At 68.7% G+C, this 115,343-nt stretch carries 97 protein-coding genes (2 of these 97 only partly in view); 34 read left to right on the top strand and 63 right to left on the bottom strand.

The features are described from left to right. From J7520_RS06815 to J7520_RS06805, 3 genes are all read left to right on the top strand, one after another. On the top strand, positions 1–305 hold the 3' portion of the coding sequence (locus J7520_RS06815; protein ID WP_291185761.1) for an RnfABCDGE type electron transport complex subunit B. 436 nt of this gene lie to the left of the window's left edge; 305 of the gene's 741 nt are visible here — the last part of the coding sequence; its start codon lies off the left edge, out of view; its stop codon occupies positions 303–305. Positions 306–424: 119 nt separating this feature from the next. Further along, positions 425–1,063, top strand: a complete 639-nt coding sequence (gene nth / locus J7520_RS06810; protein WP_291185758.1) for an endonuclease III — start codon at positions 425–427, stop codon at positions 1,061–1,063. A 219-nt stretch (positions 1,064–1,282) separates the two neighbouring features. Beyond that, positions 1,283–2,527, top strand: coding sequence for an OprO/OprP family phosphate-selective porin (locus tag J7520_RS06805; RefSeq protein WP_291185755.1), 1,245 nt, complete (start codon positions 1,283–1,285; stop codon positions 2,525–2,527). Between the two features lie 244 nt (positions 2,528–2,771). Here the strand turns inward: J7520_RS06805 and J7520_RS06800 are convergent, their stop codons facing one another. From J7520_RS06800 to hrcA, 6 genes are all read right to left on the bottom strand, one after another. Continuing rightward, positions 2,772–5,381 carry a kelch repeat-containing protein gene (locus tag J7520_RS06800; RefSeq protein ID WP_291185752.1) on the bottom strand — a complete coding sequence of 870 codons (2,610 nt, stop codon included), beginning with the start codon at positions 5,379–5,381 and terminating at the stop codon, positions 2,772–2,774. Positions 5,382–5,819: 438 nt separating this feature from the next. Further along, complete coding sequence (dapB, locus tag J7520_RS06795) at positions 5,820–6,608, bottom strand: 4-hydroxy-tetrahydrodipicolinate reductase (protein WP_291185749.1); 789 nt, start codon at positions 6,606–6,608, stop codon at positions 5,820–5,822. A 173-nt stretch (positions 6,609–6,781) separates the two neighbouring features. Continuing rightward, complete coding sequence (gene dnaJ / locus J7520_RS06790; RefSeq protein ID WP_291185747.1) at positions 6,782–7,900, bottom strand: molecular chaperone DnaJ; 1,119 nt, start codon at positions 7,898–7,900, stop codon at positions 6,782–6,784. Between the two features lie 91 nt (positions 7,901–7,991). Further along, positions 7,992–9,902: a molecular chaperone DnaK gene (dnaK, locus tag J7520_RS06785; RefSeq protein ID WP_291185745.1), complete on the bottom strand. Its 1,911-nt coding sequence runs from the start codon at positions 9,900–9,902 to the stop codon at positions 7,992–7,994. Positions 9,903–10,118: 216 nt separating this feature from the next. Then, on the bottom strand, positions 10,119–10,646 hold the full coding sequence (gene grpE, locus J7520_RS06780; protein ID WP_291185742.1) for a nucleotide exchange factor GrpE: 528 nt from the start codon (positions 10,644–10,646) through the stop codon (positions 10,119–10,121). A gap of 161 nt (positions 10,647–10,807) precedes the next feature. After that, a complete protein-coding gene (hrcA, locus tag J7520_RS06775) occupies positions 10,808–11,866 on the bottom strand; it encodes a heat-inducible transcriptional repressor HrcA (protein ID WP_291185740.1) in 1,059 nt (352 codons plus the stop codon). 371 nt (positions 11,867–12,237) lie between these two features. On the opposite strand from hrcA, the gene recN reads away from it, so the two are divergent. From recN to J7520_RS06760, 3 genes are all read left to right on the top strand, one after another. Continuing rightward, positions 12,238–13,908 carry a DNA repair protein RecN gene (recN, locus tag J7520_RS06770; RefSeq protein ID WP_291185737.1) on the top strand — a complete coding sequence of 557 codons (1,671 nt, stop codon included), beginning with the start codon at positions 12,238–12,240 and terminating at the stop codon, positions 13,906–13,908. A 189-nt stretch (positions 13,909–14,097) separates the two neighbouring features. Beyond that, positions 14,098–15,120 carry an RDD family protein gene (locus J7520_RS06765; protein ID WP_291185734.1) on the top strand — a complete coding sequence of 341 codons (1,023 nt, stop codon included), beginning with the start codon at positions 14,098–14,100 and terminating at the stop codon, positions 15,118–15,120. A gap of 11 nt (positions 15,121–15,131) precedes the next feature. After that, positions 15,132–16,682 carry a tetratricopeptide repeat protein gene (locus J7520_RS06760; protein WP_291185731.1) on the top strand — a complete coding sequence of 517 codons (1,551 nt, stop codon included), beginning with the start codon at positions 15,132–15,134 and terminating at the stop codon, positions 16,680–16,682. Here J7520_RS06760 and J7520_RS06755 read toward each other — a convergent pair. Both J7520_RS06755 and fur read right to left on the bottom strand, forming a co-directional pair. After that, on the bottom strand, positions 16,679–17,455 hold the full coding sequence (locus tag J7520_RS06755) for a hypothetical protein (protein WP_291185728.1): 777 nt from the start codon (positions 17,453–17,455) through the stop codon (positions 16,679–16,681). The two genes, J7520_RS06760 and J7520_RS06755, sit on opposite strands and share 4 nt — an antisense overlap. Positions 17,456–17,459: 4 nt before the next feature. Then, entirely contained in the window at positions 17,460–17,873 is a 414-nt protein-coding gene (gene fur, locus J7520_RS06750; protein WP_291186526.1) for a ferric iron uptake transcriptional regulator, read from the bottom strand. Between the two features lie 82 nt (positions 17,874–17,955). Here fur and bamE point away from each other — a divergent pair, with 82 nt between their 5' ends. Further along, complete coding sequence (gene bamE / locus J7520_RS06745) at positions 17,956–18,378, top strand: outer membrane protein assembly factor BamE (RefSeq protein ID WP_291185725.1); 423 nt, start codon at positions 17,956–17,958, stop codon at positions 18,376–18,378. A 7-nt stretch (positions 18,379–18,385) separates the two neighbouring features. On the opposite strand, the gene J7520_RS06740 is transcribed toward bamE, so the two are convergent. Beyond that, positions 18,386–18,691 carry an RnfH family protein gene (locus J7520_RS06740; RefSeq protein ID WP_291185722.1) on the bottom strand — a complete coding sequence of 102 codons (306 nt, stop codon included), beginning with the start codon at positions 18,689–18,691 and terminating at the stop codon, positions 18,386–18,388. After that, a complete protein-coding gene (locus tag J7520_RS06735) occupies positions 18,684–19,118 on the bottom strand; it encodes a type II toxin-antitoxin system RatA family toxin (protein ID WP_291185719.1) in 435 nt (144 codons plus the stop codon). Before J7520_RS06735 ends, J7520_RS06740 begins: the two co-directional genes overlap by 8 nt. Positions 19,119–19,142: 24 nt before the next feature. Here J7520_RS06735 and smpB point away from each other — a divergent pair, with 24 nt between their 5' ends. Further along, a complete protein-coding gene (gene smpB / locus J7520_RS06730) occupies positions 19,143–19,634 on the top strand; it encodes an SsrA-binding protein SmpB (RefSeq protein WP_291185716.1) in 492 nt (163 codons plus the stop codon). Positions 19,635–19,716: 82 nt separating this feature from the next. Here smpB and J7520_RS06725 read toward each other — a convergent pair whose 3' ends face one another. From J7520_RS06725 to J7520_RS06655, 15 genes are all read right to left on the bottom strand, one after another. After that, complete coding sequence (locus J7520_RS06725) at positions 19,717–20,766, bottom strand: efflux RND transporter periplasmic adaptor subunit (protein WP_291185713.1); 1,050 nt, start codon at positions 20,764–20,766, stop codon at positions 19,717–19,719. Positions 20,767–20,827: 61 nt separating this feature from the next. Beyond that, positions 20,828–21,370, bottom strand: a complete 543-nt coding sequence (locus J7520_RS06720; protein WP_291185710.1) for a nuclear transport factor 2 family protein — start codon at positions 21,368–21,370, stop codon at positions 20,828–20,830. 24 nt (positions 21,371–21,394) lie between these two features. Then, positions 21,395–24,505 carry an efflux RND transporter permease subunit gene (locus tag J7520_RS06715; protein WP_291185707.1) on the bottom strand — a complete coding sequence of 1,037 codons (3,111 nt, stop codon included), beginning with the start codon at positions 24,503–24,505 and terminating at the stop codon, positions 21,395–21,397. A gap of 165 nt (positions 24,506–24,670) precedes the next feature. Next, the gene (locus J7520_RS06710) at positions 24,671–25,468 is read right to left on the bottom strand and encodes a LytTR family DNA-binding domain-containing protein (RefSeq protein ID WP_291185704.1); all 798 of its coding nucleotides are present in this window, start codon (positions 25,466–25,468) and stop codon (positions 24,671–24,673) included. A 1-nt stretch (position 25,469) separates the two neighbouring features. Continuing rightward, positions 25,470–26,576, bottom strand: coding sequence for a histidine kinase (locus J7520_RS06705; protein ID WP_291185702.1), 1,107 nt, complete (start codon positions 26,574–26,576; stop codon positions 25,470–25,472). A 133-nt stretch (positions 26,577–26,709) separates the two neighbouring features. Continuing rightward, positions 26,710–31,341 (bottom strand): DEAD/DEAH box helicase, encoded by a 4,632-nt coding sequence (locus J7520_RS06700; protein ID WP_291185699.1) that lies wholly within the window; start codon positions 31,339–31,341, stop codon positions 26,710–26,712. A 433-nt stretch (positions 31,342–31,774) separates the two neighbouring features. Beyond that, positions 31,775–34,492 (bottom strand): magnesium-translocating P-type ATPase, encoded by a 2,718-nt coding sequence (mgtA, locus tag J7520_RS06695; protein WP_291185697.1) that lies wholly within the window; start codon positions 34,490–34,492, stop codon positions 31,775–31,777. 355 nt (positions 34,493–34,847) lie between these two features. Next, positions 34,848–35,837 carry a tetraacyldisaccharide 4'-kinase gene (lpxK, locus tag J7520_RS06690; protein WP_291185695.1) on the bottom strand — a complete coding sequence of 330 codons (990 nt, stop codon included), beginning with the start codon at positions 35,835–35,837 and terminating at the stop codon, positions 34,848–34,850. 68 nt (positions 35,838–35,905) lie between these two features. After that, on the bottom strand, positions 35,906–37,669 hold the full coding sequence (msbA, locus tag J7520_RS06685) for a lipid A export permease/ATP-binding protein MsbA (RefSeq protein WP_291185694.1): 1,764 nt from the start codon (positions 37,667–37,669) through the stop codon (positions 35,906–35,908). After that, on the bottom strand, positions 37,666–38,097 hold the full coding sequence (locus J7520_RS06680) for a biopolymer transporter ExbD (protein ID WP_291185691.1): 432 nt from the start codon (positions 38,095–38,097) through the stop codon (positions 37,666–37,668). Before J7520_RS06680 ends, msbA begins: the two co-directional genes overlap by 4 nt. 3 nt (positions 38,098–38,100) lie before the next feature. Beyond that, the gene (locus tag J7520_RS06675; protein ID WP_291185688.1) at positions 38,101–38,757 is read right to left on the bottom strand and encodes a MotA/TolQ/ExbB proton channel family protein; all 657 of its coding nucleotides are present in this window, start codon (positions 38,755–38,757) and stop codon (positions 38,101–38,103) included. A 79-nt stretch (positions 38,758–38,836) separates the two neighbouring features. Then, entirely contained in the window at positions 38,837–41,131 is a 2,295-nt protein-coding gene (locus J7520_RS06670; protein ID WP_345776901.1) for a DNA internalization-related competence protein ComEC/Rec2, read from the bottom strand. A 126-nt stretch (positions 41,132–41,257) separates the two neighbouring features. Further along, positions 41,258–41,626, bottom strand: coding sequence for a glyoxalase superfamily protein (locus J7520_RS06665; protein WP_291185683.1), 369 nt, complete (start codon positions 41,624–41,626; stop codon positions 41,258–41,260). Between the two features lie 13 nt (positions 41,627–41,639). Continuing rightward, positions 41,640–42,398: a lipoprotein-releasing ABC transporter ATP-binding protein LolD gene (gene lolD / locus J7520_RS06660; RefSeq protein WP_291185680.1), complete on the bottom strand. Its 759-nt coding sequence runs from the start codon at positions 42,396–42,398 to the stop codon at positions 41,640–41,642. Positions 42,399–42,479: 81 nt separating this feature from the next. Further along, positions 42,480–43,736 (bottom strand): lipoprotein-releasing ABC transporter permease subunit, encoded by a 1,257-nt coding sequence (locus J7520_RS06655; RefSeq protein WP_291185677.1) that lies wholly within the window; start codon positions 43,734–43,736, stop codon positions 42,480–42,482. Between the two features lie 215 nt (positions 43,737–43,951). Between J7520_RS06655 and J7520_RS06650 the strand changes: the two genes are divergently transcribed. After that, positions 43,952–45,775, top strand: coding sequence for a monovalent cation:proton antiporter-2 (CPA2) family protein (locus tag J7520_RS06650; RefSeq protein ID WP_291185674.1), 1,824 nt, complete (start codon positions 43,952–43,954; stop codon positions 45,773–45,775). A gap of 160 nt (positions 45,776–45,935) precedes the next feature. On the opposite strand, the gene J7520_RS06645 is transcribed toward J7520_RS06650, so the two are convergent. The 7 genes from J7520_RS06645 to J7520_RS06615 form a co-directional block, all read right to left on the bottom strand. Beyond that, positions 45,936–46,376, bottom strand: coding sequence for a protein YgfX (locus J7520_RS06645; RefSeq protein ID WP_291185672.1), 441 nt, complete (start codon positions 46,374–46,376; stop codon positions 45,936–45,938). Further along, the gene (locus tag J7520_RS06640; RefSeq protein WP_291185670.1) at positions 46,348–46,590 is read right to left on the bottom strand and encodes a succinate dehydrogenase assembly factor 2; all 243 of its coding nucleotides are present in this window, start codon (positions 46,588–46,590) and stop codon (positions 46,348–46,350) included. Before J7520_RS06640 ends, J7520_RS06645 begins: the two co-directional genes overlap by 29 nt. 48 nt (positions 46,591–46,638) lie before the next feature. Beyond that, a complete protein-coding gene (locus J7520_RS06635) occupies positions 46,639–47,424 on the bottom strand; it encodes a succinate dehydrogenase iron-sulfur subunit (protein WP_291185668.1) in 786 nt (261 codons plus the stop codon). A gap of 103 nt (positions 47,425–47,527) precedes the next feature. Continuing rightward, positions 47,528–49,318, bottom strand: coding sequence for a succinate dehydrogenase flavoprotein subunit (gene sdhA, locus J7520_RS06630; RefSeq protein ID WP_291185664.1), 1,791 nt, complete (start codon positions 49,316–49,318; stop codon positions 47,528–47,530). A 3-nt stretch (positions 49,319–49,321) separates the two neighbouring features. Continuing rightward, positions 49,322–49,705: a succinate dehydrogenase, hydrophobic membrane anchor protein gene (sdhD, locus tag J7520_RS06625; RefSeq protein WP_291185661.1), complete on the bottom strand. Its 384-nt coding sequence runs from the start codon at positions 49,703–49,705 to the stop codon at positions 49,322–49,324. Beyond that, entirely contained in the window at positions 49,702–50,097 is a 396-nt protein-coding gene (gene sdhC / locus J7520_RS06620; protein ID WP_291185658.1) for a succinate dehydrogenase, cytochrome b556 subunit, read from the bottom strand. The genes sdhD and sdhC overlap by 4 nt, the downstream gene beginning before the upstream one ends. 57 nt (positions 50,098–50,154) lie before the next feature. Further along, positions 50,155–50,328, bottom strand: a complete 174-nt coding sequence (locus tag J7520_RS06615; protein WP_291186524.1) for a DUF1674 domain-containing protein — start codon at positions 50,326–50,328, stop codon at positions 50,155–50,157. Positions 50,329–50,705: 377 nt separating this feature from the next. Between J7520_RS06615 and J7520_RS06610 the strand changes: the two genes are divergently transcribed. Together J7520_RS06610 and J7520_RS06605 are read left to right on the top strand one after the other, a co-directional pair. Continuing rightward, positions 50,706–51,548 (top strand): folate-binding protein, encoded by an 843-nt coding sequence (locus J7520_RS06610; protein WP_291185653.1) that lies wholly within the window; start codon positions 50,706–50,708, stop codon positions 51,546–51,548. Positions 51,549–51,968: 420 nt separating this feature from the next. Continuing rightward, positions 51,969–52,406, top strand: coding sequence for a cell wall hydrolase (locus tag J7520_RS06605; RefSeq protein ID WP_291185650.1), 438 nt, complete (start codon positions 51,969–51,971; stop codon positions 52,404–52,406). A 253-nt stretch (positions 52,407–52,659) separates the two neighbouring features. Here J7520_RS06605 and J7520_RS06600 read toward each other — a convergent pair whose 3' ends face one another. The 3 genes from J7520_RS06600 to J7520_RS06590 all read right to left on the bottom strand — a co-directional run bounded on the left by J7520_RS06600 (position 52,660) and on the right by J7520_RS06590 (position 56,257). Further along, complete coding sequence (locus tag J7520_RS06600) at positions 52,660–54,312, bottom strand: M28 family metallopeptidase (RefSeq protein WP_291185647.1); 1,653 nt, start codon at positions 54,310–54,312, stop codon at positions 52,660–52,662. 168 nt (positions 54,313–54,480) lie between these two features. Next, positions 54,481–54,921, bottom strand: coding sequence for a hypothetical protein (locus J7520_RS06595; protein WP_291185645.1), 441 nt, complete (start codon positions 54,919–54,921; stop codon positions 54,481–54,483). 1 nt (position 54,922) lies between these two features. Continuing rightward, positions 54,923–56,257 carry a tail fiber domain-containing protein gene (locus J7520_RS06590; protein WP_291185643.1) on the bottom strand — a complete coding sequence of 445 codons (1,335 nt, stop codon included), beginning with the start codon at positions 56,255–56,257 and terminating at the stop codon, positions 54,923–54,925. A gap of 130 nt (positions 56,258–56,387) precedes the next feature. Between J7520_RS06590 and J7520_RS06585 the strand changes: the two genes are divergently transcribed. Further along, entirely contained in the window at positions 56,388–56,918 is a 531-nt protein-coding gene (locus J7520_RS06585; RefSeq protein WP_291185640.1) for an ECF-type sigma factor, read from the top strand. On the opposite strand, the gene J7520_RS06580 is transcribed toward J7520_RS06585, so the two are convergent. Then, entirely contained in the window at positions 56,915–59,845 is a 2,931-nt protein-coding gene (locus tag J7520_RS06580) for a serine/threonine-protein kinase (protein WP_291185637.1), read from the bottom strand. The genes J7520_RS06585 and J7520_RS06580 overlap by 4 nt on opposite strands. A gap of 181 nt (positions 59,846–60,026) precedes the next feature. On the opposite strand from J7520_RS06580, the gene J7520_RS06575 reads away from it, so the two are divergent. Then, a complete protein-coding gene (locus tag J7520_RS06575; RefSeq protein ID WP_291185634.1) occupies positions 60,027–60,704 on the top strand; it encodes a methyltransferase in 678 nt (225 codons plus the stop codon). A 180-nt stretch (positions 60,705–60,884) separates the two neighbouring features. Here J7520_RS06575 and J7520_RS06570 read toward each other — a convergent pair whose 3' ends face one another. The 3 genes from J7520_RS06570 to J7520_RS06560 all read right to left on the bottom strand — a co-directional run bounded on the left by J7520_RS06570 (position 60,885) and on the right by J7520_RS06560 (position 62,078). Further along, positions 60,885–61,250 carry a DUF6164 family protein gene (locus J7520_RS06570; RefSeq protein WP_291185631.1) on the bottom strand — a complete coding sequence of 122 codons (366 nt, stop codon included), beginning with the start codon at positions 61,248–61,250 and terminating at the stop codon, positions 60,885–60,887. A gap of 29 nt (positions 61,251–61,279) precedes the next feature. Further along, a complete protein-coding gene (locus tag J7520_RS06565; RefSeq protein ID WP_291185629.1) occupies positions 61,280–61,405 on the bottom strand; it encodes a hypothetical protein in 126 nt (41 codons plus the stop codon). An 85-nt stretch (positions 61,406–61,490) separates the two neighbouring features. Then, entirely contained in the window at positions 61,491–62,078 is a 588-nt protein-coding gene (locus tag J7520_RS06560; RefSeq protein WP_291185626.1) for a YceI family protein, read from the bottom strand. Positions 62,079–62,308: 230 nt separating this feature from the next. Here J7520_RS06560 and J7520_RS06555 point away from each other — a divergent pair, with 230 nt between their 5' ends. Continuing rightward, positions 62,309–62,755 (top strand): hypothetical protein, encoded by a 447-nt coding sequence (locus J7520_RS06555; protein ID WP_291185623.1) that lies wholly within the window; start codon positions 62,309–62,311, stop codon positions 62,753–62,755. Positions 62,756–62,782: 27 nt separating this feature from the next. Here J7520_RS06555 and J7520_RS06550 read toward each other — a convergent pair whose 3' ends face one another. The 3 genes from J7520_RS06550 to J7520_RS06540 are packed head-to-tail and all read right to left on the bottom strand — an operon-like array spanning position 62,783 to position 64,126. Further along, positions 62,783–63,388 carry a 2'-5' RNA ligase family protein gene (locus J7520_RS06550; RefSeq protein ID WP_291185620.1) on the bottom strand — a complete coding sequence of 202 codons (606 nt, stop codon included), beginning with the start codon at positions 63,386–63,388 and terminating at the stop codon, positions 62,783–62,785. A 46-nt stretch (positions 63,389–63,434) separates the two neighbouring features. After that, on the bottom strand, positions 63,435–63,827 hold the full coding sequence (locus J7520_RS06545) for a YciI family protein (RefSeq protein WP_291185618.1): 393 nt from the start codon (positions 63,825–63,827) through the stop codon (positions 63,435–63,437). Positions 63,828–63,862: 35 nt separating this feature from the next. Further along, positions 63,863–64,126 (bottom strand): DUF3297 family protein, encoded by a 264-nt coding sequence (locus tag J7520_RS06540; protein ID WP_291185615.1) that lies wholly within the window; start codon positions 64,124–64,126, stop codon positions 63,863–63,865. Positions 64,127–64,264: 138 nt separating this feature from the next. On the opposite strand from J7520_RS06540, the gene J7520_RS06535 reads away from it, so the two are divergent. Continuing rightward, on the top strand, positions 64,265–64,762 hold the full coding sequence (locus J7520_RS06535; RefSeq protein WP_291185612.1) for a VOC family protein: 498 nt from the start codon (positions 64,265–64,267) through the stop codon (positions 64,760–64,762). 3 nt (positions 64,763–64,765) lie between these two features. On the opposite strand, the gene J7520_RS06530 is transcribed toward J7520_RS06535, so the two are convergent. The 3 genes from J7520_RS06530 to J7520_RS06520 all read right to left on the bottom strand — a co-directional run bounded on the left by J7520_RS06530 (position 64,766) and on the right by J7520_RS06520 (position 66,442). Next, positions 64,766–65,032: a DksA/TraR family C4-type zinc finger protein gene (locus J7520_RS06530; RefSeq protein WP_291185609.1), complete on the bottom strand. Its 267-nt coding sequence runs from the start codon at positions 65,030–65,032 to the stop codon at positions 64,766–64,768. Positions 65,033–65,117: 85 nt separating this feature from the next. Continuing rightward, positions 65,118–65,942, bottom strand: a complete 825-nt coding sequence (locus J7520_RS06525; RefSeq protein ID WP_291185605.1) for an endonuclease/exonuclease/phosphatase family protein — start codon at positions 65,940–65,942, stop codon at positions 65,118–65,120. Positions 65,943–65,956: 14 nt separating this feature from the next. Then, positions 65,957–66,442, bottom strand: a complete 486-nt coding sequence (locus J7520_RS06520; protein WP_291185602.1) for a hypothetical protein — start codon at positions 66,440–66,442, stop codon at positions 65,957–65,959. A 179-nt stretch (positions 66,443–66,621) separates the two neighbouring features. Here J7520_RS06520 and J7520_RS06515 point away from each other — a divergent pair, with 179 nt between their 5' ends. From J7520_RS06515 to J7520_RS06500, 4 genes are all read left to right on the top strand, one after another. Further along, entirely contained in the window at positions 66,622–66,972 is a 351-nt protein-coding gene (locus J7520_RS06515; RefSeq protein ID WP_291185598.1) for a YciI family protein, read from the top strand. A gap of 26 nt (positions 66,973–66,998) precedes the next feature. Beyond that, complete coding sequence (locus J7520_RS06510) at positions 66,999–68,273, top strand: DUF6596 domain-containing protein (RefSeq protein ID WP_291185595.1); 1,275 nt, start codon at positions 66,999–67,001, stop codon at positions 68,271–68,273. 118 nt (positions 68,274–68,391) lie between these two features. After that, the gene (locus J7520_RS06505; RefSeq protein ID WP_291185592.1) at positions 68,392–69,048 is read left to right on the top strand and encodes a glutathione S-transferase family protein; all 657 of its coding nucleotides are present in this window, start codon (positions 68,392–68,394) and stop codon (positions 69,046–69,048) included. 129 nt (positions 69,049–69,177) lie between these two features. After that, on the top strand, positions 69,178–70,284 hold the full coding sequence (locus J7520_RS06500) for a DUF1615 domain-containing protein (protein WP_291185589.1): 1,107 nt from the start codon (positions 69,178–69,180) through the stop codon (positions 70,282–70,284). Positions 70,285–70,392: 108 nt separating this feature from the next. Here the strand turns inward: J7520_RS06500 and J7520_RS06495 are convergent, their stop codons facing one another. The 5 genes from J7520_RS06495 to J7520_RS06475 form a co-directional block, all read right to left on the bottom strand. Beyond that, positions 70,393–70,866, bottom strand: coding sequence for a hypothetical protein (locus J7520_RS06495; protein WP_291185585.1), 474 nt, complete (start codon positions 70,864–70,866; stop codon positions 70,393–70,395). Positions 70,867–70,971: 105 nt separating this feature from the next. After that, positions 70,972–72,015: an aminopeptidase gene (locus J7520_RS06490; RefSeq protein ID WP_291185582.1), complete on the bottom strand. Its 1,044-nt coding sequence runs from the start codon at positions 72,013–72,015 to the stop codon at positions 70,972–70,974. A 7-nt stretch (positions 72,016–72,022) separates the two neighbouring features. Beyond that, positions 72,023–72,790 carry an NAD kinase gene (locus J7520_RS06485; protein WP_291185579.1) on the bottom strand — a complete coding sequence of 256 codons (768 nt, stop codon included), beginning with the start codon at positions 72,788–72,790 and terminating at the stop codon, positions 72,023–72,025. Between the two features lie 43 nt (positions 72,791–72,833). Continuing rightward, a complete protein-coding gene (locus J7520_RS06480; RefSeq protein WP_291185577.1) occupies positions 72,834–73,535 on the bottom strand; it encodes a DUF6498-containing protein in 702 nt (233 codons plus the stop codon). A gap of 60 nt (positions 73,536–73,595) precedes the next feature. After that, the gene (locus J7520_RS06475; RefSeq protein WP_291185575.1) at positions 73,596–78,545 is read right to left on the bottom strand and encodes an NAD-glutamate dehydrogenase domain-containing protein; all 4,950 of its coding nucleotides are present in this window, start codon (positions 78,543–78,545) and stop codon (positions 73,596–73,598) included. 383 nt (positions 78,546–78,928) lie between these two features. Between J7520_RS06475 and J7520_RS06470 the strand changes: the two genes are divergently transcribed. The 6 genes from J7520_RS06470 to J7520_RS06445 all read left to right on the top strand — a co-directional run bounded on the left by J7520_RS06470 (position 78,929) and on the right by J7520_RS06445 (position 86,546). Beyond that, complete coding sequence (locus J7520_RS06470; RefSeq protein WP_291185573.1) at positions 78,929–80,107, top strand: efflux RND transporter periplasmic adaptor subunit; 1,179 nt, start codon at positions 78,929–78,931, stop codon at positions 80,105–80,107. 39 nt (positions 80,108–80,146) lie between these two features. After that, positions 80,147–83,332, top strand: a complete 3,186-nt coding sequence (locus tag J7520_RS06465; protein ID WP_291185570.1) for an efflux RND transporter permease subunit — start codon at positions 80,147–80,149, stop codon at positions 83,330–83,332. 122 nt (positions 83,333–83,454) lie between these two features. Continuing rightward, positions 83,455–83,745 (top strand): helix-turn-helix domain-containing protein, encoded by a 291-nt coding sequence (locus J7520_RS06460; RefSeq protein WP_291185567.1) that lies wholly within the window; start codon positions 83,455–83,457, stop codon positions 83,743–83,745. A gap of 123 nt (positions 83,746–83,868) precedes the next feature. Continuing rightward, positions 83,869–84,618, top strand: coding sequence for a glucose 1-dehydrogenase (locus J7520_RS06455; protein ID WP_291185564.1), 750 nt, complete (start codon positions 83,869–83,871; stop codon positions 84,616–84,618). 57 nt (positions 84,619–84,675) lie between these two features. Next, a complete protein-coding gene (locus J7520_RS06450; protein WP_291185562.1) occupies positions 84,676–85,746 on the top strand; it encodes a DUF3187 family protein in 1,071 nt (356 codons plus the stop codon). Positions 85,747–85,790: 44 nt separating this feature from the next. After that, complete coding sequence (locus tag J7520_RS06445) at positions 85,791–86,546, top strand: DUF1698 domain-containing protein (RefSeq protein WP_291185559.1); 756 nt, start codon at positions 85,791–85,793, stop codon at positions 86,544–86,546. Between the two features lie 9 nt (positions 86,547–86,555). Here the strand turns inward: J7520_RS06445 and J7520_RS06440 are convergent, their stop codons facing one another. Further along, entirely contained in the window at positions 86,556–87,341 is a 786-nt protein-coding gene (locus tag J7520_RS06440) for a lytic transglycosylase domain-containing protein (protein WP_291185557.1), read from the bottom strand. 135 nt (positions 87,342–87,476) lie between these two features. Here J7520_RS06440 and J7520_RS06435 point away from each other — a divergent pair, with 135 nt between their 5' ends. Next, entirely contained in the window at positions 87,477–89,201 is a 1,725-nt protein-coding gene (locus J7520_RS06435) for a heparinase II/III family protein (RefSeq protein WP_291185555.1), read from the top strand. Between the two features lie 9 nt (positions 89,202–89,210). On the opposite strand, the gene J7520_RS06430 is transcribed toward J7520_RS06435, so the two are convergent. Next, on the bottom strand, positions 89,211–90,185 hold the full coding sequence (locus J7520_RS06430) for a hypothetical protein (RefSeq protein ID WP_291185553.1): 975 nt from the start codon (positions 90,183–90,185) through the stop codon (positions 89,211–89,213). A gap of 607 nt (positions 90,186–90,792) precedes the next feature. Between J7520_RS06430 and J7520_RS06425 the strand changes: the two genes are divergently transcribed. Beyond that, complete coding sequence (locus tag J7520_RS06425) at positions 90,793–94,245, top strand: hypothetical protein (RefSeq protein ID WP_291185551.1); 3,453 nt, start codon at positions 90,793–90,795, stop codon at positions 94,243–94,245. A gap of 83 nt (positions 94,246–94,328) precedes the next feature. Here J7520_RS06425 and J7520_RS06420 read toward each other — a convergent pair whose 3' ends face one another. Beyond that, positions 94,329–94,997 (bottom strand): response regulator transcription factor, encoded by a 669-nt coding sequence (locus J7520_RS06420; RefSeq protein ID WP_291185548.1) that lies wholly within the window; start codon positions 94,995–94,997, stop codon positions 94,329–94,331. Positions 94,998–95,087: 90 nt separating this feature from the next. On the opposite strand from J7520_RS06420, the gene J7520_RS06415 reads away from it, so the two are divergent. After that, positions 95,088–96,848 (top strand): hybrid sensor histidine kinase/response regulator, encoded by a 1,761-nt coding sequence (locus J7520_RS06415; RefSeq protein ID WP_291185546.1) that lies wholly within the window; start codon positions 95,088–95,090, stop codon positions 96,846–96,848. A gap of 46 nt (positions 96,849–96,894) precedes the next feature. On the opposite strand, the gene J7520_RS06410 is transcribed toward J7520_RS06415, so the two are convergent. Beyond that, entirely contained in the window at positions 96,895–98,055 is a 1,161-nt protein-coding gene (locus tag J7520_RS06410; RefSeq protein ID WP_291185543.1) for an acyl-CoA dehydrogenase family protein, read from the bottom strand. A 142-nt stretch (positions 98,056–98,197) separates the two neighbouring features. Then, positions 98,198–98,995: a hypothetical protein gene (locus J7520_RS06405; RefSeq protein ID WP_291185540.1), complete on the bottom strand. Its 798-nt coding sequence runs from the start codon at positions 98,993–98,995 to the stop codon at positions 98,198–98,200. A gap of 102 nt (positions 98,996–99,097) precedes the next feature. Between J7520_RS06405 and J7520_RS06400 the strand changes: the two genes are divergently transcribed. The 4 genes from J7520_RS06400 (at position 99,098) to J7520_RS06385 (ending at position 104,598) form a co-directional block, all read left to right on the top strand. Next, complete coding sequence (locus J7520_RS06400) at positions 99,098–100,024, top strand: metalloregulator ArsR/SmtB family transcription factor (RefSeq protein ID WP_291185537.1); 927 nt, start codon at positions 99,098–99,100, stop codon at positions 100,022–100,024. Beyond that, positions 100,021–101,103, top strand: a complete 1,083-nt coding sequence (locus J7520_RS06395; protein WP_291185535.1) for a homocysteine S-methyltransferase family protein — start codon at positions 100,021–100,023, stop codon at positions 101,101–101,103. Before J7520_RS06400 ends, J7520_RS06395 begins: the two co-directional genes overlap by 4 nt. 117 nt (positions 101,104–101,220) lie before the next feature. Next, positions 101,221–103,926: a methionine synthase gene (metH, locus tag J7520_RS06390; protein WP_291185532.1), complete on the top strand. Its 2,706-nt coding sequence runs from the start codon at positions 101,221–101,223 to the stop codon at positions 103,924–103,926. Positions 103,927–103,965: 39 nt separating this feature from the next. After that, a complete protein-coding gene (locus tag J7520_RS06385; protein WP_291185529.1) occupies positions 103,966–104,598 on the top strand; it encodes a hypothetical protein in 633 nt (210 codons plus the stop codon). Positions 104,599–104,783: 185 nt separating this feature from the next. On the opposite strand, the gene J7520_RS06380 is transcribed toward J7520_RS06385, so the two are convergent. Continuing rightward, entirely contained in the window at positions 104,784–107,096 is a 2,313-nt protein-coding gene (locus tag J7520_RS06380; protein WP_291185527.1) for a membrane-bound PQQ-dependent dehydrogenase, glucose/quinate/shikimate family, read from the bottom strand. Here J7520_RS06380 and J7520_RS06375 point away from each other — a divergent pair. Beyond that, the gene (locus J7520_RS06375) at positions 107,095–107,268 is read left to right on the top strand and encodes a hypothetical protein (protein WP_291185526.1); all 174 of its coding nucleotides are present in this window, start codon (positions 107,095–107,097) and stop codon (positions 107,266–107,268) included. The two genes, J7520_RS06380 and J7520_RS06375, sit on opposite strands and share 2 nt — an antisense overlap. 66 nt (positions 107,269–107,334) lie before the next feature. Beyond that, positions 107,335–108,660, top strand: a complete 1,326-nt coding sequence (locus J7520_RS06370) for a carbohydrate porin (RefSeq protein WP_291185524.1) — start codon at positions 107,335–107,337, stop codon at positions 108,658–108,660. Positions 108,661–108,675: 15 nt separating this feature from the next. Here J7520_RS06370 and J7520_RS06365 read toward each other — a convergent pair whose 3' ends face one another. The 7 genes from J7520_RS06365 to J7520_RS06335 form a co-directional block, all read right to left on the bottom strand. Beyond that, positions 108,676–109,002, bottom strand: coding sequence for a lipid-A-disaccharide synthase N-terminal domain-containing protein (locus tag J7520_RS06365; RefSeq protein WP_291185522.1), 327 nt, complete (start codon positions 109,000–109,002; stop codon positions 108,676–108,678). A gap of 255 nt (positions 109,003–109,257) precedes the next feature. Then, positions 109,258–110,325 carry a class III poly(R)-hydroxyalkanoic acid synthase subunit PhaC gene (locus J7520_RS06360; protein WP_291185519.1) on the bottom strand — a complete coding sequence of 356 codons (1,068 nt, stop codon included), beginning with the start codon at positions 110,323–110,325 and terminating at the stop codon, positions 109,258–109,260. A 27-nt stretch (positions 110,326–110,352) separates the two neighbouring features. Beyond that, positions 110,353–111,573: a class III poly(R)-hydroxyalkanoic acid synthase subunit PhaE gene (gene phaE, locus J7520_RS06355; protein ID WP_291185516.1), complete on the bottom strand. Its 1,221-nt coding sequence runs from the start codon at positions 111,571–111,573 to the stop codon at positions 110,353–110,355. An 89-nt stretch (positions 111,574–111,662) separates the two neighbouring features. After that, positions 111,663–112,316, bottom strand: a complete 654-nt coding sequence (locus J7520_RS06350) for a methyltransferase domain-containing protein (RefSeq protein WP_291185513.1) — start codon at positions 112,314–112,316, stop codon at positions 111,663–111,665. Positions 112,317–112,629: 313 nt separating this feature from the next. Next, positions 112,630–113,049, bottom strand: coding sequence for a hypothetical protein (locus J7520_RS06345; RefSeq protein ID WP_291185510.1), 420 nt, complete (start codon positions 113,047–113,049; stop codon positions 112,630–112,632). Positions 113,050–113,136: 87 nt separating this feature from the next. Next, positions 113,137–115,317 carry a bifunctional 23S rRNA (guanine(2069)-N(7))-methyltransferase RlmK/23S rRNA (guanine(2445)-N(2))-methyltransferase RlmL gene (rlmKL, locus tag J7520_RS06340; protein WP_291185508.1) on the bottom strand — a complete coding sequence of 727 codons (2,181 nt, stop codon included), beginning with the start codon at positions 115,315–115,317 and terminating at the stop codon, positions 113,137–113,139. Position 115,318: 1 nt separating this feature from the next. Continuing rightward, positions 115,319–115,343 carry the end of an alpha/beta family hydrolase gene (locus J7520_RS06335; RefSeq protein ID WP_291185506.1) on the bottom strand. 488 nt of this gene lie beyond the right edge of the window, so 25 of the gene's 513 nt are visible here — the last part of the coding sequence; its start codon lies beyond the right edge, outside the window — the gene reads right to left on this strand; it ends in the stop codon at positions 115,319–115,321.

Below are 115,343 nucleotides of genomic sequence, written 5' to 3'. Positions count from 1 at the left end.
AAGTGCTCGCGCGCGCCGCGCACGCGCGGCGGCGCTACGAGGCTCGCAAGGCGCGATTGGCGGAGGCGGGCAATCGCGCCTCTCGACGAACGGAACGAGATCTCCGATCCGCCGTTCCCGATGACGACGCGAGCGACGCGGACGGCGCCGAAACGGCGTCGCCTGAGGCTGCCCCGTCGATGGACTCTCCTCCGGTGACGAACAAGGCCGAAGCCTCGACGGCCGCCGTGCCGATCACCCGCTCGGCCGTGCTCGAAGCCATCGCGCGCGGCCGTGCGCGCAAAATGACCCAGGAACCCGACTAGGAAGCATCCGTCGAAAAGCGCGGCCGGGAATGGCCGCGGATGGACCTTCCGAAACCGGACGCCGACCAACCGCTGCGCCCCTTCGGACCGCAGCGATCCCGGATGGATCGCAGACATCGATGAAACGCGAAAAGATCGTCGAACTGTTCCGCCGCCTGCGCGAGCTGAACCCGACCCCGACCACCGAGCTGGTCTACACGACGCCGTTCGAATTGCTCATCGCGGTGATCCTGTCCGCGCAGGCGACCGACGTCGGCGTCAACAAGGCGACCAGGCGCCTCTACCCGGTGGCGAACACGCCGCAGGCGATCCTCGATCTCGGCGAGGAGGGGCTCAAGTCCTGCATCAGCACGATCGGCCTCTACAACGCCAAGGCGAAGAACGTCGTCGCGACCTGCCGCATCCTGGTCGAACGCTACGGCGGCGAAGTGCCGCGCTCGCGCGAGGCGCTGGAGGCCCTGCCCGGCGTCGGCCGCAAGACCGCCAACGTGGTGCTGAACACCGCGTTCGGCGAGCCGACCATCGCGGTCGACACGCACATCTTCCGCGTCGCCAATCGCACGGGCCTGGCGCCCGGCAAGACCGTGCGCGCGGTCGAGGACCGGCTCGAGAAGGTCGTACCCGACGAATTCCGCAAGGACGCGCATCACTGGCTGATCCTGCACGGCCGGTACGTCTGCAAGGCGCGCAAGCCGGAATGTCCGCGTTGCGCAATCAGGGACTTGTGCGCATATCGTCACAAGACCGTCACGATGTAGTTTCAGCGGGCCATCCCGGGTGCCTGCGACGAAGCGGCACGCCACTGCTCCGAATCGCCGCCTTCGGCGGAGCCCGCTCGTGACCGCCTGTTTTCCGGGGCTTGCGCCCGAGTGCTGACCAATCGGCGTTAAGACGGCGTTGTTTTGTCATCGAAGCGTAACAGCGGCTGGCCAGACTTCGCGCCAGTTTTCTGCCCCGCTTTCTTCGAGGACTACCGGATGAAATTGCGACCTGCGATCGCCGCCGCTCTGTTTTGCGCGTTCGGCACCAACGCGATGGCCTACGACCTGCTCAACGACTGGCCGACCAAGTACAAGACCGCCGACGGCTACGAGTTCGGCTTCAAGGGTCTGTATCAGTACCAGTACGAGGATTACAGCGGCGACACGCAGAATCCGTCCAACGGCCAGGTCTTCCTGCCGGACATGAACGCGTGGCGCCGCAAGGAATTCAACTTCTACGGCAAGACGCCGTGGGGTCTGGATTTCAACATCGGCTACGACTTCACCGTGCGCGGCGGCCTGCCGACCACCGGCTGGATCGACAACTTCATCCGCTACAGCAACAAGGAATTCGGCGACTTCCGCCTCGGCCAGTTCAAGACTCCGGTCGGCTGGGAAGAGACGATCAGCTCCAGCGCGACGACGTTCCTCGAGCGCGCCATGCCGGTCCAGGCCGCCAATATGGGCCGCCGCATCGGCTTCGACTGGACCTATACCGGCGTCAAGGACTGGTTGTTCTACCTCGCCTACTTCAAGGGCGGCGACCTCAACGGCGACAACGACGGCGACGGCCCGGCCGCACGCGTGGCGTGGACGCCGTTCAACCGCCAGCCCGGCGCCGGCTCGCGCGAACAGGCCAACGTGCTGCACCTCGGCCTGGCCTGGTCGCAGGAAGACCGCGACTCGACCAAGGACGGCAAGGGCGTCGTCACCAATCCGGCGGCGCGCTTCCGCGCCCGTCCCGAATCGGGCATGACCGGCACGCGCCTGATCGACACCGGCAACCTGAGCTTCCCGGGCACGATCGACCGCCTCGGACTGGAAGGCGCCTACATCCACGGACCGCTGCTGGTGCAGGGCGAATACCTGCGCTTCAGCGCCGATCCGAAGGGCAAGCCGAGCTACGAGGGCGACGGCTACTACATCCAGGGCTCGTGGGTACTGACCGGCGAGAGCCGTCCGTACAGCAAGGGCACGATCGGCAACGTGCGTCCGGTCAACGAGTGGGGCGCGGTCGAAGTCGCCGTGCGCTACAGCTCGCTCGACCTCAACGACGGCCCGGTGCTCGGCGGCAAGGAAGACAACTGGACCGTCGGCGCGAACTGGTACCTCGGCCAGCACTTCAAGGTGCAGGCGAACTACATCTGGGCCAACAGCACCAAGTACTACGGCGGTTCGATCAAGAAGAACGTCGACGTCGATCCGCGTATCTTCGAAGCGCGCCTGCAGATCTACTTCTGATTTCCACGTTTTCCCGTTCACTCTCCTTGGGGCGCGCAAGCGCCCCTTTTTTTTTTTGCGCCAATTGCTAGCTGTAGCGTCGCTCGGCCGCCGCGAGGCGGAGCGGTCCAATGTCATAGACAGGCGCATGGTCGTCGCGGACACGGAGCTGCCGCCTGCGACGAAATCGCCGCTACCGCGGCACCGCGCGACGCTTCACCATGGACAATCTCAGCGACATGAACGCCTCGGACGACGGCGCGCTCTAGTCCTCGGTTGTATCGAAACCATTCTTGAACAGGACCAACGCATTGACTTCGATGACCGGCTTCGCGCCGGTGGCGGAAACCTGAAACTCGATATTGGCTTCTTCCGCGTCGGAACGTACGGGTACGTTGACAACCCACGTCACGCTGCGCTTGGAGGACAGCGTGACCCTGTAGCGCAATGGATCGATCGCGTCCTGCGTGCAGATTGTGCCGACGTCGTCGCCATGGCAGGCAAAACGTGCGGAGTCGCCGTCGAACGCGCTCGACAGCGCGAACGTCACCGGCACGTCTGCGGAGGCCTCGCCTGCGTTTCTCAGAGTGACGGTGTAGTCGACCATTTCCCCGTAACGCACGAAGTCGCGGCCGTCGTCGATCGTGAGCGCGAGCCGCGGGGCTTGCACGAGCACGCTCGCCGTGGCGCTCGCCGCCTCGTAGTTCGTATCCGCAGCCTTGGTTGCACGCACGATGCATGTGCCAATGCTGGTCGCGGTCACCACATCGCCGACCACGCCGCACGGCCCGCTGTCCGCCGAGTAGCTCACCGCCCCGGTACCTGAGCCGCCGCTCGAGGATAATTGGCTGCTCATACCTGGAGTCACGACATTCGGCGTGGCCGCGACGCTCAAGTCAGCTTGCGGTGCGCGATCGACAGTCAGTGTCCCGCTGGTGCCGGAGCTATCGAGATTCGCGGCGGACACCGCATCCGGCAAGAAGATGGCGCTCAACGTCTTCGCGCCGGCACTGCTCGGCGTCAGCGTGCAACTGGTCGCAGGCAACGTGATGATGCAGGCCTCGGCAGGCGTGCCGGCATCGATCGCTATGCTGCCGCTCGGCGTTCCGGCGCCCGGTGCGACGACCGACACCGTTGCGCTGACGGTGACCGTATCGCCGAACACGATTGGTGCGGGTTCTGTCAGCATGGTCACGGTCGAGGCTTTGTCGACGACGACGTTCGCAGCGGCACTCGCCGAGAGCGTCGTATTTCCGTCGTCCGGCGTGAATGCGGCGACGATGTCGTGCGAACCGACCGCGAGACCGGCAGCGGCGCATGTCGCCTGCCCGCCTTCCACCGCGACCATCATGCAGTCCGGCAGCGGCGTGCCGGCGTCGCTGAAGGCGACCGTGCCGAGCACGACACCGCTGTTGCCGACAGGTAGCGCGACATTGGCGATCAACGTCGTGCCTTGACCGAAGACGGTCGACGCGGGCGAAGCCGACACACTGGAAGTCGTCGAAGCTGGCTCGACCGTGATGGTGGTGGTGGTCGAGGCATTCGCATAATTCACCGTGTCCGCCGGCGCGAATTCGACTGACAGCGTCTGGCCAGCTCCGGCGTTCAACAGCGTGCCCGCGGACGGCGTGTACGTGAACGTGCCGACGATCGAATTGCCTTGGAAGCTCGCACTGGCATTCAGCTGCGACGCGCCGAGCGCGGTGCCGTAGATGATCGGTGCCGGCATCGCCCACGTCAGTATCGGCGTCGCAGGTGCATCGGAGTACCGCTCGCCGGCGGCGAGATAACTGCCGTTGGAGCCGCCCTCCACCGATACCTCGCCTGTGGGCAACAACGTCGCGGAGTGGCCGGAGCGAGCAGTCGCCATCGCACCCGCTGAGGTCCACGTATTCGTTGCCGGATCGTAGCGCTGAGCTTCGGCCAGATAGCCGCCGCTGCTGGTCGTCTGGCCGCCAGTCACGAGAACTTGGCCCGATGGCAGCAACGTGGCGGCATGCCCGACCCGCGGCGTCGCCATCGCACCTGCGGAGGTCCAGGTATTCGTCGTCGGGTCGTAGCGTTCGGCGCTCGCCAGAATGTAAAAGCTGCCGTTGACGGTCTGCCCCCCGGTCACCAGCAATTGACCGTTCGCGAGCAACGTGGCGGTGAGGCCGAGACGCAGGTCCGCCATTGCCCCCGCCGAGCTCCAACTGTTCGTCGTGGGGTTGTAGAGCTCGGCGGCTGCGGTCCAGCCGCCGGCGACCAACACCAGACCGGAGGACAGCAACGTAGCGGTGTGACTGTCCCGCCAGGTCGCCATCGTACCTGCGGATGTCCAGGCGTTCGTTGCCGGATCGTAGAGTTCTGCGGTGGCGAGTGGAGTGCTGTCGAAGCCACCCACCACCAGCACCCGCCCCGAAGGCAGCAGCGTGGCCGTGTGGGAACGGCGCGCGGCCGCCATTGTCCCCGCAGGAATCCAGGCGTTCGTCGCCGGGTCGTACAGCTCGGCACTGGCAAGGGACCCGCTGTTGCTCTGTCCGCCGGTCACCAACACTCGCCCGGACGGCAGCAGCGTCGCGGTGTGCAGGCGGCGCGCAGTCGCCATGGCGCCAGCCTGTGCCCAGCTGTCCGCCGCCGGATCGTACAGTTCGGCTCCGGCGACGATGCCGCTACTGTTTCTTCCTCCCGCCACCAGCACTTTGCCGGACGGCAGCAGCGTGGCGGTGTGGGCGTGACGCGCAATCGCCATTGACGCTTCGGACGACCACGTATCGGCGATGGCCCAGACCGGGGCAGCCAGCAGCCCAAGCGCCAATAGCAGACAGGCCGCGCCGAACCTGCGTAGCCGCTCAGGCACTGCGAATCCCGATGGAATGCATTCCACTCGACTCATGATTTCTTCCCCTGGAAACCAAGCCCGATAAGTCGAGCTCGTGAAAATCCGCGCCCCCACCCGAGACGCAACCCCTCATCGCCAATGCTAACGCGCGCGAGCCATGGAAATTGCGTCATCGCTCTCCGCCGGGCAACGACCGGCACGCGCTCACCTCAGGAAAGCTCAAAGCCTCGTCATTCCCGCGAAAACTAAGGAGTCACTTCGACTTTTCTCTAGCGTGACCAGACCCATGTGGGTTCTTGCTTTCGCGGAAGCGCGGAAATGACGACGCAGTGGATCGCCGGAGCACTTCGGCTGGTAACGATGCCTCCCCCCTCGCCCTTCGGTCCGACTTCGCCATTCGCTTGCTGCGGTCGATATTGCGGAAATGACGAGAGTCGAACGTATTCCAGTGTCCGGCACGAGAACGACTGTGCTGAAGGTTTCGAGGTTTCCTCAGGAAAAAATGACGTCTTCGAGGGAGTAGCGGCCCGCAGGCCGCCCGGCGATCCAGCGGGCGGCGGCGACGGCGCCGCGGGCGAAGATCATGCGATCGGTGGCGCGGTGGACCAGCTCGATGCGTTCTCCCGCCGTGGCGAACATCACCGTGTGCTCGCCGACGATGTCGGCGGCGCGGGTGGAGGCGAAGCCGATCGTGCCGCGCGCGCGCGCGTTGCCGGCGTGCGAATAGCGTGCGACCGCGTCGAAGTCCTGGCCGCGCGCGGCGGCGACTTCGCGGCCGAGCATCAGCCCGGTGCCGGACGGAGCGTCGTGCTTGCCGGCGTGGTGCGCTTCGGCGATCTCGCAGTCCCATTCCGGCACCGCCCTCGCCGCCGCGGCGACGAGCTTGGCCAGGACTGCGACGCCGAGACTGAAATTCGCCGCCCACAGCGTCGGAATCGACGCTGCCGCGCGTTCCAGCGCGGCGCGCTGGCGCGCGTCGAGGCCGGTGGTGCCGCTGACGAAGGGGAGTTTGCGTTCGAGCGCGAGCGCGAGACCGTGGTCGAACGCGTCGGCGACGCTGAAATCGATCAGCACGCTCGCGGCGAGGTCCGGCGCGAGCGTGCCGGCGTAGCGCAGGGTGCGCTCGGAGAACGGATAGACCGGTTGACCGACCCGCGCGGAATCCGCGCGCACCAGCGCCGCGACAGGCGTCAGGTCGGCGCGCTCGTCGAGCACGCGCAGGATCGCCTGCCCCATGCGCCCGGCGGCGCCGTGGAGGACGACGGGAATCGAAGAAGACATGACGCGCTCCGTGGATCAGGAGCGCGATGGTAGCCCAGCCGCGCGGAGGCGCCAGAGGCGACGCCCACAAGAAGATTTCTCGCAGAGGCGCAGAGAAAGGCACTTCTACTGCTTTTCTCCGCGCCTCTGCGCCTCTGCGCCTCTGCGAGAGGATGCTTTCTAGAAGGCCTTCCCTACGAAGTGACGCGATCCCAGAACCGCTTGACGCCGTCGAGCCACGTGCTCGTGCGCGGCGAATGGGCCGAAGCCTGATCGCCGGCGAAGGTCGCCTCGAACTGCTGCAGCAGCTCGCGCTGCTCGCTGGTCAGCCGCACCGGCGTCTCCACCACGACGCGACAGAGCAGATCGCCGGTGCGCCCGCTGCGCACCGACTTCACGCCCTTGCCGCGCAGGCGGAACAACTTGCCGGTCTGCGTCTCGGGCGGAATCGCGATGTCGGTCTCGCCCTCCAGCGTCGGCACCTTCAGCTCCGCACCGAGCGCCGCCTGCGCGAAGCGCACCGGGATCTCGCAATGCAGGTCGTCGCCTTCGCGCTGGAAGATCGCGTGCTCGCGCACGCGCACCTCGACGTAGAGATCGCCGGGCACGGTACCGCTCGGGCCGGCTTCGCCCTGACCGGTGAGACGGATGCGATCGCCGTTGTCGACGCCGGCCGGGATCTTGATCGACAGCGTGCGCTCGGACTGCAGGCGGCCTTCGCCGCGGCAATCGCCGCAGGGATTGGTCACCGTCTTGCCGGCGCCGCCGCAATGCGGGCAGGTCTGCTGGATCGAGAAGATGCCGTTCTGCATGCGCACGCGGCCTTGGCCGCGGCAGGTCGCGCAGGTCGACACCTTGCCGTCGGCCGAGCCGCTGCCGTCGCAGGTGTCGCATTCGACCAGGGTCGGCACTTCGATCTGCTTCTCGACGCCGAATACGGCTTCTTCCAGATCGAGTTCGATCAGATAGCGCAGGTCCGAGCCGCGACGCGCACGACCGCGCCCGCCGCCCATGCCGAAAATGTCGGAGAAGATGTCGCCGAAGATGTCGCCGACGTCGCCGTTGAAACCGCCGCGGCCGCCGCCGTGCTCGAACGCGGCGTGGCCGTGCTGGTCGTACATCGCGCGCTTGCGCGCGTCGGAAAGGATCTCGTAGGCCTCCTTGGCCTCCTTGAACTTCTCCTGCGCCGCCGGATCGTCCGGACAACGGTCCGGATGGCACTTCATCGCCAGGCGGCGAAAGGATTTCTTCAGCTCTTCTTCGCTCGCGTCGCGAGCGACGCCGAGGACGTCGTAGTAGTCGCGTTTGCTCATGGCGGCCATGTGAAGCGGTGAGCGGTGAGCGGAAAGGCGAGCGGCAAGTGCTGCCGCACCTGCCGCTCACCGCTCACTTCTCGGCCGCTTCCTACTTCTTGTCGTCCTTGACTTCGGTGAACTCGGCGTCGACGACGTCGTCGTTCTTGGCCGAACCGCCTTCGGCGTGCGGCGGCTCGCCGGCCTGCGGACCCGCCGCAGCGGCGGCGTGCAGCGACTGCGCGGCCTCCTCCAGCTTGGCCGTGCGCGCTTCGATCTGCGCCTTGTCGTCGCCCTTCATGACCTTCTCGAGATCGGCCAGCGCCTCCTCGATGCGGCCGATGTCGCCCGGCACCTTGCCGCCGTGTTCCTTGACCGCGGCGCGCGTGGCGTGCACCAGCTGATCGGCCTTGTTGCGCGCGCCGACGAGCTCGTGGAATTTCTTGTCTTCTTCCTTGTTCGCCTCGGCGTCGCGCACCATGCGCTGGATCTCGTCCTCGGACAGGCCGGACCCGGCCTTGATCTCGATGCGCTGCTCCTTGCCGGTGTTCTTGTCCTTCGCGGCGACGTGCAGGATGCCGTTCGCGTCGATGTCGAAGGTGACCTCGATCTGCGGCATGCCGCGCGGCGCGCCCTGGATGCCGGCGAGGTCGAACTTGGCCAGCGACTTGTTGAAGCGCGCCTGCTCGCGTTCGCCCTGCAGCACGTGCACGGTCACCGCCGACTGGTTGTCCTCCGCGGTCGAGAACACCTGCGAGGCCTTGGTCGGAATCGTCGTGTTCTTCTCGATCAGCTTGGTGAACACGCCGCCGAGCGTCTCGATGCCGAGCGACAGCGGCGTGACGTCGAGCAGCAGCACGTCCTTGACCGTGCCGCCGAGCACGCCGCCCTGGATCGCCGCGCCGACCGCGACCGCCTCGTCGGGGTTGACGTCCTTGCGCGGCTCCTTGCCGAAGAAGTCCTTCACCGCCTCCTGCACCTTCGGCATGCGCGTCTGGCCGCCGACCAGGATCACTTCGTTGATGTCGGAAACCTTCAGGCCCGCGTCGTTCAAAGCGGTGCGGCACGGCGCGATGGTCTTCTCGACCAGGTCGCCGACCAGCGCCTCGAGCTTGGCGCGCGTGAGCTTGATGTTGAGGTGCTTCGGACCCGAGGCGTCGGCCGTGACGTACGGCAGGTTGACCTCGGTCTGGTGCGACGTCGACAGCTCGATCTTGGCGCGCTCGGCCGCGTCCTTCAGACGCTGCAGTGCGAGCGGATCGTTCTTCAGGTCGACGCCCTGGTCCTTCTTGAATTCCTCGACGAGGTAGTCGATGACGCGCTTGTCGAAGTCCTCGCCGCCGAGGAAGGTGTCGCCGTTGGTGGCCAGCACCTCGAACTGCTTCTCGCCGTCGACTTCGGCGATCTCGATGATCGAGATGTCGAACGTGCCGCCGCCGAGGTCGTATACGGCGATCTTGCGGTCGCCGCCCTTCTTGTCGAGGCCGTAGGCGAGCGCCGCCGCGGTCGGCTCGTTGATGATGCGCTTGACCTCCAGGCCCGCGATGCGGCCGGCGTCCTTGGTCGCCTGGCGCTGCGAGTCGTTGAAGTACGCGGGCACCGTGATGACCGCTTCGGTCACCGGCTCGCCGAGAAAGTCCTCGGCGGTCTTCTTCATCTTCATGAGGACCTTGGCCGAGATCTCCGGCGGCGGCATCTTCTTGCCCTCCGCGGTCTCGACCCAGGCGTCGCCGTTGTCGTGCGCGACGATCCTGTAGGGCACCATGTCGATGTCCTTCTGCACCTCGGCGTCGGTGAACTTGCGGCCGATCAGGCGCTTCACCGCGTAGAAGGTGTTCTTCGGATTGGTCACCGCCTGACGCTTCGCCGTCGCACCGACCACGACCTCGTTGTCCTTGAACGCGACAATCGACGGCGTGGTGCGATCACCTTCGGCGTTTTCGATCACGCGTGCCGTATTGCCTTCCATGACTGCCACGCACGAATTCGTGGTGCCGAGGTCGATACCGATGATCTTGCCCATTTCTGTACTCTCCCGCTCTCAATTTCGATGCGGCGCGAAGCCGCGACTGTCGCCAAATCTGGGGGTCTGCGCCTATGTTTCAAGCGCGGTTGGCACTCTCGCGATCCGTCCTCGATCGCCGCAATCGGGTCAGGTTACGCGGATTCTCGCGGCCTGCCGGCGGAAGGTCCAGCAGCGGCCGTCCATGGCCGCATTCGTCGATTCGATTAAGGCTTCTTATTTGGAAACGGAAACCAGCGCCGGACGCAACAGGCGCTCGTTCAGCACGTAGCCCTTTTGCATCACCGCGACGATGCGACCGGCACCCTGCCCGGCCGCCTCGACCATCGCCATCGCCTGGTGATGTTCGGGATTGAACGCCTCGCCGATCGTGCCGACCGCCTTCAGGCCGTTCGCCTCCGCCACGCGCACCAGCTCGCGCTGGGTCAGCTCGACGCCGCCGCGCAGGCCGGCGTAGTCGTTGCCTTCGAGGGCCAGGCCGCGCTCGAGGTTGTCGAGCACCGGCAGCAGGTCGGCGAGCAGCTTCTCGTTGGCGAACTTGCGCGCCTGTTCCAGATCGCGCTGCAGCCGCTTGCGCTGGTTGTCGAGCTCGGCGCGCTCGCGCAGCACCGTGTCGCGCATCTCGGCCAGTTTCGCTTCGCATTCGGCGAGCTGGCGCGTCAGGATTTCCAGTTCGTTGTCGGCACCGTCGCCCGTATTCGACTGGGCATTCGCGCCCGCGGCACCCGGATCATTGTTTTCCATCATTCCTCCGTCGCAACAGTTCGCAAAATGCGTTTCGCAAACTGCCCATTTCAAAAAATCCGCCGCCCGCAATTACGCGGAGAGCGTTCAAATCGGCAATTGTCGCAGGAAAATACGCCGGCGCGGCCGATGCCGCCGCCGGGCTCCCCGCAACGCCTGCTTTATGAGGCCGGCTGGGCGCGCTTCAAGGCGCCGGAAATGATGCCGGCGGTCGCCTGCACGACCGGAATGACGCGCTCGTAGGCCATCCGCGTCGGCCCGATCACACCGAGCACGCCGAGCACGCGCCCGCCCACCCCGTACGGCGCGGTGACCAGGCTGTATCCGTCCAGCGCGGCGAAGCCGGATTCCTCGCCGATGAACAACCGCACGCCCTCGGCGCTGGCGCAGCGCTCCAGCAGCTGCAGCAGGTCGCGCTTGCGCTGGAACGCCTCGAACAGCTCGCGCAGGCGGTCGACGTCGGCGACCTCCTGGCGACCCATCAGATTGGTCTGGCCGGCGACCAGCATGTCGCTGCCGGTGCCGCTGCGGAACGCCTGCTCGGCGACCTCGACCGCCGCCGCCAGCAGCGAATTCAGGCGCGTGCGCTCGTCGCGCATCTCGCGCAGCAGCCGTGCGCGGATCTCGTCGAGCCGCTGGCCGGCGAAATTCTGGTTGAGGTAGTTGGCGACCTGCTCCAGCTCGCCGGGGGCGTACGCGCGTTGCGTGGCGATCACGCGGTTCTGTACCTGGCCGTCGGTGAAGACCAGGATCACCAGCACGCGGCTGCCATCGAGCGGCACGAAATCGATGTGGCGGAACGGGAATTCCTCGTGCCGCGGCACGCTGACCACGCCGACGAAGCGGGTCATCTCCGACAGCAGCGAGGTCGCGCTGCCGAGCAGGTCGGGCGTCGCCGCGTCGGTCGGCAGCTCGCGGCGCAGCTGGTCCAGTTCGGGCTCCGGCAGCGGGCGCAGCTCGAGCATGCTGTCGACGAAGACGCGGTAGCCCTGCGCGGTCGGCACGCGCCCGGCCGAGGTGTGCGGCGCGGCGACCAGGCCGGCCTCCTCCAGGTCGGCCATGACGTTGCGGATCGTCGCCGGACTGACGTCCAGGCCCGACGATTTCGCCAGCGTGCGCGAACCGACCGGCTGACCCTCGGCGATGTATTGCGCGATCAGCGAGCGCAGCAGGCTGCGCGAGCGGGCGTCGAGCGGATGCTGGCTGGAGGGAGAAATCATCGAGATCCACGGCAGCGCCACGGCGCCGGCTTCGAAACGACGCTAACAAGCGGCGTCATCGCAATCAATAGAGCGGCTCGAAAAGCCGCCGCATCGAAGACCCAAGTGACTGATGCGGAAAACCGGCAGCGATTCTACCGCGGCCGCCGGCCGGCGCCGTGGGCGCAGGCGCCGGGACGCGCGGCGAAGCCTTCGCGGAGCCCGTCGCAGGGCACCCCGAGCACGACACCCCCGCCTGCCGAACGGGACCGGGCCGGCAAGCCCGATTCGCCGCGCATCGGCCGATCGGAGCGCGCAGCACCGCCTGTCTTGGCCGCTTCGGGTCCGCGTGCTAGCGTTCCGCCGCCTTTTCATGCGGGGCTGCGTGGCCGATGCTGGGAAATTTGTACGTCAAGGATTTCGCGATCGTCGACGAAGCCGAGATCGCGTTCGGAGCGGGCATGACCGTGGTCACCGGCGAGACCGGCGCCGGCAAGTCGCTGCTGGTCGACGCACTGCTGCTGCTCGCCGGCGGCCGCGCCGAGGCGGCGATGGTGCGCCACGGCTGCGAGCGCGCCGAGCTGTCGGCCGAGTTCGACCTTTCCGACCGCGCCGACCTGCGCGACTGGCTCGCCGCCGAGGAACTCGACGAGGACGGCGCCTGCCAGCTGCGTCGCGTGATCCGCAGCGAAGGCAGCTCGCGCGCCTGGATCAACGGCCGCCCGGTCACGCTCGGCCAGCTGAAGACGCTGGCCGCCGGCCTGATCGAGATCCACGGCCAGCACGAACACCAGGCCCTGCTCGACCGCGGCCAGCAGCTCGACCTGCTCGACGCGTTCGGCGAGCACGCGCCCGAACTGGCCGAGACGGCGCGCATCGCGCGCGCCTGGCGCGCGGCCGGCGCGCGCATCGCCGAACTCTCGCGCGGCACCGACCATGCCGAACGCATCGAATGGCTGACGCACCAGGTCGACGAACTCGACCGCGTGGCGCTGGCGCCGGACGACCTCGCCGCGCTCGAGGACACGCACCGGCGCCTGGCCAACTCCGGCCAGCTGCTGCAAGGCTGCGCTGCCCTGGCCGAGCGGCTCGACGGCGACAACGAGTTCGCCCTGCTGCGCCTGCTGGCGCGCGCGCAGTCGGAAATCGCCCACCTCGCCGCGCTCGATGCGCGCCTGACGCCGATCGGCGAGCTCGTCGACGCCGCGCAGATCCAGCTCGGCGAAGCCAACGATGCGCTCGCGCGCTACCAGGACGCGCTCGATCTCGATCCGGAGCGCCTGGCCGAAACCGAGGCGCAGCTCGGCAAGCTGCACGAACTCGCGCGCAAGCATCGCGTGCGCATGCCGGAACTGAAATCCCACGTGGAGGCCTTGCGCGAGGAACTCGAAAGCCTGCGCGGCGCCGGCGCCAGCATCGCCGGACTGCAGGCCGAGCGGCAGAAGCTCGCGGCCGACTACGCCAAGGTCGCCGCGGCGCTCGGCAAGAAGCGCGCGGCGACCGCGCGCCGGCTCGGCGACGCGGTCAGCGGCCTGATGGCCGAGCTCGGCATGCGCGGCGGACGCTTCGAGGTGCAGCTGGAAACGCAGGACGGAGACGAGCCGGACGCGCACGGCGCCGAGCGCTGCGAGTTCCTGGTCAGCGCCAACCCCGGCCAGCCGCCGCGCCCGCTGCGCAAGGTCGCTTCCGGCGGCGAGCTGTCGCGCATCAGTCTGGCCATCGAGGTCGCCGCGCTCGGCAGCGACGTGGTCGCCACGATGGTGTTCGATGAGGTCGATTCGGGCATCGGCGGCGCGGTCGCCGAGGTGGTCGGGCAGAAGCTGCGCGCGCTCGGCGCGCGCTGCCAGGTGCTGTGCGTGACGCACCTGCCGCAGGTCGCCAGCCAGGGGCACCGGCATCTGCGCGTGAGCAAGTCCAGCGCCGGCGCCTCGACGCAGACGCGCATCGACGCGCTCGACGGCAAGGAGCGCCAGGAGGAGATCGCGCGCATGCTCGGCGGCATCGAGATCACGCGCGAGACGCTGGCGCACGCGAAACAGATGCTCGCCAGCGCCGCGCGCTGAGACGAGGAATCGCGAGCCGGGCGCGGGCGCGGCGGCGTTTTTTCCCCGCCCGGCCTTCGCTTCCGCACGCGGGAAGGAAAAATCGGCGCCCCGGCGAGCCTCGTGACGCTTTTCCCCGCGTTTGCGGGAAGAGGAGAAGCGACGCGAACGATTTCGCGGGATCCTCCGTCGTCGTCATCGGGAGACTTCATGCGCTGCCCACATTGCGGCTGGACCAATCCGGCCGGTTTCACGCACTGCCACAACTGCCGCAAGGCGCTGGCGGCGCCGGACGCACGGGCGGCCACGCCGAACGTCTCGCACGCCTCCGGCGAGGTATTCGCCGGGGAAGGCGCACGCCTGATCGCCACGCTGGTCGACCTGTGCCTGCTCGCCGCCCTGCTGCCGCTGCTGCTGTACGGCGGCCTGTATCTCTCGCAGACACTCCGATTCGGCGGCGGCGCGCTGTTCGGCCTGCTGGCCGCGCTGGCCCTGCTCGCGATCCTCTCGACCGCGCTGCTGGACAGCTGGACGCGCGGCTCGCTCGGCAAGCGCTTCGCGCGCATCCGCGTGGTCGACGCCGACGGCGACGCTCCGGGCATCGGCCGCTCGATCCTGCGCACGATCGCGAAGTACACGCTGCATCCGCTGCTATCGCTGCCGGTGCTGATGCTGGAGCGCCTCATCTTCGGCCGGCACTCGCTGCACAACCTGATGACCGAGAGCTACGTCGTGTCCGCCAAGGCGTCGCGCGAGGCGATCCGCTACCGCATCGGCAACGACGCCGGCAGCGCGCGCTTCCGCCGGCTGGCGCGCCTGCTCGGCGTGCTCCTCGTCGTCGCCATCGTGGCGGTCGGCGCGCTGCTCGGCTACGCCGCCCTGACCGCCGAGCCGAACCCGCGCCGCGACGCCGCGCGGTCGGCGATCGCTGCCGCGAACGACGCGGCGCGCCGCGCCGGCGACGCCTGGCAGGCGACGGGAGCGTTCCCGTCGCAATGGAATGACGCACTCCCGCCCGTTCTCGGGAATCTGCGGATCGACGCCGCCAGCGGCACACTGACGGCGACGGCGAACGATCCCTCGATCGCCGGCGCGCAGTTCGTGCTCACGCCCGAGATCGAATCGAAGAAGGGACGCCAGCGCATCAAGAGCTGGCGTTGCACGAGCCCGGACCTGGCCGCCGGCGACCTGCCGTTCCGCTGCCGCAGCACGAAGCCGACCGCCACCGATTGAACGGAGACCGCATGTACGCCGACACCCTCGAAGAACGCATCGAAGCCATCCTCGATCTCGACGACGTCGACAACAGCGGCTACGCGCTGGGCCTGGCCGAGCGGCTGGTCGCCGAGCTTCCGCGCGAGCCGCGCGCGCTCGCGGTCCGCGCGCGCGCGCGCTACAAATGCCACAAGGAGGACGCGGCGCGCGCCGACGTCGAGGCCGCCCTCGCGCTCGATCCGCAGTGCGTCGACGCGCTGTGGGCGCGCACCCTGCTGATCGACGACGACGACGAAAGCGCCAACGTGCGCGCCCTCGCTGAACTGGATCGACTGCTGGCGCGGCAGCCCGACCACTACGGCTGCCATCTGTCGCGCGGCTGGCGCTTCCACCAGCTCGGCCGCCTCGACGACGCCGTCGCCGCCTGCGAAGCGGCGCTGCGCGCGCGTCCGCACCGCCGCCGCCCGGCGGTCAACGCGGCGACGTTCCTGCAGGAAGCCGGCCGCGCCGAAGAGGCGTCCGCGTTCTACGAACGCACCGCCGCCGCGAGCCCGGACGACGGCATGACCGCCTACAACGCCGGCACGCACTACTACCAGCTCGGGCAATACGACAAGGCGATCGTGCATCTGGACCGCGGCCGCCGCCTGCTCGGCGAGCAGAACGCGATCCAGCACAACCGCGCGCTGACCCTGCAGGCGCTCGGCCGCCACGCCGAGGCGATCGAGGAATGGAGCAACGTGCTGCTGCGCGAGCCCGACTGGGACTGGGCGGTCAGCGGCCGCTTCCGCTCGCTGCGCGCGCTCGGACGCAACGCCGAAGCCGACGCCGACCACGCGCGCTGGATGGAGATCGTCGGCCCCGATTCGAGCGAGGCGCTGCAGGCCGAACCGCGGCGCCTGATCGAGGCCGGCGAGCACGCATCGGCACTGCGCCTGCTCGAGAAGGCGATCGCCGCCGGACAGGTCGACCTGGACCTCTTCAACCTGGCCGGCTTCTGCCTCGCCAGGCTCGATCGTCATGCGCAGGCTAAGACGATGTACGAGCGCGCGCTCGCGCTCGACGACGGCTGCGCCTACGTGCACCGCAACTACGGCGAGGCGCTGCTCGGGCTCGACGATCCGGCCGGTGCGCAGGCGCACGCGGAAACCGCGGTCGCGCTGGATCCGCGCGACGACCGCGCGCATCGCCTGCGCGGGCTGGCGCTGGTCAAGCTCGGGCACACCGCCGACGCCGTGCCCTCGTTCGAACAATGGGTCGCGCTCGCGCCGGGCAGCGTCGCCGCGCTGGTGCAGCTGATCAAGGCCTTGCAGTCGCTCGGCCGGCATGCCGAGGCGCTGACGCGCTGCGACGAGCTGATCCGCCTGATTCCGGCCGACGGCTGGGGCCACATGAAGAAAGGCGAGTCGTACGAGGCGCTCGGCAGCGTCGCCAACGCGAAGATGGCCTACCAGAAAGCCGCGTCGAGCTACCTGGCCGCCGGCGAGAACGGCGACGCCGAACACTGCCGCAAGGCGGCCGAGAATGCCGGCAACGAGAAGAAGCGCGGGCTGTTCGGACGGCTGTTCGGCAAAGGCTAGCCGGACACGGCGTTCGCCGCCGCGACGGCGGCGCGCGCCACCGGTTCGGCCGGCAGCTCGCATTCGGCAGGCGGCTTCGGCTGGCGCGAAGCCAGCTCGGCGCCCTGCCAGCGCAGGCGGCAGAACGGTTCGGGCGGCGACGCCACCGGCGCTTCGCTGCGCGCGATCGCGCGCGTCAGCGTCGCGGCGGCGATCCACGAGCCGGCCAGCGACGGATGGCCGTCGTTCGTCCACGGCGAAACGTCGCCCGTGCGCTGCACGAACCGTTGCATGGCGGCGCCGACGTCGGCCACGTCCAGCCCGCAGCGGCGCGCTTCGTCGCGCGTCGCGGCACTCAACGCCCGCTGCGCGTCGGCGCGGCCCTGCCAGGTGCCGAACAGGATCGGTCTCGCCTTCGCGGCACGAACGCTACGCGCCGCCTCGCAGACGCTGGCGACGGCGTCCTTGCACCCCGGGAACGCGGCGTCGCACATCGGGAATCCGCCGAGATCCTGCAGCACGACGACGTCGTAGCGACGCTCGGCGAGCCGCGAGGCCAGGCGTCCCTCGCGCAGATGGTCGGCCATCTTCGCGCCGCCGCTGGCGAGCATCTCGACGCGAATCGGCCGGCGCGGATGCGACGCCGCCTGCATCGCCTCGACGATGCGCGGCAGGTCGTTGTAGTAGGTCAGGCTGTTGCCGACGAAGAGGACGTCCTGAACCGGCTCGGGCGCGGGTTTCGTCGCCGCGCAGGCGGCCAGCCCGGCAAGCAGGAGCGGCAACGGCCGGCGCACGGGACTATTTCCGCTTCAGCGGGCGCACGTACAGCACCAGGCTGTGGTCCTCGATCGCGTAGCCGTGCTTCTCGGCGATCTCGTGCTGCAGGCGCTCGATCTCCTCGCTGGAGAACTCGATGACCTTGCCGGTCTCGATGTCGACCATGTGGTCGTGGTGCTTGCCGCGATCGAGTTCGTAGACGGCCTGGCCGCCCTCGAAATTGTGCTTGAGCACGATGCCGGCGGCTTCGAACTGGGTCAGGACGCGGTAGACGGTGGCCAGGCCGATGTCGTCGTGATGGTCGAGCAACTCGCGGTAGATGTCCTCGGCGGTGAAGTGCTTGCCGTCGTGACTGTCCAGGATTTCCAGGATCCGCATGCGCGGATGGGTGACCTTGAGCCCGGCCCTGCGCAGTTCGTTCGATTCCACCTTCACCTCCACCTGCCCCTCGTCCGCCTTGCGGTTCAGGGGCCTAGTGTATCATCGGCGTTTTTACGGCTTCGGGATCCCCACGCGCATGCGCCTGACCTGGCTCGCCCTATTCGCCATCGTCCTGCTGACCGGCTGCGGCGGGAGTCTGAACCCGCTCTATCGCGTCGACGTCCAGCAGGGCAACCTGTTCGACAAGGCGACGGTGGAATCGCTGAAGGAAGGCATGTCCAAGCGGCAGGTGCTGCTGGTGATGGGCTCGCCGGCGGTGGTCAGCCCATTCGACCAGAACCGCTGGGACTACGTGTCGACCGTGCGTCGCGGCCGCGGCCAGATGGAGACGAAGGACCTCACGCTGCACTTCAAGGACGACGCGCTGGTCAAGATCGAGGGCGACTACTTCCCCGAGAATCCGGAACAGCTGATCAAGGACGCGCAGAAGTACAAGCGCGAGTACCCGGACGAGAAGCGGCCGGAAGACGACAAGAAGAAGAAAAAGCAGGGCAGCTGAGCGGCCCCTACCGCTTGGGCTTGAGCGGCGCGCGTTCGGCGCGCCGCCGGCGCGCTTCCTTCGGATCGACCTGCAGCGGGCGGTACAGCTCGACGCGATCGCCGTCGCGCAGCAGCGCCCCGCGATCGACCGCTTTCGACCAGATGCCGATCGCCAGCGCCGCCGGGTCGATCGCGCATTCCCGCTCGACCTCCGAGGCGTGGATCGCGTCGGCGACGGTGGCGCCGGAGCGCAGTTCGACACGCCGCAGGAACTGCCGCTGCGGTTCCGCGTAGGCGACCTCGACCGCGATCGAATCGTGCGGATCAGCCATCGGCCTTCGCCGCGGCGGCGCAGAAATCGTCGACCATGCGGTTGGCGAGCCCCTGGAAACCGAGCCGCAACGCGGTGCCGACGAGGCGCCCGCTGTAGTCGAAATCGAGGGCGAGAGTGATCTTGCAGCCGTCCTCGCCGAGCGGCGCGAAGGTCCATTCGCCTTCGAGCGCGCGCAGCGGCCCGTCGACCAGCGTGAGGCGCAGGCGCTGCGGCCGTTCCAGCGTGTTGCGGGTGGTGAAGGTCTGCGTCATGCCGGCGAAGCGCAGGTCGAGCTGGGCCACCATCTCGCCGTCGCCGATGCGTTCGAGGATGCGCGCGCCGGCGCACCACGGAAAGCGCCTCGGGTATGCTTCGACGTCGTTGACGAGGTCGAACATCCGTTCGGGCGTTTGGCGGACCAGGGCGTGGCGGCGGATCTGGATCATCGTAGTTGCGGAATTGTAGTGGACATGGCCAAGCAAAAGACCAAGGAAAAAAGCGGCACCGGCACGATCGCGCAGAACAAGCGCGCGCGTCACGAGTACCACATCGACGAGCACTACGAAGCCGGCGTCGCGCTGCAGGGCTGGGAAGTGAAGAGCCTGCGCGCCGGGCGCGTCAACCTCGGCGACGCCTACGCGATCGTGCGCAACGGCGAGATCTTCCTGTTCGGCGCCTCGATCGTGCCGTTGATCTCGGCCTCGACCCACGTCGTCGCCGACGACCGTCGCACGCGCAAGCTGCTGCTGCATCGCGAGGAGATCGACAAGCTGATCGGCGCGATCGAACGCAAGGGCTATACGCTGGTGCCGCTGTCGCTGTACTGGAAGTCGAACCGGGTGAAGATCGACCTCGGTCTCGCGCGCGGCAAGCAGGAGCACGACAAGCGCGACACCGAGAAGGAACGCGACTGGAACCGCGAGAAGCAGCGCGTCATGCGCGCGCGCAACAAGGAAGCGTGAGCGCGCCCGAAAGGGAAAGCGCTCCCCTGCCCCGCACGGAACGGTCGCCGCAAAGCGGCCGTTTCGCCGAATCGCACCGCGATCAGCTCCCCGACTGCACCGATACCGCCTGGCCGGCGCTGAGGCGCTCGGCTCCGCGCACGACCAGGCGATCGCCGATGTTCAGCGCGCCGCGCACTTCGACCTGGTCGCCGCTGCTCGTGCCCGGCGTCACCGCGACCTGCTCGGCCGTGTTGTCGCCGGAAACGCGCACGACGTAGGTCCGATCCGTGCGCCGCACCAGCGCATCGCGCGGCACCGCCAGCGCGGTCTCGGCCGTCGTGGCCATTTCCGGCAGCGCCACCTCGACCGCGCTGCCGACCAGCGCATAGGCCGGATCGACACCGACGCGCAGCTCGAACTGGCGCGCGCGCTCGTCGCCGACCGGGACCACCGCACGCACCGTCGCCGGCCGCTCCACGCCGCCGGCGCGCACACTGACCTGCATGCCGGAGCGGACCTTGTCGGCCAGCGCGAGCGGCGCCTGCACGCGCGCCTCGATGCGCTCGACGTCGACGAAGTGCACGATGTTCGCGCCGACCTGCAGATATTCCCCACGCTGCGCATAGCGTTCGGTGACGATGCCGGAGAACGGCGCGCGCACGTCGGCCTGGCTGATGTCGTATTCGACCTGGCGCAGCTGCGCGCGCGCCCGCGCGGCGGTCTGCCCGTCGGTCTCCAGCGTCGCCTGCGCCTCGTCGAGCTGCGCGCGCGCGATCGCGCTGTTGGCTTCGAGCTTGCGCAGACGTTCGAGCTGGGTCTTCGACAGCGCCTGCTTGGCCTCGGTACGGCGCAGTTCGGCGAGCAGCTCTTCGCGGCGCAGGCGCAGCGCCTGATCGTCGAGCTTGGCCAGGCGCTCGCCGACCTTCACGCGCGCACCGACCTCGGCGACGAAATCGAGCCTGCCGGCTTCGGCGCTGGCGATCTTGGCGTCGTCGCGGCTGACCACGCTGCCCGGCACCCAGCGCAGCGGCGCGAGCGTCGAGGCGGTCGCCTGGCCGACCTCCACGATCGCCGGCGGCGCGCTCGCCGTCTGCGCCTGCGCGGTTGCGTACAGCAAGACGATCAGTGCCGTCGCGAGTGTCTTCTTCATGGCTGGGTCCAGATGAAAGATGGGAATTGCCCCGGCGTGCGAGGAGCGGTCCGTTCGAGAATCACTGACGTGGCTTCCGATGCCAGAGCGCATTCACGATCACCCAGCGGTCGCCGAACCTGCCCATTTGCAGGTGATCGACGAACCACGGGCTCTCCAGCCGCACGGTCGCGATGTCCTGGTCGACCTGGAGCACCTTGACCGATCGCTGCCACTGCTCCTTCGGCGTCTTCAGCGCGCCCTTGCGCGTCAAACCAATCAGCTCGTCGGACGTCATCCGTCCGAGCGCCAGGCTCTCATAGGCCGAAGCCGGCCGGACGGTGCGCTTGGCCAGGTCCGGATGCAGCGCCCGCGCCACACGATCGGCGTCGCCTTCCAATTGGCCGTCCATGTAGTCGTAGGCGGTCGCCTCGATCGCACGCACGGTGTCCTGATCGGTCTGCGCGCTCGCGCACGCCGCCCACAGCGCGAACGAAGCGCCGACGAGCAAACTCTGGATTCCTGCCGACATGTTTTTTCTCCTGATGTAGAGCTTTTGACGCGGATTGGACGGATGGACGCGGATGGAGCACTGGATTTGTTCATTTGCTCCATTCGCGTCCATCCGCGCAAATCCGCGTCGAAGGAATCACGCGGCCTCCACCTCCACCAGCCGCGGCCGCTCGTGGTGCGGCGGCGCGAGCGCGACGGAGCGGCTCTCGCCGGGGAAGAACAGCCGTATCAGGCTCGGCAGCAGCAGCAGCGAGAAGACCAGGCTGACCACCACGCCGCCGACGTTGACGGCAGCGAGGCCGCGATAGATCACGCTGCCGGGGCCGGGATTGATCGCCATCGGCAGCGCGCCGAGCGCGCCGGTCAGGGTCGAGGCGAGGATCGCGCGCAGGCGCTGGTTGAGCGACATGCGGATCGCCTCCGCGAGAGGCGCGCCGCTCATCTGCGCGTGGCGCGTCAGGTCGACCAGCAAGATCGCGTGGTTGACCACCACGCCGACCATCATGATGAAACCGATCATCGACAGCAGGTCGAGCGGCTGGAACGAGAACAGGCCGAGCACGCGCAGGCCGAGCATGCCGCCGATCAGCGCCAGCGGCACGGTCAGCACGACGATCAGCGCGTAGCGCAGCGACTTGAACATCGCCGCCATCAGCAGGCCGAGCACGAACAGCGCGAGCAGGAAGTTCTTGCCGATCGTACCGACGATGCGGTCGAGGCGGTCGGCGCTGCCGGCGAGGCGGATGGTGCCGTCGGGGAACTGGCTGCGCAGCGTCGGCACGATGTCCTTGTCGATCATCGCCAGCGCGGTTTCGAGCGCCAGCGTCGGCGGCGGGTCCATCGTCAGCGTCACCGTGCGGCGATGGTCCAGGCGGCGGATCTGCGCCGGACCGAGCGACGTCTCCAGGCGCACCATCTCGCCGACGGTGACCACCTTGCCGTTCGGCGCGACGATCGGCGTCTGCGCCAGCTCTTCCGGCGTCTGCCCCGCGCTCGCGCGCAGGATCACCGGCACGCGCTCTTCGCCGTTGAAGTATTCGCCGAGCCAGGCGCCGTCGCCGAGCGCGCGCACGATCTCGCCGAGCGCGACGCGATCCCAGCCCGCCTCGGCGATGCGGCGATCGTCCGGCACCGCGTGCAGTTCGAGCTGCGCGGCGTCGGTCGGCGGAAACGCCTGCACGATGGCGCCGGGAAACTTCGCTTCCAGCAATCGGCGGCCGGCGTCGGCGACCTGATACAGCTTCGCCGCGTCCTCGCCCTGCAAGTGGATCGACACCGCCCGCGCCGAACCGCCGAAGCCGCCGAACAGGTTGCCTTCGAGGGTGAACACGCGCGTGTCGGGAAAGCCGACCATGATCTCCTCGCGCATGATGCGTTCCAGTTCGCCGATACGCGATTCGTCGACGACGCGCGCGCCGACCGAGCCGCCGCCGCCCGGGAAGACGTTCACGAACCAGTTCTTCAGCTGCGGCTGCTTGGTCCCCGCCATGTACGGCTTCATGCGTTCGAGGATCGTCGGGATGATTTCGCGATCGATCACCTCCGGCGGCATGCCCGGCGGGAAGTTGACGATGGAATCGATCGCCGCCCGCTTGACCGGCGGCAGGTAGTCCAGGCGCGGCATGAATACGTACGACGCGACCAGCGGCAGCACCAGCAGCGCGAGCACCCAGCCGATCTGCCGGGGCCGCGTGTCGGTCCAGGCCATGATCTTGTCGGTCAGCCACGGCCAGCCGTCGCCGTAGCCGGACTTGAGCTTCTTCGCCTTCAGCCAGCCCGCCGACGCCGGCAGCGCGGTGATCGCGACGACCACCGAAATGGCCACCGCGATCGAGATCGTCAGCGCCAGGTCGGAGAAGATCTGACCCTCGACGTCGCGCAGGAACATCACCGGCAGGAACACCGCGATGGTGGTGATGGTCGAGGCGATCAGCGCGCCGACGACCTGCTGCGTGCCGACGAGCGTGGCCTCGTACGGCGTCATGCCGCTTTCCTTCAGGCGCAGGATGTTGCCCGAGACGACGATCGCGCCCTCGACCACCATGCCGACCGCGAACGCGAGGCCGGCGAGCGAGATCACGTTCAGAGTGTGTCCGCTCAGCTGCAGCACGGTGAACGTGGCGAGCAGGCAGACCGGGATCGCCGCCGCGATCAGCACTGTCGCCCGCGCGTCGCGCATGAACCACCACACGCACAGCAGCGACAGCAGCGCACCGACGATCAGGTTCTCGGTGAGCAGGTGGATCGCGCGATTGATGAACAGCGAGGAGTCGAACGACTGCTCGATGCCCAGGCCCTTGGCCTTGAGCGGCCCGTCGCGCAGCTCGGCGACCACCTGCTTGACCGCGTTCAACGTCTGCAGCACGTTCGCGCCGCTGACCTTGTCGATCTGCAGGCCGATCGCCGGGTTGCCGTTCTGGTAGGCGTAGGCCTGCCGCCGCGGCGGGCGCACCTCGATCGTGGCGACGTCGCCGAGGTGCACGGTCTTGTCCGCATTCGAGGACAGCACCAGCGCGCCGAGCTGCTCGGGCTTGTAGCGCCCGGTGTAGCGCAGCTGGAACTGCTGGCGGCCGATGTCGACCTGGCCGCCGGAGACGTCGGTGGCCGCCGCCGCGCGCGTGGCGATGTCGGCCATCGACACGCCCAGGCTCGCCGCCTTGGCCATGTCGACGGTGATGCGCACCTCGTTCGGCGGACCGGCGTAGACGACCACCTGCGCCACGCCGGGCACCGCCTCGATGCGCGGCTTGACGGTGTTCTCGATCAGTCGGCGATAGTCCTCGATCTTGCCCGCGGTGCCGGGCAGCAGCTGCACGAAGAACCAGCTCAGCGTCTGGTTCGCGCCACCGTTGTTGCCGCCCATCTGCACGATCGGGCGATCGGCATCCTTCGGGATCGAACGCACGCGGTTGAGCCGGCCGATGACTTCGACCAGCGCGTTCTTCATGTCGGTGCCGATGGCGAAGGTCAGGTTGACGTTGCTGCCGCCGGCGGAGGCGTTGCCGTCGAGTTCCTCCAGGCCCGGCACGCCCTGCAGCACCTGCTCCTGCGGTTCGAGCAGCTCGGCCTCGACTTCCTCGGGCGACGCCGCGCGCCAATTGGTCTGGATCGAGATCTGCGGCCGGTCGATGTCGGGAAACAGCTGCAGCGGCAGCTCGCGCAGGCTCATCAGGCCGAGCAGGCAGACGAGCAGGACCGCCATCGCGACGGCGATCGGATTCTTCAACGAGGCTTCGATGATCTTCATGGGGCGCTTCCCGCGACGTCGGCCGTACGCAGCCCTCCGCTGCGCATCGACCGATTGGAAGGCGCCGCGCACGGGAAGTTTGCAGAGTCTGCGACGAAGCGTTGTCGGCGCGCGACGAAGCGTTGGAGCCGTCGCGCAGCCGGTGCGACGGCGGGCGGACGTCGCTCAGGTGAGCAACTTCACCTTGTCGCGATAGCTGCGCGACAGCTTCAGTTCGTGCCCGGAATCGAGCACCAGGAAGTACTCGCCGTTCAGATGCGGCCGCATTTCCTTCACGCGGTCGAGATTGACGATGCTGGAGCGGTGCACGCGCGCGAAACGGCGCGGATCGAGGCGGCGCTCGAGCTGCTGCATCGTGCCGCGCAGGACGTGCGTGCCGTCGGCGGTGTGGATGCACATGTAGTCGCCGGCGGCGTCGATCCAGCGGATCGACTCCACGTCGACGCGCAGCACGCGCTGGCCGTCCTTGATCGTCAGCTTGGTGCCGGCGCGGGCGTCCTCGTCGGCGAGGAAGGCGTCGATCCGCGTCTTCGCCGAATCGGGCAGGGTCGCCACCAGCTTGAGCAGGCGTTCGTAGTGATCCTCGGTCTTGCGCGAAACGAGACGCGCGCGCGCGCGTTCGACCGATTCGTCCAGACGCGTGTCGTCGACGGGCTTCAGCAGGTAGTCGAGCGCGCTCGCGGCGAACGCCGCCAGCGCGTACTGGTCGTAGGCGGTGACGAACACGGTCAACGGGATCTGCGTCGCCGGCAGCGCGCGCAGCAGCTCGAAGCCGTCGACGCCCGGCATCTGCACGTCGAGGAACATCAGCTGCGGACGCAGCGCGGAGATGGCGTGGAACGCCTCGCGTCCGTTGCCGGCCTCGCCGACGATCTCGACATCGGCGTGCCGGCGCAGGCGCAGCTCCAGGCCGCGCCGCGCCAGCGGCTCGTCGTCGACGATGAGCGTGCGGATCGTCGACATCTCAGAGTCCGTCCGCGGTCTCGAACGGCAGGCGGATGTGCACGTCGACGCCGTGCGGCACGCACGCGCCGATCTCGAAGCGCTGCCGCTCGCCGTAGAGCACGCGCAGGCGCTCGCGCGTGTTGGTCAGGCCGACGCGCGCGCGACCGTTCGGCGCGGCGTCCGCTTCGCAGTAGCCGGGGCCGTCGTCGCGCAGGTGCACGTCGAGCCAGGCTTCGCCCGGCGCACCGCCGTCGCGGCGCGCGACCAGTTCGATGCGCGCGCCCTCCTCGTGCTTGGACACGGCGTACTTGATCGCATTCTCGATCAGCGGCTGCAGGATCAGGCTCGGCACCAGCGCGTCGCGCACCGCCGGATCGATGTCCATCTCGACCTTGAGGCGTTCGCCGAACCGCAGCTGCTCGATGCCGAGATAGAGTTCCAGCGCCTCGACTTCCTGCGCCAGGGTCACGCGCTGCTCGGGATCGGAATCGAGCGAATGGCGCAGGAACGCCGACAGGCTGCCGACCATGCGGTAGGCGGTGTCGCGCTTGTCGTCGAGCACCAGGGTCGAGATCGCGTTCAGCGTGTTGAACAGGAAATGCGGATTGAGCTGATAGCGCAGCATCTTCAGCTGCGCCGCGTGGGCGATCGTCTGCGCGCGCAGCGCGGCTTCCTTCTGCTGCTGCGACTGGCGCGCGAACTTGATGCCGAAGTAGAGACCGCTCCACGACAGCAGCAGGTAGAACATCGAGGCGAAGTACCACAGGTAGCCGAACAGGCTGTGGATCTCGCAGTCCTCGCACCAGCGGAATACGACGTCCACGTAGATCTTCATCAGCACCAGCGTGGCGACGACGAGCATCCCCGCGGCGCCGGCCGCCATGCGCGGCACGGACAGATGCCACAGATGCCGATAGCCCAGGCGCAGCACGCTGGTGATGAGGAAACCGCAGAGCGCCACCGAGGCGGAGGCGATCACGTAGTGCAACGGCTTGCCGTCGCCCATCGCCGCGGTGAAATTGAGCGCGAAGTAGCCGAACCAGCCGGCGATCTGCAGCGGCCAGAACGAGAGTTCCGAGCGGGCGGAAACCGGTTTCGGCGCGTTCGACACGGCGATGGCGTTCACGGCGGTGGTCTTCTCACGGGGCGCACACTATGAGCCGATTCGCGTCCGGTTTGAAGCTCGGCGATGCCGATCCGCGCGGCAGCCGGCGTCGGCGCCGGGTCGAGCGACGTCGCGTGCGCGATCGCCCTGCGACTCAGTCCGCCTCGTCTTCGCTCTCGAACACCACCGCCGATTCGGCATGTTCCACGCCGCGCAGCAGGCGCATGCGCGCGGTCTGCTCGAACGCGGCGTCGCCGCTCTCCAGCAGCACGATCTCGCCGGCCACGCGCTTGGCCACCGGCACGCCGTCGCGGTAGAGCACGCGCGAGCCGGTCAGGCGCGGCACCTTGTCGCCAGCGAGCAGGCTGCCGACGAGGTTCAACGGATCGGCGCCGCACAAGCAAACCCAGGTCTCGTTCGGCGCGCGCTGGCGCAGGCTGCGCAGCGCGGCGATCGCCTCCGGCAAGGCGAACTGCTCGCCGGAAAGGCCGGCGACGAAACGGCCGCCGCGGATCTCGCCGCGCGCTTCGAGGCGGTGGTAGACGCGCACCAGATCACGCCACGGCGGCAGCCATTCCGCCTCGTGCGCGAGCATGCGCCAGCAGACCACGCCGTAGCGCGTCAGCAGCGTGCGCGCTATCTGCTCGACACGTTCGGAGTCCGCGCCGGACCGCGTACCCGATGCGGATTCCGCCGCCGCGCGGCGCACCAGCGACCAGCGGCCGGCGTCCTCGATGCCGAACAACGCGGTGCGCCGGCCGTGGCGGCGACGCGTCGGCGCGCGCTTCGCGGACGGCAGCAGCAGTGCGCGCAGACCGCTGTAGCTGTCCGCGTTGACGAGGCCGGAGGCGACCAGTTCGCCGAGCGCTTCCTCCAGCTGCACGTGCAGCAGACGCGTGCCGTGCAGCAGTTCGTCGAAGAACGAGGCGCCGTGGGATTGCAGGTGGTCGGCGACCATCTGCGCGCGCGAGGACAGGGCGATCGTCGCACCCGGCGCGAGGCCGCCGAAACCGAGCCAGGTGTCGAGATTGCGTCGCTGCAGCAACACGATCGGCGTCGCGCGCACCGGACCGGCGACGCGATCGGTGGCGCCGGCGCGGCGACCGCGCAGGCGCGTCCAGACCAGCCGGCCGGCGCTGCACAGCGCGTCGAGCCAGGCGATCTCGTAGTCGGCGACGCGGGCCGGCAGGATCTCGCTCTCCCAGGCCGAGGCCGGCGCTTCGTAGCCCTCGAGCTGGGCCAGCACCGCGGCCAGCGCATCCGGGCCGCGCACCTGCGCACCGGGCGCGACGCGCTGCCACTCGAACAGGAAGCGCACGAAATCGCGCGGCTCGACCGGTTCGATCTCCCGACGCAGGCGGCGCACGGTGTAGCGATGGATCCGCGCGAGCAGGTGGCGCTCGCACCATTCCGGTTCGGAGGCCGGCGTCCGCTCTCCCTCTCCCGACTGCGGCGAAGACGACGGCGTGTAGTGGCCGCGCATGACGAAGCCGTCGGTTTCGAGTGCGAGCAGCGCGAGATCGACGTCGGAACGTTCGACGCCCAGCGCAGCGGCGATCTCCGTCGCGCGCGTCGGCCCGAGCGCCGTCAATCGCCCGCGCAGCACATCGACGAGGGCGTCTTCGCGCGTCCACGCGACGCAGGCGTACTCGGCGGGCGCACTGACGATCGGATCGATTCGTGCTGCGGGAAGGAGCGCCGCGAACTGCGGCAGCCGTTCGGCCGGAATCCAGATGCCCGTCGTTCCGGGCATCGCCGCCGAGTCGACGCCCTCCGTCCCCGCCGCGGAGCAAGGCCCGAACGCGATGTGCGCCACGCGGCGGTCGGCGGCGAGCCGTTCCAGCCACGACGCCCAGCCGTAGTTCGCCTGCGCCTCGGCCGCGGTGACGAAGCCGATGCCGAGCAAAGCCGCATGCAACTCGTCGGACGAACGCGCCTCCGGCCAGGCCTCCTCGCGCACGGCGGCGATCGCGTCGGGATCGAGACGGCCGAGGTCGTCGGCGCTGTCGATGTCGCTCCAGCGCCGGCTCGCCACCGCCTGCGTGCGGCGCTCTTCCAGTGGCGCGTCGTCGAGGAACGCGTACGGCCGCGCGCCGAGCACTTCGGCGGCGAGAGGCGACGGCGAGGTCAGGTCACGCGCGGCGATGCGTACCCTGCCCTGCTCCAGCCCCTGCAGCAGCGCGACCAGGCCGTCGATGTCCATCGCGCCGTGCAGGCAGTCGTACAGCGTCTGCGCGACCAGCGGATGATCGGGGATCTGCCGCTCGCCGACGATGTTCTCCAGGCACGCGACCTGGTCCGGGAACACCGTCGCGAGCAGGTCCTCGGCCTTCATGCGCTGCAACTGCGGCGGCACCTTGCTGCCGCCCTGGAAGCGCGGCAGCGCCAGCGCGGCGGTCGCGTTCCAGCGCCAGCGCACGCCGAACATCGGCGCGTCGAGCAGGGCCTGCACGAGCACGTCGCGCACCGAGCCGGAATGCAGGTAGCGCGCGACGTCCTCGAGCGGAAAGCTGTGGCTGGTCGACAGCGACAGGATGATCGCGTCCTCGGTCGCCGCCGCCTGCAGCTCGAAGTTGAACTTGCGGCAGAAGCGCTTGCGCAAGGCCAGCCCCCAGGCGCGGTTGAGCCGGCTGCCGTAGGGCGAATGGATGATCAGCTGCGAGCCGCCGGACTCGTCGAAGAAGCGCTCGATCGCCAGCTCCTCGCGCGTCGGCAGCACGCCGAGCGCGATCCGCGCGGAACCGAGGTAGTCGACGATCTGCCGCGCGGCGGCATCGCCGAGACCGACCTCGTCGACCAGCCAGGCCTGCGCGCCGAGACCGTCGGACAGCACCGGCGAGGAGAACAGGCGCTCGGAGATTTCCGTGCGCAATCGCGACACCGAGATCGACAGCTCGTCGGTGCGCCCCGGCGCTTCGCCGAGCCAGAACGGAATCGACGGCGGCGCACCCTGCGCGTCCTCGACGCGCACGCGGCCGCGCTCGACGCGCAGGATGCGATAGGAATGGTTGCCGAGCTGGAAGATGTCGCCGGCGATGCTCTCGACCGCGAAGTCCTCGTTGACCGTGCCGACCATCGTCGCCTGCGGTTCGAGCACGACTTCGTAGTCGGCCGTGTCCGGGATCGCGCCGCCCGAGGTGATCGCGGTCAGGCGCGCGCCGCGGCTGGCGCGCAGCACGCCGTTGACGGCGTCGCGATGCAGGTACGCGGCGCGCGGACCGCGCCGCGTGGTGAAGCCGTCGGCGAGCATGCGCACGACCGCGGTGAAGTCCTCGCGCGTGACTCCGGCGTACGGGTAGGCGTGGCGCATCCGCTCGAACAGCTCGTCCTCGCGCCATTCGCGGCAGGCGACCTCGGCGACGATCTGCTGCGCCAGCACGTCGAGCGCGGCGCGTTCGACGTGCAGGGCGTCCAGTTCGCCGCGGCGCACCGCGTCGAGCAGGGCCGCGCACTCGACCAGTTCGTCGCGCGACTGCGGGAACAGCCGCCCCTTCGGCACGCCGCCGACCTGGTGGCCGGCGCGGCCGACGCGCTGCAGGAAGGTCGCGATCGAGCGCGGCGACCCGATCTGGCAGACCAGGTCGACGTCGCCGATGTCGATGCCGAGTTCGAGCGAGGCGGTCGCGACCAGCGCGCTGAGTTCGCCGCGCTTGAGCCGCTGCTCGGCGTCGAAGCGATGCTCCTTCGCCATGCTGCCGTGATGCGCGGTGACCTTGTCCTTGCCGAGGCGTTCGGACAGGTGCCGCGCGGCGCGCTCGGCCATGCGCCGCGTATTGACGAAGATCAGCGTAGTGCGGTGCTCACCGATCAGCTGTTCGAGGCGCGCGTAGACCTGCGCCCACTGGTCGCCGGAGAGCACGGCTTCCAGCGGCGCCTCCGGCAGTTCGAGCGCGAGGTCGCGCGCGCGGACGTGGCCGGAGTCGACGATCACGCAATCGGGCTCGTCGGCCGCCGCGACGAGCGCCCTTTCCCGCCCGCCTGCCACCTCCGATCGTTGGAGGACAGCCGTCGATCCCGGCTCGGCGGGGAAGGATTCCACGACGACAGGCTGCTCTTCGGCGTCCATGGCCCGCGAAGCCGACGCCCGCCCTTCGGTCGTCGGTAGCGATTCGCCGGAAGCGAGCGGCGCCGCGCCGCCGACCAGGAATCGCGCGACCTCGCCGATCGGCTTCTGCGTCGCCGACAAGCCGATGCGCACGAGACGGCGCTCGCACAGCGCGTCGAGTCGCTCCAACGACAGCGCGAGGTGCGCGCCGCGCTTGTTCGGCGCCAGCGCGTGGATTTCGTCGACGATGACCGAGCGGGTGGTGGACAGCATGCGCCGGCCGGATTCCGAACCGAGCAGCACGTACAGCGATTCCGGCGTCGTCACGACGATGTGCGGCGGGCGCTTGCGCATGCGGTCGCGCTCGGCCTGCGGCGTGTCGCCGGTGCGCACCGTCGTACGGATCTCGACGTCGGGCAGCCACAGGCGCAGCAGCTCGTCGCGGATGCCGGCCAGCGGCGCTTCGAGGTTGACGCGCACGTCGTTGGACAAGGCCTTCAGCGGCGAGACGTAGACGACCGCGGTCTCGTCCGGCAGCTCGCCCTCGACTCCGCGCCGCACCAGATCGTCGATCGCGGCGAGGAACGCGGCCAGGGTCTTGCCCGAACCGGTCGGCGCGGCGATCAGCGTGTGCCGGCCGGACGCGATCGCCGGCCAGGCCTCGAGCTGGGCCGGCGTCGGCGCCGCGAAGGCGCCGCGGAACCAGTTCGCGACGGCGGGGTGAAAAGTGTCGAGTGCCATAAGTCTATTTTGCGCGCGTCCGTCTCAAATCCTGAAACACCCTTCAAATAGTGACGATCGACCGCTTTTTCATCCTCGTTGCCGCGCCGTTATCCCCTCGTTAGGGCAGCCATCGGGCGCGAATGCGCCAGGCTGAACCGGCCCACACGGCGGACAGGCTCGCGCCGAGCATTCGCAGCCAGACAAGTGCGCGTTCGCGGTCGGAAAGCGGCGGGCTTGCCAGCGGCTGCGCGCCATGCGGCTCACCGCGCTCTAGGGGAGGCGTCAGCGCGAATGCCGCGCACGCTCTGGCAATCCGGGAGGCAACCATGGAATGCGGAAGGCGGCACGCGTCGTCGGAACGAACCGGCTTCGCGTCCGGCCCCGAAGCGGGGCCTGCCGCGAAACTCCGGCGGCGCCGCGCCGGAACGTGCGAAGGATCTTCGATCGCGAATCAGGTGAGGCCGAAGCGCCGCACCAGCCAGCCTTTCGCCGCCTGGGTCAGGCTCAGATAGGCGAGCAGGATCGGCGGCAGGAACAGCCAGTACGCATGCGGCAGCGGCACGAAGCCGAACAGCGCCGCCAGCGGCGAGTACGGCAGCGCCGCGCCGATCACGCAGATCAGGATCGTGGTCAGGATCAGCGGTGTGCTGGCGCGGCTCTGCAGGAACGGAATGCGGTTGGTGCGGATCACGTGCACGACCAGCGTCTGCGACAGCAGCGACTCGACGAACCAGCCGGTCTGGAACAAGGCCGGCTGCGCGGCCGCCTTGAACACGAACCACATGAGGGCGAAGGTGGCGTAGTCGAAGATCGAGCTCAGCGGTCCGACACAGAGCACGAAGCGCGCGATCGCCGCCATGTCCCACGGGCGCGGCCTGGCCAGGAATTCGGCGTCGACCTCGTCGGTCGCGACCGGCGCCTGCGACAGGTCGTAGAGCAGGTTGTTGACCAGGATCTGCACCGGCTGCATCGGCAGGAACGGCAGCAGCACGCTGGCGCCGACCACGCTGAACACGTTGCCGAAGTTCGAGCTCGCGGTCATGCGGATGTACTTCAGGATGTTGCCGAACACCTTGCGGCCTTCCAGCACGCCCTCCTCCAGCACCGCCAGGCTCTTCTCCAGCAGGATGATGTCGGCCGATTCCTTGGCGATGTCGACCGCGGTGTCGACCGAGATGCCGACGTCGGCCGCGCGCAGCGCCGGGCCGTCGTTGATGCCGTCGCCGAGGAAGCCGACCGCGCGGCCGTCGCGCTTGAGTGCCTCGATCACACGCACCTTCTGCTGCGGATTGAGGCGCGCGAACACCGGCGTCGTGCGCGCCGCTGCGCGCAGTTCCTCGTCGCCGAGCGCGTCGATCTCCGGGCCGAGCAGCACGTGCTCGTGGTCGATGCCGACCTGGCGGCAGACGTGGCGCGTGACGATGTCGTTGTCGCCGGTCAGGATCTTCACGTCCACGCCGTGCGCGCGCAGCGCGGCGATCGCCTCCCTGGCATCGTCCTTCGGCGGGTCGAGGAAGGCCATGAAGCCGACCAGGGTCATGCCGGCCTCGTCGGCGACCGACCAGGCGCGGTTCGCCGCCGAAGCGCGCCGCGTCGCGACCGCGATCACGCGGAAACCGTCCGCGTTCAGTTCGCGCGCGAGCGAGCGAGCGGCTTCCAGGGTTTCCGGCGTCAGCGTCTCGACCGCCGCGCCGCGCGCGATCTCGCTGCAGATCGCCAGCGTCTCGGCGACGGCGCCCTTGCTGATCAGCACGTGCGCACCATCCGGCGCGCGCACGACCACCGACATGCGCCGCCGCGCGAAGTCGAACGGCACTTCGTCGACGACGCGATAGTCGGCCTTGAGCTGCGTCGCGGTCGCGGCCGGCAGCGCGTCGAGCACGGCGACGTCGAGCAGGTTCTTCAGGCCCGTCTGGTAGTGGCTGTTGAGCCAGGCCAGGCGCAGCACCTCCTCGTCCTCCACGCCGTCGACGCCGACGTGGCGCTCGAGGATCACGCGGTCCTGGGTCAGGGTGCCGGTCTTGTCCGTGCACAGCACGTCGATCGCGCCGAAGTTCTGGATCGCCGGCAGGCGCTTGACGATGACCTGCTTCTTCGCCATCGCCATCGCGCCCTTGGCCAGGTTCACGCTGACGATCATCGGCAGCATCTCCGGCGTCAGGCCGACCGCGACCGCGACGGCGAACATGAAGGCGTCGAGCCATTCGCCCTTGAGGAAGCCGTTGAGCAGGAACACCAGCGGCACCATCACCGCGATGAAGCGCAGCATCAGCAGCGCGAAGCGGCGCACGCCGAGGTCGAAGCTGGTCGGCGCGCGCTCGCCCGACAGCGCGCCGGCCAGCGCGCCGAAGTACGTACCGCCGCCGGTCGCCGCGACCACGCCGAGCGCCGAACCGCTGATCACGTTCGAGCCCATGAAGCAGAGGTTGCGCGCCTCCAGCGGCGTGTTCGCCTCGACGTCGATCGCGGCGAACTTCTCCACCGGCAGCGATTCGCCGGTCAGCGCGGATTGATTGATGAACAGGTCCTTCGCCGCGATCAGGCGCAGGTCGGCCGGCACCATGTCGCCGGCCGAGAGCTGCACGAGGTCACCGGGAACCAGCGATTCGATCGACACCTCGATGCGCGCGGCGCCGTGTTCGTCGCGACGGCGCACCGTCGCGGTGTTGCTGACCATGCGGCGCAGCGCCTCGGCGGCGCGGTCCGAACGGCTCTCCTGCACCCACGACAGGATCACCGCGATCGCCACCATCGCGAACATGATCACGGCGCCGATCTTGTCGTCGCCGAACCACGACACCACCGCGAGCACGATCAGCAGCACGTTCAGCGGATTGGACAGCCGGCGCAGCAGCTCCGCCGCGTGCGAGCGGCGCTTCTCGCCGGCGACCACGTTCGCGCCGTAGCGGGTCAGGCGCTCCTCGATCTGCGCCGCGTCGAGGCCGTCGCTGCCGCTGTCCAGCCGCGCCAGCGCCTCACCGGCGACGATGCCGGCGTAGGCGAGCAAGGGATGCGCGGCGCGCGTGCGTTCGGCGCGCCGCCCCGCATCGCGCGCGAGCCCCGGCAGCCAGGCCGAGAAGGCGGTGAGCTTGAGCATCGGCGGCCCCCAACGCGACACCGCTCCGGCGAACGGCAGCAGCGACGCGACGACCGCGAACGCCGCTCGCATTGTCGACGGCAATGCTGACTCGAACCTTTCAAAGCATCGCTCGCGCAGTCGCGGAGAAGAACCCGAATGGCTTTCCTCCGCGTTTCCGCGAGACTTCCTTCTCGTCGGCGTCCGTCGAAATGAACGGGCTCGCCGCGCTCCTGCAATCCCCTCGATCGCTACGCTGATTCGAACCCTTCAAAAAAGCGTTCCTCGCAGAGACGCAGAGAACGCAGAGGAAAGCCATTCGAGCTCTTCTCCGCGTTCTCTGCGTCTCCGCGAGACTTCCTTCTCGTCGGCCTCCGTCGAAATGAGCGGGTTCGCCGCACGGCAATTCCCGTGCGCGCGCCCGATCCATTGCTCCTGGCCGCGCGTTTCAGTTCGCCGCGCGAGCGCGCAGACGTTCGGCTACCGCGTCGAAGAACGCCCCGGGCAGCTCGGCGCGCACGGGCACGCACCAGAGCAGCGGCGTGGCGAAGGCCAGGCACTTGACCGCGTCCTTCTCGGTCATCAGCACCGGCAGCTGGTCGCCGAAGGCGAGTTCGGCGGCGACGAAGGCGTGATGGTCGGCGAACGCGTGCGGAATCACGTCGATGCCATGCGCGCGCAGGCCGTCGAAGAAGCGCGCGGGATTGCCGATCGCGGCGACCGCGTGCACGCGCTGGCCGGCGAACGATTCCAGCGGTCGCGCGCCGCCGTTCGCGTCGAGCGCGACCGCCATGTCGCCGACCAGGCGCATGGCGATCTCGCCGGCCTGTGCGGCGGCGCCATTGCAGACGCGGAACGGGATCGTCGCCAGCCGCTCGACCGGCTCGCGCAGCGGCCCCGCCGGCAGCAGACGGCCGTTGCCGAAGCGGCGCTGGCCGTCGACGACGCAGATCTCGACCTCGCGCGCGAGCGCGGGGTTCTGCAAGCCGTCGTCGGCGATCACCACGTCGACGCCGCGCTCGAGCAGCAATTGCGCGGCGCGCGCGCGATCGCGCCCGACCGCGACGGCGACGCCGCTGCGGCGGCGGATCAGGCAGGGTTCGTCGCCGACGTCGGCCGGCTTGGACAAGTCGTCGACCAGCAGCGGACCGGCCTCGCGCCCGCCGTAGCCGCGGCTGACCACGCCGGGGCGCAGGCCGCGCGCGCGCAGCGCGTCGACCAGCGCCACCACCAGCGGCGTCTTGCCGCTGCCGCCCGCGGTCAGGTTGCCGACCACGACCAAAGGCACCGCCAGCCGGCGCGCCTTGCGCCAGCCGAACCGATACGGCGCGAGATGCAGCCAGCGCAACCCGCGATACACCGGCACCAGCGCGCGCAGCCACCACGACGGCGGCGCGCCGCCGTACCAGATGCGTTCGATGCGAGCGCCGAGAGCCATGCGGGCGAGTCTGAACAGAACTCGCGACCTACCGCAAGTCCGCTTCGTCCGGGTGCCGGGCGCGCGGCTCAGCCCACCTCGTCGCGGAACTGCATGCGATGCAGGGCGGCGTAGTGGCCGCCGCGCGCGAGCAGAGCGGCGTGCGTGCCCTGCTCGACGATCGCGCCGTGGTCGAGCACGACGATCTGGTCGGCGTGCTCGACGGTCGACAGGCGATGCGCGATGACGATCACCGTGCGGTTATGGATGAGGCGCTTCAGCGCGTCCTGGATCAGCCGCTCGGACTGGCTGTCGAGCGCGCTGGTGGCTTCGTCGAGGATCAGGATCGGCGCGTTCTTCAACAGCGCGCGCGCGATCGCGATGCGCTGGCGCTGGCCGCCGGAAAGCAGCGAACCGCCCTCGCCGACGCAGCTGTGGATGCCGTCCGGCAGCTGGCGGATGAATTCCATCGCGTTCGCCGCTTCGGCGGCGGCGGCGATGTCGGCCTCCGACGCGTCGGCCAGCGCGCCGTAGGCGATGTTGCGCGCGACGGTGTCGTCGAACAGCGTCACGCTCTGGCCGACCCAGGCGATCTGCCGGCGCAGGCTGGCCAGCGTGTATTCGTCGAGCGCGCGGCCGTCGATGCGCACGCTGCCGCCGCTGGCTTCGTAGAAGCGCGGGATCAGGCTCGCCAGCGACGACTTGCCGCTGCCGGAGCGGCCGACCAGCGCGGTCACGCTGCCGTGCGGGCAGACCAGGCTCACGCCGCGCAGGGCCGGCTTGGCCGCGCCGGTGTAGGTCAGCTGCACGTCGCGGAATTCCAGTTCGCGCTCGAACGCGGCCAGTTCGACGCGGCCTTCGTCGCGCTCGCCCGGCGTGTCGATCAGGGCGAAGATCTCGTCGGCCGCGGCGATGCCGCGCTGCAGGCTCGCCTGCACCGTGGTCAGGCGCTTCAGCGCCGGCAGGATGCCGCCCATGGCGAGGATCACCGCGGTGAACGTGCCTGGCGTGAGCGTATCGAGCATGCTCGGGCGCGTCGCCAGGACGATGATCAGGGCCAGCGAGATCGCCGCGATCAGCTGCACGAACGAACTCGCCAGGCCATTGGTCGCGGCGACCTTCAGCGAGAGCCGGCGCGTCTGCTCGGAGATCTTGTTGAAGCGCTCGGACTCGTAGCGCTGGCCGCCGAACACCTTCACTTCGCGATTCGCGCCGACCGCTTCCTCGATCACGCCGGTGGCGGTGCCCATCGAACCCTGGATGCGCGTGCTGATGCGCCGGTAGCGACGGCCGACGTACATCACCAGCAGGCCGACCAGCGGCACCATCACCAGCAGGCCGAGCGTCAGCTGCACGCTGTTGTGCAGCATCACGGCGACGTAGAACACCACGCTGAGGCCGTCGACCACGGCGACCTTGACCGCGTCGGTGGAGGCCTGCGCGACCTGCTCGGAGGTGTAGGTAATGCGCGCGATCTGATGGCCGGAGGATTCGCGGTCGAAGTACGACGCCGGCAGGCGCAGGTAATGATCGAACACCTGCTGGCGCAGCTGCTGCACGACGCCGCGGCCGATGTAGGCGGTGCCGTAGTCGGTCGCGTACATGCCCAGGCTGCGCACCAGGAAGATCGCGACGATGAAGATCGGCATCCAGAAGATCCAGAACGGATCGCGCGACAGGAACAGGTTGTCCAGCATCGGCTTGATCGTGCCGGCGAACAGGCCGAGGCCGGCGGCGTCGATGACCATGCCGAGCACGGCGACGATCGCGATCGGCCAGTAGCGCCGCGCGTAGCCGAGCAGGCGCAGGTAGATCGCCCAGCCGGAGCGGGCCGACTTCAGTTCGACGCTCACTGCTTGCCCGCGGCCTGGGTCGGCGTGGTGGCGATCGACAGGCGCGTGAAGCCGAGTTCGCCGAGTGCGTCCATCGCGGTGACCACCGCCTGGTGCGGCGTCAGCGCGTCCGCGCGCAGCATCACCGGCCGCGCGCGGTTGTCGCCGCCGACGCGCGCGACGACTTCCTTCAGCGAGTCGAGGCCGGGCCGCAGCACCTCCTCGTTGTCGACGAAGTAGCGCCCGTCACGGTCGATCAGCACGACCAGCGCGTCGGGCTGTTCGCTCTGCTCGGCCGATTCGGCCTGCGGCAACGTCACCTGCATGCGCGCGTTCTGCACGAAGGTGGTGGTCAGCACGAAGAACATCAGCAGGGTCAGCAGCACGTCGATCAGCGAGATCACGTTGATCTCGAAATCGTCCTCGCGCCGCGCCGACGAGATGCGCATGGCTCAGCCGGCCGCCAGCGCGACGCGCGCGGGCGCGGCGGCCGCGGCGGCGAGATCGGGACTCGCGGTCAGCTCGTCGGTGAGCAGGAACACCTCGCGCTCCATCTGCACCACCAGATCCGACACGCGGCTGCGGAAATAGCGATGGAACACGTAGGCCGGGATCGCCACGCACAGGCCGGCTGCGGTACACACCAGCGCCTCGCCGATGCCGCCGGCCATCTTCAGCGGATCGCCGACGCCGCTGACCATCACCGCGAGGAACATGCGGATCAGGCCGAACACGGTGCCGAGCAGGCCGAGCAGCGGCGCGATCAACGCGATCGTGCCGAGCGTGCTCAGGAAGCGCTCGAGCCGGTGCACGACGTGGCGGCCGGTGTCCTCGATGCGTTCCTTGATGATCTCGCGCGGGCGGTTGCGCACGCCGAGCGCGGCGGCGAGCAGTTCGCCGAGCGGCGAGTTCTGGCTCAGCGCGGCCAGGTGCTGCGGATCGAGCTTGCGCGAGCGCGCCCACTCGCGCACTTCGGCGCCGAGCCCGGGCGGCAGCACCGCCTTGCGGCGCAGCGTCCAGAAGCGTTCGAGAATGATCGCCAGCGCGACCGCCGAGCACAGCAGGATCGGCAGCATTGCCCAGCCGCCGGCCATCAGGAGTTCCAGCACACCCTTTCCTCGCGATTGCGACAGGCGCGCATGATAGCAGCGCCGTCGCGGCAGACTGTGCGATGTGCGGCAGTCGCGGCTATTCGCGCCAATGGCGCCGGCGGCGTTCGCGCTCGCGCGACACCAGCCGCGGCGGGCCGGCGCGCGCGAACTCGATCTCCAGCGCGCCGGCCTCGGCGGTGCCCTCCAGCGCCACGCCGGCGTCGGCGTAGCGCCGCACCACCGTCGGATGCGGATGGCCGAAGCGGTTGCGCCAGCCGGCCGAGACGACGGCCAGCCGGGGCCGCAACGCGGCGATGAAGGCGGCGCTCGACGAGGTGCGGCTGCCGTGATGTGGCACCAGCAGCACCAGCGGCGCGCCGACGCCGACTGCCTCCGCGATCGCCGGCTCGATGCGCGCGCTGACGTCGCCGCTGAGCAGCAGGCGCCCCGCCGGCGTCTCCACCAGCAGCACACAGGAACGATCGTTGCCGGCCGAGAGGCGCGCGCCGCCGAGCGCCTGCGCGCGCGGACCGAGCACGCGGAAGTCCACACCGTCCCAGTGCCAGCGCTGGCCTTCGCGACACTGCGCGGCGGAAATCTCCGTGCGCGCCGGCTCGCCGGCGTAGCGCTGCGCTTGCGGATACGCCCGCGCCACCGCGAGCGCGCCGCCGGCGTGGTCGTTGTCGCCGTGGCTGACGACGAGCGCGTCGAGCGCATCCACGCCGAGTGCGTGCAGGGTCGGCAGGACCGCCGCTTCGCCGAGATCGAACTCGGAGCGGTAGCGCGCGCCGGCATCGTAGAGCAGCGCATGCGACCGCGTGCGCACCAGCACCGACAGCCCCTGCCCCACGTCGATCACGCTGGCGACGAACGCGCCTTCCGGCGGCGGCGGACGATCGGGCAGCAGCAACGGCAGGAACAGCAACGCACCCAGCCCGCGCGCCGGCACGCCGCGCGGCAGGAACATCCAGACCGCGCCGAGCATCGCCAGCAGCAGCGCCCACGGCGCCACTTCGGACAGGTACCAGTGCGCGCCGGGCCAGCTCGCCATCCGTTCGAGCAGCCACCATTGCCCGTGCGCGACCCAGCCCGCCGGTACCAGCACGAGCGTCGCCAGCGCCGGTGCGACCAGCAAGGCGAGCACGCCGGCCAGGCACAGCGGCACGATCACGAAGGTGATCAGCGGCACCGCGATCAGGTTGGACAGCGCACCGACCAGGGACGCCTCGCCGAAGAACCAGACCGTCAGCGGCAGCAGCGAGATCGTCATCAGCAACTGCCCGAGCGTGAGCTCGCGCAGCCAGCCGAGCGCACCGCGACCGCGCTGCAGGCACGCCAGCAGGAAGGCGACGCCGACGAAGGACAGCCAGAAACCGGCCGACACCGTGGACAGCGGATCGAACGCGAGGATCGCGAGCAGGGCCAGCGCGAGCGAATGCGCGCCGCTCGCGCTGCGCCGACCGCAGTGCGTGAGCGCGACCACCGCGATCATCATCAGCGTGCGCAGGGTCGGCAGACTGCCGCCGGCGAGCATGCCGTACAGCACCGCGACGATCAGCGCGGCCGGCGCCTGCGCCACCGGGAACGCGATGCGCAGCCCGAGCCGCGGCCACAGCCACCACAGCAGCTTCACCAGCAAGGCGCCGAAGCCGGCCGCGATGCCGACGTGGAAGCCGGAGATCGCGATCAGATGCGGCACGCCGTTGGCGCGCGCGACCTCCCAGTCGTCCTGGTCGAGCCCGCGCGTGTCGCCGATCGCGAACGCGCGCAGCAAGGCGGCGTCGTGCGCATCGGCGACGCGCGCGGCGATGTCCTGCGCGAGCCGCTCGCGCAACCCGTTCACGCACCAGCCCTGTTCGCCGAGGCGCCGGTTCGATTCGGCCCGTCGTACGTAGCCGACTGCGACGACGCCGCGCTCCAGCGCCTGCCGCTCGGCGTCGAAACCGCCGCGGTTGACCAGGCCGCGCGGCCGCTTCAGGCGCAATTGCAGGTGCCAGCGGCTGCAAGCGTCCAGGTGGTCGGGGACTTCGTCGTACCAGGACAGTCGCAGCACGCCCGGCAATGCGATGTCGCGGCCGTCGAGCTGCGCATGCTCGACACGCAGCAGGAAGCTGGTGGCGTCGACGCGTCGCTTCGGCAGATCGTCGACGACGCCGACCACACTGAAGTCGCGACCTTCCAGTTCGCGCGGCAGGCGCGCGTCGAGAGCGATGTCGGCGCGCAGCGCGCACCAGGCGAAGCCGAGCAGCACACCACCGGCGAGGCGCAGCCGCGGATGCCACGCCATGCCGAAACCGAATGCGGCCAGAAGCAGATCGAGCCAGCGCGGCGGCAAGGCGGGCAAGGCATGTACCGCGAGCGCGCCGAGCAGCACGGCGACGGCGCTCGCCACACCGAGCAATGGCCTGCTGCGGGTGCATGTCGGCTCCCTGCCCATTCGCCCTCCGGCGAAGCGCGTCCTCGCGCGTTCGACTTCCGTGCCCTGTCGCGCCGGAGCAGGCAGCTCCGGCGCGGACGATCAGGTGCTGATCGCGTTGGTGAACGTCAACCGGTTGCCGAACGGATCGATCACGCAGACGTCCTTGCTGTTCCAAGGCGTGTCCTCGATCCCGGGCCGCATGTACGCATACGGCTTGGCCGCCAGCTCGCGATGGAAGGCCTCGACGTCGTCCGTCTCGATGCGCATCGCCGATCCCGGACACGCGTCGCCGTGGTGCTCGGACAGGTGCAGCACGCAGCCGTCGCGGGATATCTGCATGTACAGCGGCATGCCTTCCTCGAAGCAATGCGTCCAGTCGAGCGTGAAGCCCAGATAGCCGATGTAGAACTCCTTCGCCTTGGCTACGTCGAAGATGCGCAGGATCGGTGTCGTCTTGCCGAAACGCATGGGCCCTCCTCGCCTAACGGACGTCGGCCGCCGACGGCGCCGCATGCGCGACGCCCAGCGTTCCACCGGACAGTTCCAGGATGCGGTCGGCGCGCGCCGCGAGCTTGGGGTCGTGCGTGACCAGCACCAGCGCCGTGCCCACTTCGCGATTGAGCTCGAGCATCAGGTCGTAGACCTGCGCCGCGTTCTTTTCGTCGAGGTTGCCGGTCGGCTCGTCGCCGAGCACGCAGGCCGGCCGCGTGACCAGCGCGCGCGCGACCGCGCAGCGCTGGCGCTCGCCACCGGACAGCTCGCCGGGCTTGTGCTCCAGCCGCGCGCCGAGACCCACGCGGCCGAGCAGCGCGACCGCGCGCTCGCGCGCCTCGGCGATCGCGGTGCCGCGGATCAGCAGCGGCATGCACACGTTCTCCACCGCGGTGAATTCCGGCAGCAGATGATGGAACTGGTACACGAAGCCGAGCGAACGGTTGCGCAGCTCGCCGCGCGCGCGGTCGGTCAGGCGCGACATCGTCTGTCCCTCGACCATCACCTCGCCGGCGCTCGGCTGGTCGAGCCCGCCGAGGATGTGCAGCAAGGTGCTCTTGCCGGTGCCGGAGGCTCCGATGATCGCGACGGTCTCGCCGCGCCGCACCTCCAGGTCGACCTCGCGCAGCACATCGGTGCGCAGGCTGCCTTCCTGGTAGGTCTTGGCGATCCTGGCGGCGCGCAGCACCGTCTCGGGGGAGCCGTGATGGGTGATGGCCGATGGGTGATTGGAAGAGACGGAATTCATGCTGGCTCGCGGATGGACGACGGGGCGAAGCGTTCTTGTCTGGGTTTCAACGAATCACCAATCACTCATTCCCAATCACCGCTACTCATACCTCAACGCCGCCGCCGGCTCGGTCTTCGCCGCGCGCCGCGCCGGGTACAGCGTGGCCAGGGTGCAGAACACGAACGCGGTCACGGCGATCCAGATCACGTCGTCCCAATGCAATTCACTGGGCAGTTCGCTGATGTAGTAGACGTCGGGCGACAGGAAGGCGACGTGGAAGGTCTGCTCGATCCAGCGGATGATCGCCGGCAGGTTCGAGGCGAGCAGCACGCCGAACAACAGGCCGAGCGCGATGCCGAGCGAGCCGACCAGCACGCCCTGCACCATGAAGGTGCCCATCACCGAGGCCGGGCTCTGCCCCAGCGTGCGCAGGATCGCGATGTCGGCCTGCTTGTCCTGCACCAGCATCACCAGCGTCGAGACGAGGTTGAACGCGGCGACCGCGACGATCAGCGAGAGGATCAGGAACATCACCTTCTTCTCCATTGCGACCGCCTTGAAGAAGTTGCTGTGGCCCTGCATCCAGTCGGTGACGCGGTAGTAGCCGGCGCCGAGCCGGTCGGCGAGATCCTGCGCCAGTTCGCGCCCGACCGCGAACGCGCGGAACATGTCGTCGAGCTTGATGCGGATGCCGGTCGGACCGTCGAGGCGGTACAGGGTCTCGGCGTCCTGCATCTGCATCACGGCGAGGCCGGAGTCGTACTCCTGCATGCCGGCCTCGAACACGCCGACCACGGTGAAGCGCTTGGTGCGCGGGATCGCGCCGATCGGCGTGGCGCTGAATTCCGGCGCGAACACGGTGACCTTGTCGCCGACACCGACGCCGAGCGTCATCGCCAGTTCCTTGCCGAGCACGATGCCGAACTGGCCGGCGACCAGATCGGCGAGCTTGCCCTGCACCATGCGCCGGTCGATGTCGGACACCTTCGGCTCCAGGTCCGGCATCACGCCGCGCACGATCGCGCCGCTGACGCGCACGCCCTGCAGCATCGCCTGGCGCTCGACGTACGGCGCGGCGCCCTGCACGTGCGAGTTGGCGTAGGCGAGCTTGACCGCCTCCGGCCAGTCGCGCACGGTCTCGTCGACGCCCTCGATCGTCGCGTGCGAGACCATGCCGAGGATGCGCTGCTTCAGCTCGCGGTCGAAGCCGTTCATCACCGAGATCACCGTGATCAGGGCGGTCACGCCGACCGCAATGCCGAGGATCGAGACCAGCGAGATGAACGAGATGAAATGATTGCGCCGCTTCGCGCGCGTGTAGCGCAGGCCGACGAAGACTTCGAGGGGACGGAACATGCGGCTTCGCGATTCCTTGGCGGCGCGGCGGGAGGCGGTCGCTCTGCGACAGCGAACGGCGGCGAGAGTGCCGCAAGCGCACGGCGGCGGCAAGCGAGAACGGCGATCGGCCCTGTAGGACTTCGCCGCGTGCGCGGAGCCGCCCAGGCGTACGCCGCCGCTGCTCGCCGCCGAGGCACGCGGTAGCATGCGGGTTCGGCTCCGGGAGAACGAACATGGCGGCGGAAGGCGCTGGCGGCGAACTGGTCAAGGTGGTGGCGCTGCTCGGAGCGGCCGTGGTCATGGTGCCGATCTTCCGGCGCATTGGCCTCGGCTCGGTGCTCGGCTATCTCGCCGCCGGCCTGCTGATCGGTCCGTTCGGGCTCGGCTGGTTCTCCGATCCGGCGGCGATCCTGCACGTCGCCGAGCTCGGCGTGGTGATGTTCCTGTTCGTCATCGGGCTGGAGATGCAGCCCTCGCACCTGTGGAATCTGCGCCGCGAGATCTTCGGCCTCGGCGCGCTGCAGATCCTGGTCTGCTCGCTGGCGCTGACCGGCGTCGGCATGCTGTTCGGCTTCCCTCCCGCGGTCGCCTTCATCGGCGCCGCGGGGTTCGTGCTGACCTCGACCGCGATCGTCATGCAGCTGCTCGCCGAGCGCGGCGACCTCAACCTGCCCGGCGGCCAGAAGATCGTCTCGATCCTGCTGTTCGAGGATCTGCTGATCGTGCCGCTGCTGGCGATCGTCGCCTTCATGTCGCCGCAGGCCGTCGACACCGGACATTCGCGCTGGGCCAGCATCGGCATCGGTGTCGCCTCGCTGGCCGGCCTGATCGCCGCCGGCATCTGGCTGCTCAACCCGCTGTTCCGCGTGCTCGCCGCGGCCAAGGCGCGCGAGGTGATGACGGCGGCGGCGCTGCTGGTGGTGCTCGGCTCGGCGCTGCTGATGCAGATCGGCGGGTTGTCGATGGCGATGGGCGCGTTCCTCGCCGGCGTGCTGCTGTCCGAATCCACCTTCCGCCATCAGCTCGAAGCCGACGTCGAGCCGTTCCGCGGCGTCCTGCTCGGCCTGTTCTTCCTCGCCGTCGGCATGTCGCTCGACGTCGACGTGGTCACGCGCAACGCGCCGCTGATCGTCGCCGGCGTGCTCGCGCTGATGCTGGCCAAGGCGCTGTGCATCTACTTCGTCGCGCGCCTCACGCGCTCCAGCCACGGCGAGGCGATCGACCGCGCGGTGCTGATGGCGCAGGGCGGCGAGTTCGCCTTCGTGCTGTTCTCCTCGGCATCGGCGGCCGGCGTCATCGACGCGACGGTCAACGCCAATCTCACCGCGATCGTCGTGCTGTCGATGGCGCTGACGCCGCTGGCGACGCTCGCGCTGCGCAAGCTGACGCCGGTGCGCGGGCCGTCGATGGACGGCATCGAAACCGCGGACGGCCTCGCCGGCAGCGTGCTGATCATCGGCTTCGGCCGCTTCGGCCAGGTGGTCAGCCAGCCGCTGCTCGCGCGCGGCTACGACGTCGCGATCATCGACACCGACACCGAGATGATCCGCTCGGCCGCCGAGTTCGGCTTCAAGATCTACTACGGCGACGGACGTCGCATCGACGTGCTGCGCGCCTCCGGCGCGGCCACGGCGTGCGCGATCGCGGTCTGCGTCGACGACCGCGCCGCGACCAAGGTCATCGTCGAGCTGGCGCGCCACGAGTTCCCGCAGGCCAAGCTGCTCGTGCGCGCGTACGACCGCCGCCATGCGGTGGAGCTGGTCGGCCAGGGCGTCGACTACCAGGTGCGCGAGACCTTCGACGCGGCGATCGCGTTCGGCGAGGCGGCGCTGCGCGAACTCGGCGTCGACGCCGACGCGGCACACGAGACGGCCGAAGAAGTGCGCCGCCGCGACGCCGAGCGCTTCGTCGTCGACGTGACCGAAGGACTGCGCGTCGGCCGCCATCTGCTGATCGGCAACCAGCCCAAGCCGACGCCGCTGACGAAGCCGCAGCGCGAGAGCGTCGCGCTGAGCGAGGAGACCGCCGAGGTCGCGGCGCGCGAAGCGACGCCTTAGCCGCAAACCCTGCGACACGGCCGTGGGCGCCGTGCGCGGCACCTCGACCCGCGAATGCCGTCATCCCCGCGAAAGCGCGGATCCGCATCGATTTCCAGCCAGGATCAAAAGCGGCTGGATCTCCGCTTTCGCGGGAATGACGAAGCCGTCCGAAGTTCCTTCAGCGAATCACGGCGGAATCCGCCGCCGCGTCGCCGCCGCGCGCGAGCAGCAGGATCAGCCGTCGCCGCGTATCGGCATCGAGATTGTCCGGCGCCAGCAGGAAGCGGAACCGCGCGCGCGGACCATGGCGAAAGCCGAGCGCGAGCAACGCGCCGAGGCGGAACGGCGATTCGAGTTCGGCGGGGTGCTCGTGGCCGTCGCGATCGAGCAGGACCCAGCCGGACTCGCGCCAGGCGGCGCGTCGGAAATTCGGCCGCCGATGCCGCCACAAAGCGGAGGCGCCGAGCGCGAATGCTCCCAGCGACGACGCGGCGGCGACTTCCGTCGACAGGCTCGTCAGCCACGGCGCCAGCATCGCGAGCGCGACGAGCGCGCAGACGACCGCGCCGATCCGGCGCGAGGGACGCAGGTCAAACGCGATGGCGGGCGCGGATTTCATCGACGAGCGCGGCGAAGCCGGAGTCGGCCGGCACCGAATGGCCCATCAGCCAATCCCACAGATCGGGGTCCTGCACGTCGAGCAGCCGATCGAAATCGGCGCGGCGCTGATCGTCGGCCTGGGCGTAGCAATCGCGCAGCCAGCCGCCGAGCAAGGCGTCGAGTTCGCGCGTACCGCGACGGCAACGCCAGCGCAGGCGCGCCTCGGCGCTCATCTCGCCGAGGTCCGCCGGACCGATCGCGCGACGCGCATCGGCGAGGCCTCAGCCCGCGCGCTCGGCGATCAGCTTCTTCGTTTCCGCGATCGCCTTGGCCGGATTCAGGCCCTTCGGACAGGTGCGCGCGCAGTTCATGATCGTGTGGCAGCGGTACAGCTTGAACGGGTCTTCGAGTTCGTCCAGGCGCGCGCCGGTGTCCTCGTCACGCGAGTCGACGATCCAGCGATAGGCCTGCAGCAGCACGGCCGGGCCGAGGTAGCGTTCGCTGTTCCACCAGTAGCTCGGGCAGGAGGTGGTGCAGCACGCGCAGAGGATGCATTCGTACAGACCGTCGAGCTTGGCGCGGTCCTCCTTCGACTGCAGCCGCTCCTTGTCCGGCGGCGGCGGCGTCTCCGCGCGCAGCCACGGCTTGACCGAGGCGAGCTGGGCGTAGAAGTGCGTCAGGTCCGGCACCAGGTCCTTGACCACCGGCATGTGCGGCAGCGGGTAGATCTTCACGTCGCCGGACGGACAGTCCTCGATCGCCTTGGTGCAGGCCAGCGTGTTGGTGCCGTCGATGTTCATCGCGCACGAGCCGCAGATGCCCTCGCGGCAGGAGCGGCGGAAGGTCAGCGTCGGATCGATCTCGTTCTTGATCTTGATCAGCGCGTCGAGAACCATCGGCCCACAGGCGGCCAGGTCGACCTCGTAGGTGTCCACGCGCGGGTTCTCGCCGTCGTCCGGCGTCCAGCGGTAGATGCGGAACGTGCGCAGCTTCTTCGCGCCGGACTTGGCCGGGAAGTGCTTGCCGGCCTTGATCTTGGAGTTCTTGGGGAGAGTGAATTCGGCCATATCGGTTCCGTGATTCGTCATCGGCAATTCGTGATTCGAAAGAGCGGATTCGCGTCGCCGTCGGCCTTCGCGAATCACCAATCACGAATCACCAATCACAGCATCAGTACACCCGCTTCTTCGGCGGCACCGGCTCGACGTCCGTGGTCAACGTGTTCATGTGCACCGGGCGGAAATCGAACGAGCACTTGCCGTTCGCGTCGACGTTCACCAGCGTGTGCTTCATCCAGTTGGCGTCGTCGCGCTCGGGATAGTCCTCGCGTGCGTGCGCGCCGCGGCTCTCGTGGCGCTGCTCGGCGGAGTTGATCGTCGCGACCGCGTTGTAGAGCAGGTTCTGCAGCTCGTAGGTCTCGATCAGGTCGGAGTTCCAGACCAGCGAGCGGTCCGACACCTTCACGTCCTCGAACGAGGCGAACACCTGCGCCATCTTCGCGCAGCCTTCCTGCAAGGTCTTCTCGGTGCGGAACACGGCGGCGTCGGCCTGCATCGTCTTCTGCATGTTGGCGCGGATTTCCGCGGTCGGCATCGAGCCGTTCGCGTGGCGCAGGCGATCCAGGTTCGCCAGCGCCTGATCGCAGGCCGAGGCCGGCAGCGCCTTGTGCGGCTGGCCCGGCTTGATCGTCGCCGCGCAGCGCTGAGCGACCGCGCGGCCGAACACGACTAGATCGAGCAGCGAATTGGAGCCGAGGCGGTTGGCGCCGTGCACCGACACGCAGGCCGCCTCGCCGATCGCGTAGAGGCCCGGCACGACCGAATCGTTGTCGTCGCCGCGCTTGCGCACGACTTCGCCGTGGTAGTTGGTCGGCACGCCGCCCATGTTGTAGTGCACGGTCGGGATGACCGGGATCGGCTCCTTGGTCACGTCGACGCCGGCGAAGATGCGCGCCGACTCGGAGATGCCCGGCAGCTTCTCGTGCAGCACTTCGGCACCGAGGTGCTGCAGATTGAGGTGAATGTGGTCCTTGTGTTCGCCGACGCCGCGGCCTTCGCGGATCTCGATCGTCATCGAACGGCTGACCACGTCGCGCGAGGCGAGATCCTTCGCGTTCGGCGCGTAGCGCTCCATGAAGCGCTCGCCGTTCGAGTTGGTCAGATAGCCGCCCTCGCCGCGCGAACCTTCGGTGATCAGACAGCCCGAGCCGTAGATGCCGGTCGGATGGAACTGCACGAACTCCATGTCCTGCAGCGGCAGGCCGGCGCGCAGCGCGAGGCCGCCGCCGTCGCCGGTGCAGGTGTGCGCGGAGGTCGCGCTGAAGTACGCGCGGCCGTAGCCGCCGGTGGCGAGCACGACGCCGTGCGCGCGGAACAGATGCAAGGTGCCCTCGGCCATGTCGAGCGCGAGCACGCCGCGGCAGGCGCCCTCCTCGTCGAAGATCAGGTCGAGCGCGAAGTATTCGACGAAGAAGCGCGCGTCGTGCTTGAGCGACTGCTGGTACAGCGTGTGCAGGATCGCGTGGCCGGTACGGTCGGCCGCGGCGCAGGTGCGCTGCGCGACGCCCTTGCCGTAGTCGGTGGTCATGCCGCCGAACGGCCGCTGGTAGATTAGGCCCGCATCGGTGCGCGAGAACGGCACGCCGTAGTGCTCGAGTTCGATGATCGCGGCCGGCGCTTCCTTGCACATGTACTCGATCGCGTCCTGGTCGCCGAGCCAGTCGGAGCCCTTGATCGTGTCGTAGAAATGGAAGCGCCAGTCGTCCGGACCCATGTTGCCGAGCGCGGCGGAAATGCCGCCCTGCGCCGCGACGGTGTGCGAGCGCGTCGGGAAGACCTTGGTGATGCACGCGGTCGAGAGGCCGGTCGCGGCGAGGCCGAAGGTCGCGCGCAGTCCCGCGCCGCCGGCGCCGACCACGACGATGTCGACCTTGTGTTCCTGGATCTTGTAGCTCGAAGCCATCGGTCAGCGCCCCAGCGCAATGCGGATGACGGCGAGCGCGCTGGCCGCGCCGCCGAGGAAGCAGAGGAACTTGATCGCGATCTGCAGCGCGACTTCGAGCCAACGCGTGTGCACGTAGTCCTCGACCACGACCTGCAGGCCGAGCTGCGCGTGCCAGAACACCGCGACGATGAAGGCCAGCATCAGCACCGCGTTGAACGGCTGCGCGACCAGCGCGCGCGCGGCTGCGTAGTCACCGTGCAGCGCGCCCAGCACGGTCCAGACGAACCACAGCGACAGGAACAGCAACGCGACCGCGGTCAGGCGCTGCACGATGAAATGATGGGCGCCCTGCTTGGCCGAGCCGAGACCGAGCGCGTTCTTCAGCGGTGTGCGCAGGTTGCTCATGCGCCACCCCGCTGCGCGAACACGCAGACCCAGACCAGCGCCGTCAGCACCAGGCTGCCGGCGACCACCAGCCAGCCGTTGCGCACGAACTGCGCCGGCAGATAGCCGAGGCCGGCGTCTTGCAGAAGGTGACGGATGCCGTTGAGCAGGTGATAGGCCAGCGACCAGGTCCAGCCGAACAGCAGCAGCAGGCCGATCCAGGAAGCGCAGAACGCCTGCACCTTCGCATACGCTTCGGGGCCGGACGCCAGCGCGAGCAGCGCGACGACGAGCAGGATCGTGCCGGCGGCGAGCGCGATGCCGGTCGCGCGGTGCAGGATCGAGGTGACCATCTGGATCTGCCAGCGGTAGATCGAGAGGTGCGGCGATAACGGTCGCGCGGTGGCTGGCATGGCTGGCTCGTGCTGACGTTGTGGATGGCCGCCGCGTCCCCACGACGCGGGTTCGCATCAGAAATCGATGCAGCGGCCGTTCTTTTCCCAATCCCCGTATCGAACGGGATCCAACCCCGACTCACGTCCGCCGGTTTCAGCCGCCGGCGTCACGCGCGCGGTCGCCGTGTCCTCGACACGTTCGGTCGCGGGCGTCTTCGCAGATTCGGCTGGGGATTCGGGTTCGGACATGGTGCAGTGCGGCGCAAAGGTTAAACCCAGCGAGGCGCGCTGACAATGTTTTTGCGATCGTCCGTGGCTTTTGCGATCGTCCGTGATCGCCACGATCGTCCAGGTACGGATCCGCAGAACGACCGGAAGCTTCGGCGAATCCACCCGCGGCCGTCCATGATGGATGCTGCTGCGATCGTCCCCGATCGCCGCAGTCGTCGCAGCATGGGATCGCGCAGCGGCCGCAGCTTCGGCGGCCCCGCCCGCGGCCATCCCTGGCCGCACTTCTCGAGCGGAGCAAAGCGCGTCGCTCATGGCGCGGCTTCAGCGGCGGGAGGCGCCGGTGCATGCGACGCGCGATGCTAGGCTTGAACCTCGACCTGCCGGATACGACATCGATGCCCATGCCGCTCTGCCCCGCCGAACTGCTCACCCTCTCCGGCGCCGATGCTTCGTCCTTCGCGCAGGCGCAGTTCACCAGCGACGTGAGTACGTTGACTCCCGGCCACTGGCAGTGGAGCGCGTGGCTCGACGCGCAAGGCCGGGCTCGCCACTTCTTTCTGCTGATGTGCGTCGAAACGGATCGCCTGCTGGCCTGGCTTCCTCTCGGCGGCGCCGAGGCGATGCGTGAAGCGCTCGCACGCTACGTGTTCCGCGCCAAGCTCACGTTGAGCGCGTCGACGGACTGGACGCTGCATGCGCTGTCGGCTGACGAACTCGACACGCCGCTCGACACGCACGCCATCGTCGCCCGTGCCGACGGCTTCGCCTTCCGCCAGCCCGGCGGCGAGAACCGCATCGCATGGCTGGCGCCGTCGCCGGCAGTGGACGTCGATGCCGATGCGCTGAATCGCTGGCGCGCGGCCGACGTCGCGGCTGGACTGCCGCTGTTGGCGCCGGCGCTCGGCGGCGAGTTCGTGCCGCAGGCGCTCGATCTCGAACGCCTCGATGCGATCCGCTTCGACAAAGGCTGCTATCCGGGTCAGGAAATCGCCGCGCGCCTGCATTTCCGCGGTGGCAACAAGCGCGGCCTGCGACGGCTGCGCGTTGACGGCGCAGCGCCGGCGAACGGTACCGAACTCCTCGACGCCGCCGGCGCGAACGCCGGACGCATCCTCTACGCCGCACCGGTCTCCGCCGACGCGAGCGAAGCGCTGGCCGTGATGCCGATCGACCAACCCGACGACGCCGGCGCATTGAAGACGGCGGACGGACTCGGCGTATTCGTCATTACCGTTTAGACGTCCAGACGTAAATACGTCTAGACGTTTTTGCCGTTTGCAGTTCAAACATTTTCACGTTCCGCGCGATGAATACGAAGCTGAATGTTCATTCAGCCTGGGTGGAGACAAGCGCCCCTCGCATCGCGTAATCTCCCGCTCCGCGCCCCACGGAGGGCGCAACAAATTCCTAACACTCGCGCGTTTCGCGCGGAAACGATCGACGAAATTCGCCGATCGGCAACACCCGAAGTTGGAGCGACTGCCGGGGTGGCAGACGCAACCAACTGGCGCCGTCGCAGCGATCCTTCGCGCACGCGCCGCAGCTTCGCAATCAAGAAGGCCCAGCGCGCGACGTGCTCCTCGCACGACGCGGACCCTCCCCGCTCGCGTCATGCGCGCGAGGCGACGCGAAGGCCGAAGTGAGTGAGGTAGAAGAAAATGAAACTGTCCTTCCTGCTGTGGCTCGCTTCGGCGCTGCCGCAACCGGCCGCCGATCAGGTCTGCCTGGCGACGACGGTCTATCTCGAAGCGCGCAGCGAGTCGCAGACCGGCCAGATGGCCGTCGCCGAAGTGGCGATGCGGCGTCGCGAACGCGGACGCTGGGGCAACACGGTCTGCGAGGTCGTGCGCGCACCCGGCCAGTTCGCGACGGCGACGATGAGCCAGAACTTCGTGCTCGACAACCCGGACGCCTGGGGCAAGGCGTGGAAGATTGCCGGCCGCGCGATCGCGATGTGGTCGCTGCCGACGGACCAGCGCAAGTTCGTGGTCCCGCACGCCTACTATTTCGTCGTGGCCGATTCGGCCTGGCCGTCGTGGATCAAGGGCCCGCCGCTGGCGACGATCGGCGCGCACAACTTCTACAGCATCAACTGACGAAGGCGGTTCTCTCGCGGAGACGCGGAGAACGCAGAGAGAGAAAGCAGAGAGAGCTTTTCGTCGGGATGCTTTTCTCTGCGCTCTCTGCGCCTCTGCGAGAGGAAGCTTTTTCGACAGCACCGATCGAGGAGCGATGCCCTCGATCGGGAGCGGCACTCCCTCGCGCCGCTCGCAATTCCTTCGAGATTCCCGGAGCACCCGATCGCCGCGCGACCCATCGGTCGCGCGGCGAATCGTCATCGCGGCGGAATCAGCGCCGCTCCGCCGCGCTCGCGTCGCGCGCGCCGCGGAATTCCGAATCCTTCGACCAATCCGGCCAGCGCTTGGAGTTCGCCAGATCGTTGCCGAGCTTGTAGAGCAGGCCGAGATCGCGCGCCATGCCGGTGAAGCTCCAGTCGGCCTGCCACTCGTCGCCCTGCTGGTGGTAGCGATTGGTCGTGTAGTCCTTCTGCGCCGCTTCGCCGGCCGCCTTGCCGCCCTTGACCAGGTCGTCGCCGGAACCGAACGACACCGCCGGCACGCCGCGCTTGGCGAACGGGAAATGATCGGAGCGGAAGAAGTAGCCGGCCTCCGGATGCGAATCGGGCGTGTAGGCCAGGCCGAAGCTCTTGCCTTCGGCGATCAGCTGGTCGATCAGATCGGACTTCGCGCTGCCGGAGATCGTGAAGTTGCGCGACGGATCGCCCGGATCGAGCGCGTCCATGTTGATGTCGGCGACGGTCTTGCCGAGCGGATACAGCGGCTTGGACGCGTAGTACTCCGAACCGAGCAGCCCCTTCTCCTCCGCCGTCACGGCGAGGAACACCACCGAGCGCTGCGGCTTCGGGCTCTGCGCGAACGCGCGGCCCATCTCGATCAACGCGGCGACGCCGGTCGCGTTGTCGACCGCGCCGTTGTAGATCTTGTCGCCCTTCTTGTCCGGCTCGCCGACGCCGAGGTGATCCCAGTGCGCGCTGTAGATCACCGTCTCGTCCGGACGCTGCGCGCCTTCGATGCGGCCGACCACGTTCTGCGAGGTGATCACCTGCTGATCGACCGCGTAGTCGGCCGAGAACGTCGCACCCTTCAGCTCGACCGGCTTGAACTCGCGCGTCTGCGCCAGCTTCTTCTGCGCCTCGAAGTCGAGCCCGGCGCGCTTGAACAGGTCCGCGGCGAAATCGCGCTGGATCCAGCCTTCCAGCTTCGGATGCACCGCCGCGCCGTTGTCGCGCACGACGTCGAACATCGTGTTGGTATTGGAGTTCTTGACCGTGTTCCAGCCGTAGGAAGCCGGCGCGGTCTCGTGCACGATCAGGATGCCGGCGGCGCCCTTGCGCGCGCCTTCCTCGAACTTGTACGTCCAGCGGCCGTAGTAGGTCATCGCCTTGCCGCCGAAGTCGCCCTTGCCGGTTTCGAAGTCCGGGTCGTTGATCAGCACGATGCCGATCTTGCCCTTCAGGTCGACGCCCTTGAAGTCGTTCCACTTGCGCTCCGGCGCATCGACGCCGTAGCCGAGGAAGACCAGCGGCGCGTCCTTGATCGAGACGGACTTGGAACCTTCCATCGCCGCGCGCACTGCGATCTGCTCGCCCTGCGTCAGCGCCTCGTTCTTGCCGCCGACGGCGACGTCGAGCTTCGGCGTGCCGCTGATCTGCGAACGCGCCAGCGGCACCGCCTGCGTCCAGGCACGCTGGCCGTCCTTCAGGTCGCCGCCGGGCTGCAATCCGGCCGCCTTCATCTGCGCGACGATGTATTCGACCGTCTTGGTCTCGCCCGGCGTGGCCGGGCCGCGTCCCTCGAATGCGTCCGAGGACAGCGTCTTGACGTCTTCGGAGAGGCGCTTGGCGTCGAACGTCGGCGCCTTCTCGGCGAAGGCGGACGACGACAGGGCGAGAGCGATGCTGGTGGCAAGCAGACGTTTCAAGAGCGGACCCTCCGGACGGAAAGCGTTCGATGCTAGTCCGGCTCGCCGATGAGGTCCATACGCGCTGCGGCGAACGTCGCGAAGAAACCGCCCGCCCCGGGGAAAGGGCGGGCGGCCTGCGGAAATCGCCCGGGAAGGACGGCGTCGGTCCGCCAAGCGCCCCGACTTCTATCCGCCGGACGGCGACGCCGACATGCGCGGGTCGAAGCCGTCGCGAAAGATGATGTCGCTGCCGCCGCAGGTTCCCGCCGGCGCGGCGACGGCGTCGATCGCATAGCCGCCACCTGCGACGCGCGTTCGCGTCGGCGTCAGCTGCGCGCGCACCTCGAAACCGCTGCCCGCCTGTGCGGCTGACTTGGCCTGCATCGACGCCTGCACCGTGAATCGCGATGACGCCGGATCGGCTGCCGATGCGGTCGTGCCGATGAGCAACACGCACAGCGAAACCGCCGCGACGCCTAAGCGACATCGCGGGATTCCGCCATGCGCCGCCGCCTCTCCGGCGTCGTTCCCTCGCATGCGGGAATTCCTTTCGCCGCTTTGGACGGACGCCGCTGTTCGCAGGTGCGACGGCGTTCTCGGCGTCGCTCCGGGGATCGGCGCGTCCATCTCACTTCCCCTTCGCTTCGAGCTTGGCCAGGCGCGCCATCAGCTTCTGCACGGTCGCCTCGAGCGCGGCGTTCTTCTGCGCCAGCTCCTGCACCGCGGCGATGGTCACGATCTGCGCCGGATAGGTGTCGACCTGCAGGATCTCGTTGTCGGCGTTCTTCTCGGCGCCCGGCAGGTACTCGCCGGACTTCGTCACCGCGTCCGGGAACACCTCGGCGAACTGCTGCGCGATCACGTTGTAGTAACGCTGGTCGGCGACTTCCGGATGCGCGGCGCGGTAGGCGTCGGTGTAGCGGAAGCTGACCGGGTGCACTTTCGCCAGCGTGTCGAGCGCACTGTCGATCGGCTGGATGTCCTGCTTGATGCGGCCGTCGGAGTTCGCCTGCCAGGCGCCTGCGGTGGATTTCGACGCTTCGCCGTTTACAGTGAGATTTCCGGAGATTTCCACCTGAGTCACTATGTGGACGCCTCCCCCCGCGTTGAGGTTCAACCGTCCCGTGTTGCGGGTCAGGTAAATGTTTGCCCACTTGTCGTCCGTTATCAATGCGATCTCGACGTCTCTGAGATCAAATGGATCGGGACGAGGATTGATTTGCAGCTCGGTCGTAAATTCCCGGAAAGTATTCGTATTGATGCCTACGCCGCCGTCAGCTCCGATGATGAACTGATCGGCCGCACCGCTGTAGCTGAAGTCGCGGCCGCTGCCGCCCCAGATGAAGCTGCGATCATGACCTGCCGCGGTCTTGGCGTGTCCGCCGGCAAAACTGTACCCGCCATGAGCTTCCGAATGATCACCCATTGCCATGGATTGCTTGCCGTCCGCGGAGGACGATCCGATGCTGAACGCGACACTGTCAGCGGTCGGGGTGAACTGTCCGGCATACAACCCTCTGGCGCCAAAAATCAGCGGCTGATCGTCGGATGTTCCGAGATAGTTGACACCTGGGGCCGTTCCGGCATTGCCTGTGGTCGACCAGCAAGCTCCGCTGCCATTGATCTCCGAACGCCCGCCCAACTCGGCGAATTCGCCGCCACCGGCCTTGCGCACGGCGACGCCGATCCAGCCATCACCGACGGCGACGCTGCCGAAATCGACTTCGGTACTGAAACGGCCATCCTTGACTTCGACGCCGTACAGCGTGACCGCGTCCGCCAGGGGCGCAACGGCCTTCTCGCTGCCGTAGGGCGTCACACGCAGGTCGTAGCGACCGCTGGCCGGCCGACCGCCGTCGTCGAGGCTGCCGTGGTAGGTGAAGCTCGCAGCCTGCGCCGCGCAACCGCCGAAAGCGAGTGCCAGGCCGACGGCCCAAGCGATGTGGCGATGTGACGTGTTCATCTCTCCTCCCGTGATGTGGAACGACCGGTATTGGCCGATCCAGCCAACCCCTACTACGCCGGCCGATAGGCAAACCCGCCATGATTCACCCACGCATGCCGCACGGCTGGATTTGCTGCACAATCCGCCCATGCAGGGAGATCTTTCGCCGTCCAGCGACCAGGCCGTCGAGCTGCTGGTCAAGCTGTTCTATGCGGATTTGCAGCGCATCGCGCGGCGCGAGCGCGGCCGCTCCACCAGCCCGTCCGAGACGCTCGGCACCACCGCCCTCGTGCACGAGGCCTACCTGAAGCTGGCGCGCCAAGGGGTCTTCGAGGACCGCGCGCATTTCCTCAACACCGCGGCGCTCGCCATGCGGCAGGTGCTGGTCTCGCACGCACGTTCGCGTCTGCGCGACAAGCGCGGCGGCGGACAGGCTCCGCTCGACATCGACGAAGTCGACGTGCTTGCCGAAAGCGACGAGCGTATCGCTGCGCTCGACGACGCATTGAATGCGCTCGAACAGATCTCGCCGCGGCTGGCGCGTGTGGTCGAATGCCGCTACTTCGCGGGCTATTCGGAAAAGGAAACCGCGTTGGCGCTCGGCGTCGCCGAACGCACGGTGCAGCGCGACTGGATGATGGCGAAGGCGTTGCTGTACGAGTCGCTGGGGACAGCCTAGCGTTTCGCGACGAGCTCCCTGCGCAGACGTTTCAGCGGCTCGACGTAGCGCGGCGATAGCGAGCTGTACTGCGTTTCAATCGCTGCCGCCTGCTCGACGAGCTTCGCCGCCTCGCCTCGTTTGCCCTGCGCCATTTCGCATTCTGCCAACGCGAGCTGTACTTCGGCGATCTTCGGGCTCTTCGGCAGATACAGGTCGACACGGGTCGCCAGGGCATGCTCCAGGATAGGGCGGGCGGTCGCCGGGTCGCCGCTACGCAAGCGCGCAAGCCCTTCGATCAATTCACTGTCGGAGATCACGGAGCGCACATACGGCGCAATCTCGCTGGCACGCGCCCGATTGCCGACATCGGCGGCATTCTTCGAAGCTGGGCCAAATTTTTCCGCGCGCAGCTCAATCTCCGCCGCCATCAAATCCCGGCGAAGACCCCAAACCGAAGCGGGAATCGGATCCTGGTATTCCGAAGAAGACTGCGAAAGTATCGACCTGGCCGCATCGATTCTACCGGAGTCCAAAGCAATCCTGGCCCTGGAATCATGGCTCTGGATGCTCATCCCGCCGCTTGCGACGCCATTTATCGGAAGTAATTTCTCGATCAAGTCATCGGCCAGATCGAAGCGACCCAGCTCCAGGAGCGCGGAAATTACGCACCGGGAAGGACTTATTCTTGCATTCTCCGGAAGATTACCTCTATTTATCACATCCACAGCCGATTCGCAGGCCGCCAGCGCAGCATCGTAGCTGCCGGCCGCAAGCATGGCGCGGCCGTAGGACTCAAATGCAAATGCCTTGCTGTTGACTCCGATCGAGTCATCCATTCCGAGCATTTTATCTTTCGCATATCCCGCGATATCCAGAGCCTCCTTTGCCTGCTCTGCAGCAGAAAGCACCTGCGCCACCATCAGCTGCCCCCTTACTACACGAATACCTCCCTCTCCTTCAGCCAGAATGGACAAACTCAGCGATTTTCGAGCCGAGCTCAACGCAGCCTCGTGCTGCATGTTCTTACTCTCAGCCCTTGCCAATTCGTAGTAACCAATCGCCAACGAACCATCATCATTTCCATTAACGCGACCCGACATATCTATTGACCGTCTCAGCAACGAAACCGCCTCCGAGAGTCGCCTAATCGTTCCTGCCGCCAAACCGTTGAAGAATAATGCAGAACATAAATCTCCCGATTCCGGGAGCTTCGCGAGAATACCGACGGCCTCCGAGGAATACGAGTACGATTTGAGAACGTCTGAATATTGATAATATTGAGCCATCTTGTAGAGGACATTGGCTCTCGTGTTGGAATCGAAATCGCCAATCTTGTCGAGTATCGACTTCGCCTCGCCCAAGGCCGGCCCCGCCAATTTCATCCACTTCGATCCGATGGACGAAGTCGACACCTTCATTAGATCGGCGACCAATTCGTATGACTCCGGACCGTCGATCCTCCTGCTCAGCGATACAACCTCCTGCGCCAAAGCAAACGCCTCGTCCTTCAGAGAAAAATCCACATACAAGTCGCGCATCACCCGCAACAATTCGAGCTTGGCCTCCGGAGCATCCTCCAAGCTGTTCTCGATCCGCTTCGCGCCGATGTCCAGCAGCTCCCTCGCCGTGGTCTGGCGTGCCTTGACCGGGTTCTTCTGCTGGCTCGAATTGGTCTTGAACAGATCCACCATGAAGCTCTGTACCGCTTCGGCCCGCTGAGCTTGCGCGCGCGCTTTGCTCGCCTGCCAAGCAACCGCGACGGTCGCAGCCGCCATTGCGACGAACAACACAGCGGCCGTCGACAGCGGCAGCCAGTTCCTGCGCATGAACCGTCGCGCGACGTAGACGCGCGCGCCCGCGCGCGCCTGCACCGGCCGATGATCGAGATGCCGACGCACGTCGTCCGCCAATGCCCGCGCATCCGGATAGCGCTCGTCCGTTTCGCGCCGCAGCGCCTTGCCGGCGATCGCGTCGAGATCGCCCCGCAGTGCGCGCGCCGGTACCGGCGACCGCTCCGTCGCGAGCTTGCTCGGCGGCGGCAGCGGCGTGTCCAGCAGCCGCTTCACCGCGGCCGCCATCGGCGCCGCGTCGTCCGACCACGGAAGCCGGTCGGTCAGCAGCTCGAACAGGATCACGCCTAGCGCGTAGACGTCAGTGGCAGTGCCGATCGTGCCGCTGGTCAACTGTTCCGGTGCGGCGTACTTCGGCGACAGATACAGCGTGCGGGTGGTGTCCTCCGCAGGCTCCGCGTCGAGCAGCTTGGCGATGCCGAAGTCGAGCAGCTTGGCCTGCCCGTCGGCCGTGACCAGGATGTTCGACGGTTTCAGATCACGATGCACGACCAGGTGCGTCTGCGCATACGCCACCGCGTCGCAGATCTGCAGGAACAGGATCAAGCGCTCGGTCAGGGGCAGCCGGTGCGCATTCGCATAGGCGATCAGATGCTCGCCTTCGACGTACTCCATCACCATGTAGGCGGCGCCATCCGTTTCGATGCCGCCGTCATAGAGCCGCGCGATACCCGGATGCGCCAGGCCGGCCAGGATTTCGCGCTCGCCGACGAAGCGCTGACCGATCGAGCCGCGCGCATTCGGGATCAGCTTCAGCGCGGCCTGCTGCTGGAAGCCACCTTCGCGACGTTCCGCCAGCCACACTTCCGCCATACCGCCGCGGCCGAGCGGACGCAGCAGGCGGTACGCACCGATCGTGCGGCCGGCGGCGTAGACGTTCTCGCTTGCGGCATTCGTCGAATCGCTGTTGATCGCCGCGCGATCGAGGAAGCCGTCCTCGTCTTCGGTCAGGCGCAGCAAGTGCTCGATGCGCCCGCGCAAATCGGGCCGGCCGGAACACACCCGATCCAGAAAAGCCGCTCGCCGCTCGACCGGTTCGGCCAGCGCGCGCGCGAACAACTCGTGCACCTCTCCCGTCTGCGGCACCTGCGACATGTCGCCCCTCCCGCCTGACCTTTGCAGCACACTGCCGTGCACGTCACTTTGCGAATGGCGTGCCCTCGGGCTCGATGCCGAACCCTATTCCGCCTTCGATACGCCGAAACGCGCCGAATCCCGCCACGTCGCAGTCGCGCGACGGCAGTGACGAAGTGCGTCGGTCGCGTAAGATGCAGCGATGACCGGCTACACCACCCGCCAGCTCCGCTTGCGCTTCGGCGAGCGCGACCTGCACGTCCGCGCGCTCAGCGACCTGCAGCAATACGACGACGCCGACGGCCACGCGGAGCGCGCCGGCATCTCCTCGGCGCAATGGAGCCTGTTCGGCCACGTCTGGCCGGCCGGCTGCCTGCTCGCCGAGGCGATGAGCCGCCACCCGATCGCCGGCAGGCGCATCCTCGAACTCGGCTGCGGGCTCGGCCTGGCCAGCCTCGTGCTGCAGCAGCGCGGGGCGGACGTACTGGCGACCGACCATCATCCGTTGGCGGAATCCTTCCTGCACGAGAACGCCGCGCTGAACGGCCTGGCGCCGGTGCCGTACCGCACCCTGCAATGGACGGTGGCGGAGCCGGACCTGGGTCGCTTCGACCTGATCATCGGCAGCGACATCCTGTACGAACGCGGCCACGCCACCCAGCTCGCGCCGGTGCTCGAACGCCACGCGAGCGCGGAGGCCGAGATCGTCATCGCGGATCCGGGCCGCGGCAACAGTGCTCTGCTCACGCGCGCGCTCGCGGCGCAAGGCTATGCGGTCGAGGAGTGGCGCGGGCCGATGACACCGGACGAAGCGCCGCCGTTTCGCGGAAGGCTGCTGACCTATCGACGGTCGGGCGCGCCTGTCGATCGCAGGGCTTGAAGCAGCCCGCGCCCGCCGCCGGCGTCATGCATGCGAGCGCGCGTGCCCATGGATGATCTTGGTGGAACCTGCGGAAGAAGCTTTTCTCGCAGAGACGCAGAGGCGCAGAGAAAGAAACAGAGAAAGCGATCTACCTGAGAAAAGCTCTTCCTCTGCGCCTCTGCGAGAGAACCGCTCTTCTCAGCGCGACATCAGCAACACCGGCAGCACCAGCAACCCGAGCACCAGCGCCGCGACCAGCACGGCCATCAGCACGCGCAGCGGTTCGTGGCGCAGCATCGTCCACCACGTCGGCGCGGTGCCTTCACGGCGCGCGGTGGCGTAGTCGGCCTGCGCCTGCGCCTGGCGCTTGGCCTGGTAGTCGGCGAACAGGCGCTTGGCTTCCGGCGCGACGTCCTCGTCGGTGATCCAGATCGCGCCGGCGGAAATGCCCCAGCGGCTCGGCGGCGTCTCGTAGAACTCGATGCGATGCGCGTCCAGCAGCGCGCGCACTTCGTCCGCCTCGTCGTCGGGCACGTGGCGCAGATTCAGAAGCAGGCTCGGCATGCGCACATCCTAGCGCGGCGGCGCCGGTTTCAGCGCGCATCGAGTCTCAACGCCGCACGCAGCCGCGCGCGATAGGCGCGCCCGGCCGCGACGCGCGCGCCGCTGGCGAGGTGCAGCACGTGACGGCCGCCATCGAGGATTTCGAGGTCGCGCACCGCACTGCGGCTCGGCCAGGCGCGTCTCCATCGCGACCGGCAACGCCCGTGCACCACCACGCCGGTGCGCGAGCACGGAGAAACCTCACTTGTCGCGCACCGCCTCGACCTGAATGCGCAACGCGACGTTCATGTCGAAGCCGTAGTCCTTGCCCGCATCGAGACCGAACGCGGAGCGATCGAACGAACCGTACGCGTCCGCGCCGCAGTATTCGCGCTTGAGCATCGGATGCTGAATGCACTTGAAGCGCTCGATGCGCAGCTCGACCGGCTTGGTGACGCCGTGCAGCGTGAGTTCGCCGGCCACGCGGGTCGGCGCGCCGTCGACGAAGCGCTCGAACGTGCCCTTGTAGCTCGCCTTCGGATGCTTGGCGATATCGAAGAACTCCTTGCCGCGCGCCCATTTGTTCAAGGCCTGCTGGCCGAAGTCGATGCTGGCCGGATCGAGCGAGACCTCGAGCGTGCCGGTGCCGGCCTCGCGGTCGAGCACGACCTTGCCCGTGCTCTTGTCGAGCTTGCCGCGCCAGAGCGAAATGCCCATGTGGTCGGCCTCGAAGCTCGGATAGGTATGGTCCGGATCGAGCGTGTAAGTGGCCGGCGCGGCGGTGGCGGCAACGGCGGCGAGGGATGCGAACAGCGCGGACAGCAGACGGATCGGAACGATGCGGGACATGATGCCTCCTGGTCGCGGCGGAGCGCCGCTTTCCTCTTCGCGACGAACGAGCGTCGGCGAAATCGACACGCACGGAGAATGGTAGCGCTCTCGCCCGGACAGTCGAAAACGAGCGAACGACCTGGCGAGCCGGAGTTGTCGATTTTCGCCGTCGTGGTACGTCGTCCGGATGGACGGGCCGTGCGACGGCGCGAAACCGATCATCCCGACGACCTTTCAATGGAGGCCCCATGGCAGACCACAACAATCATCGCGTAGCCGAACTCCCCCTGACGCCCCATCCCGCGATGAAGCGGCTGCGACACCTGATCGGCACGTGGCGAAACGAGGGAGCGGTCGCGGGCACCTCGACGTACCGCATGGCGCTCGGCGGCCACTATCTGATGCAGGAGTTCGACACCGTCACGCCGAGCGGGCGCACGCTCTCGGGCATCGAGTACGTGACCTGGGACGAGGACACGCGGAGCCTGCGCTCGCACCTCATGGCCGACGACGGCAGCAATTTCGCCTACACCTACCAGCTCGACGACGACGGAACGTACTGGACGTGGTTCGGCGACAAGGGCTCGGACAATTTCTTCAAGGGCCGGCTGAGCGAGGACGGCAGGACCATCACCGGCCGCTGGCAGTGGCCCGGCGGCGGCTTCGACGTCGTTTCGCGCAAGACCAGCGGCTAGCCCGCTGCGACGAAGCGTCGGTCGAAGCTAACCGCGCAGACGCCAGCGCGCGAGCGGAGTGTGCTGGCTGCGCCCGAGCAGGCTGTGCACGAGCACGAATTCCTCCACGCGCCAGCGCACCGGCTCGACCGGCTGGGCGGCGATCGCCGCGTCGTCGTAGAGCAGCGTCACGTGCGGCGTGAATCGTGGCGCGACCCAGCGCGCCAGTCCGCTCGCCCGCAGCGCTTCGCCGAGTGCGCGCTGCAACTCGGCCAAGTGCGCGATACCGTGCTCGCCGAGCAGCACGAAGGGCTTCTTGCCGGAACGCGCCGCGAAGCTCTCGGCACGATCGAAGCCGACCTCGAACGGCGACGCCTCGACGCGTTCGGCCGCCGCGCCGGCCATGCGCACCACGTCGCCCGGCACGTCGACGTAGTCGCCGAGGTGATGCAAGGTCACGTGCAGGCGTTCGGCCGCCAGCGGCCGGCCGCGCAGGCCGTGACGCTCGCGCAGCGTCTGCGCCAGCGCGGCGATGCGCTCGGCGGCCGCCGCATCCGGATAGACGGCCAGGAACAATCGATCGGTCGGCGCGGCCGGCGCGAAGCCGGCCAGCGACGGCTGCGCCGGCGTCCGGCCGGATGGCGAATCGCTCATGTTCGGACGCTCCGCCCGCCCCGGCCCGCGCCGGTGGGAACGGCGCTCAAGCGGCGGTCGGCACGGGCGCGCCGACGCGGCGGCGCACGGCGTCCATGTCCACCACCGGCCGCACTTCGATGCAGCCGGTCGCGGCCCAGGGGAACTCGGCGGCGATGCGCAGCGCCTCGTCCATGTCGGCCGCCTCGATGAGATTGAAGCCGCCGAGGATTTCCTTGGTCTCGGCGAACGGGCCGTCGACGATCGTCGCGCGGCCACTGCGCACGCGCAGCGTCTTGGCGGTCGCGGGCGGTTCGAGCTGCTGCGAATCGAGCAGATGGCCGGCCTGGCGCAGTTCGTCGGCGTGCTCGAAGCAGCCGCGCATGGTGGTGTCGAACTCGCCGGCCGGCAGCGCGTTCAGCAGCGACGCGTCGTTGTAGATCATCACGAGGAATTTCATCGTTCGCTCCCGTCGCCGGCGCTCGCCGTCGCGACTCAAGTCCCGGCGGAGTCGTGCGCGGCGGAATCCTGGAAAAATGGCACCACTTCGCCTTTCAGCTTCAGCGTGATCGGATTGCCGCGGCGGTCGAGCGCGCGCCCGGCGACGACGCGGATCCAGCCCTCGCTGATGCAGTATTCCTCGACGTTGGTCTTCTCCTGCCCGTTGAAGCGGATGCCGATGCCGCGCGCGAGCAGGTCGGCGTCGTGGTACGGGCTCTTGGGGTCGACGCTGAGTCGATCGGGAAAGGTGTCGGTCATCGGCGCAATTCTGAAGTTGCCAAACGCCTACTATGCGATCACCGACCCGGCTTTGTCGAATCGGATCGCGCCCGTTCGTCGTCGATGGAAAGGCCCGCGTCAGCGGTTCCGCAAACCGTCGCAAGAAGGAGCATCGCCATGTCCGCCCGATTCCAGCGCATCAGCCCGTTCCTCTGGTTCGATCAGCAGGCCGAGGAGGCCGCCCGCCACTACGTCTCGATCTTCGAGAACTCGCGCATCGTGAAGACCGTGCGTTACGACGCCGAAAGCGCCGCCGCTTCGGGGCAGCCGAAAGGATCGGTGATGACCGTCGCGTTCGAACTCGACGGACTCGCGTTCACGGCCATCAACGGCGGGCCGCATTTCACCTTCAACGAATCGATCTCGCTGGTCGTCAATTGCCGCAGCCAGGCCGAGATCGACCGCTACTGGGATGCCCTGAGCGAGGGCGGCGATCCGCGGGCGCAGCAATGCGGCTGGCTGAAGGACCGCTACGGGCTGTCCTGGCAGGTCGTCTCGACCGAAATCATCGACATTCTCAGCGGCGAGGATGCGGGCAGGGCCAGCCGCGCGATGGCGGCGGTGCTGCAGATGAAGAAGATCGACGTCGCGGCCGCGCTGCGCGCGGCCGGATAGCGTTCAGCGCAGCTGGCTGTCCTTGCTGCCGCGGCGGTTGTAGCCGCTGAACGCGGCCTGCTCGCGGTCCTGCGCGTCCTGGCAGGCGATGCACAGGCGCACGCCGGGGACGGCCTTGCGCCGTGCCTCGGGAATCGGCGCCTCGCACTCCTCGCAATGGCTGCGACCGGCGCCTTGCGGCATGCGGTCGCGCGCGCGCTGGATCGCATCCTTCACGGTCGCGTCGATCTGGTCCTGTACGGCGCCGTCGCCGGCCCAGCCGGTGGCCATCGCTGTCTCCTGTGCCTGAACGAGGCGAAGCATGCGCCCGCGGGCGGCGTGCTTCGCTCCTTTCGAGGTAGGGATGCCGGCCGACTCAATCAAGCCATCGCAGCGCGGCGAACACCCCGTAATGGTCCGAAGCCCAGGTGCCGTTCCGATCCGCCCGGTCGAACAGGCGCCGCGCCTCGACGACGGTCAGCCGGTGCGGATCGAACATCACGTGGTCGATGCGCAGCGGCGCGTAGTACGCCAGGTTCAGCGTGCTGTGCTCGCGCGAGTCCTGCGCGGCGTCCGGATGGCGCGTGTCGTAGGCGTCGCGGTAACGCGCGGCCAAGGGCGCGAATTCCGGCGCGTCGGCGGGCGCGTTGAAGTCCCCGACGACGATCGAGGCGTCGCCCTGCGCCGTCGCGTCGCGCCAGGCCAGCAGATCCTCGACCTGCTCGCGGCGCACCGCGCCGGCCTCGGCCTCGTAGGCCAAGTGCGTGGCATAGACGTCGAGGCTGCGCGCGCCGACGCCCAGACGCAGATGCAGCGCGGTGCGGTAGTCGCCGAGCGGCCGCAGCGCCTTCCATTCCTCGCGCAGGATCGGATGCCGCGTCAGCACCGCGTTGCCGTAGCGGCGCTGGCGCTCGGGTGGGTCGGTGGAGACGAAGACGCAGCGATAGCCGAGTGCCGCGGCCAGCGTCTGCGCCTGGTTCGGCAGGGTCTCGTGCTGCAGCACTTCCTGCAGGGCGATCACGTCGGGCCGCCGTTTCTTCAGCGTCTCGGCGATCAGCGCCTGCCGCTTGGGCCAGTCGGCCTTGTCGTGCCAGAGATTGAGCGTGACGACGCTCAGCGTGTCGCGCCCGCCGCCCGCGCAGGCCCCCGGCGCCGCGACGGCGGCGGCCAGGGCGAGCACGAGGCGCAGCACGCCGCGCACGGACGCCGCCCGGATCAGCGCCTGCGCAACGCGCGCCGCGCGAACAGCACGCAGAGCACGCCGAACACCAGGTGCGCGAGGACCACCGGAAAGAGCCGCTCCGGATGCTCCAGCGAAGGCGCGCGGCCGACGCGCGACAGCGGCATCACGATGAAATTCATGATCACGTACATCAGCACGCCGTACGGGATGCCGTAGACGAGCGGCTTGTCCAGCAGCGCCGGCTTGCGGCGCGCGACCAGCGCGTACGCGGCCACGAACATCGTCGCCATCACCAGATGCAGCCCGGCGCCCAGCGCGGCCGCGCCGGCGCCGCCGTCGAAACTGTCCTTGCCGAGCACGCCGACCGCGATCGACTGGAACATGCGCGTCACGCCGGCGGCGTCCCACGAAAACCAGTACGTGGTCGCGAACGCGGCGTCGCCGAGCGCGATCAGCAGTCCTCCCAGCACGATCTCCGGCCAGGCAATCGGCGCTGCCGTGTCGTATCGAATCGTCATCCCACTACCTCCCGATCATCGGATCTCCAGGACGTCGTCCGCCCTGCCCCGTCCGATCCTCGCACACCGGTCGCCGCGGCGGGTTGCCGAATTTGCCGAGACGAGCATGTCCAAACCGCCGCCGCCCGAACGTCATCGTGTGGACGGCATTCTCGCCGTCGACGAAAAGGACGAAGACCATGCAATACCTGCTGCTGCTCTACTCGAACGAGAAGGCCTGGGAAAACCTGAGCGAAAAGGACCAGGAAGAAGGCGCCGCGGCGTACGGCGCGTACACCGAGGCGCTGGCGCAGGCCGGCGCGCTGGTCGGCGGCAACCGCCTGCGGCCGACGGACACCGCCACGCGCGTCAGCGTCGCCGACGGCAAGCCGCAGGTGCTCGACGGTCCGTACGCGGATTCGAAGGAGCAGCTCGGCGGCTACTACCTGATCGAGGCGGCCGATCTCGACGCCGCGATCGCCTGGGCCGCGCGCTGTCCCGGCGCCTATCACGGCATCATCGAAGTGCGTCCGATCTGGCCGATGGACTGACCGGGCGCGTGCTACAAGTGCCCGTCATGGACGACGCCTGCCAGCTCGATGCGAAAGCCACGGCACGCCGCGCGACGGAACTCGTCGCGCGACGCAGCTACGGCAAGCTGGTGGCCTTCCTCGCCGCGCGTTCGCGCGACCTCGCCGCGGCCGAGGACGCGCTGGCCGACGCGTTCGCCGCTGCGCTGGCCGAATGGCCGCGCGGCTGTCCGGCGAATCCGGAAGCCTGGCTGCTGACCGTCGCGCGGCGCAAGCTGATCGACGGCGCGCGCCGTCAGCGCAGCGGCGAGGCCGCGCTGGAACACTGGCAATGGATCGCCGACGAGGTCGACGCCGCCGACGACGACGCGGCGATTCCGGACCAGCGCCTGGCCTTGATGTTCGCCTGTACGCATCCGGCGATCGACGCCGGCGTTCACGCTCCGCTGATGCTGCAGACCGTGCTCGGACTCGACGCGAAGCGCATCGCCTCCGCGTTCCTGACCTCGCCGGCGGCGATGAGCAAGCGCCTGGTGCGCGCGAAGGACAAGATCCGCCAGGCCGGCATTCCGCTGCGCGTGCCGGAGCGCGAGGAACTCGGCACGCGCCTGAGCGGCGTGCTCGAGGCGATCTACGCCGCGTTCACCGACGGCTGGTCCGACCCCGGCGGTGCCGATACGGGCCGCAGCGACCTGACCGAGGAAGCGCTGTTCCTGGCACGCCTCGCCGCCGGGCTGCTGCCGCGCGAGCCGGAAGCGCTCGGCCTGCTCGCCTGCCTGCTGCACGCGCACGCGCGCCGGTGCGCGCGGCGCAATGTGGACGGCGACTACGTGCCGCTGACCGAGCAGGACACCGCGCGCTGGGACGCGGCGATGATCGACGAAGCCGAGGCCCTGCTGCGCCGCGCGTGCCGGCAAGGCCGGATCGGCCGCTATCAGCTCGAAGCCGCGCTGCAGTCGGTGCACGCCGAACGCCGCTGCGGCGCGGGCGTGAACTGGACCGCCGCGCTGCAGCTCTACGACGCGCTGGCGACGCTGACCGACTCCCCGGTCGTCGCGATCAATCGCGCACTGGCGATCGCCGAGCTGCGCGGTGCCGAGGCGGCGCTGGCCGAGCTGCCCGACCTCGCCGCGGACGCCCGTCTCGGCGAATATCAGCCGTACTGGGCGACGCGTGCGGACCTGCTCGCGCGCGCCGGCCGCGCGCACGAAGCGCAGGCGGCCTACGCGATCGCGATCGGCCTGGAGAGCGACGAGGCGGTGCGGCGCTTCCTGCGCGGCCGGCAGGACGCCTGCGCGCACGGGCCGACCGGCGGCGGCTAGCGTCGCCGACGAAGAGCCTATTTCGGATCGCGTTGTCGATTCGGCACACGCCCGTTCGTCGGGGAGACGAACGACGGCCTCGCGCACTCCCGCCGAGGCGCCGCACTGGAGATCCACGATGTCGACGTTGACGCTCTACGCCCACCCGTTCTCGTCCTATTGCCAAAAGGTGCTGGTCGCCCTGTACGAGAACGGCACGCCGTTCGAATACCGCGTGCTCGGCGACGCCGGGACGATGCAGGAGCTGGAGGCGCTGTGGCCGATGAAGCGCTTTCCGGTGCTGGTCGACGACGGGCGCACGGTGTTCGAGGCGAGCACGATCATCGAGTATCTCGACCTGCATCATCCCGGGCCGATGCGGCTGGTTCCCGCCGATCCGAAGGCGGCGCTCGAAGTGCGCATGCTCGACCGCGTCTTCGACAACTACGTCTCGACTCCGCAGCAGAAGGTCGTGTTCGACCGCATTCGACCGGAGGCCGCGCGCGACGACTACGGCGTGGCCGAGGCGCGGCGCATGCTCGACACCGCCTATGCCTGGCTGGAGCGCTGGATGGAAGGGCGCACGTGGGCGTCCGGCGAGGCATTCAGCCTGGCCGACTGCGCGGCCGCGCCGTTCCTGTTCTACGCGGACTGGACGCATCCGATCGACGATGCGTTCGCGAACGTCAAGGCGTATCGCCGGCGCCTGCTCGCGCGGCCGTCGTTCGCGCGCGCCGTCGACGAAGCGCGGCCGTACCGGCCGCTGTTTCCGCTCGGCGCGCCGGATCGAGATTGAGGGAAGCGCGGGACTCCGCATTGCTCACCAAGCAAACATTCGCAAAGAAGCCGCCATGCGCGGCGCCGCGGATGGACAAGACGGGAGACCTGGCTTAATAAGCGCGCCATGTCTCCGATTCGCCCCCCGATGCGGACGGCGCGGTGCGGCGCCGTCGTTCTCGCGACGCTCGCCCTGCTCGCCGGCTGCGCCACGCAGAAACCCGTCGCTCCAGCGCGCCGTCCCGCCGACGTGCGCGCGGAAATCGTGCGCCTGATGCCGGCCGGCGCGAAGGACAGGAGCGGCTGGGCCACCGACATCACGGCCGCATTCGCCGCCCTCGGCGTGGAGCCGAGCACGCAGAACCTGTGCGCGAGCCTGGCCGTGATCGAGCAGGAATCGACCTTCAGCGTCGATCCGGCGGTGCCGAATCTCGGCAGGATCGCGCGCGCCGAGATCGACCGCCGCGCCGAGCAGCATCACGTGCCGCAGCTGCTGGTGCGCGGCGCGCTGGCGCTGAAGTCGTCGAACGGGAAAAGCTACGCCGACCGCATCGCCGCGGTGCGCACCGAACGCGAGCTGAGCCTGGTCTATGAGGACCTGATCGACCGCATCCCGCTCGGCCAGCGTCTGTTCGCCGGGTCCAACCCGGTGCGCACCGGCGGGCCGATGCAGGTCAGCGTCGCCTTCGCCGAGCGGCACGCGCGCGAACACCCCTACCCGTACGCGACGCAGGACTCGATCCGCCACGAGCTGTTCAGCCGCCGCGGCGGCGTCTACTTCGGTATCGCCCACCTGCTCGGCTATCCGGCCGCCTACGACCGCATGATCTACCGCTTCGCCGACTTCAACGCCGGCTTCTACGCCAGCCGCAACGCGGCGTTCCAGAACGCGGTGGTTCTCGCTTCCGGTATTCCGCTCGCGCTCGACGGCGACCTGGTCGACTACGAAGACGACAAGCCCGGCGCTACCGAACTGGCCGTGCGTTCGCTCGGCAAGCAGATCGACTTCAGCGACGCGCAGATCCATCGTGCGCTGAAACGCGGCGAGGAGGCGGACTTCGAAAAGAGCACGCTGTACGAGCGCGTGTTCGCACTGGCCGAACGGCAGGAACGCAAGCCGTTGCCGCGCGCAATGATGCCGCGCATCGACCTGAAGAGTCCGAAGATCACGCGCAAGCTGACTACCGAATGGTTCGCGACGCGCGTCGATCAGCGCTATCGCACCTGTCTTGGGAAGGCCGGCGGCGGCGTGTAGACGACAAAGCGCCCGCGCCCTCAAGACGCGTGCCCGCAAAAGCGGGCACGCGTGAGATTCCATCGTGGATTTCCGCTTTCGCGGAATGCGGTGAACCTAGCGGGTTCCTTAGCGCTGCGACCGCGTCGGTGTCGAGCTGCGCGCCGGCGCCGCGGCCCGGGGGACGCTGCTGCGCACGGGAGCGCTGCTGCGCGCCGGTGCGCTGCTGCGCGACGGCGCCATCATGCGGCCGCTGCCGGCACGCGGAGCATTGAACGAAGTCCCGGGCGACGGCCTCGCGCCGTGCGCCGGCGGACGCCAGTTTCCGCGGTTGCCGTTCCAGCCGTCGCCGTGATTCCAATCGCGGTCGCGACGATGGCGATGACCGTCGTAGTCGTAGTAGTAATACCCGATGCCCCACGAAGGCCCGTAGTAACCCGGCCCGTAGTAGTCGTAGTAGCCCGGGCCGTAGTAGCCGCCGTCGGAGTACGAAGCGCCGTAGTAGGCGTCGCCGCGCGTGTAGTAGCCCGGCTCGTAGTAGCAGCCGGCGAGGCCGAACGGCAGCGCCAGCAGCAGGCCCGCCTTGAGAAAACCCGTTTTCAACCGACCCTTCATGGCGCAACCCTCCACACTTCGACGGCGCACCTTACGCCTCCCCCAGTAAATAAGCGCTGAGCCGTCGCAATCAACCATCCCCGGCAACGACGTTCAGGATCCGGACGCGAGCCGCGCCAGTTCCTCCTCGCGCGCGGCCTTCGGCAACGCCGCCAGCGCCTTCGCGCGCGCGTGGAACGCCGCCCAGGCGCCGCCGGCCTCGCGGAACAACCGCTCGAACGCCGGCACCCAACGCTCGTACAGGCCGAACGGCACCAGTTTCGCGTTGTTCAGCGGCGCGCCGACCCAGCGGTCGTAGCGCGGGCTGCCCTGCCACTGCGTGTCGCGCAGCTGCGCGTAGCGTCGGCGGAACGCGGCGAATTCGGCCTCCTTGTCCGCGCGCATCCGCGCCGCCGGCCGTTCGGTCGCATACAGCGCCTCGAGCCGGTCGCGCAGGTCGAGCACCAACTGCGTGAACGCCGTGTCGCGCGCGCGCTCGCCTTCGTCCGGCGCCGGCAGGCCGCGCGCCGCGCGCCATTCGCGAACGCCCTGCTCCTGCACGAAGCTGGCGTAGGACTCGTTGAACGGCGTGTCGTCCTGCACGTAGAGCTTCTGGTGCGCGAGTTCGTGGAAGATCGTGCCGTCGAGTTCGTCGTCGTTCCAGCGCAGCATGCTGGAGAGGATCGGATCGGAGAACCAGCCGAGCGTCGAGTACGCCGTCGCGCCTTCGACGGCGGTGTCCTTGCCCAGCGCGGCCAGCCGCGAAGCCTCGCGCTCGGCGCGTTCGCGCTGGAAGTAGCCGCGATAGGCGACGCAGCCGGCGAACGGGAAGCAGTGCGCGAGCGGCTCGACCGAGAACTCCGCTGTCGCGAACACGTTCCAGGTCACGTACGGACGGCCGAGTTCGACGTAGCTGGTGTAGCTGCGGTTGCGCGGCAGGTCGAGCCGGTCGGAGGCGAACAGGCGCGCCGCCTGCGTCTGCGCGAGCCGCCGGCGCAGCGTTTCGTCGCGCCGCGAATCGGCGACGACGTCGGCGACCTTCTCGCGCTGCACCAGCAGGGCGACCTGTCCGTGCGTTACGTGCGCGTAGTAGCGCAGGCTCGAACAGGCGCTGGTCGCGGCGAGCATGCACAGGATCGCCAGCCAGCGCAGCGGCATTCGTGCGCTACAGCTCGAACTGCTCGTTGAGGATGCGCTCTTCCAAGCCGTGCTCGGGGTCGAACAGCAGGGTCATGGTCTCTTCGCGCGACTCGCGGATGCGCACCTCGACCACGTCGCGCACCTCGTTCGAGTCGGCGGTCGCGCTGACCGGGCGCTTGTACGGATCGAGGATCTCGATCGCGATCTCGCCGTGCGACGGCAGGATCGCGCCGCGCCAGCGCCGCGGCCGGAACGGGCTGATCGGCGTCATCGCCAGCAGTTGCGAACCGAACGGCAGGATCGGGCCGTGCGCGGACAGGTTGTAGGCGGTGGAGCCGGCCGGCGTCGCCACCAGCAGGCCGTCGCAGATCAGTTCGTCGAGCTTGACCGCGCCGTTCAGCGCGACGCGCACGTGCGCGGCCTGCTTGGTCTGGCGCAGCAGCGAGACCTCGTTGAAGGCGAGCGCGGTGGCGCTGCTGCCCGACTCGGTGATCGCGTCCATCACCAGCGGCCGCAGCACCGTCGCGCGCGCGCTGGCGATGCGCTCGGGCAGGTCGTCCAGATGATGCTGGTTCATCAGGAACCCGATCGTGCCGAGCTTCATGCCGTACACCGGCAAGCCGCGCGCGCGGTGCCGATGCAAGGTGCGCAGCATGAAACCGTCGCCGCCGAGCGCGACGATGACGTCGGCCTGGTCCAGCGGCGCGTCGCCGTAGCGCTTGCCGAGCGCCGCCAACGCGGCTTGCGCTTCCTCGGTCGGGCTGGCGACGAATGCGATGCGATGCGTGTCCACGTGGCTCCCCGCTGGATGCGCGAAGCTTAGCAGGCGTCGGCGATCAGGACGCGTCGCGACGGCGACGTCGGGGCGACGATCGATCCGGATCGTATTCGTGCAGCTTCGACGCGTCGCCGAACATCGTCGTCAGCACGCGCTCCGGCCAGATCTCGAAGTAGCTGAGCAGCAGGGCCATCGCCGGCACCAGCACGAGGGCGAGGATCGAGGAGGCCATCAGGAACATCGCCACCGCGCGCAGCACGAGCAGGTACACGTCCCAGCGCACGCGCTGCTTCAGCTCGCTCTCCGGCAGCGCGTCGTAGCCGGCGTGGAACGCGTTCCAGGCGTGCGTCGCCGCGATCATGCCGAAGGTCAGCAGCAGTTGCGGCGAGTGCGCGACTTGTCGGAACAAGCCGGACGACAGCGGCCCCTCGTGCAGCGCCGCCAGCGCACCCCAATACGGCAGGCCCAGAATGCCGACGAGCACGAGCCAGACCAGGAGCCCGCCCAGCCACGACTTGAGCGGGCCGTCGGCGCGCGAACGCGTCTCGCGCAACGCGCGCGGCACCAGCGCGGCGACGATCGCGGCCAGCGCGCTGAGGCCGTCGAACCAGTAGTTGAAGACGGCGAGCGGCGCCGACCAGCCGAAGGCGTAGATGCCGACGACCGGAACCAGGTTGCGCGCGAGCACCAGCCACGCCTCGCGCCGCGAGGCGAACTCGCGCAGATGCTGCGACAGCGACGGCAACGCGCTCGGCGCCAACGTCCCCTCCCCCGGACCGGGCTGCTTCCGGCCCGGTCACCTTCGCGCCTTCCGCGGATCTCAGCTCTTCGCCGACGCCTGCACGAGCTGCGCGAAGCGGCGCAGCGCGACCGAGGCGATCGGATAGTCGACCGACTGGCTGCGGATTTCGCCGAGCAGGCCGAGGGTGAACTTCAGCGTCGGATCGTCGCGCTCCAGCCACGGCGCGACCGGGTCGGCGACCTTGTCGGACGCGTCGGCGAGGATCTGCGCGGCGAGCGCGCGATGCTGGGCGGCGAGTTCGTCGCGCAGCGAGCCGCGCGCCTGCGCGTGCCAGCGGCTGTCGACCGGCAGGCCTTCGATCTGCCGGCGCAGGCCGTCGATGTCGAGCGCCTGGCCGAGTTCGAAGAACACCGAAGCGACGCGCTCGACCGGCTTGCCGACCTCGCGCGCAACCTCGACGATGTCGAAGGAGACGCCGAGCACCGGCAGCGCGGCGAGGCGCTTCGCCAGCGACTCCGGCACGTCCATGCCCTGCCACTTCTCGACGTCGACCTCGTAGTCGGCGCGGCCGGTCGCGGTGAGCACCTTCGGCGTCGCCGCGCGCAGCTCGCCCACGCCGGGCGCGTAGCGCTCGACGATGCCGGCGATGTCGAGGGCACCGCCGCGATGGTTGAGCAGCCAGCGCGTCAGGTTGCGCTGCAGGTCCCAGATCTTCAGCAGCGCGTCGATCTGCACGCTCTCGGCGATCTTGCCGTCGAGCGCTTCGATCTCGGCCCACAGTCCGCGCGAGTCGACGATCTCGCGCACCGCCGAGTACGCCTTGGCGATCGCCGCCGGCGGCTGGCCGGTGTCTTCCTGCATGCGCAGCACGAAGGTCGCGTCCATGCGGTTGACCATCGAGTTGGTCACCGCGGTGGCGATGATCTCGCGCTTCAGGCGATGACGCTGCATGTGGTCGGCGTACTTGGCCTGCAGCGGCTCGGGGAAGTAGCGCACCAGTTCCTTCGACAGGAACGGATCCTCCGGCACGTCGGAGTCGAGCAACTGCTCGAACAGCTTGAGCTTGGAGTAGGACAGCAGCACCGCCAGTTCCGGCCGCGTCATGCCCTGGTGGCGCGCCTTGCGCTCGGACAGTTCCGCGTCGCTCGGCAGGAACTCGATCTGGCGGTCGAGCAGGCCTTCCGATTCGAGCACGCGGATGAAGTGCGCGTTCGAGCCGAGGCGTTGCGCCGACATGTGCTCCATCACCGTGATCGCCTGGTTCTGGCGGTAGTTGTCGGCGAGCACCAGGCGGCCGACTTCGTCGGTCATCGCCGCGAGCAGCGTGTTGCGCTGCTCCAGCGTCAGCTCTTCGCGCTGCACGGCGTCGTTGAGCAGGATCTTGATGTTGACCTCGTGATCGGAGGTGTCCACGCCGGCCGAGTTGTCGATGAAGTCGGTGTTCAGCAGCACGCCCTTGCGCGCGGCCTCGATGCGGCCCTTCTGCGTGAAGCCGAGGTTGCCGCCCTCGCCGACCACCTTGCAGTGCAGCTCGCCGCCGTTGACGCGCAGCGCGTTGTTGGCGCGGTCGCCGACGTCGGCGTTGGTCTCCGATTCGGCCTTGACGTAGGTGCCGATGCCGCCGTTCCAGAGCAGGTCGACCGGCGCCTTCAGGATCGCGCTCATCAGCGCGGCCGGCGTCAGCGGTTCGCTGCTTTCGCCCAGGCCCAGCGCGCGGCTCGCCTCCGGCGACAGCGCGATCGTCTTCGCGCCGCGCGGGTAGATGCCGCCGCCCTTGGAGATCAGCTTGGTGTCGTAGTCGGCCCAGGACGAACGCGGCAGGTTGAACAGGCGCTCGCGCTCGGCGAACGAGGTGGCCGCGTCGGGGTTCGGGTCGATGAAGATGTGGCGATGGTCGAACGCGGCGACCAGCCGGATGTGCCTGGACAGCAGCATGCCGTTGCCGAACACGTCGCCGGACATGTCGCCGATGCCGACGCAGGTGAAGTCCTCGCTCTGGCTGTCGTGGCCGAGCGCGCGGAAATGGCGCTTGACCGATTCCCAGGCGCCGCGGGCAGTGATGCCCATCTTCTTGTGGTCGTAGCCGACCGAACCGCCGGAGGCGAACGCGTCGCCGAGCCAGAAGCCGTGCTCGGCGCTGACCGCGTTGGCGATGTCGGAGAACGTCGCCGTGCCCTTGTCGGCCGCCACCACCAGGTACGGATCGTCGCCGTCGTAGCGCACCACGTTCTCCGGCGGCACCACGGCGCCGTCGACGAGGTTGTCGGTGATGTCGAGCAGGCCGTTGATGAACATGCGGTAGCACGCCACGCCCTCGGCCAGCACCGCGTCGCGCTCGCCGCTCGCCGGCGGGCGCTTGACGAAGAAGCCGCCCTTCGAGCCGACCGGCACGATGACGGTGTTCTTGACCATCTGCGCCTTGACCAGGCCGAGCACCTCGGTGCGGAAGTCCTCGCGGCGATCCGACCAGCGCAGGCCGCCGCGCGCGACCGGGCCGAAGCGAAGGTGCACGCCTTCCACGCGCGGGCCGTAGACGAAGATCTCGCGATACGGCCTGGGCTTGGGCAGGTCCGGCACCTTGGAGGAGTCGAACTTGAAGCTGATGGTGTGCGCCGGAGCGCCGTCGTGCAGCTGGTAGTAGCTGGTGCGCAAGGTCGCGCCGATCACGCCGAGGTAGGCGCGCAGGATGCGGTCCTCGTCGAGGCTGGCGACGTGCTCGAGCAGGCTCTTGATCGAGGCGACGATGGTGGCGATCTGCTGCGCGCGCGGCTCGCCGCGCACCGCGACGAGGTCGTCGATCAGGCGCGGCTGCGCCTTCAGCACGTCCTCGGCGACGAGGATCTGCAGCTCCTTGGCCAGGCGCTTGCGCGCCGCCTCGATGACCGGCTTGCCGGCGCTTTCGCGCTTCGGATCGAAGCCGGCCTCGAACAGCTCGACCAGGAGGCCCGCGATCGCCGGATAGCGGTTCAGCGTCTCCTCCATGTAGCTCTGCGAGTAGGTCACGCCGGTCTGCAGCAGGTATTTGCAATAGCCGCGCAGCACGCCGACCTGACGCCAGTCGAGCTGCGCGGTCAGGATCAGCTTGTTGAACGCGTCGTTCTCGGCGGCGCCGCGCCAGATCTGGCCGAACGCGTTCTGGAACGCCTCGCGCACCTGGTCGAGATCGAACTCGAAGCGCTGCGCCGGCTGCACCGCGATGTCCTGGATGTACAGCTGGCTGCCCTGCACGTCGAGCTCGTAGAGCTGCTCGGTGAGCACCTTCACGCCCATGTTCTCGAGCAACGGGATGACCTCCGACAGCTCGATCGCGCTGCCGAGGCGGAACACCTTGAACTGCAGCGTGTCGGGCCGGCGGCGCGAGCGCTGCAGGCTGAGGCGGATGTCGTCGGCGTCGCGCAGCGAGGCGGCCAGCTCGACGTCGGCGGCGGCGACGTGCGGCGTGACCTCCTCGATGTAGCCGATCGGCAGCGCGCGGCCGTAGCGCGCGGCGAGCTTGAGGCCCTTGTCCTCGCCGTGTCGCTGCACCAGCGCGTCGCGCAGGTCGTCGTGCCAGTTGCGCACGAGGTGCACGATCTTCGCTTCCAGCTCGGCGACGTCGTAGGTCGACTTGTCGCCGGGCTTGGGCCGGATGACCAGATGCAGCATCGCCAGCGGCGATTCGCCGATCTGGATGCTCGAATCGATGCGCTCGCCGTGGAAGGCGCGCTTCAGCGTCGACTCGATGCGCTCGCGCACCTCGGTGTTGAAGCGGTCGCGCGGCAGGTAGACCAGGCAGGAGAAGAAACGCCCGTACTTGTCGCGACGCACGAACAGGCGCGTACGCGGCCGCTCGCGCAGGGCGAGGATGCCGGTGGCGACGTCGTACAGCTCGTCCTCGCTGCACTGGAACAGCTCGTCGCGCGGCAGGAGTTCCAGCACGTGGCGCAGCGCCTTGCCGGAGTGCGAATCGCGGCGCAGGCCGGAGCGCTGCATCACCGCGTCGACCTTGCGCCGCACCAGCGGCACGTCCTGCGGGCGCGCCATGTAGGCAGCGGTGGTGAACAGGCCGAGGAAGCGCCGCTCGACCACCGGCACGCCGGCGTCGTCGAAGCCGAGCACGCCGATGTAGTCCATGTAGCCGGGGCGGTGCACGTTGGCGCGCGCGTTGGTCTTGGTCAGGATGATCGCGTCCATCGAACCGGACTGCGGCAGGTCCTTGGCGACCAGGGTGCGCAGCGAACGCGGCGCGAGCGAGCGCTCGCCGCCGCGCAGGATGCCCAGGCCCGAACCGTCGACCGCCTGCAGCACTTCGTCGCTGCCGGACTTCTCGACGCGGTACTCGCGGTAGCCGAGGAAGGTGAAGTTGTCGTCCGCCGCCCAGCGCAGGAATTCCTGCCCTTCGGCGACGCCGGCGGCGTCGACCGGCAGCTTTTCCTGCGCCAGTCCGTCGGCGATGCCGAGCATGCGTTCGCGCATCGCCTTCCAGTCGCCGACCGCGGCGCGCACATCCTCGAGCGCGGCGCAGACCGCGCGCTTGACGCGCTCCAGCTCGGCCGGTTCGGTGACGCGGTCGATCTCGAAGTGCATCACCGATTCCGCCGCGCCGGCGGCGCTTTCGCCGGTGCCCAGGCTGAGCAGATGGCCGCCCGGATCGCGCGCGATGCGGTAGATCGGATGGATCACCGAATGCACCTGCAGGCCGCAGGCGTTGATCGCCATGCCGACCGAATCGACCAGGAACGGCGTGTCCTCGGTGACCACGTCGACCAGCGTGCGGGTGGCTTCGAAGCCGTGCTCGCCCTCGACCGCATTGGCCACGCGCACCTTGGCCGAGCCGCCGCGGCGCTCGCGCACGAAGTCGAGCACGCCCAGCGCCAGCGCGGCCCATTCGGCGCCGCCGCGCGCATCCAGCTCGTCGGCCGGCACGCGGCGCAGGAACTCGCTGGTGAACGCCTGCGCGTCGCGCAGTCGCGCGCCGCTGAGCTGGCCTGGATACTGGGCGAGGATCGAATCGACGGGCGTGTTGGCAGCGGCGCCTTGAGCGGTCATGAAGACTTCCGAAGAGGGGGAAACTGCGGGGCGCGAAGGATATGCCGCCCACGTTGCTTATTCCACCTCGACATGGCCGATCGCTAGCTGTGATGCGGTTCGCGCGACATCACGCGCGACGCGCCCGGCGTGAAGGAAGCGTCACCAATCGACATACACTCGTGCGGCGAGGTCTGCCAGAATCGCCGGACCATGCGTGACAATTCCTATACCGGCCGGTATAGTCTCGCCCCGCTCGTCGCCGCGGGTCGCGTTGCGCACGCTCCGCTCCCCGGTTTGCCGGCACGTTTCGTGGAATCCCGCCGCCTCGCAGGTCGCATCGACCGCAGGCCGCGCGGCATCCGAACCACCCCGATCAGCCTCGACCACAGGAAGACTTCGCCATGAAGTTGCATAGCGCCCTGACCTGCGCCGGCATCACCGCGCTCGCCGCGATCGCGACCGGCTGCGGCAAGTCCCAGCCGCAGCAGCAGACGCCTCCGCCCCCCGAGGTCGGCGTGGTCGCCGCCAAGGCGCAGTCGGTGCCGCTGACCGAGGACCTGACCGGCCGCCTCACCGCCACGCGCAGCGCCGACGTGCGCGCACGCGTCCCCGGCGTGCTGCAGAAGCGCGTCTACACCGAAGGCAGCGACGTCAAGCAGGGCCAGGTGCTGTTCGAGATCGATCCGGCACCGCTGCGCGCCACGTTGAACGCGCAGCAGGCCAACCTCGCCTCGGCGCAGGCGACCTACACCAACAACCGCGTCGCCGCCGAACGCGCGCGCTCGGTCGCCAGCAAGGGCCTGTTGTCGAAGGCCGACCTCGACAACGCCGCCGCCGCCGAACGCACCGCCGCCGCCGCCGTGAAGCAGGCGCAGGCGAACGTCGAAGCGGCGAAGATCAACCTCGGCTACACCAGCGTGACCGCGCCGATCGCCGGTCGCGCCGGCCAGCAGCAGGTGACCGAGGGCGCGCTGGTCGGCCAGGGCGAAGCGACCTTGCTGACCACGGTCGAGCAGATCGACCCGATCTACGTGAACTTCACCCAGGCGGTCGGCCAGCTCGACAGCCTGCGCGCCGCCGCCGCGGCCGGCAGCGTCGATCTGGCGGACCAGGCCAAGGCGAAAGTCGAGCTGCTCCTGCCCGACGGCACGCCCTACTCCGATCCCGGCACGCTCGACTTCTCCGACCAGGCGGTCGATGCCGCCACCGGCGCCGTGTCGCTGCGCGGCATCGTGCCGAACCCGCAGCATCGCCTGCTGCCGGGCCAGTTCGTCAACGTGCGCCTGACGCTCGGCGACCTCAAGCACGCCTGGCTGATCTCGCAGCGCGCGGTGCAGCGCGACACCCAAGGCGCCTTCGTGATGGTGGTCGGCGCGGACGGCAAGGTCGAACAGAAGCGGATCAAGGCCGACCGCCTGCGCGGCGACAGCTGGATCGTCACCGACGGCCTCGCCGACGGCGACCAGATCATCGTCAGCGGCTTGCAGAAGGCCAAGCCCGGCCAGCCGGCCAAGGCGACGCCGTGGCAGCCGGAGCCGGCGAAAGCGGCCGCCCCCGCACAGGCAACCGCGGCGCACTGATCGCGCCGCGCTCGACCCAGGCTCGCAGGAACCCCTCCCATGCCCAATTTCTTCATCGACCGCCCGATCTTCGCCTGGGTCGTCGCGATCCTGATCACGCTCGGCGGCGCCATCGCGATCACCCAGCTCGGCATCGAGTCGTATCCGTCGATCGCACCGCCGCAGGTCGTCGTCGCCGCGACCTACCAGGGCGCCGACGCGAACACGGTCGAGAAGACCGTAACGCAGGTGATCGAGCAGCAGCTGACCGGCATCGACAACCTCGCCTACTTCAGTTCCAGCTCCGGCTCCGACGGTTCCTCGTCGATCACGCTGACCTTCGAGCCCGGCACCGATCCGGACATCGCCCAGGTGCAGACGCAGAACAAGGTCTCGCTGGCGACGCCGCGCCTGCCGTCGGAAGTCACCCAGCAGGGCATCGTGGTCGCCAAGCAGAACCCCGACTTCCTGATGGTCGGCATGCTCAAGTCCGACGACGGCGCCTACGACTCCTACGCGCTGAACAACATGCTCGCGGCGAACGTGATCCCGCAGATCCAGCGCATCCCGGGCGTAGGCAACGTGCGTCAGTTCGGCTCCGAGTACGCGATGCGCATCTGGCTCGACGCGGACAAGCTCAAGGGCTACAACCTGTCCGCCGCGCAGGCGCTGGCCGCGGTGCGCGGGCAGAACATCCAGGTCGCCGCCGGCTCGCTCGGCGCGGAACCGGCGGTGCCCGGCAACGGCTTCCAGGCGACGGTGACGGCCGAGGGCCGCTTCACCTCGCCGGCGGAGTTCGAGAACATCATCCTGCGCGCCAATACCGACGGCACCTCGGTGCGCCTGAAGGACGTCGCGCGCGTCGAGCTCGGACCGTTCGGCTACGGCGTCAGCGTCACCTACAACGGCCAGGCCGTCGCCGGCTACGCGGTGCAGCTGCAGACCGGCGCCAACGCGCTCGGCGTCGGCAAGGCGGTCAAGGCCAAGATGGACGAGCTGCAGGCCAGCTTCCCGCACGGCGTGTCGTGGTTCGTGCCGTACGACACCACGCCGTTCATCACGATCTCGATCGAGGAAGTGGTGCAGACCCTGGTCGAGGCAGTCATCCTCGTCTTCCTGGTCATGCTGGTGTTCCTGCAGAACCTGCGCATGACGATCATCGCGCTGCTGGTGATCCCGGTGGCGCTGATGGGCGGCTTCCTCGGCATGTGGATGGTCGGCTTCACGATCAACCAGCTGTCGCTGTTCGGCATGGTGCTGGTGATCGGCATCGTCGTCGACGACGCGATCGTGGTGATCGAGAACGTCGAGCGCATCATGGACGAGGAAGGCCTGTCGCCGAAGGAAGCGACGCGCAAGGCGATGAGCCAGATCTCCGGCGCGGTCGTCGCGATCGCGGTGGTGCTGATGGCGGTGTTCGTGCCGAGCGCGCTGCAGTCCGGCTCGGCCGGCGCGATCTTCCGGCAGTTCTGCCTGACCATCGCGCTGTCGACCGGCTTCTCCGCGTTCCTCGCGCTGATGTTCACGCCGGCGCTGTGCGCGACGATGCTCAAGCCGCTGCACGAGACGAAGAAGAACGCGTTCTTCCGCTGGTTCAACCGGGCCTTCGACTGGGTGCAGAAGACCTACACCGGGCACATCTTCTCGGCGATCCGGCACACGCCGCGCTGGATGGCGCTGTTCGCCGTCGTCGCCGTCGCCTGCGGCTTCCTGTTCGTCAAGCTGCCGTCGAGCTTCGTGCCGGAGGAGGACCAGGGCTTCGCCTTCGCCATCGTGCAGCTGCCGTCCGGCGCGAGCATCGAACGCACCAAGAAGGTGATGGGCGACATCGGCGAGCTGGTGCGCAAGAACGAGGCGGTCGAAGGCGTGATCGCGGTGTCCGGCTTCAGCTTCATCGGCAACGGCGAAAACACCGGCATGGCGTTCATCCGGCTCAAGCACTGGAACGACCGCAAGGCCACCGCCTCGCAGGTGATCCAGCAGCTCAACGGCGCGATCTTCATGAACGTGCGCGACGCGCAGGCCTTCATCGTCAACCTGCCGACGATCCGCGGCCTCGGCCAGTTCGGCGGCTTCGACATGTACCTGCAGGATCGCTCCGGCGCCGGCCACGACGCGCTGATCGAGGCGCAGAACATCCTGCTCGCCAAGGCGGCCGAGCGGAGCGATCTCCTGACCGGCGTGCGTCCGAACATCCTGCCGCCGACTTCGCAGTTGGCGATGAAGGTCGACCGCGTGCAGGCGCAGTCGATGGGCCTGTCGCTGTCGGACGTGTACACCGCGATCCAGCTGATGCTGGCGCCGGTCTACGCCAACGACTTCTTCTACCAGGGTCGCGTGCAGCGCGTGAACATGCAGGCCGACGCGCCGTTCCGCATGAATCCCGACGCGCTCGGCCGCTTCTTCGTGCCGAGCTCGACGCAGACCGAGACGGTGACGACGAGCAAGGGCACCACGACGCTGCCGGCGATGATCCCGCTGTCGAACGTGGTTTCGACCGAATGGAAGATGGGCTCGCCCACGCTGGCCCGCTACAACGGCTATTCGGCGATCCAGATCAACGGCTCCCCCGCTCCGGGCCGCAGCTCGGGCGAGGCGATGACGGCAATGCAGGACATCATCAAGAACGACCTGCCCAACGGCATGGGCTTCGACTGGACCGGCCAGTCGCTGCAGGAAATCATCTCGGGCAACCAGGCGCCGATGCTGTACGCGCTGTCGATCCTGATCGTGTTCCTGTGCCTGGCCGCGCTGTACGAGAGCTGGTCGATCCCGGTGTCCGTGCTCCTGGTGGTGCCGCTGGGCGTGCTCGGCGCGGTGCTGGCGACCTGGGGACGCGGACTGTCCAACGACGTCTACTTCAAGATCGGCATCATCACGATCATCGGCCTGGCGGCGAAGAACGCGATCCTGATCGTCGAGTTCGCCGTCGCCGAGCAGCGCTCCGGACGCGGCCTCGGCGCCGCCGTGGTCGACGCCGCACGCCTGCGCCTGCGGCCGATCCTGATGACCTCGTTCGCCTTCATCCTCGGCTGCTTGCCGCTGGCGATCTCGACCGGCGCCGGCGCCAACTCGCGCCACGCGATCGGCACCGGCGTCGTCGGCGGCATGCTGTTCGCGACCTTCCTCGGCCTGCTGTTCATCCCGATCTTCTACGTGATGATGCGGCGCCTGCTCGGCGACAAGCTCGAATCGCGCGAGGAAACGCAGGCCCAGCTCGACGCCGGCGGTCACGGCGGGCACTGAGCCGGCATCACGCAGGCGCTCACGAACGGCCCGGTGTTCCGGGCCGTTTTCTTTTGCAGCTCCTCCTTCGCATCGAGCGCGACGGCTTGCATCGACCGTGCCGCGAACCCATCCTTGGACGCATGACCGCGACACGCATCCAACTCGACGAGCGCCAGCTCGAGCGCATCGCGCGCGCGCTGGCCGAGCCGCGCCGCGTCGAAATCCTGCAGCAGATCGGCAGCTGCGACCGCGCGATGCCGTGCAGCGCGCTGCAGGACACGCACAACGTCAGCGCGGCGACGATCTCCCATCACGTCAAGGAGCTCGAAACCGCCGGGCTCGTCGACCTCCAGCGCGAAGGCAAGTTCGTCCACCTGACCCTGCGCCGCGACGTGCTGGCCGCCTACCTGGCGCGGCTGGCGGCGATCTGAGCCCGCCCGGGGCCGCCCGAAAAATCTTTCCCGTCCCGTTCTTGAAAAAGCCCGGCCTGCACCCTATCGCTTAGACAGTTAGATAATCATCTAACTATAAATCTCACGATACAGGACGCATCCATGAACAAGTTGCAGGGCAAGGTGGCAGTGGTGACGGGAGCTTCGAAGGGCATCGGCGCCAGCATCGCCAAGGGACTGGCCGCCGCCGGCGCGTCGGTGGTGGTCAACTACGCGGCCAGCCGCGAGGGCGCCGATCGCGTCGTCGCGGAAATCACCCAGGCCGGCGGCAAGGCGACCGCGGTGCAGGGAGACGTGGCCAAATCGGCCGATGTCGAGCGGCTGTTCGCGCAAACGCAAGAAACCTACGGCAGGCTCGACATCCTGGTGAACAACGCCGGCGTCTACCAGTTCGCGCCGCTGGAGGAATTGACCGAGGAGCTGTACCGCCGCCAGTTCGACGTCAACGTACTCGGCCTGCTGCAGGCCTCGCGCGAGGCGGTGAAGCACTTCGGCGCCGAGGGTGGCAACATCGTCAACATCAGCTCGGTCGCCAGCCAGCTCGGTCTGCCGGGATCGTCGGTCTACGCGGCGACGAAAGGCGCGGTGGACACGATCACGCACGTGCTGTCGAAGGAACTCGCGCCGAGGAAGATCCGCGTCAACTCGATCAATCCGGGCGGCGTGGAGACCGAAGGCACGCACGCGGCCGGCATCATCGGCAGCGACTTCGAAAAGCAGATGGTCGCGCAGACTCCGCTCGGCCGCCTCGGCCAGCCGGAAGACATCGCCTCGATCGCGGTCTTCCTCGCCTCCGACGATTCAGCCTGGCTGACCGGCGAGAAATTGATCGCCTCCGGCGGCACGCGCTGAACTCCCGCGCCTGAGGACCGTGTCAGAATCGGCGTTCGATCCCTGGCTCGAACGCCGATGCCTCTTCCTCCGATTCTCGCCGGCCGTGCCGGCCGCCGCGCTCGTGTCTTCGACACCGGTGCGGCGACCCGGCGCGGGACGACCCGGCCGTATTCCGTGCGCACGCATCGGCGATTCGCCGCACTGCTCGCGCTCGGCCTCTGCGCCGGCGCGAGCGCCGAGGACTACCTCGCCGCACCGTGGCTGCTCTACCGCGACGCGAATCCGTTCGTCGCTGCCGGCGGCCTGCCGTTCGCGCCGCCGACGATCGCCGCCGGCGACCGCTGGCGCGTCGACGCGGCGATCGCGGCGAGCAATACCGAGATCGCCTTCGCCGGCGGCGGCGAGCGGCTGTTCTACGACATGGAAATCCACGAGGCGCGCATCGCCGTCACGCGCAGCTTCGGCGAGCACTGGGTCGCGCGCGCGACCCTGGCCGGCACGCGGTTCGGCGGCGGCTTCCTCGACTCCTTCATCGAGGACTTCCATCGCGCGTTCGGCTTCACCAACGGCGACCGCGGCCGGCTCGGCGGCAACGGCCACACGATCGACTACGCCGACTCGCGCGGCGACACCCTCGCGCTGACGCGCGCGCGCAGCGGCGTCGCTCCGCTGCTGCTCGACCTCGCCTGGCGCGCGCCGGCCGACGGCCACGAATGGCTGGTCGGCGCGACGCTGAAGCTGCCGACCTCGCACGCGAGCCCGCTGCTCGACGACCGCGCGATCGACCTCAGCCTGTGGCTGGCGGCGCAATCGACCGCGGCGACGCGCCTGCCCTGGGGCCTGCGCGCCGGACTGACGCGGCGCGGCGACACCGACCTGCTGCCGCGCCGTGCCGAGGATCTCGTCGCCTTCGTCGACGCGACGCTCGGCTATTCCCTCACGTCGCAGTGGAGCGTCGCGGCGCAATACCAATGGCACGACGCACCCTACGATTCGGCGATCCCGATGCTGCGCGCGGCCGGCAACTTGAGCGTATCGACCGCCTGGCGCGCGCGCGCGGGCTGGACCCTGCGCGCCGGCCTGGTCGAGGACCTTCCGGCGCGGCACGCGCAGGACGTGACGTTCTTCGTCGGCCTGTCGCTCTGAGCACGGGACGCTACAATCGCGCCTTGCCTTCCATCGACTCCGACATGAGCGCGAACGAACAAGCCCTGCTCGACAAGACCTGGTTCTACCGCTTCCAGCTGCCGAGCGGCCGCGTCACCCGCACCTACGACGACGGCGCGCTCGACGCGATCCACGAAACGCGCCTGGCGATGCTGCAAGGCGTGCTGCGTGCGCGCTTCGGCGACACGCTGACCGGACGCAACGCGATCGACATCGCCTGCCATCAGGGCTGGTTCGCGACGCAGCTCGCGCAGGCCGGCGCGGACGACGTGCTCGCCATCGACGCGCGCGCCGAACACGTCGCCGACACCACGCTGGTACGCGACACGCTGGGTCTTTCCAACCTGCGCGTGGCGCAGAGCGACGTGCACGCGCTCGACGCCGCCGCGCTCGGCACCTTCGATGTCGTGCTGATGCTCGGCCTGATCTACCACCTCGAAAATCCGGTCGGCGCGCTGCGCCAGGCGCGCGCACTCACGCGCCAGGTCTGCCTGGTCGAGACGCAGATCGTGCCGGGCATGACCGGCATGGTCGACTACGGCAGCTACCGCTTCGTGCGTCCGTTGAAGGGCTCGTTCGGCATCATCGACGAGACCGAGGAAACGCACGGCCCGGAGACCAGCACCACCGGCATCTGCCTGGTGCCGAGCCTGGAAGCGCTGTTCTGGATCCTGCGCAAGGTCGGCTTCGCGCGCGTCGAACTGGTGCCGCCGCCGGAGAACGCCTACGAGCAGCTGCGCTACGGCAAGCGCGTGATGGTCGCCGGCTACGTCGACTGAGCGCCGGCCCTACTCCGCCGCCTGCAACTGCGCCGGCAGCGGCTTCAATCCCATCGCGATGCGATAGCGCGCATACAGCGCCTGCACCTTGGCGACGTAGGCCTGCGTCTCCGCGTACGGCGGCACGCCGCCGTACTGCTGGACTGCGCCGATGCCGGCGTTGTAGGCGGCGGCGACCAGCGTGAGGTCGCCTTCGTAGCGCTTGCGCAGGTCGCGCAGCAGGCGCGCGCCGCCGTCGATCGAGGCCTTGGCCGAGTACGGATCCTTGACGCCGTATTCGCGGCTGGTCTCCGGCATCAGCTGCATCACACCCTGCGCGCCCTTCTCCGACAGCGCGTTCGCGTCGTAGGCGCTTTCCGCGTGCGCGATCGCGCGCAGCCAGGCTTCGTCGACGCCGGTCGCCTTCGCGGCGGCCTTGAACTGCTGCTTGAACTCGGCCAGCCGCGGCTTGCCGATCTTGCCGAGTCCTTCGTGCGCGGGCGACCCGGGCGGCGTCGCTACGGTGAACGCCAGCACCGGCGTCGAGCCCGGCAGGTTGCGCGTGCCGTAGACGGTCTTGCCGTCCTGTTCGCGCCGGTACAGCGTACCGTGCACGAGGCCGAGCGAACCCCACAGGTTCGGCACCGCGGCGGCGCCGTCGTCGAGCTGCTTGGCGAAGCATTCCGAACCAGGCTCCGGCGCCGTCGCTAGGCTGACCGTGCCGTCGCGCACACACCGGTAGACCGTGCGCGCGGATACTTCGCCCGCGAACAGCGCCGCGGCGAGCGGCAAGACGGCGAACCCGGCCCGGATCATGCGCGAAAGGCTGCCACGAAGATTCATGCCGGCGGAAGTGCGGGTCGTCGCGGCGGCGCGCAAGAGCGGGCGAATGTCGCAAATCGTCTCCGCGCGTTCACCGGCGGGACAGGAAACTTTTCCGGAGTCGTGACGATGCTTCGATCCGTACCGCGCTTCGCGCTGGCGGCGCTGCTGGCCGCCGGCGCCTCCCCGCCCTGCTATGCCGCGATCGACTTGGACCTGTCCTACGTCGACCTGCAATCGCCGGCCTACTGGCGCTTCGAGGCCTGGGTCGACCAGGCCGTCGCCGGCGCACCCGGCTACGCGTTCTCGGCCACCGACGCGGCCTACCTGTTCCGCCTGACCGGCCGGGCGCCCTACGCGGCGCTGGCCGTGCAGATGGTGGAACGGCAAGTCGCCGATGCCGAGGCGCTGATCGCGCAGGGAGAGCGCCCGGAGATTTCCGGCGATTCGTACCTGCACGTCGGCGAGATGCTGCGCGACCTCGCGCTGACCTACGACTGGTGCGCCGCGTCGATCACGCCGCAGCAGCGCACGCGCTGGTCCGCCTACGCCGAGCAGGCGGTGTGGAACGTCTGGCATCCGGCCGAGGCGCACTGGGGCGGCCACGCGCATCCGTGGTCCGGCTGGTCGATCGACAACCCGGCCAACAACTACTACTACAGCTTCGTCGAGGCGACGATGGTGTGGGCGCTCGCCACCGATGATGCATCCCAGCGCGCGACGTGGATGCAGTGGCTGCAAGGCGTCAAGCTGCCCGCGCTCGAGCAGTACGCGGCAACGCTCAGCGGGGGCGGCAGCCAGGAAGGCACCGGCTACGGCCTTTCGCACCGCTCGCTGTTCGCGCTGTACCGGCTCTGGCGCGACACCACCGGCGCCGATCTCGCCAACGCCAATGCGCACCTGACCGACAGCATCGCCTGGTGGATCCACGCCACCGTGCCGACGCGCGACCGCGTCGCGCCGATCGGCGACCAGTCGCGCGTGTCCGAACCGGTGTTGTACGACTACCACCGGCACACGATGCTCGAAGCGCGCCGCATGACCAACGATGCGACCGCGCGCGCGAACGCCTCGTGGTGGCTGCACGCGATCTCGCAGGCGCAGATGGAAAGCGGCTTCAACTTCCGCCACGACCTGCTGCCGTCCGGCGACGCCGGAGCCCCGCCCGACCGACTCGTCTATCACGCCACCGGCACCGGCCAGCTGTTCGCGCGTACCGGCTGGGACGAAGGCGCGACGTGGCTGCAGTTCTCGGCCGGCCCCTACGTCGAGAGCCACGCGCATCAGGATCAAGGATCGTTCACGCTGTTCCGGCGCGACTGGCTCGCCGTCACCGAGAACATCTGGACGCACAGCGGCATCCAGCAAGGCACCGACGTGCACAACCTGCTGCGCTTCGAACGCGACGGCGCGCTCGTGCCGCAGCGCATCGGCACGACCTCGAGCATGATCGTCACGCCGGGCGCGGGCGGCGCCGTGCACGTCGAAGCCGACCTGACGCCGGCCTACGACGGCGATCCCGCCGTGCAGAGCTGGCGGCGCACGCTCGACTTCGCCGGCGGCACGCTGGTCGTTCGCGACCGCTACGCGCTCGGCGCGAATACGCAGGCGGTGTTCCAGCTCAACGTGCCGGTCCAGCCGACGATCGACGGCGCCACCGCCCGCACCGGCGACCTGCGCGTGCGCGTGCTGTCGCCGCCGGACGCGACGCTGAGCGCGCTCGACTGGACCACGCGCAGTGGTCCGGACGAGACCTTCCGGCGCGGCTGGCGTCTCGACATCGCCGGCGGCACCGGCGAGTACGTGGTCGAACTCGAAGCCGGCGACGGGATCTTCGCCGACGGCTTCGACTGAGCGGACGCGTCAGTCCGGCCGCGGGCAGGACAGCGACGGCGGGAAGATGAAGCGCTCGACGCCGACGTCGAGCGCCATCTGCAACGGCAGGTCGCCGCCGCCGGAGCGTGCCAGGTTGGCGTCGACGTTCGCGCGCACGCGGCCGTCGCCGAGATCGCCGAAGGTGATCGAGGCGGTGCCCATGATGCCGACCATGTACGAGCCGCCGACGAAGTTGCCGCCGATGCTGCTGAGGAACTCGACCTGTATGACCTCGCCGGTCGCGTTCGCCGCGTCGACGACCAGATTCATGCGCAGGCTCTCGAAATCGCCTTCGCTCGGCGAGGTCAGCACCGAAACGGTGACCAGGCGGCTGCCGTCTTCGCGATCCTCGTAGATCGCGTAGTTGCCCGGCTCGTCGACGTCGTAGCTGCGCGCGCCTCCGTCGACCGTTCCCGTCGCCGTGCCGTCGCCGAGTCCGGTCGTGTTGTCGGGCAGGTCGCCGACGTAGCGCGCGGCGGCGAACGTGTTCAACGCGTACTGGAACTGCTGCAGGCTGGTGTCGGTCGCGCCGCAGGCTTCGATCAGGATGAACGCGTCGAACTCGGGCTCGAAACGCACCAATCCGCCGCGCGCGGTGTCGTTGCGCGGCACCGTGATGCTGACCGGTCCCTGCAGCGGCGCGTCGGTCGGCGTGAAGCGGAACACCGGGCCGACGAAGCTCATGTCGAACGGCGGCGGCGGCGGATCGTCGAGGCGCTCGATGCCGAAGGTGACCGGCTGGGCGACGGTGTTCGCCGGCACTTCCAGCTTGGCGCCGCACAGCTCCAGGACGCCGCCCTCGCTGCCGATCGTCGACTGCACCGGCGCGCAGTTCGGTGCGGAGATCTCGAATCCATTCTCGAAGATCAGATCCTTCGGGTCGACGCCGGCTTGCGCCGAAGGCAGTGTGGCGAGGATCGCCAAGACGAGCGGAACGGATGCGCGAGGAACGCGATTCGGCATGGGTTCACCTGGATTTCGAGGACGGAGAGACGCGCGTCGCGAGCGAGGCGCACTCGGAGTCTCGGTGTTCCGGAATCGGCCTGTCAATACGAAAGTCCTCGCACTTTTCGACGCGTCGACCGTACGCACTCGTGTGTAGGAGCGGATTTGTGTCCACGCATCGCATCGGACCGCCGTTTTCGGTGCCCGGAAAGAAGCGCGGAAGAGCCAGAAATATATTTCTCCCATACGCCGCAGTACGCCCGCTCGACTACGGCATTTGTCGTATAGGCGGGTGCGTTTCGCCTGACTAGCATCCGTCTGCCGCCCTTGCCGGGGCGTGTCCGGGACTGCCGCATGTTCGCCACGGGGGGAAGTGCGCGTCGCGGCGCCGCCGCGGCCGCGCGCCTCGTCGCGTGCGACCGAGGCGACGGCGAACGTACCGGCATCCGGCGCGTCGCCGCGATCGGCGCCACCTTCGACGACCGCAGCGTTCTGTCAGCCGAACGCACGCAGCGGCAGCGGACGGCCCTGCCCGGCGGCTCGAATGCACGCGTGCACATGCGCCGGCGCGATCGAGCGACGAAATGCCGTGCGACCCGACTGTTTCCCATTCTGGAAAAATCCCATGATCGACAAGTACCGCCTGCTCCTGCTCGTCCTGCTCGGTGCGCCACTCGCCGCGTCGCACGCGCAGACTCCGAGCATGCCCGACCCGATCGCGATCCAGATCGCCACCGGCGCCCTCCACACCTGCGTGGTGACGACGATCGGCACGGTCGAATGCTGGGGCGCCAACATGATGGGCCAGCTCGGCGACGGCACGCTCACGGATCGCGACGTAGCGATACCGGCGGTCGGACTGAACGCGCGAGCCGCCGCGGTCGGCGCGGGCTTCGTCCATTCCTGCGCATTGACCACCGTCGGCGGCGTGAAGTGCTGGGGAAACAACGACCAGGGCCAGCTCGGCGACGGCACGACGACGAACCGCGCGACGCCGACGGATGTCCTGACCCTCGAGTCGGGCATCGCAGCCATCGCGACGTCTGCCAGCTACAGCTGCGCCCTGACCGACCGCGGCGGCGCGAAATGCTGGGGTGACAATTCGGACGGCCAGCTCGGTGACGGCAGTACCGTCTCGCACACCGTCGCCAGGGACGTTTCCGGCCTGACCACGGGCATCGTCGCGCTGGCCGCCGGAGCCAGCCACAGTTGCGCGTTGACGACTTCCGGCGGTGTGAAGTGCTGGGGCAACAACGGCAGCGGCCAGCTCGGCAACGGCGGCACGACGGACAGTCCCGTGCCCGTCGACGTCGGCGGCCTGGGAACGACGGCAATCGCGATCGCCGCAGGCCTTGCCCACACGTGTGTGCTGACCACCGCCGGCGGTGTCAAATGCTGGGGCGCCAACGACAACGGCCAGCTCGGCGACGGCAGCACCACACAGCCTTCCGCCCCCGTCGACGTGGTCGGATTGAGTTCGGGCGTCGCCGCGATCGCCGCCGGCTTCAGCAGCTCCTGCGCGGTGACGACGACGGGCGACGTCAAATGCTGGGGCGACAACCTCTACAGCCAGCTCGGCGACGGCAGCACCGTCTCGAGCAGCGTCCCGGTCGACGTGCTGCACCTGCCATCGCGTACGAGAGCGGCGACGATCAGCTTTACGCACGCCTGCGCGCTCGGCACGCAGGGCGACGTCGCCTGCTGGGGCGACAACGGCCTAGGCCAGCTCGGCCGCGGCGACAGTTCCTCCACTCCGGGGCTGGTGCCGATGGACGTGCACGGGCTGGGCAAGGGCTTCGCCTCGTTCGACGCCGGTTTCGACCACACCTGCGCGCTGAGCCGTGGCGGCGCGCCGCTGTGCTGGGGCGACAATCAGCTCGGCCAGCTCGGTGTCGGCGTCACGGCATCCGCTCCGAATCCGACACCGCTCGCCGTCGTCGGGCTCGCCGGCGAGGCGAGCACCTTCTCCGCCGGCGGCTATCACACCTGCGCCAAGCTCGCGTCCGGCGGCGTGCAGTGCTGGGGCTACAACGGCGACGGCGAACTCGGCGACGGCAGCACGACCAGCAGCACGCTGCCGGTGGACGTGCCCGCGCTCGACGAGGACGACGCGCGGCTTTCCGCCGGCGGCCAGCACGGCTGCGCGATCACCGACGCGGGCGCGGCGAAATGCTGGGGCTGGAACGCCCACGGCCAGCTCGGCGACGACTCGTTCGTCGATCGGCTCGCGCCGGTGGCCGTCGCCGGGCTCGACGGCGACGTCGCGTCGATCGCGGCGTTCGACAGCCACACCTGCGCGCTGACCGCCGACGGCGGCGTGAAATGCTGGGGCTACAACTATTTCGGCCAGCTCGGCGACGGCACCTACGCGGATCGCCGCGTGCCGGTCGACGTCGCGGACCTGCCGCTCGGCGCGATGGCCGTCGCGACCGGCGCCGAGCACAGCTGCGCGCTGCTGCCCGACGGCACGGCGACATGCTGGGGCCGCAACGACCACGGCGAGCTCGGCAACGGCGCGGTCGTGCATTCCACGGCCATCCCGGTGTCCGTGGACGGCCTGCTCGGCGCGCAGGCGCTCGCCGCCGGCGCTCACCACACCTGCGCCCTGGCCGCGGCCGGAACGGTGAAATGCTGGGGTCTCAACAACCACGGCCAGCTCGGCGACGGGTCGACCGAGGACAGCACGTCCGCCGTCGACGTCGCCGGCCTCGGCGAGGTGGTGGCGATCGGCGCCGGCTATTTCCACACCTGCGCGCTGACCGTGGCGGGCGAGCTGAAATGCTGGGGCGCGAACGACCGCGGCGCGCTCGGCAACGGCGCAACCGCCGATCGCCACGTGCCGACCAGCGTACTGCTCGGCCAATCGCTGGCCTTCGACGCGGCGGCGACGATGGCGGTCGGCCAGAGCCTGCCGTTGACGGCCACGGCGAGCAGCAGCGGCGCCGCCGCTTTCGACGTCTGGACGCCGGCCACCTGCGCGGTCGAAGGCGCCACGCTGCGCGCGATCCGTTCCGGCCTGTGCGGCGTGCGCGCCACGCAGGATGGCGCCACCGATGCGCAAGGCAACGGCTATGCGTCCGCGCCTCAGCAATCGCGGTTGGTGCAGATCGCGCGCAATACGCAGAGCATCCGCGACTTCCTCTCCGATCCCGCCCACCCGGTCTACTCGCCGAACGCGACGTTCCAGGTCTCCGCGCACGCCGGCGGCAGCGGCAATCCGGTCGCGTTCTCCATCGACCCGGGTTCGGCGGCGACCTGCTCGATCGCCGGACGCGCGGTGTCGATCCTGGCCGCCGGCATCTGCACGGTGCTCGCCGACCAGCCCGGTGGCTTCGAATACGAACCGGCGCCGCAAGCGCGGCTCGACGTGGCGATCGGCAAGGCCGTCCAGTCGATCGTGTTCGCGCCGGCCCCGACGATCGTCGTCGGCGGTACCGGCACCGTCTCGGCCAGAAGCGGCGTGCCCAACTCCGGCAATCCGCTCGTGCTCTCCGCCGCGCCCGCGACGGTGTGCACGATCGACGGCGCGACCGTCAGCGGCATCGCCGCGGGCCTGTGCACGGTGACCGCGCACCAGGCCGGCAACGGCAACTACCTCGACGGCGAGGCGAGCCTCACGATCCGCGTCCTGCGTCCCGGCCAGGCCGCGTTGAGTGTCGGCATCAGCGACGACCGCGACTACGCGCGCTACGGCATGGAACTGAACTATCTGGTCACCGTCAGCAACAGCGGCAAGGGCGACGCCGTCGACCTGCACGTCGCCGCCGCGCTGCCGGCGCAACTGGATCCGGCGCGCACGCACTGGACCTGCCTCGACGGCGGCGACGGCGCGAGCTGTACCGCCAGCGGCAGCGGCGCGCTCGACGACGCCGGCGTCGTGATCCCGGCCGGCCGCAGCGTGAGCTGGCGGATCGCCACCGCGGTGCGCGCGGATGCCGCGGGCGAGGCGATCGAGCACACCGTCGCCGTCGTCGAGGACGGCGTTTCCACCGAGGCGACCGATCGCGACGTGCTGGTCCTGTTCCGCAGCGGCTTCGACGCGGCGCCGGCGGACGGCGCGCAATACGTGCGGCCGTAGGCGGCGCGGCCGGCATGCGATCCGCCGAATGCAGCGCCTCTTCGGCGCCCGCGAACGAAACGGGCTCGGTGCGGGCCGGCGCTTCAGCCGCCGCCGAGGCCGATGCGCACCGCGAACGCGGTGAGTTCGGCGGTGCTGTGCAGGTCGAGCTTGCGCATCAGGTTCTCGCGATGCTTGCGCACGGTCAGCGGACTGATGCGCAGGCGGGCGCCGATCTGCTGGTGGCCGTCGCCGTCGGCGATGCCGCGCAGGATCTGCCACTCGCGCTCGGTCAGCGGAATCGGCGACAAGGCCGCGTTCGCCGGCACCGTCGCCGCGCCGCCGGCGGGACCCGGCACGGCGGCGCGCAGGCTGCGGCCGACGTAGGTTTCCCCGGCGACCACCGCGCGCACCGCTTCGCGCACCTCGCCGGCTTCGTCGTGCTTGGCCAGATAGCCGTCGGCGCCGGCTTCGAGCGCGGCGCGCAGCGTGCGCGTGTCGACGTTCGCCGTCAGCACCAGGATGCGCAGGCCCGGATACGCAGCGCGCAACTCGCCGATGAACGACAGCCCGGCCACGCCCGGCATGCCGAGGTCGAGCACGATCAGGTCGGCTGCACACTCGCGCAGCGACGCGAGCACCGCCACCGCATCGCCGGCCTCGCCGACGACCTTCCAGCCGGGCACCAGGTCGAGCAGCAGGCGCAAGCCTTCGCGCACCACGGCGTGATCCTCGGCCAATACGATGCGCAGGTCGGTGTCGGCTTCGGACATGGGTGAATCGAACTCCGCAGAACGGCGCGCCGGCCGCATGCGACGCAACCTATGATGGAAGCACGACGTGCGCAACCCGAGCGGATCAGCGTGACCACGACTTCGAACGAAGCGGAGCAATCCGCGCTGGTGGACCTGCTCTATCGGCAGTCGCGCGCGGTCCTGTTCGCCAATTTCGTGATCCCGATCCCGGTCGTCGGCGTGCTGTGGCCATACGCGCCGGCCATGGGCCTGCTGGCCTGGGCGGGCGCGGTGTACCTCGCCACGGCGGCGCGCCTGGCGCTGAGCCTCGCCTACGCGCGGCGCGCGACGCCGGCGCGAAGCGCCGTCTGGGCGTGGCGCTTCGCCGTCGGCAGCAGCGTGTCGAGCGCGTTGTGGGGCTGGATCGGCTGGGCGTTCTACCAGCCCGAGCAGCCGCAACTGGTGGCCTTCACCTGCATCGTCATCGCCGGCCTGTCCTCCGGCACGATCGCCTCGTTCGCCGCGTTTCCGCCTGCCGCCGCCGCGGCGCAGGTGCTGTTGATCCTGCCGTTCGTGTCGCGCAGCTTCGCCGACGGTCACGGCCTCGCCTTCGTCTACGGCGCGTTCGCGCTGTGCCTGTTCTGCGTCAACCTCTACTACAGCCGCGTCACCTATCTCACCCTGATCGACAGCGTGCGTCTGCGCTTCGCCAACACGGCGCTGATCGGCCAGTTGCGCGTCGAGCGCGATCGCGCCGAGGCGGCCAATCTGGCCAAGTCGCGCTTCCTCGCCGCGGCCAGCCACGACCTGCGCCAGCCGGTGCACGCGCTCGGCCTGTTCGCTTCCGCGCTCGGCACGCTGGCGCAGCGCGGCGACGTGGCGCAGACCGAAGGCCGCCTGATCGCGGCCAAGCTGTCGGCCGTGCTAAAGAGCCTCGGCGGGCTGCTGCACGGCCTGCTCGACATCTCGCGGCTCGACGCCGGCATCGTGCAGCCCGAGCCGCGCGCGCTGGCGGTGACGGAACTGTTCGCAGCGCTGCGGCACGAATTCGCCGATGCGGCGCAGGCGAAGGCACTCGATCTGCGCTCGGTGCCGAGCCGCTGCTGGATCCGCAGCGATCCCCTGCTGCTGCGGCGCATCCTCGACAACGTCCTCAGCAACGCGATCCGCTACACGCCGCGCGGCGGCATCCTCGTCGGCTGCCGGCGACGCGGCGACGCGCTGGAGATCCAGGTCTGGGACACCGGCATCGGCATCGCGCGCGACCAGCACGAGGCGATCTTCCACGAGTTCGCCCAGGTCGACAATCCGCAGCGCGACCGCGAACAGGGACTCGGCCTGGGCCTGGCGATCGCGCAGCGCGCGGCCGGCCTGCTCGGCCATGCGCTCGGCGTGCGCTCCGTGCCGGGGCGCGGTTCGATGTTCTGGGTGCGCGTGCCGCTCTGCGCCGCGCCGGCGCCGTCCGTGCCGGCGACGCCCGCGGCGACGGCGCGCGGAATCGCACGCGGCGTAATCGTGGTCGACGACGACGCGCAGGTGCTCGACGCGTTGAGCTACCAGCTGCGCACCTGGGGCTGCGCCGTCTACGCTGGCCTCGACGCCGAGCGCGCGCGGCATGCGCACGAGGCGGCGCGGCGGCACGGCGACGCGCCCGTCGACCTGATCATCGCCGACTACCGCCTCGCCGGCGGCGTGCACGGCGCGCAGGCGATACGGCAGTTGGTCGACTATCTCGGCACGCCGGTGCCGGCGGCGATCGTCACCGGCGACACCTCGCCCGAACGCCTGCGCGAGGCGCGCGCCAGCGGCTATCGCCTGCTGCACAAGCCGGTCGCGGCCGAGCAATTGCGCGAACTGGTCGAGCAGTCCGCGCTCGCCGCACGGGTGTGAGGTTCGCCCCGTTCGAACGGCGGTCCGCTCGAACGAAGCGAGCCGCTCAGCGCACGCCTGTCTCGTTGCGCGCGATGACCAGGCGCTGGATCTCGCTGGTGCCTTCGTAGATCTCGGTGATCTTGGCGTCGCGGAAGTAGCGCTCCAGCGGCATTTCCTTCGAGTAGCCCATGCCGCCGTGGATCTGCACCGCCTGGTGCGTGACGAACATCGCCGCTTCCGAGGCGAACAGCTTGGCCACCGAGGCTTCGGTGCTGAAGCGGCCGCCGTTCTTCGCCGTCTCGCCCTTGGCGAACGCGGCGCGCAGCACCAGCAGGGTCGCCGCGTCGAGGCGGCACTTCATGTCGGCGATCTTGGCCTGGATCATCTGGAACGAACCGATCGGCGAGCCGAACGCCTTGCGTTCGCGCACGTAGACCACGCTCGCGTCGTACGCGGCGCGCGCCAGACCGACCGCCTGCGAGGCGATGCCGATGCGGCCGGCGTCGAGCACGCCCATCGCGATCGCGAAGCCCTTGCCTTCCGGTCCGAGCAGGTCGGCGGCCGGGCAGACGTAGTCGCTGAACTCGATCTCGCAGGTCGCCGACGCGCGGATGCCGAGCTTCGGCTCGGTCTTGCCGGCGTGGAAGCCCGGACGGCCGGTGTCGATCAGGAACGCCGAAACGCCCTTCGCGCCGATGCCCGGCGTGGTGATCGCGAACAGCACGATGTACTTGGCGACGGGGCCGGAGGTGATCCAGCTCTTCTTGCCGTTGATGACCCAGTCGCCGGCGGCGTTCTTCTCCGCGCGCGTGTGCATCGCCGAGGCGTCGGAGCCGGACTGCGGTTCGGTCAGCGCATAGGCGCCGATCGCCTCGCCGGACGCGACCGCGCGCACGTACTTCTGCTTCTGCTCCTCGGTCCCGTAGGTGAGGATGCCGTTGCAATAGAGCGAGTTGTTGACCGACATGATGGTCGAATGCGCGCAGTCGGCCGCCGCGATCTCGATCATCGCCAGTGCGTAGGCGACCGGATCCATGCCGGCGCCGCCGTACTCGACCGGCACCTCGATGCCCATCAGGCCGAGCTGGCCCATCTCGCGGATGTTGTCGAGCGGGAACTCGCCTTTCGCGTCGAGCTCGGCCGCGACCGGCGCGATGCGCCGCGTCGCGAAGTCGCGCGCGATGGCCTGGATGGAGCGTTGGTCTTCGGTCAGATTGAAATCCATGACGGTTCCCGTTGCAGAGTGGACGGTGCAGCCTGCCGTTCGTCGCCTCCTCGCCGAGGAGCGCGGCGGCCGCGCGAGGGCGGCGATGGAAACGACGAGGCGGAAAGGACGGACAGAACGCGGATTTTAGCGTTCGCGCCGCTCAGCGCGCGAGCGCGGAGAAATCGCAGGGCTTGCCGCGCAGGCGCTGGTCGAGTAGCCACGGCAGCAAACCGTCCTCGGCGTAGGCGCGCGACCAGATCACGTGCTTCTCGCCGGCGTACTCGGTATAGCGCGGCTTGCCGCCCATCGCGCGCAGCGCGCGTACCACGGCGCGGGAGCCGACCATGGCGCCGTCATAGCCGGTCTCGACGTCGGTGTCGTCGTCCTCGGAGCCGTGGAAGACCCATTGCGGTACGTCGCGGATCGGTCCGAGGCCGGCCAGCTCGGTCATGCCGGACATCGGCACGCCGGCGGCGAAGCAGGCCGGATACGCCTTCAGCGTGTCCCACACGCCGGTGGCGCCGTCGGAGATGCCGGTCAGATAAACGCGGCGCGGGTCGATCGGCCAGCGCGACTGTGCGTCGCGCACGACGGCGAGCACGCGTGCCGGCGGCCAGTAGGCGTCGGTCGTCTGCGGTACCACGTAGACCAGCGGGATGCGCTCCTCGCGCGCCGCATCGACCAGTTCGTAGGAACCGTTGCCGCGCCCGGCGAGCTGCGATTCGTTGTCGGTGCCGTCCTGCCAGTCGCCGTGCAGGAACACGATCAGCGGGAGCTTTTCGGCGCCGCGTCTTCCCGGCGTCTCGATCGCCCGGTACGGCACGCGCAGCGCGTCATCGGTCCAGTACTTCGCCAGCTCTTCGTCTTCGAGCGCGGCGGCCGCGGCGTGGCCGCACAGGCCGAGCGCGAGGATGACGAAAGCACGGCGCAGCCGCGCCCTGAGGAAATGTCCGGACATCGCCCAAGCATACCGTCTCGCCCGCCGTGGGCAGCGCATTGACGCTGCCGCCGCCGCTCGCTACGCTAGCTTTATCTTTGTATCAAGATAAAGGGATACATCTTGGATCTGGCCGCCACTTCGGCCCTGTTGCGCCTGCTCTCCGATCCGACGCGCGTGCGCCTGCTCGCCCTGCTGGAACGCGAGGAACTCACCGTCGCCGAGCTGTCGGCCGTACTGCGGCTGGCGCAGCCGCGCGTGTCCACGCATCTGGCCAAGCTGAAGGAAGCCGATCTGGTACGCGACCGGCGCGCCGGCGTGTCCTCGTACTACCGCTACAACGGCGAACTCGACGCGAAGGAGAACGCGCTGCTGCGCGCGCTCAAGGACAACGTCGACGACGCCATCCTGCGCGACGACGAGCGCCGCCTGCCCGCCCTGCTCGCCAAGCGCGCGCGCGCCGAAGGCTGGGCCGACACCGTCGCCGGCGACATGGAGCGCCATTATTCGCCCGGCCGCACCTGGGAAGCGTTGGCGCGCGGAATGACGCAGCTGGTCGAGACCGGCGACGTGCTCGACATCGCCTCCGGCGACGGCGTGCTGGCGGAACTGCTCGCTTCGCGCGCGCGCTCGATCGTCTGCGTCGACACCAGCGAACGCGTCGTCGCGGCGGCGCGCCAGCGCCTGAAGGCCTACACCAACGTGGATGTGCGCGTCGGCGACATGCACGCGCTCGAGGCTCACGCGGCGAGTTTCGATCTGGTCCTGCTGATGCACGCGCTGACCTACAGCGAACAGCCGGCGCAGGTGATCGCCGAGGCCGCGCGCGTGCTGCGCCCCGGCGGCCGCCTGCTGGTCGCGACGCTGGCGCGCCACGCGCATCGCACCGTCGTGGAGCCGTTCGAGCACCGCAATCTCGGCTTCACGCCGGACGAGCTGCGCGAGTTCGCGCGCCGGTCGAAGCTCGAGGTGGTGGCCTGCGAACGCCTGACGCGCGAACGCCGCGCGCCGCATTTCGAAGTTCTGAGCCTGCTCGCGAGGAAGCCGTGAACCTGCCCTATCTCAATCCCGCCCGCGCCGAAGCGCTGTTCGACGCGCTCGCGCGACGCATCCTGATCATCGACGGCGCGATGGGCACGATGGTGCAGGGCTACAAGCTCGACGAGGCCGACTATCGCGGCGAGCGCTTCGCGCCCGGTTTCGACACCCGCCACGAACCGCAGCGCGACGCCGACGCGCAGCCGGGCCACGACCTCAAGGGCAACAACGACCTGCTGACGCTGACGCGTCCCGACGTGATCGGCGCGATCCACACCGCCTATCTCGAGGCCGGCGCGGACCTGCTCGAGACGAACACGTTCAACGCGACGTCGATCAGCCAGGCCGACTACCACCTCGAACACCTCGTCTACGAACTCAATCGCGAAGGTGCGCGGCTCGCGCGCGCGTGCTGCGACGCGATCGAAGCGAAGATCCCCGGCAAGCCGCGCTTCGTGATCGGCGTGCTCGGCCCGACCAGCCGCACCGCCTCGATCAGCCCGGACGTGAACGACCCGGGCTTCCGCAACACCAGCTTCGAGGAACTGCGCGCCGCCTACCGCGAAGCCGCGGCCGGACTGGTCGACGGCGGCGCCGACGCGCTTATGGTCGAGACGATCTTCGACACCTTGAACGCGAAGGCGGCGCTGTTCGCGATCGACGAACTGTTCGACGAGCGCGGTGCGCGCCTGCCGGTGATGATCTCCGGCACGATCACCGATCTTTCCGGCCGCACCCTGTCGGGCCAGACGGCGGAGGCGTTCTACACCTCGGTCGCGCACAGCCGCCCGCTGTCGGTCGGACTCAATTGCGCACTCGGCGCGAAGGAGCTGCGCCAGTACGTGGACGTGCTGGCGCAGGTCGCCGACGGCTACGTCAGCGCGCATCCGAACGCGGGCCTGCCGAACGCGTTCGGCGAATACGACGAGACGCCGGAGCAGATGGCCGCGCTGATCGGCGAGTTCGCGCGCTCCGGCCTTTTGAATCTCGTCGGCGGCTGCTGCGGCACGACACCGGCGCACATCGCCGCGATCGCCGCGGCCGTGGACGGCGTCGCGCCGCGGGCGTTGCCGGTGGCGGCAGCCGCATAGAAACAAGACCTCGACGCGGATCGAGGCGGATGAACGCGGATAGAGCCGAGTTCAAATACGCCGTATTCGCGTCCATCCGCCTCGATCCGCGTCCCAATCTCTTCTTTGTTCGCACCGATGAATAACAACGTTCGCCACACTCGCCTTTCCGGCCTGGAGCCGCTGGTCATCACGCCGGAGCTGCTGTTCGTCAACGTCGGCGAGCGTACCAACGTGACCGGCAGCGCGCAGTTCCGCAAGTTGGTCAAGGAAGAGCGCTACGACGAAGCCGTGGCGGTCGCGCGCCAGCAGGTCGAGAACGGTGCGCAGATCCTCGACGTCAACATGGACGAAGGTCTGATCGATTCCGAGGCCGTGATGGTGCGGTTCCTCAACCTGATCGCCTCCGAGCCCGACATCGCGCGCGTGCCGGTGATGGTCGACTCCTCGAAGTGGAGCGTGATCGAAGCCGGCCTGCGTTGCCTGCAGGGCAAGGGCGTGGTCAATTCGATCTCGCTGAAGGAAGGCGAAGAGGTCTTCCTCGACCACGCCAAGAAAGTCCTGCGCTACGGCGCCGCCGCGGTGGTTATGGCGTTCGACGAGCAGGGCCAGGCCGACACCTGCGCGCGCAAGGTCGAAATCTGCACACGCGCCTACAAGCTGCTGACCGAGCGCCTCGGCTTCCCGCCCGAGGACATCATCTTCGATCCGAACATCTTCGCCATCGCGACCGGCATCGAGGAGCACGACAACTACGCCGTCGACTTCATCGAGGCGACGCGCCAGATCAAGGCGACGCTGCCGCACTGCCACGTCTCCGGCGGCGTGTCGAACGTGTCGTTTTCGTTCCGCGGCAACGAGACCGTGCGCCAGGCGATCCACGCGGTGTTCCTGTACCACGCGATCCGCGCCGGCATGGACATGGGCATCGTCAATGCCGGCGCGCTGCCGATCGTCGACGATCTCGATCCGGAACTGCGCGAGCGCGTCGAGGATGTCGTGCTGAACCGGCGCAAGGACGCCACCGAGCGACTGCTCGAGATCGCCGACCGCTACAAGGCGAAGAAAGGCGAGGTCGTGGTCGAGAACCTCGCCTGGCGCAGCCTGCCGATCCGCGAGCGCCTGACACACGCGCTGGTGCACGGCATCGACGCCTACGCCGAGGCCGATACCGAGGAAATGCGCCTGGAATGCACGCGCCCGCTCGACGTGATCGAAGGGCCGCTGATGGACGGCATGAACGTGGTCGGCGACCTGTTCGGCGCCGGCAAGATGTTCCTGCCGCAGGTGGTGAAATCGGCGCGCGTGATGAAGAAGGCGGTCGCCTACCTGCTGCCCTTCATCGAGGCCGAGAAGGCGCGCACCGGCGACACCGGCAAGTCCAACGGCAAGATCGTCATGGCGACGGTCAAGGGCGACGTGCACGACATCGGCAAGAATATCGTCGGCGTGGTGCTCCGCTGCAACAACTTCGAGGTGATCGACCTCGGCGTGATGGTGCCGGCGCAGAAGATCCTCGACACCGCGATCGCCGAGAAGGCGGACATGATCGGACTGTCCGGCCTGATCACGCCGTCGCTGGAGGAAATGAGCCACGTCGCGCGCGAGATGCAGCGGCAGGAGTTCGAACTGCCGCTGCTGATCGGCGGCGCGACGACGTCGCGCGCGCACACGGCACTGAAGATCGAGCCGCATTACAAGGCGCCGACGGTATGGGTCAAGGACGCCTCGCGCGCGGTCGGCGTGGCGCAGTCGCTGATCTCCAAGGACCTGGTCGACGCGTTCATGGCGAAAATCCGCGCCGAATACGCCGAGATCCGCGTGCGGCACAAGGACCGCGGCGGCGCCAAGCGGCTCGTTCCGCTCGACAAGGCGCGCGCGCAGCGCTTCGACGGCGGCTGGGCCGACTACGTTCCGCCGGCGCCGCGCACGCCGGGCGTCACCGCATTCGACGACTATCCGCTGACCGAGCTGATCGAATTCATCGACTGGTCGCCGTTCTTCAACGCCTGGGAGCTGGCCGGGAAATTCCCGGCGATCCTGGAAGACCCCGTCGTCGGCGCGCAAGCCAGCGAGCTGTACCGCGATGCGCGCGCGATGCTCGACAAGATCGTCGCCGAGAAATGGCTGAAGGCGAGCGGCGTGATCGGGTTCTGGCGCGCGAATTCGGTCGGTGACGACGTTGAACTCTGGGATCCGGGGAAGACCGGCATCTCACCCCAATCCCAGCGTCTTCATTTCCTTCGCCAGCAAGTCGACAAGCCGGTCGAGCGGCCGGACTTCTGCCTGGCCGACTTCGTCGCGCCGAAGGATTCCGGGCGCGAGGACTGGATCGGCGCATTCGCGGTGACCGCCGGCATCGGCATCGACGAGCACGTCGCGCGCTTCGAGAGCGACCACGATGACTACTCGGCGATCCTGCTGAAGGCGCTGGCCGATCGTCTGGCCGAGGCGTTCGCCGAGCGACTGCATCAGCGTGTGCGCCGCGAGTACTGGGGCTACGCGCCGGACGAAGGACTCGACAACGAAGCGCTGATCGGCGAGAAGTACCGCGGCATCCGCCCCGCTCCCGGCTACCCGGCCTGCCCGGACCACACCGAGAAGTCGACGCTGTTCCGCCTGCTCGACGCGACGAGCCGCGCCGGCATCTCGATCACCGAAAGCTTCGCGATGCTGCCGACCGCGGCCGTGTCGGGCTGGTACTTCTCGCACCCGCAGAGCCAGTACTTTGTCGTCGGCCGCCTGACCAAGGAGCAGGTCGAGGATTACGCCAAGCGCAAGGGCTGGTCGCTGGCCGAGGCCGAGCGCTGGCTGGCGCCGAACCTCGACTACGATCCGGATTGACGATCCGAGAAGCACGCAACACCTCAGGGGGACACCTAAGTGAAGTACCCGATCGTCGCGGCAGCGATCCTTCTTCTTGCAGGTTGCGCGAGCACCTCGCCGGTAAGCAAGTACTCGCCTGTCGATCCTGCGCTCGACCGGCTCCTGTACGACCGAGGCGTCTATCTGCTGGTCGCACCGACACCGGACTTCCTTCGCATCACGGGTGGCCATCAGGCGACCATGACCGTCGGCATGCTGTTCGGCGCCGTCGGCGGAGGAATCGGAGCCATTGCAGCGCTCGAACACGCACGCAGTGCCGGGCGTGCGATCGCGACGGAGAACAAGATCGCCGATCCTAGCCCACGCCTGGTGGATCGCGTTCGTGAAATGCTCGCCAAATACGATACCGCGAACACCGCTTCCGGCTTCGCCGTGACCGTCGCCGTGGACGGCTGGGCACTCCACAAGGACAACGTCGCATTCAACGCTTCCGTCGTGATTGCGGAGGCGACCGCGGATGCGAAGAAACGGCCAAGTATCTTCGCGAAGGGTTTCTGCCACTACGAATCGGCTCCCAATGGCCCGACCGCGGAGGCCCTTCTCGCCGATGGAGCGGCCCAACTCAAGAAGGAACTCGACACCGCGCTCGAATACTGCGCGGAGGAGTTCCGTACGAGGTTCTTTCTCTAGCCTGTCGAGACATCGAACGCGGTCGATACCTCGCACCGGCTGATCCACGGCAGCGCACCGCGGCACTCGGGCGCTGGCGGGCGTTGAATTTCTACGGCCCCCGAGTCGGCGGTGCCGACTGAAACCCCATCGAGGGTCGACACGATCCGCGTCGTCGCCCTCGACAGGCTGTCCTCGACGAATGCCTACGGCTTGAGCTTATAGGCCAACACGTAGTCGCCCGGCTTGGTGCCGATCGAGCCGTGCCCGCCGGCCACCAGCAGCACGACCTGCTCGCCCTTGCTGTCCAGATAGGTCATCGGCGTCGCCTGGCCGCCGGCCGGGATGCGCGTTTCCCACAGCACCTTGCCGCTGGCCGCGTCGTAGGCGCGGAAGTCGTCGTCCACCGCCGCGGCGAGGAAGGCCAGGCCGCTGCGCGTGAGCAAGGGTCCGCCGATGCCCGGCACGCCCATGCGGATCGGCAGCGGGACCGGCGAAAGATCGCGGATCGTGCCGTTGCGGTACTGGTAGGCGATCTTGCCGCTGCGCAGGTCCGCCGCCGCGATGGTTCCCCACGGCGGTTGCTGGCACGGCACGCCGAGCGGCGAGAGAAACGGCTTCAGGCTGATCGCGTAGTCGGCGCCTTCGTTGGAATTGACGCCGTGCTCGCCGACATTGGCCGTCTTGACATCGATCTGATCCTTCGGGATCAGCTGCGAGACGAACGCGAGATAGGTCGGCATGCCGAACAGGATCTCGCGCTGCGGATCGACCGCGACGCTGCCCCAGTTGAACACGCCGAAGTTGCCCGGATAGATCAGCGAACCCTGCAACGTCGGCGGCGTGTAACGGCCGTCGTAGCGCAGTTGGCGGAACGCGATGCGACAGAGCATCTGGTCGACCAGGCTCGCGCCCCACATGTCCGCCTCGCGCAGCGGCGGCGGCTCGAAGCTCAGCGCCGAATACGGCTGCGTCGCCGCCACGCGCTGCCGGGGAATGTCCACGCCCTGCGGCGCCGGGCGCTCGGCGACCGGCAGCAGCGGCGCGCCGTTGCGGCGATCGAGCACGTAGACGTCGCCCTGCTTGGTCGGCACCACCAGCGCCGGCGTGCGCCCTGCCGGCAGGTCGAGATCGAGCAACGCGGGCTGCGCCGGAGAATCCATGTCCCACAGGTCGTGATGCACGAACTGCTGCACCCAGCGGACCTGGCCGCTGGAAAGATCGAGCGCGACCACCGAACTGGAATACTTCTCCTCCGCTTCGCTGCGGTAGACACCGAGCTGGTCCGGCGTGCGGTTGCCCATCGGGAAATAGGCCAGGCCCAAGGTCTCGTCCGCGCTCGCGACCGACCAGCTGTTCGGTGAACTGGTGGTGTATTTCTGCGCCGGATCGTTCGGGTCGAGCGGCGCGGTGCGCTCCGGATCGCCCGAATCCCAGTTCCACAGCAGCTTGCCGTCGCGCGCGTCGTAGGCGCGGATCACGCCGGACGGCGAATTCACGGCGTAGTTGTCGTTGACCGCTCCGGCGACGATCACCTTGCCGGCCGCGACCAGCGGCGGCGAGGTCGAGTAGTAATACCCCGGCTCGCGAAAGGGCATGTTGTGCAGGAGGTCGAGCACGCCGTGGTCGGCGAAGTCCTCGCACGGCTTGCCGGTCGCGGCGTCGAGCGCGTGCAGTTTCGCGTCCGCCGACGGCAGGAAGACGCGCGCCTTGCACGCCCGCCCTTCTTCCGCCTCCGCGTCGGCGAAATACGAAACACCGCGGCAGGTCTGGTGCTGACGTTGCGACTCCATGCCCGCAGCCGGATCGAAGCGCCAGCGCACCTGGCCGGTGTCCGCGTCGAGCGCCAACGCCCAGCTGTGCGGCGTGCACAGGTAGAGCGTGCCGCCGATCTTCAGCGGTGTGACTTCGTAGGTGGTCTCGCCGACGTCGTCGGGCCGGCGCACGTCGCCGGTCTGCACCGACCACGCCAGTTGCAGCTGCGCGACGTTGCCGGGAGCGATGCGCTCCAGCGGCGAATAGCGCTGGCCGAATGCGGTGCGTCCGTACGCGCTCCAATCGCCCGGCGCCGTACCGGCGTCGCCGTTGCCGGCGTCCGCGTTCACCACCGCCATCGGCAGCGTGCCTTCGATTTCGTGCGGGTGCCGCGTCATGCCGGCGAAAGCCACCGCCGCCGCCAGAAGCGAGGCGACCACCAGTCCACCGCGCGCGCCGCCGTGACCGCGGCCGCCGAACGAGGCCAGCCAGAGGCCGAGCAAGGCCGGCACGCCGAGCCGGGTCGCCAGCGGCCACCAGTGCAGGCCCGACTCCCACACCGACCAGGCGATCAGCACCAGCAGCCAGAGCGCGTAGACGCCGATCGACCAGGGACGTCGTCGCCAGAAGCCGATCGCCGCGACCAGCAGCACCAGTCCGCTGAGCAGATAGAACGGGCTGCCGTGCAGCGACAGCAGCCAGCCGCCACCGGCGGCGAGCACCAACGCGAACAGCGAAAGGACCAACGCGGCGATCACACGCATGGCGAACTCCCTCGGCTTTCCGGATCGAAAAGCGAAGCCGGTGGCGAAGCGGTCCGGCCTCGGCAGCCTGCTTAGCATCGTGCGAATGCGGCAAAAAGGAAACCGCCGGCTGGCAATCGGCGCGAACGCATCCTTTCTTAACATCGTCCGGGAAAGCGGAGGACTATCCTGATCGCGGAACGGACCTGTGCCGTACCGCAGGCATCCGGTTGATGCACGCCGTCGCATCGAGGTGTCCATGAGCGCCATCGGGAGAACGCGCCGTCGCGGCTGGACGTCGGCCCTGCTGTTGCTGGTTTCCTCAGCCCCGGCGCTCTGCTCCGGCGCCGACCCGTTCGACGCGTCGAGCCCGTACCTGTTCGGCGACTGGAACGGACGACGCGACGCCTGGGCGAACCGCGGCGTCGAATTCGACTTCGGCCACGTCAGCGAGACCGCGCACAACTTCAGCGGCGGCAGCGCGCACCTGACCCGCTACACCGAACAATGGACGCTCGGCGCGACGCTGGACCTGGACAAACGCTTCGGCTGGGCCGGCGCCGGTTTCCGCATCGCGCTTTCCGACCGCAACGGCCGCAATCTCGGCGCCGACGCGCACATCGGCAACAGCCTGCTGCTGCAGGAGGTCTACGGGCGCGGACAGACGTGGTGGTTGTCGACGTTCGCCTATCGCCAGTCGTGGCTCGACGGGCGGATCGACTGGAGCCTCGGGAAGATGCCCGTGGGGTCCGACTTCGCCGCGTTCTCCTGCGACTTCCAGAACCTGACCTTCTGCGGATCGCAGCCCGGCAACCTGGTCGGCGACTACTGGCTCAACTGGCCGGTCAGCCCGTGGGCGACGCGGCTGGTCGTCAGCCCCGGAGAGGCAGTGCATTTGCGCATCGGCGCCTACCAGGTCGATCCCAAATACGTCGACGAGACCTGGGCGAGACGCAACGCGTGGAAGCCATACATCCCGGGCGGAACCGCCGGCTGGCTGGTCCCGCTCGAATTCGGCTGGACGCCGAAACCGAACGGCTTGCCCGGCAGCTACGCGTTCGGCGTCTGGCACAGCAGCGCCGACGCGCCGGATCTGCGCGCGGACGACGGCCGCGGTTCGGACGACGAGGTGGCCGTGCGCATGCGCGACAGCCGTTACGGCGTCTACCTCAACGTCGAACAGAAACTCACCGGCGGCGTCGGAACCGAAGGACTGTCGGTGTTCCTCAACGCGACGCAGGCAGATCGGCGCACCTCGCGTACCGATCGGCAGATCGCCGTGGGCCTGCGCTACCGCGGCGTGCCGGGCCGGCCGGACGACGTCGTCGGCCTCGCGCTCGGCGCGACACACCACAACGGCCGCTACTACGACGCGTTCGTGCAGCGCTACGGCTCGGATTGGCAGCCGGAATCGCTCACGCACGTCGGGCGCGGCGACGAATACGTCTGCGAGCTGCTCTACGACTGGATGCCGCTGCGCTCGGTGCGGCTGCGGCCGAACCTGCAGTACATCCGGCATCCCGGCGGCACGTCGGCCAACGACGACGCGCTGGTGCTGGGATTGAAGACGTCGATCGCGTTCTAGACGCCGCCGCCGACCTCAGCTCGCGTTCGCCTCGCGCTGCAAGCCGCGGTCGCGGCGATGTCGGATGTCGACGACGAGGTTGTAGACCGAGACGAAGGCGGGGAACAGGTTCGACAGGACGCCGACGGAGTCGTTCTTGCCGAAGATGAAGTAGCTCAGCAGCAACACGCTGCCGAACACCGACAGCCACCAGAACGACTGCGGCATGTGCACGCGCTTGAGCTTCTTCGTCGCGTACAACTGCACGAACCAGCGGCTGGTGAACATGAAGGCGCCGAGATAGCCGACCAGCTTCCACGGCGTGATGGTGATCCCGTGCAAGGTCATCAGGACTTCGTTCATGAGCGTCGCCTTGCGGTTCGGAAGTGGAAATTTTGCGCGCAGCATGCCGCGCGGCCCTTTCGGAACCGTTTCGCGGCACCGGGTTCGGGCGTGCGGCAAGCCGCCGCAGTCTTCAGGAAACGCCGAACGAACGCCGTGGCGGCTTTCCGGAGCGCGAAGCCGGCTCGGCGGCTTTCCGCCGATCGAGCACTCGGTCGCGAGCGGCGCGTCCTCGCACCGCGGGCGCTTCGGCGCCGTCGAAGCGCCGTGCAGGCGTCAGCGCGAGCGCTTGGCCAGCCAGTCGTGGATCGCCGCAGGAACCTCGCGCTGCGCGCGGCCGGAAACGTAGATGCCGATGTGGCCGCCGCGGAACGCGATCTGCGTGTAGTCGTCGGTGCCCACGTGGTCGGCCAGCACGCGCGAAGCCGACGGCGGCACCAGATGATCCTGCTCGGCGAACACGTTCAGCACCGGCATCGTGACGTTGCCCAGGTGCACCTCGCGCTCGCCGATCTTCAGGCCGCCCTTGACCAGCTTGTTGCCCTGGTAGAAATCCTTGATGAACTGGCGGAACGCCTCGCCGGCCTGGTCGGGCGAATCGAAGATCCACTTCTCCATGCGCAGGAAGTTCTCCATCTCGACCTTGTCGTCGAGGATGTCGACCAGGCCGATGTACTTCTGCTGGTTCAGGCGCACCGGCTTCAGCATCAGGTAGCACAGGTTCATCAGGTCGGCCGGCACGTTGCCGAGCGTGTCGACGAACAGGTCGACGTCGAGCTGGCGCGTCCAGTTCGACAGCATGTTCTCCGGCGTGTGGAAGTCCACCGGCGTGACCATCGTGATCAGGTTCTTGATCTTGTCGGCGTGCGTGGAGGCGTAGCAGAGCGAGAACGCGCCGCCCTGGCAGATGCCGAGCAGGTTGATCTTGTCGACGCCGGCGTGCTGGGCGACCGCGTCGACCGAACGATCGATGTAGCCGTTGATGTAGTCGTCGAGCGTGAGCCAGCGATCGGCCAGGTCCGGATAGCCCCAGTCGATCAGGTAGACGTCCTCGCCTTGCGCGAGCAGGTTCTTGACCAACGAACGGTCGTCCTGCAGGTCGACCATGTAGGGCCGGTTGACCAGCGCGTAAACGATAAGGATCGGTACCTTCGCGGTCGGCTCGTGCGGTCCCTTGAAGCGGTAGACGACGAGCTTGTCCTCGCGATGGATCGCCTCCTTCGCGGTCACGCCGAAGTCGACGTCGTCGACCTCGCGCAGCGTCTGCAGCGCGACGGCGAGCTTGCGCTGCGTGGTCAGGACTTCGTCGATCGCCTTGGTCGGCTCGATCTTGATCGGAAACATGGCGGGCCCTCGGCTAGACGTCTACGTTCAACGCTTCTTCTTCGATTTCGCGGCTTTCGCCGATTTCTTCCCGCGGCCGAGCGAGGCGTCGGCGAACTTCGCGATGCGCGAGGAGAAGCTGCTCGGCGCGACCGCGGCGACGGCGCGCCTGGCCGCCTTCTTCGGTTCGGCTTCGCGCGCCGGGCGGGCCTTCGCGCGTTTCTTGTGCGCAGGTCGCGCGGCCGGCTGCACCGGCGGCTCGGCTTTCTCCGCCGCAGGCTTCGCGGTTTCGCCGCGCTTCGACGCGGCCTTCAGCGCGGCGACTTCGCTGCGCAGGCGCGCGACTTCGCGCGCGAGATCGCCGCCGCCCTGCGCGCGCAATTCGCGCCGCAGCGCCTGCAGGCGCTCGCCGATGTTGTTCAGCTCGGTACGCGTGGGCATGCCCAGATCGACGGCGACGCGCTCGACCTCCTGCTGCACCTGCGCGCGCACGCTCATCTGCGCGTTGACCAGCGCGCCGTAGACTTCGCGGAATTCGGTCGACAGCGCGACTTCCGCGTAACCCTCTTCCGCAGCGTCGACCCACAGATCGTAGAGTGCGCGCAGCGAGTCGATCTGCCGGCCGGGCTGTTCGCGCTCGGTCAGCTTGCCTTCGAACAGCTCGTAGCCGCGCTGGCCCGCCTTCAGCATCAGCGCGTTGTAGCGCGCCATCTGCTCCTGGTATTCGACCCAGGCGACGGCCATCTTCTGGTAATGCTCCTGATGCTCGCGCAGCAGGCCGAACGCCGGCAGGTTCAGCCAGCTCTTCAGTTCGCCGAGATCCGCATTGGCCGGCGGGCGCAGGTTGCCGAGCGCGTTCATGATCGCCGCGTAACCGCCGCCCTGCCCCGGCAGCTCGCGCAGCATGCGTAGCAGGTCACCGCCGAACGGCATCGCCTCGGCGCCGGGAATGCCGAAGCCGGAACGGAAGGCTTCGCCCCAGTTGGGCGCCGCGACACCGCTGTTCGCCGCCGCGGCCAGGGCCGACTGCATGAAGGCGGCGTAGCCTTTCGCGCTGTCGATGATGCGTTCGATCGTCTCGCTCTGCGCGCCGCCGCCTGACGCGAACAGGCGTGCCCATTGCTCGAAACCTTCGTGCCAGGGCGACGTCGGTGCCTGCGGCGGCGCGACCACGCCGGCCTGGCGTGCCATGTCCTGCCACGCATTCAGCATGTTGCGCGACAACCCCTGCCACTGGTTCAACCAATCGGGATTCGGCGACTGACCCATGAAGGCTCCTCGAGGCGCAGGCAGACGGAAGCCGCATCATAGTGCAGGCGCATGACGGGCGCGCTATCGCGCCGACGGATCGACGAAGGTCAGCTCTTCGCGCGCACCGCGCGCACCGGCGTCGAGCGGTTGCGCGTGTAGACGTAGACGGTCGCCGGCGGCACGTTCAGCCAGGTCATGCTCGCGCGGCGGACGCCGAGGTCCATCTCCGCCAGCAAATCGCGCGGCAACGGACTCGACGGACCGTAGGTGAACTGGATCAGCGGGCGATCCGGACCGAGCGCGGCGAACACCGCGCGCAGGATCGCCTGCTGGATCGGCCGCGGCATGGCGAGGAACCCCAGTCCGCTGACGACCGCATCGACGCCTCCGCCGATCTCGAAACCGATCTGCCCGGCCAGCTCGACGAGGTCACGCGCATCGCCGTTGACGACGCGCACGTCGGGAAAGCGCTGGCGCAGCAAGTCCGCCAGTTCGGCGTTGAGTTCGAGCACGAGCAGGTCGCTGGGCGCGATGCCGTGGTCGAGCAAGGCACGCGTGAACACGCCGGTACCGGCACCGAGCTCGATCACACGCCGCGATCCGGCCGGAAGCTGAGCGACCATGCGCTGCGCGAGCTGCCGGCTCGACGGAGCCAGCGCCGCCATCGCGCGCGGATTCTTCAGCCACTGGCGGAAGAACGTCCACATCGCGGGCGCTTCGGCCGCTGCGCTCGTCGAGGGTCGCCTGGAGTGTTCGCTCATGCACCGTTCCGCTGAAGTCAACGCGCCATCATAGCGTGCCGACACCCCGCTCCGCCGTCCAACCGCCTGAACGCCTCGCTCTGGCGGCGAGAGAGGCGCTCTTTGCTCCATTTCAAGAGTGCGGCCATGGATGGCCGCGTTGGACGTCAAGACGGTGACGGAATACCAAGAACTTCTATGCCAGCCCGAAGCAGCAATCAAGGACGATTGCCCAGACAAAAAGAAACCCCGCGACGACCAGGGGAAATCGTCGCGGGGCGGATACGCTGGCGGCGGGGAAGGGGGAGGGGTGCGCCGCCAGCGCAGACGGTGATCAGCGGCGGTAGCCGCGATCGTAGTAGCTTGCCCGGTGATAGCCGCGATCGTTGCGGTAGCCCCGGTCGTAGTGCCTGTAGCCACGATCGTAGGAATAACCCCGATCGTAATAGCGTGTTCTGTAGTACGGGCGGTAATAAGGACGATCGTAGTAGTACGAGCTGTAGTACCTGGGATAGCTGTAATACGACGGACCATAGTCGTAGTACACCGGTGCATAGGACGCAGCGTAGTAACCGCCGTAGTAGCCACCACCCCAGTTCGAATAGCCGATGCCGACGCCCGGATAGCCGAAATTCAGCGAGACGTTCCAGTGACCGTGGTGACCGCGCGCGAACGACGCCGGCGCGAATGCGAAGCCGGCTGCGATCAGCAGGCCCAACACAGCGAGACGAAATGGTTTGCGCAAGATGCTCACAGCACGCCCTCCAAATGACGGTTCGCATGCTGCGTCCGAACGCCTGAATCGTGACTGAAATTTTGAGCGGGCGAGTTAAGAATCCGCTCAACGCGAAAAACGACGACGCAATTCATAACAACGATGGATGCGTGCGTTGCGCGCGAAGTCCGGAGGAATCGTCGAATCCGTGATGTCCTTCACGTCGAATGCACTCGACAGCGATGCATCCAAGGTGAATCGCCGCAGGTTGTTCGAAAACACGATCAGGCCGTCGGCGGCGAGCCGCTCTCCGCACAGCGCGAGCAGCTGCGCGTGATCGCGCTGCACGTCGAAATCATCGGCGCGCTTGGAGTTCGAGAAGGTGGGCGGGTCGACGAAGATCAGGTCGTACTGGCCGCGATCGTGGCGCAGCCACTCCAGCGCATCCGCCTGCACGAGCTGGTGGCCGGGGCCGCCGAAGCCGTTCAGCGTGAAGTTGCGCGCCGCCCACTCGAGATAGGTCGCCGACAGATCGACGCTGGTCGTCGTGCGCGCGCCGCCGGCCGCGGCGTGGACGCTGGCGCTCGCGGTGTAGCAGAACAGGTTCAGGAAGCGTGTCCCGCGTGCCGCCGCGCGGATGCGCGCGCGCGCCGGGCGGTGGTCGAGAAACAGGCCGCTGTCGAGATAGTCGAACAGGTTCACGCGGAACTTCAGCCCGCCCTCCTCCACCACCAGGAACTCGTCGCGCTGCTCGAAGCGCCCGTACTTGGCGCCGCCCTTGCCGCGATAGCGCGTCTTGGTGGCGATGCGTTCGCGCGGCACGTCGAGCGCCACGCCAGCTGCCCGCACCAGGTCGCGCCAACGGTCGCGCGCGACCTGCTCGGGGATCTCGCGCGGCGGCGCGTACTCCTGCGCGTGCAGCCAGGTCTGCGGGAACGACTCGCTCGTCGGCGTTTCGTCGTCGCGCGCCACGGCCGTATAGACGTCGATCGCCGCCGCGTACTCGGGAATGTCGGCGTCGTAGACGCGATAGCAGGAAATGCCTTCGCGATCGAAGCGCTTGCGCAGATGACGGCGCGTCTTGGTGATGCGGTTGGCGACCGCCTGCGCGCCCTCCGACAGCGGCTTCTCGACGTGCTCGCGCGGCGCCACCTCGGCGAGATCGAAGATCAGCAGGCGACATTCCAGCGCGCCGTTGTAGAGCGTGTAGCGCTTGTCCGCGCGCAGGCCGAGCGCATGGCCGAGTTCCTCGTCGGCGACGATGACGCCGGCCCGCCAGCCGACGAACTCCGTGCGCAGGCGGGCGCCGAACGCGCGATACAGCGTCGCCAGCTGCGCTCGTTCGCCGAGCCGCTCGCCATAAGGCGGATTGCAGATCACCAGTCCCGCGACGGCGGTGCCCTCCGGCTTCTGCACATGCTCCGCGGACTGCCGCGCCAGGTGCAGGAAACCGGCGACGCCGGCGGCCTGCGCGTTGCGCCTTGCCTCGTTCAAGACGCGCGGATCCTGGTCGCTGCCGAAGAACCGCGGCTGCAGCGCGCGCAGTCCCTCGGTCGCGCGCTCGTTCGCCTCTGCCAACAGGCGCTCCCACGAGGCACCGTCGTGGCCACGCCAACCGAGAAACCCGAAGTACTCGCGACGCAGGCCGGGAGCGACGTCCGCCGCCATCAACGCAGCCTCGATCAACAAGGTGCCGGAGCCGCACATCGGATCGACCACGGCACCGTCGGCACGGGCGATCGACGGCCAGCCCGCGCGCAGCAGCATCGCGCAGGCGAGATTTTCCTTCAGCGGCGCCTCGCCCTGGCCTTGCCGCCAGCCGCGCCGATGCAGCGGCGTGCCGGAAAGATCCAGCGAGAGTGTGGTCCGATCGCGATACAGACGCACGTTCAGGCGGATCGACGGCCGCTCGACGTCGACGTTCGGCCGCTCGCCCGTGCGCTGGCGGAACTGGTCGACGATCGCGTCCTTCGTACGCAAGGCGACGAACTGCGTGTGATTGAGCTTGCTGGCGTTGCTGACCGCGTCGACCGCGAAGCTGCCGTCGACGGCGAGATGCTCCGACCAGTCGATCCCCTGCACGCCCGCGTACAGCGCGTCCGCGTCGACGGCGTCGAATTCGGCCAACGGCAGCAGCACGCGGCTGGCCAGGCGCGACCACAAGCAGGCGCGGTAGGCCAGCGCCAGAGAGCCGCCGAAATGCACGCCGGCCAGCGCCTCGCGCGCGTCGTCGGCGCCGAGCGCGCGCAACTCGTCGCGCAGCAGGTATTCGAGCCCCTTCGGGCAGGTCGCGAACAGCTTGTGCACGTCAATCCAGGGCGATCAGGAAACGG

The sequence above is a fragment of the Dokdonella sp. genome (assembly GCF_017744955.1).
GTDB lineage: Bacteria > Pseudomonadota > Gammaproteobacteria > Xanthomonadales > Rhodanobacteraceae > Dokdonella_A.
The sequence above is the reverse complement of the archived record's forward strand: the minus strand, read 5'-3'. Positions and strand labels throughout refer to the sequence as shown.

Excerpts from the sequence above, each read along its gene's own strand:
- nth (WP_291185758.1), top strand. The coding sequence starts at position 425 with ATGAAACGCGAAAAGATCGTCGAACTGTTCCGCCGCCTGCGCGAGCTG.
- J7520_RS06805 (WP_291185755.1), top strand. The coding sequence starts at position 1,283 with ATGAAATTGCGACCTGCGATCGCCGCCGCTCTGTTTTGCGCGTTCGGC.
- J7520_RS06800 (WP_291185752.1), bottom strand. The coding sequence starts at position 5,381 with ATGAGTCGAGTGGAATGCATTCCATCGGGATTCGCAGTGCCTGAGCGG.
- dapB (WP_291185749.1), bottom strand. The coding sequence starts at position 6,608 with ATGTCTTCTTCGATTCCCGTCGTCCTCCACGGCGCCGCCGGGCGCATG.
- dnaJ (WP_291185747.1), bottom strand. The coding sequence starts at position 7,900 with ATGAGCAAACGCGACTACTACGACGTCCTCGGCGTCGCTCGCGACGCG.
- dnaK (WP_291185745.1), bottom strand. The coding sequence starts at position 9,902 with ATGGGCAAGATCATCGGTATCGACCTCGGCACCACGAATTCGTGCGTG.
- grpE (WP_291185742.1), bottom strand. The coding sequence starts at position 10,646 with ATGGAAAACAATGATCCGGGTGCCGCGGGCGCGAATGCCCAGTCGAAT.
- hrcA (WP_291185740.1), bottom strand. The coding sequence starts at position 11,866 with ATGATTTCTCCCTCCAGCCAGCATCCGCTCGACGCCCGCTCGCGCAGC.
- recN (WP_291185737.1), top strand. The coding sequence starts at position 12,238 with ATGCTGGGAAATTTGTACGTCAAGGATTTCGCGATCGTCGACGAAGCC.
- J7520_RS06765 (WP_291185734.1), top strand. The coding sequence starts at position 14,098 with ATGCGCTGCCCACATTGCGGCTGGACCAATCCGGCCGGTTTCACGCAC.
- J7520_RS06760 (WP_291185731.1), top strand. The coding sequence starts at position 15,132 with ATGTACGCCGACACCCTCGAAGAACGCATCGAAGCCATCCTCGATCTC.
- bamE (WP_291185725.1), top strand. The coding sequence starts at position 17,956 with ATGCGCCTGACCTGGCTCGCCCTATTCGCCATCGTCCTGCTGACCGGC.
- J7520_RS06740 (WP_291185722.1), bottom strand. The coding sequence starts at position 18,691 with ATGGCTGATCCGCACGATTCGATCGCGGTCGAGGTCGCCTACGCGGAA.
- J7520_RS06735 (WP_291185719.1), bottom strand. The coding sequence starts at position 19,118 with ATGATCCAGATCCGCCGCCACGCCCTGGTCCGCCAAACGCCCGAACGG.
- smpB (WP_291185716.1), top strand. The coding sequence starts at position 19,143 with ATGGCCAAGCAAAAGACCAAGGAAAAAAGCGGCACCGGCACGATCGCG.
- J7520_RS06725 (WP_291185713.1), bottom strand. The coding sequence starts at position 20,766 with ATGAAGAAGACACTCGCGACGGCACTGATCGTCTTGCTGTACGCAACC.
- J7520_RS06720 (WP_291185710.1), bottom strand. The coding sequence starts at position 21,370 with ATGGACGCGAATGGAGCAAATGAACAAATCCAGTGCTCCATCCGCGTC.
- J7520_RS06715 (WP_291185707.1), bottom strand. The coding sequence starts at position 24,505 with ATGAAGATCATCGAAGCCTCGTTGAAGAATCCGATCGCCGTCGCGATG.
- J7520_RS06710 (WP_291185704.1), bottom strand. The coding sequence starts at position 25,468 with ATGTCGACGATCCGCACGCTCATCGTCGACGACGAGCCGCTGGCGCGG.
- J7520_RS06700 (WP_291185699.1), bottom strand. The coding sequence starts at position 31,341 with ATGGCACTCGACACTTTTCACCCCGCCGTCGCGAACTGGTTCCGCGGC.
- mgtA (WP_291185697.1), bottom strand. The coding sequence starts at position 34,492 with ATGCGAGCGGCGTTCGCGGTCGTCGCGTCGCTGCTGCCGTTCGCCGGA.
- lpxK (WP_291185695.1), bottom strand. The coding sequence starts at position 35,837 with ATGGCTCTCGGCGCTCGCATCGAACGCATCTGGTACGGCGGCGCGCCG.
- J7520_RS06680 (WP_291185691.1), bottom strand. The coding sequence starts at position 38,097 with ATGCGCATCTCGTCGGCGCGGCGCGAGGACGATTTCGAGATCAACGTG.
- J7520_RS06665 (WP_291185683.1), bottom strand. The coding sequence starts at position 41,626 with ATGCGTTTCGGCAAGACGACACCGATCCTGCGCATCTTCGACGTAGCC.
- lolD (WP_291185680.1), bottom strand. The coding sequence starts at position 42,398 with ATGAATTCCGTCTCTTCCAATCACCCATCGGCCATCACCCATCACGGC.
- J7520_RS06655 (WP_291185677.1), bottom strand. The coding sequence starts at position 43,736 with ATGTTCCGTCCCCTCGAAGTCTTCGTCGGCCTGCGCTACACGCGCGCG.
- J7520_RS06650 (WP_291185674.1), top strand. The coding sequence starts at position 43,952 with ATGGCGGCGGAAGGCGCTGGCGGCGAACTGGTCAAGGTGGTGGCGCTG.
- J7520_RS06645 (WP_291185672.1), bottom strand. The coding sequence starts at position 46,376 with ATGAAATCCGCGCCCGCCATCGCGTTTGACCTGCGTCCCTCGCGCCGG.
- J7520_RS06640 (WP_291185670.1), bottom strand. The coding sequence starts at position 46,590 with ATGAGCGCCGAGGCGCGCCTGCGCTGGCGTTGCCGTCGCGGTACGCGC.
- J7520_RS06635 (WP_291185668.1), bottom strand. The coding sequence starts at position 47,424 with ATGGCCGAATTCACTCTCCCCAAGAACTCCAAGATCAAGGCCGGCAAG.
- sdhA (WP_291185664.1), bottom strand. The coding sequence starts at position 49,318 with ATGGCTTCGAGCTACAAGATCCAGGAACACAAGGTCGACATCGTCGTG.
- sdhD (WP_291185661.1), bottom strand. The coding sequence starts at position 49,705 with ATGAGCAACCTGCGCACACCGCTGAAGAACGCGCTCGGTCTCGGCTCG.
- sdhC (WP_291185658.1), bottom strand. The coding sequence starts at position 50,097 with ATGCCAGCCACCGCGCGACCGTTATCGCCGCACCTCTCGATCTACCGC.
- J7520_RS06615 (WP_291186524.1), bottom strand. The coding sequence starts at position 50,328 with ATGTCCGAACCCGAATCCCCAGCCGAATCTGCGAAGACGCCCGCGACC.
- J7520_RS06610 (WP_291185653.1), top strand. The coding sequence starts at position 50,706 with ATGCCCATGCCGCTCTGCCCCGCCGAACTGCTCACCCTCTCCGGCGCC.
- J7520_RS06605 (WP_291185650.1), top strand. The coding sequence starts at position 51,969 with ATGAAACTGTCCTTCCTGCTGTGGCTCGCTTCGGCGCTGCCGCAACCG.
- J7520_RS06595 (WP_291185645.1), bottom strand. The coding sequence starts at position 54,921 with ATGGACGCGCCGATCCCCGGAGCGACGCCGAGAACGCCGTCGCACCTG.
- J7520_RS06590 (WP_291185643.1), bottom strand. The coding sequence starts at position 56,257 with ATGAACACGTCACATCGCCACATCGCTTGGGCCGTCGGCCTGGCACTC.
- J7520_RS06585 (WP_291185640.1), top strand. The coding sequence starts at position 56,388 with ATGCAGGGAGATCTTTCGCCGTCCAGCGACCAGGCCGTCGAGCTGCTG.
- J7520_RS06580 (WP_291185637.1), bottom strand. The coding sequence starts at position 59,845 with ATGTCGCAGGTGCCGCAGACGGGAGAGGTGCACGAGTTGTTCGCGCGC.
- J7520_RS06575 (WP_291185634.1), top strand. The coding sequence starts at position 60,027 with ATGACCGGCTACACCACCCGCCAGCTCCGCTTGCGCTTCGGCGAGCGC.
- J7520_RS06570 (WP_291185631.1), bottom strand. The coding sequence starts at position 61,250 with ATGCCGAGCCTGCTTCTGAATCTGCGCCACGTGCCCGACGACGAGGCG.
- J7520_RS06560 (WP_291185626.1), bottom strand. The coding sequence starts at position 62,078 with ATGTCCCGCATCGTTCCGATCCGTCTGCTGTCCGCGCTGTTCGCATCC.
- J7520_RS06555 (WP_291185623.1), top strand. The coding sequence starts at position 62,309 with ATGGCAGACCACAACAATCATCGCGTAGCCGAACTCCCCCTGACGCCC.
- J7520_RS06550 (WP_291185620.1), bottom strand. The coding sequence starts at position 63,388 with ATGAGCGATTCGCCATCCGGCCGGACGCCGGCGCAGCCGTCGCTGGCC.
- J7520_RS06545 (WP_291185618.1), bottom strand. The coding sequence starts at position 63,827 with ATGAAATTCCTCGTGATGATCTACAACGACGCGTCGCTGCTGAACGCG.
- J7520_RS06540 (WP_291185615.1), bottom strand. The coding sequence starts at position 64,126 with ATGACCGACACCTTTCCCGATCGACTCAGCGTCGACCCCAAGAGCCCG.
- J7520_RS06535 (WP_291185612.1), top strand. The coding sequence starts at position 64,265 with ATGTCCGCCCGATTCCAGCGCATCAGCCCGTTCCTCTGGTTCGATCAG.
- J7520_RS06530 (WP_291185609.1), bottom strand. The coding sequence starts at position 65,032 with ATGGCCACCGGCTGGGCCGGCGACGGCGCCGTACAGGACCAGATCGAC.
- J7520_RS06520 (WP_291185602.1), bottom strand. The coding sequence starts at position 66,442 with ATGACGATTCGATACGACACGGCAGCGCCGATTGCCTGGCCGGAGATC.
- J7520_RS06515 (WP_291185598.1), top strand. The coding sequence starts at position 66,622 with ATGCAATACCTGCTGCTGCTCTACTCGAACGAGAAGGCCTGGGAAAAC.
- J7520_RS06510 (WP_291185595.1), top strand. The coding sequence starts at position 66,999 with ATGGACGACGCCTGCCAGCTCGATGCGAAAGCCACGGCACGCCGCGCG.
- J7520_RS06505 (WP_291185592.1), top strand. The coding sequence starts at position 68,392 with ATGTCGACGTTGACGCTCTACGCCCACCCGTTCTCGTCCTATTGCCAA.
- J7520_RS06500 (WP_291185589.1), top strand. The coding sequence starts at position 69,178 with ATGCGGACGGCGCGGTGCGGCGCCGTCGTTCTCGCGACGCTCGCCCTG.
- J7520_RS06490 (WP_291185582.1), bottom strand. The coding sequence starts at position 72,015 with ATGCCGCTGCGCTGGCTGGCGATCCTGTGCATGCTCGCCGCGACCAGC.
- J7520_RS06475 (WP_291185575.1), bottom strand. The coding sequence starts at position 78,545 with ATGACCGCTCAAGGCGCCGCTGCCAACACGCCCGTCGATTCGATCCTC.
- J7520_RS06470 (WP_291185573.1), top strand. The coding sequence starts at position 78,929 with ATGAAGTTGCATAGCGCCCTGACCTGCGCCGGCATCACCGCGCTCGCC.
- J7520_RS06465 (WP_291185570.1), top strand. The coding sequence starts at position 80,147 with ATGCCCAATTTCTTCATCGACCGCCCGATCTTCGCCTGGGTCGTCGCG.
- J7520_RS06460 (WP_291185567.1), top strand. The coding sequence starts at position 83,455 with ATGACCGCGACACGCATCCAACTCGACGAGCGCCAGCTCGAGCGCATC.
- J7520_RS06455 (WP_291185564.1), top strand. The coding sequence starts at position 83,869 with ATGAACAAGTTGCAGGGCAAGGTGGCAGTGGTGACGGGAGCTTCGAAG.
- J7520_RS06450 (WP_291185562.1), top strand. The coding sequence starts at position 84,676 with ATGCCTCTTCCTCCGATTCTCGCCGGCCGTGCCGGCCGCCGCGCTCGT.
- J7520_RS06445 (WP_291185559.1), top strand. The coding sequence starts at position 85,791 with ATGAGCGCGAACGAACAAGCCCTGCTCGACAAGACCTGGTTCTACCGC.
- J7520_RS06440 (WP_291185557.1), bottom strand. The coding sequence starts at position 87,341 with ATGATCCGGGCCGGGTTCGCCGTCTTGCCGCTCGCCGCGGCGCTGTTC.
- J7520_RS06435 (WP_291185555.1), top strand. The coding sequence starts at position 87,477 with ATGCTTCGATCCGTACCGCGCTTCGCGCTGGCGGCGCTGCTGGCCGCC.
- J7520_RS06430 (WP_291185553.1), bottom strand. The coding sequence starts at position 90,185 with ATGCCGAATCGCGTTCCTCGCGCATCCGTTCCGCTCGTCTTGGCGATC.
- J7520_RS06425 (WP_291185551.1), top strand. The coding sequence starts at position 90,793 with ATGATCGACAAGTACCGCCTGCTCCTGCTCGTCCTGCTCGGTGCGCCA.
- J7520_RS06420 (WP_291185548.1), bottom strand. The coding sequence starts at position 94,997 with ATGTCCGAAGCCGACACCGACCTGCGCATCGTATTGGCCGAGGATCAC.
- J7520_RS06410 (WP_291185543.1), bottom strand. The coding sequence starts at position 98,055 with ATGGATTTCAATCTGACCGAAGACCAACGCTCCATCCAGGCCATCGCG.
- J7520_RS06405 (WP_291185540.1), bottom strand. The coding sequence starts at position 98,995 with ATGTCCGGACATTTCCTCAGGGCGCGGCTGCGCCGTGCTTTCGTCATC.
- metH (WP_291185532.1), top strand. The coding sequence starts at position 101,221 with ATGAATAACAACGTTCGCCACACTCGCCTTTCCGGCCTGGAGCCGCTG.
- J7520_RS06375 (WP_291185526.1), top strand. The coding sequence starts at position 107,095 with ATGGCGAACTCCCTCGGCTTTCCGGATCGAAAAGCGAAGCCGGTGGCG.
- J7520_RS06380 (WP_291185527.1), bottom strand. The coding sequence starts at position 107,096 with ATGCGTGTGATCGCCGCGTTGGTCCTTTCGCTGTTCGCGTTGGTGCTC.
- J7520_RS06370 (WP_291185524.1), top strand. The coding sequence starts at position 107,335 with ATGAGCGCCATCGGGAGAACGCGCCGTCGCGGCTGGACGTCGGCCCTG.
- J7520_RS06365 (WP_291185522.1), bottom strand. The coding sequence starts at position 109,002 with ATGAACGAAGTCCTGATGACCTTGCACGGGATCACCATCACGCCGTGG.
- J7520_RS06360 (WP_291185519.1), bottom strand. The coding sequence starts at position 110,325 with ATGTTTCCGATCAAGATCGAGCCGACCAAGGCGATCGACGAAGTCCTG.
- phaE (WP_291185516.1), bottom strand. The coding sequence starts at position 111,573 with ATGGGTCAGTCGCCGAATCCCGATTGGTTGAACCAGTGGCAGGGGTTG.
- J7520_RS06350 (WP_291185513.1), bottom strand. The coding sequence starts at position 112,316 with ATGAGCGAACACTCCAGGCGACCCTCGACGAGCGCAGCGGCCGAAGCG.